General features: G+C 32.1%; 131 protein-coding genes, 1 other RNA gene and 2 pseudogenes (1 of these 134 running past the window's edge). 95 read left to right on the top strand and 39 right to left on the bottom strand.

The features are described 5' to 3' along the window. Positions 1–184: 184 nt before the first annotated feature. Together JOC75_RS00005 and recU are read right to left on the bottom strand one after the other, a co-directional pair. On the bottom strand, positions 185–2,839 hold the full coding sequence (locus tag JOC75_RS00005) for a penicillin-binding protein 1A (protein WP_204952094.1): 2,655 nt from the start codon (positions 2,837–2,839) through the stop codon (positions 185–187). 204 nt (positions 2,840–3,043) lie between these two features. Continuing rightward, entirely contained in the window at positions 3,044–3,634 is a 591-nt protein-coding gene (gene recU / locus JOC75_RS00010) for a Holliday junction resolvase RecU (RefSeq protein WP_338036556.1), read from the bottom strand. A 132-nt stretch (positions 3,635–3,766) separates the two neighbouring features. Here recU and JOC75_RS00015 point away from each other — a divergent pair, with 132 nt between their 5' ends. Beyond that, complete coding sequence (locus JOC75_RS00015) at positions 3,767–4,747, top strand: DUF2515 family protein (RefSeq protein ID WP_204952096.1); 981 nt, start codon at positions 3,767–3,769, stop codon at positions 4,745–4,747. 77 nt (positions 4,748–4,824) lie between these two features. Here the strand turns inward: JOC75_RS00015 and JOC75_RS00020 are convergent, their stop codons facing one another. Further along, positions 4,825–4,923, bottom strand: coding sequence for a spore protein (locus JOC75_RS00020; RefSeq protein ID WP_193559341.1), 99 nt, complete (start codon positions 4,921–4,923; stop codon positions 4,825–4,827). Positions 4,924–5,097: 174 nt separating this feature from the next. On the opposite strand from JOC75_RS00020, the gene JOC75_RS00025 reads away from it, so the two are divergent. Further along, positions 5,098–5,358, top strand: coding sequence for a hypothetical protein (locus JOC75_RS00025; RefSeq protein ID WP_204952097.1), 261 nt, complete (start codon positions 5,098–5,100; stop codon positions 5,356–5,358). Positions 5,359–5,415: 57 nt separating this feature from the next. Continuing rightward, positions 5,416–5,787, top strand: a complete 372-nt coding sequence (locus JOC75_RS00030) for a DUF1798 family protein (RefSeq protein ID WP_204952098.1) — start codon at positions 5,416–5,418, stop codon at positions 5,785–5,787. A gap of 99 nt (positions 5,788–5,886) precedes the next feature. Here the strand turns inward: JOC75_RS00030 and JOC75_RS00035 are convergent, their stop codons facing one another. Continuing rightward, entirely contained in the window at positions 5,887–6,051 is a 165-nt protein-coding gene (locus JOC75_RS00035) for a hypothetical protein (protein ID WP_204952099.1), read from the bottom strand. Positions 6,052–6,346: 295 nt separating this feature from the next. On the opposite strand from JOC75_RS00035, the gene JOC75_RS00040 reads away from it, so the two are divergent. Beyond that, a complete protein-coding gene (locus JOC75_RS00040; RefSeq protein WP_338036557.1) occupies positions 6,347–6,673 on the top strand; it encodes a YppG family protein in 327 nt (108 codons plus the stop codon). A 54-nt stretch (positions 6,674–6,727) separates the two neighbouring features. Here JOC75_RS00040 and JOC75_RS24105 read toward each other — a convergent pair whose 3' ends face one another. The 4 genes from JOC75_RS24105 to JOC75_RS00055 form a co-directional block, all read right to left on the bottom strand. Continuing rightward, complete coding sequence (locus JOC75_RS24105) at positions 6,728–6,862, bottom strand: hypothetical protein (protein WP_275580275.1); 135 nt, start codon at positions 6,860–6,862, stop codon at positions 6,728–6,730. Between the two features lie 147 nt (positions 6,863–7,009). After that, the gene (locus JOC75_RS00045; protein WP_204952100.1) at positions 7,010–7,258 is read right to left on the bottom strand and encodes a sigma-G-dependent sporulation-specific acid-soluble spore protein CsgA; all 249 of its coding nucleotides are present in this window, start codon (positions 7,256–7,258) and stop codon (positions 7,010–7,012) included. A 5-nt stretch (positions 7,259–7,263) separates the two neighbouring features. Beyond that, positions 7,264–7,455: a hypothetical protein gene (locus JOC75_RS00050; RefSeq protein ID WP_204952101.1), complete on the bottom strand. Its 192-nt coding sequence runs from the start codon at positions 7,453–7,455 to the stop codon at positions 7,264–7,266. A 660-nt stretch (positions 7,456–8,115) separates the two neighbouring features. Further along, entirely contained in the window at positions 8,116–8,598 is a 483-nt protein-coding gene (locus JOC75_RS00055; protein WP_204952102.1) for an Hsp20/alpha crystallin family protein, read from the bottom strand. A gap of 58 nt (positions 8,599–8,656) precedes the next feature. Between JOC75_RS00055 and JOC75_RS00060 the strand changes: the two genes are divergently transcribed. From JOC75_RS00060 to JOC75_RS00115, 12 genes are all read left to right on the top strand, one after another. Further along, positions 8,657–8,797 carry a hypothetical protein gene (locus JOC75_RS00060; RefSeq protein ID WP_204952103.1) on the top strand — a complete coding sequence of 47 codons (141 nt, stop codon included), beginning with the start codon at positions 8,657–8,659 and terminating at the stop codon, positions 8,795–8,797. Positions 8,798–8,998: 201 nt separating this feature from the next. Continuing rightward, complete coding sequence (locus tag JOC75_RS00065; RefSeq protein ID WP_204952104.1) at positions 8,999–11,293, top strand: DEAD/DEAH box helicase; 2,295 nt, start codon at positions 8,999–9,001, stop codon at positions 11,291–11,293. Then, complete coding sequence (locus JOC75_RS00070; RefSeq protein ID WP_204952105.1) at positions 11,277–12,542, top strand: ribonuclease H-like domain-containing protein; 1,266 nt, start codon at positions 11,277–11,279, stop codon at positions 12,540–12,542. Before JOC75_RS00065 ends, JOC75_RS00070 begins: the two co-directional genes overlap by 17 nt. Positions 12,543–12,847: 305 nt before the next feature. Continuing rightward, a complete protein-coding gene (locus JOC75_RS00075) occupies positions 12,848–13,126 on the top strand; it encodes a CotD family spore coat protein (RefSeq protein ID WP_204952106.1) in 279 nt (92 codons plus the stop codon). A gap of 115 nt (positions 13,127–13,241) precedes the next feature. Beyond that, positions 13,242–13,802 carry an SLOG family protein gene (locus tag JOC75_RS00080; RefSeq protein WP_204952107.1) on the top strand — a complete coding sequence of 187 codons (561 nt, stop codon included), beginning with the start codon at positions 13,242–13,244 and terminating at the stop codon, positions 13,800–13,802. A gap of 183 nt (positions 13,803–13,985) precedes the next feature. Next, complete coding sequence (gene gpsB, locus JOC75_RS00085; RefSeq protein WP_146946097.1) at positions 13,986–14,285, top strand: cell division regulator GpsB; 300 nt, start codon at positions 13,986–13,988, stop codon at positions 14,283–14,285. Between the two features lie 66 nt (positions 14,286–14,351). Beyond that, positions 14,352–14,744: RNase P RNA component class B (gene rnpB, locus JOC75_RS00090), an RNA gene on the top strand. A gap of 345 nt (positions 14,745–15,089) precedes the next feature. Then, entirely contained in the window at positions 15,090–16,229 is a 1,140-nt protein-coding gene (locus JOC75_RS00095; RefSeq protein WP_204952108.1) for a THUMP domain-containing class I SAM-dependent RNA methyltransferase, read from the top strand. A 75-nt stretch (positions 16,230–16,304) separates the two neighbouring features. Then, complete coding sequence (locus JOC75_RS00100; RefSeq protein ID WP_204952109.1) at positions 16,305–16,490, top strand: LolA-like protein; 186 nt, start codon at positions 16,305–16,307, stop codon at positions 16,488–16,490. 158 nt (positions 16,491–16,648) lie between these two features. Further along, the gene (locus tag JOC75_RS00105) at positions 16,649–16,843 is read left to right on the top strand and encodes a hypothetical protein (protein WP_204952110.1); all 195 of its coding nucleotides are present in this window, start codon (positions 16,649–16,651) and stop codon (positions 16,841–16,843) included. A 242-nt stretch (positions 16,844–17,085) separates the two neighbouring features. Next, the gene (locus JOC75_RS00110; RefSeq protein ID WP_204952111.1) at positions 17,086–19,008 is read left to right on the top strand and encodes an ATP-dependent DNA helicase; all 1,923 of its coding nucleotides are present in this window, start codon (positions 17,086–17,088) and stop codon (positions 19,006–19,008) included. Positions 19,009–19,168: 160 nt separating this feature from the next. Further along, positions 19,169–20,665: a carboxypeptidase M32 gene (locus JOC75_RS00115; protein ID WP_204953450.1), complete on the top strand. Its 1,497-nt coding sequence runs from the start codon at positions 19,169–19,171 to the stop codon at positions 20,663–20,665. Positions 20,666–21,143: 478 nt separating this feature from the next. On the opposite strand, the gene JOC75_RS00120 is transcribed toward JOC75_RS00115, so the two are convergent. Next, positions 21,144–21,590 carry a hypothetical protein gene (locus JOC75_RS00120; RefSeq protein WP_204952112.1) on the bottom strand — a complete coding sequence of 149 codons (447 nt, stop codon included), beginning with the start codon at positions 21,588–21,590 and terminating at the stop codon, positions 21,144–21,146. Positions 21,591–22,287: 697 nt separating this feature from the next. On the opposite strand from JOC75_RS00120, the gene JOC75_RS24400 reads away from it, so the two are divergent. Continuing rightward, positions 22,288–22,491 carry a hypothetical protein gene (locus tag JOC75_RS24400; RefSeq protein WP_239589220.1) on the top strand — a complete coding sequence of 68 codons (204 nt, stop codon included), beginning with the start codon at positions 22,288–22,290 and terminating at the stop codon, positions 22,489–22,491. A 125-nt stretch (positions 22,492–22,616) separates the two neighbouring features. Here the strand turns inward: JOC75_RS24400 and JOC75_RS00130 are convergent, their stop codons facing one another. Then, the gene (locus JOC75_RS00130; protein ID WP_204952113.1) at positions 22,617–23,057 is read right to left on the bottom strand and encodes a chemotaxis protein CheX; all 441 of its coding nucleotides are present in this window, start codon (positions 23,055–23,057) and stop codon (positions 22,617–22,619) included. 251 nt (positions 23,058–23,308) lie between these two features. Here JOC75_RS00130 and JOC75_RS00135 point away from each other — a divergent pair, with 251 nt between their 5' ends. The 8 genes from JOC75_RS00135 to JOC75_RS00165 all read left to right on the top strand — a co-directional run bounded on the left by JOC75_RS00135 (position 23,309) and on the right by JOC75_RS00165 (position 31,645). Next, a complete protein-coding gene (locus JOC75_RS00135; RefSeq protein ID WP_239589221.1) occupies positions 23,309–23,854 on the top strand; it encodes a GNAT family N-acetyltransferase in 546 nt (181 codons plus the stop codon). A gap of 280 nt (positions 23,855–24,134) precedes the next feature. Further along, a complete protein-coding gene (locus tag JOC75_RS00140) occupies positions 24,135–25,229 on the top strand; it encodes a type III polyketide synthase (RefSeq protein WP_204952114.1) in 1,095 nt (364 codons plus the stop codon). An 8-nt stretch (positions 25,230–25,237) separates the two neighbouring features. Next, on the top strand, positions 25,238–25,786 hold the full coding sequence (locus tag JOC75_RS00145; protein ID WP_204952115.1) for an isoprenylcysteine carboxyl methyltransferase family protein: 549 nt from the start codon (positions 25,238–25,240) through the stop codon (positions 25,784–25,786). Between the two features lie 405 nt (positions 25,787–26,191). After that, a complete protein-coding gene (locus JOC75_RS00150; protein WP_204952116.1) occupies positions 26,192–29,785 on the top strand; it encodes a dynamin family protein in 3,594 nt (1,197 codons plus the stop codon). 74 nt (positions 29,786–29,859) lie between these two features. Continuing rightward, entirely contained in the window at positions 29,860–30,045 is a 186-nt protein-coding gene (locus tag JOC75_RS00155; protein WP_204952117.1) for a hypothetical protein, read from the top strand. After that, the gene (locus JOC75_RS00160; RefSeq protein ID WP_204952118.1) at positions 30,038–30,304 is read left to right on the top strand and encodes a DUF2533 family protein; all 267 of its coding nucleotides are present in this window, start codon (positions 30,038–30,040) and stop codon (positions 30,302–30,304) included. The genes JOC75_RS00155 and JOC75_RS00160 overlap by 8 nt, the downstream gene beginning before the upstream one ends. 107 nt (positions 30,305–30,411) lie before the next feature. After that, a complete protein-coding gene (locus JOC75_RS24110; RefSeq protein ID WP_275580225.1) occupies positions 30,412–30,546 on the top strand; it encodes a hypothetical protein in 135 nt (44 codons plus the stop codon). 205 nt (positions 30,547–30,751) lie between these two features. Continuing rightward, complete coding sequence (locus JOC75_RS00165; protein WP_204952119.1) at positions 30,752–31,645, top strand: 5'-3' exonuclease; 894 nt, start codon at positions 30,752–30,754, stop codon at positions 31,643–31,645. Positions 31,646–31,791: 146 nt separating this feature from the next. On the opposite strand, the gene sspL is transcribed toward JOC75_RS00165, so the two are convergent. Further along, on the bottom strand, positions 31,792–31,932 hold the full coding sequence (gene sspL / locus JOC75_RS00170) for a small, acid-soluble spore protein L (protein WP_146946082.1): 141 nt from the start codon (positions 31,930–31,932) through the stop codon (positions 31,792–31,794). A 489-nt stretch (positions 31,933–32,421) separates the two neighbouring features. Between sspL and JOC75_RS00175 the strand changes: the two genes are divergently transcribed. Then, entirely contained in the window at positions 32,422–32,688 is a 267-nt protein-coding gene (locus JOC75_RS00175; protein ID WP_204952120.1) for a DUF6123 family protein, read from the top strand. A 239-nt stretch (positions 32,689–32,927) separates the two neighbouring features. On the opposite strand, the gene JOC75_RS00180 is transcribed toward JOC75_RS00175, so the two are convergent. Then, positions 32,928–33,824, bottom strand: a complete 897-nt coding sequence (locus JOC75_RS00180) for an EamA family transporter (RefSeq protein ID WP_204952121.1) — start codon at positions 33,822–33,824, stop codon at positions 32,928–32,930. A gap of 166 nt (positions 33,825–33,990) precedes the next feature. Further along, positions 33,991–34,377, bottom strand: a complete 387-nt coding sequence (locus tag JOC75_RS00185) for a reverse transcriptase-like protein (protein ID WP_204952122.1) — start codon at positions 34,375–34,377, stop codon at positions 33,991–33,993. Positions 34,378–34,592: 215 nt separating this feature from the next. On the opposite strand from JOC75_RS00185, the gene JOC75_RS00190 reads away from it, so the two are divergent. Both JOC75_RS00190 and JOC75_RS00195 read left to right on the top strand, forming a co-directional pair. Further along, positions 34,593–35,270, top strand: a complete 678-nt coding sequence (locus JOC75_RS00190; RefSeq protein ID WP_204952123.1) for a reverse transcriptase-like protein — start codon at positions 34,593–34,595, stop codon at positions 35,268–35,270. After that, positions 35,263–35,439, top strand: coding sequence for a zinc-finger domain-containing protein (locus JOC75_RS00195; protein ID WP_204952124.1), 177 nt, complete (start codon positions 35,263–35,265; stop codon positions 35,437–35,439). The genes JOC75_RS00190 and JOC75_RS00195 overlap by 8 nt, the downstream gene beginning before the upstream one ends. 75 nt (positions 35,440–35,514) lie before the next feature. Here JOC75_RS00195 and JOC75_RS00200 read toward each other — a convergent pair whose 3' ends face one another. Next, positions 35,515–35,781 carry a DUF2564 family protein gene (locus tag JOC75_RS00200; protein ID WP_204952125.1) on the bottom strand — a complete coding sequence of 89 codons (267 nt, stop codon included), beginning with the start codon at positions 35,779–35,781 and terminating at the stop codon, positions 35,515–35,517. Positions 35,782–35,972: 191 nt separating this feature from the next. Here JOC75_RS00200 and JOC75_RS00205 point away from each other — a divergent pair, with 191 nt between their 5' ends. Beyond that, positions 35,973–36,173: a hypothetical protein gene (locus tag JOC75_RS00205; RefSeq protein ID WP_146946075.1), complete on the top strand. Its 201-nt coding sequence runs from the start codon at positions 35,973–35,975 to the stop codon at positions 36,171–36,173. Positions 36,174–36,367: 194 nt separating this feature from the next. Here the strand turns inward: JOC75_RS00205 and cspD are convergent, their stop codons facing one another. Next, on the bottom strand, positions 36,368–36,568 hold the full coding sequence (gene cspD / locus JOC75_RS00210) for a cold-shock protein CspD (RefSeq protein WP_146946074.1): 201 nt from the start codon (positions 36,566–36,568) through the stop codon (positions 36,368–36,370). 267 nt (positions 36,569–36,835) lie between these two features. Here cspD and JOC75_RS00215 point away from each other — a divergent pair, with 267 nt between their 5' ends. Then, positions 36,836–37,087 (top strand): hypothetical protein, encoded by a 252-nt coding sequence (locus JOC75_RS00215; protein WP_204952126.1) that lies wholly within the window; start codon positions 36,836–36,838, stop codon positions 37,085–37,087. A gap of 254 nt (positions 37,088–37,341) precedes the next feature. Then, a complete protein-coding gene (locus tag JOC75_RS00220; RefSeq protein ID WP_146946072.1) occupies positions 37,342–37,608 on the top strand; it encodes a phosphocarrier protein HPr in 267 nt (88 codons plus the stop codon). Between the two features lie 35 nt (positions 37,609–37,643). Here JOC75_RS00220 and JOC75_RS00225 read toward each other — a convergent pair whose 3' ends face one another. The 4 genes from JOC75_RS00225 to metA all read right to left on the bottom strand — a co-directional run bounded on the left by JOC75_RS00225 (position 37,644) and on the right by metA (position 41,454). Next, a complete protein-coding gene (locus tag JOC75_RS00225; protein WP_204952127.1) occupies positions 37,644–37,796 on the bottom strand; it encodes a hypothetical protein in 153 nt (50 codons plus the stop codon). A gap of 303 nt (positions 37,797–38,099) precedes the next feature. Then, positions 38,100–39,095, bottom strand: a complete 996-nt coding sequence (locus JOC75_RS00230) for a metal-dependent hydrolase (RefSeq protein WP_204952128.1) — start codon at positions 39,093–39,095, stop codon at positions 38,100–38,102. 45 nt (positions 39,096–39,140) lie between these two features. Next, positions 39,141–40,298, bottom strand: a complete 1,158-nt coding sequence (locus tag JOC75_RS00235; RefSeq protein ID WP_204952129.1) for a diglucosyl diacylglycerol synthase — start codon at positions 40,296–40,298, stop codon at positions 39,141–39,143. A gap of 247 nt (positions 40,299–40,545) precedes the next feature. Then, a complete protein-coding gene (metA, locus tag JOC75_RS00240; RefSeq protein ID WP_204952130.1) occupies positions 40,546–41,454 on the bottom strand; it encodes a homoserine O-acetyltransferase MetA in 909 nt (302 codons plus the stop codon). A 669-nt stretch (positions 41,455–42,123) separates the two neighbouring features. Between metA and JOC75_RS00245 the strand changes: the two genes are divergently transcribed. Next, the gene (locus JOC75_RS00245) at positions 42,124–42,630 is read left to right on the top strand and encodes a hypothetical protein (protein WP_204952131.1); all 507 of its coding nucleotides are present in this window, start codon (positions 42,124–42,126) and stop codon (positions 42,628–42,630) included. A gap of 63 nt (positions 42,631–42,693) precedes the next feature. After that, a complete protein-coding gene (locus tag JOC75_RS00250) occupies positions 42,694–43,179 on the top strand; it encodes a glutathione peroxidase (RefSeq protein ID WP_204952132.1) in 486 nt (161 codons plus the stop codon). Positions 43,180–43,270: 91 nt separating this feature from the next. Here the strand turns inward: JOC75_RS00250 and JOC75_RS00255 are convergent, their stop codons facing one another. Further along, complete coding sequence (locus tag JOC75_RS00255; RefSeq protein ID WP_204952133.1) at positions 43,271–43,516, bottom strand: hypothetical protein; 246 nt, start codon at positions 43,514–43,516, stop codon at positions 43,271–43,273. Between the two features lie 114 nt (positions 43,517–43,630). Between JOC75_RS00255 and JOC75_RS00260 the strand changes: the two genes are divergently transcribed. Further along, the gene (locus JOC75_RS00260) at positions 43,631–44,242 is read left to right on the top strand and encodes an HD domain-containing protein (protein WP_204952134.1); all 612 of its coding nucleotides are present in this window, start codon (positions 43,631–43,633) and stop codon (positions 44,240–44,242) included. 164 nt (positions 44,243–44,406) lie between these two features. On the opposite strand, the gene JOC75_RS00265 is transcribed toward JOC75_RS00260, so the two are convergent. After that, positions 44,407–45,384, bottom strand: coding sequence for a C40 family peptidase (locus tag JOC75_RS00265; protein WP_204952135.1), 978 nt, complete (start codon positions 45,382–45,384; stop codon positions 44,407–44,409). Between the two features lie 188 nt (positions 45,385–45,572). On the opposite strand from JOC75_RS00265, the gene JOC75_RS00270 reads away from it, so the two are divergent. The 9 genes from JOC75_RS00270 (at position 45,573) to JOC75_RS00310 (ending at position 53,690) form a co-directional block, all read left to right on the top strand. Further along, positions 45,573–46,697 carry a conserved virulence factor C family protein gene (locus JOC75_RS00270; protein ID WP_204952136.1) on the top strand — a complete coding sequence of 375 codons (1,125 nt, stop codon included), beginning with the start codon at positions 45,573–45,575 and terminating at the stop codon, positions 46,695–46,697. Between the two features lie 132 nt (positions 46,698–46,829). Next, positions 46,830–48,536 carry a dihydroxy-acid dehydratase gene (gene ilvD, locus JOC75_RS00275; protein WP_204952137.1) on the top strand — a complete coding sequence of 569 codons (1,707 nt, stop codon included), beginning with the start codon at positions 46,830–46,832 and terminating at the stop codon, positions 48,534–48,536. Between the two features lie 243 nt (positions 48,537–48,779). Further along, on the top strand, positions 48,780–49,214 hold the full coding sequence (locus JOC75_RS00280; protein WP_204952138.1) for a BrxA/BrxB family bacilliredoxin: 435 nt from the start codon (positions 48,780–48,782) through the stop codon (positions 49,212–49,214). A gap of 131 nt (positions 49,215–49,345) precedes the next feature. Beyond that, positions 49,346–50,125: a class I SAM-dependent methyltransferase gene (locus JOC75_RS00285; protein ID WP_204952139.1), complete on the top strand. Its 780-nt coding sequence runs from the start codon at positions 49,346–49,348 to the stop codon at positions 50,123–50,125. Positions 50,126–50,153: 28 nt separating this feature from the next. Further along, entirely contained in the window at positions 50,154–50,288 is a 135-nt protein-coding gene (locus JOC75_RS00290) for a YuzL family protein (protein WP_204953452.1), read from the top strand. 425 nt (positions 50,289–50,713) lie between these two features. Next, the gene (locus tag JOC75_RS00295) at positions 50,714–51,322 is read left to right on the top strand and encodes a YpjP family protein (RefSeq protein ID WP_204952140.1); all 609 of its coding nucleotides are present in this window, start codon (positions 50,714–50,716) and stop codon (positions 51,320–51,322) included. Between the two features lie 297 nt (positions 51,323–51,619). Then, the gene (locus JOC75_RS00300; RefSeq protein ID WP_204952141.1) at positions 51,620–52,363 is read left to right on the top strand and encodes an anthrax toxin lethal factor-related metalloendopeptidase; all 744 of its coding nucleotides are present in this window, start codon (positions 51,620–51,622) and stop codon (positions 52,361–52,363) included. A gap of 44 nt (positions 52,364–52,407) precedes the next feature. After that, positions 52,408–53,202 carry a thymidylate synthase gene (locus JOC75_RS00305; RefSeq protein ID WP_204952142.1) on the top strand — a complete coding sequence of 265 codons (795 nt, stop codon included), beginning with the start codon at positions 52,408–52,410 and terminating at the stop codon, positions 53,200–53,202. Beyond that, a complete protein-coding gene (locus JOC75_RS00310) occupies positions 53,199–53,690 on the top strand; it encodes a dihydrofolate reductase (protein ID WP_204952143.1) in 492 nt (163 codons plus the stop codon). Before JOC75_RS00305 ends, JOC75_RS00310 begins: the two co-directional genes overlap by 4 nt. A gap of 134 nt (positions 53,691–53,824) precedes the next feature. Here JOC75_RS00310 and trhA read toward each other — a convergent pair whose 3' ends face one another. Together trhA and JOC75_RS00320 are read right to left on the bottom strand one after the other, a co-directional pair. Beyond that, the gene (gene trhA, locus JOC75_RS00315) at positions 53,825–54,472 is read right to left on the bottom strand and encodes a PAQR family membrane homeostasis protein TrhA (protein ID WP_204952144.1); all 648 of its coding nucleotides are present in this window, start codon (positions 54,470–54,472) and stop codon (positions 53,825–53,827) included. Positions 54,473–54,679: 207 nt separating this feature from the next. Then, positions 54,680–54,916 carry a hypothetical protein gene (locus JOC75_RS00320; protein ID WP_204952145.1) on the bottom strand — a complete coding sequence of 79 codons (237 nt, stop codon included), beginning with the start codon at positions 54,914–54,916 and terminating at the stop codon, positions 54,680–54,682. Between the two features lie 158 nt (positions 54,917–55,074). On the opposite strand from JOC75_RS00320, the gene ilvA reads away from it, so the two are divergent. From ilvA to ypmT, 10 genes are all read left to right on the top strand, one after another. Then, positions 55,075–56,343: a threonine ammonia-lyase IlvA gene (gene ilvA, locus JOC75_RS00325; protein ID WP_204952146.1), complete on the top strand. Its 1,269-nt coding sequence runs from the start codon at positions 55,075–55,077 to the stop codon at positions 56,341–56,343. A gap of 203 nt (positions 56,344–56,546) precedes the next feature. Next, positions 56,547–56,798 (top strand): DUF2535 family protein, encoded by a 252-nt coding sequence (locus tag JOC75_RS00330; RefSeq protein WP_204952147.1) that lies wholly within the window; start codon positions 56,547–56,549, stop codon positions 56,796–56,798. Between the two features lie 190 nt (positions 56,799–56,988). After that, positions 56,989–57,831 (top strand): DegV family protein, encoded by an 843-nt coding sequence (locus JOC75_RS00335; protein ID WP_204952148.1) that lies wholly within the window; start codon positions 56,989–56,991, stop codon positions 57,829–57,831. Between the two features lie 413 nt (positions 57,832–58,244). Continuing rightward, positions 58,245–59,234, top strand: a complete 990-nt coding sequence (locus JOC75_RS00340) for a nucleoside hydrolase (RefSeq protein ID WP_338036533.1) — start codon at positions 58,245–58,247, stop codon at positions 59,232–59,234. A 112-nt stretch (positions 59,235–59,346) separates the two neighbouring features. Further along, complete coding sequence (locus JOC75_RS00345; protein WP_338036558.1) at positions 59,347–59,904, top strand: SCO family protein; 558 nt, start codon at positions 59,347–59,349, stop codon at positions 59,902–59,904. A gap of 372 nt (positions 59,905–60,276) precedes the next feature. Continuing rightward, on the top strand, positions 60,277–61,083 hold the full coding sequence (locus JOC75_RS00350) for an SGNH/GDSL hydrolase family protein (protein WP_204952150.1): 807 nt from the start codon (positions 60,277–60,279) through the stop codon (positions 61,081–61,083). An 8-nt stretch (positions 61,084–61,091) separates the two neighbouring features. Then, the gene (locus JOC75_RS00355) at positions 61,092–61,670 is read left to right on the top strand and encodes a YpmS family protein (RefSeq protein ID WP_204952151.1); all 579 of its coding nucleotides are present in this window, start codon (positions 61,092–61,094) and stop codon (positions 61,668–61,670) included. 215 nt (positions 61,671–61,885) lie between these two features. Beyond that, positions 61,886–63,040, top strand: a complete 1,155-nt coding sequence (locus JOC75_RS00360; RefSeq protein ID WP_204952152.1) for an FxLYD domain-containing protein — start codon at positions 61,886–61,888, stop codon at positions 63,038–63,040. Positions 63,041–63,043: 3 nt separating this feature from the next. Continuing rightward, a complete protein-coding gene (locus JOC75_RS00365; protein WP_204952153.1) occupies positions 63,044–64,165 on the top strand; it encodes a S1C family serine protease in 1,122 nt (373 codons plus the stop codon). 36 nt (positions 64,166–64,201) lie between these two features. After that, on the top strand, positions 64,202–64,408 hold the full coding sequence (gene ypmT / locus JOC75_RS00370; RefSeq protein WP_204952154.1) for a protein YpmT: 207 nt from the start codon (positions 64,202–64,204) through the stop codon (positions 64,406–64,408). A gap of 24 nt (positions 64,409–64,432) precedes the next feature. Here the strand turns inward: ypmT and JOC75_RS00375 are convergent, their stop codons facing one another. Beyond that, positions 64,433–64,600 (bottom strand): hypothetical protein, encoded by a 168-nt coding sequence (locus JOC75_RS00375; protein WP_204952155.1) that lies wholly within the window; start codon positions 64,598–64,600, stop codon positions 64,433–64,435. Positions 64,601–64,899: 299 nt separating this feature from the next. On the opposite strand from JOC75_RS00375, the gene JOC75_RS24115 reads away from it, so the two are divergent. After that, entirely contained in the window at positions 64,900–65,031 is a 132-nt protein-coding gene (locus tag JOC75_RS24115) for a hypothetical protein (RefSeq protein ID WP_275580226.1), read from the top strand. 258 nt (positions 65,032–65,289) lie between these two features. Further along, positions 65,290–66,099 (top strand): alpha/beta fold hydrolase, encoded by an 810-nt coding sequence (locus JOC75_RS00380; protein WP_204952156.1) that lies wholly within the window; start codon positions 65,290–65,292, stop codon positions 66,097–66,099. A gap of 111 nt (positions 66,100–66,210) precedes the next feature. Here the strand turns inward: JOC75_RS00380 and JOC75_RS00385 are convergent, their stop codons facing one another. Together JOC75_RS00385 and JOC75_RS00390 are read right to left on the bottom strand one after the other, a co-directional pair. Next, positions 66,211–66,456, bottom strand: coding sequence for a DNA alkylation repair protein (locus JOC75_RS00385; RefSeq protein ID WP_204952157.1), 246 nt, complete (start codon positions 66,454–66,456; stop codon positions 66,211–66,213). 342 nt (positions 66,457–66,798) lie between these two features. Then, entirely contained in the window at positions 66,799–67,221 is a 423-nt protein-coding gene (locus JOC75_RS00390; protein WP_204952158.1) for a MarR family winged helix-turn-helix transcriptional regulator, read from the bottom strand. A gap of 246 nt (positions 67,222–67,467) precedes the next feature. On the opposite strand from JOC75_RS00390, the gene msrA reads away from it, so the two are divergent. From msrA to JOC75_RS00420, 6 genes and pseudogenes are all read left to right on the top strand, one after another. After that, the gene (msrA, locus tag JOC75_RS00395; protein WP_204952159.1) at positions 67,468–68,430 is read left to right on the top strand and encodes a peptide-methionine (S)-S-oxide reductase MsrA; all 963 of its coding nucleotides are present in this window, start codon (positions 67,468–67,470) and stop codon (positions 68,428–68,430) included. Positions 68,431–68,550: 120 nt separating this feature from the next. Next, entirely contained in the window at positions 68,551–68,934 is a 384-nt protein-coding gene (locus JOC75_RS00400; protein WP_204952161.1) for a VOC family protein, read from the top strand. 488 nt (positions 68,935–69,422) lie between these two features. Next, a pseudogene (locus JOC75_RS24405) lies at positions 69,423–69,503 on the top strand (YjcZ family sporulation protein); the annotation flags it as partial. A gap of 349 nt (positions 69,504–69,852) precedes the next feature. Continuing rightward, a complete protein-coding gene (gene bioB, locus JOC75_RS00410) occupies positions 69,853–70,842 on the top strand; it encodes a biotin synthase BioB (protein ID WP_204952163.1) in 990 nt (329 codons plus the stop codon). A gap of 76 nt (positions 70,843–70,918) precedes the next feature. Then, the gene (locus tag JOC75_RS00415; RefSeq protein WP_204952164.1) at positions 70,919–71,146 is read left to right on the top strand and encodes a YozE family protein; all 228 of its coding nucleotides are present in this window, start codon (positions 70,919–70,921) and stop codon (positions 71,144–71,146) included. A 330-nt stretch (positions 71,147–71,476) separates the two neighbouring features. After that, positions 71,477–72,136, top strand: a complete 660-nt coding sequence (locus JOC75_RS00420; protein ID WP_204952165.1) for a hypothetical protein — start codon at positions 71,477–71,479, stop codon at positions 72,134–72,136. A gap of 210 nt (positions 72,137–72,346) precedes the next feature. On the opposite strand, the gene JOC75_RS00425 is transcribed toward JOC75_RS00420, so the two are convergent. Beyond that, positions 72,347–72,541: a hypothetical protein gene (locus tag JOC75_RS00425; protein ID WP_204952166.1), complete on the bottom strand. Its 195-nt coding sequence runs from the start codon at positions 72,539–72,541 to the stop codon at positions 72,347–72,349. A 232-nt stretch (positions 72,542–72,773) separates the two neighbouring features. Between JOC75_RS00425 and JOC75_RS00430 the strand changes: the two genes are divergently transcribed. Then, positions 72,774–72,965 (top strand): YozD family protein, encoded by a 192-nt coding sequence (locus tag JOC75_RS00430; RefSeq protein WP_146946033.1) that lies wholly within the window; start codon positions 72,774–72,776, stop codon positions 72,963–72,965. 57 nt (positions 72,966–73,022) lie between these two features. Here the strand turns inward: JOC75_RS00430 and JOC75_RS00435 are convergent, their stop codons facing one another. Next, positions 73,023–74,150, bottom strand: a complete 1,128-nt coding sequence (locus tag JOC75_RS00435; RefSeq protein WP_204952167.1) for a DUF2515 family protein — start codon at positions 74,148–74,150, stop codon at positions 73,023–73,025. A gap of 115 nt (positions 74,151–74,265) precedes the next feature. Between JOC75_RS00435 and JOC75_RS00440 the strand changes: the two genes are divergently transcribed. From JOC75_RS00440 to JOC75_RS00455, 4 genes are read left to right on the top strand one after another with little or no spacing between them, the layout of a single operon-like run. Continuing rightward, positions 74,266–74,442, top strand: coding sequence for a hypothetical protein (locus JOC75_RS00440; RefSeq protein WP_204952168.1), 177 nt, complete (start codon positions 74,266–74,268; stop codon positions 74,440–74,442). Then, positions 74,442–75,242, top strand: coding sequence for a serine/threonine protein kinase (locus JOC75_RS00445; RefSeq protein ID WP_204952169.1), 801 nt, complete (start codon positions 74,442–74,444; stop codon positions 75,240–75,242). Before JOC75_RS00440 ends, JOC75_RS00445 begins: the two co-directional genes overlap by 1 nt. Before the next feature lie 12 nt (positions 75,243–75,254). After that, positions 75,255–76,025 carry a sporulation protein gene (locus tag JOC75_RS00450; RefSeq protein WP_204952170.1) on the top strand — a complete coding sequence of 257 codons (771 nt, stop codon included), beginning with the start codon at positions 75,255–75,257 and terminating at the stop codon, positions 76,023–76,025. A gap of 51 nt (positions 76,026–76,076) precedes the next feature. Then, positions 76,077–77,252, top strand: coding sequence for a CapA family protein (locus tag JOC75_RS00455; protein WP_204952171.1), 1,176 nt, complete (start codon positions 76,077–76,079; stop codon positions 77,250–77,252). A 272-nt stretch (positions 77,253–77,524) separates the two neighbouring features. On the opposite strand, the gene dat is transcribed toward JOC75_RS00455, so the two are convergent. After that, positions 77,525–78,382, bottom strand: a complete 858-nt coding sequence (gene dat / locus JOC75_RS00460) for a D-amino-acid transaminase (RefSeq protein ID WP_204952172.1) — start codon at positions 78,380–78,382, stop codon at positions 77,525–77,527. Between the two features lie 448 nt (positions 78,383–78,830). Here dat and JOC75_RS00465 point away from each other — a divergent pair, with 448 nt between their 5' ends. The 5 genes from JOC75_RS00465 to JOC75_RS00485 all read left to right on the top strand — a co-directional run bounded on the left by JOC75_RS00465 (position 78,831) and on the right by JOC75_RS00485 (position 82,900). Continuing rightward, entirely contained in the window at positions 78,831–80,132 is a 1,302-nt protein-coding gene (locus JOC75_RS00465; RefSeq protein ID WP_204952174.1) for a hemolysin family protein, read from the top strand. A 196-nt stretch (positions 80,133–80,328) separates the two neighbouring features. Next, complete coding sequence (locus JOC75_RS00470; protein ID WP_204952175.1) at positions 80,329–81,048, top strand: YebC/PmpR family DNA-binding transcriptional regulator; 720 nt, start codon at positions 80,329–80,331, stop codon at positions 81,046–81,048. Between the two features lie 249 nt (positions 81,049–81,297). Next, the gene (locus JOC75_RS00475; RefSeq protein ID WP_204952176.1) at positions 81,298–81,438 is read left to right on the top strand and encodes a hypothetical protein; all 141 of its coding nucleotides are present in this window, start codon (positions 81,298–81,300) and stop codon (positions 81,436–81,438) included. A 454-nt stretch (positions 81,439–81,892) separates the two neighbouring features. Continuing rightward, positions 81,893–82,522: a phosphatase PAP2 family protein gene (locus JOC75_RS00480; protein ID WP_204952177.1), complete on the top strand. Its 630-nt coding sequence runs from the start codon at positions 81,893–81,895 to the stop codon at positions 82,520–82,522. 69 nt (positions 82,523–82,591) lie between these two features. Next, positions 82,592–82,900: a YodL domain-containing protein gene (locus JOC75_RS00485; RefSeq protein WP_204952178.1), complete on the top strand. Its 309-nt coding sequence runs from the start codon at positions 82,592–82,594 to the stop codon at positions 82,898–82,900. Between the two features lie 78 nt (positions 82,901–82,978). On the opposite strand, the gene JOC75_RS00490 is transcribed toward JOC75_RS00485, so the two are convergent. Then, complete coding sequence (locus JOC75_RS00490; RefSeq protein WP_168714456.1) at positions 82,979–83,119, bottom strand: hypothetical protein; 141 nt, start codon at positions 83,117–83,119, stop codon at positions 82,979–82,981. 16 nt (positions 83,120–83,135) lie between these two features. Then, positions 83,136–83,273 carry a hypothetical protein gene (locus JOC75_RS00495; protein ID WP_168714455.1) on the bottom strand — a complete coding sequence of 46 codons (138 nt, stop codon included), beginning with the start codon at positions 83,271–83,273 and terminating at the stop codon, positions 83,136–83,138. Positions 83,274–83,474: 201 nt separating this feature from the next. Between JOC75_RS00495 and deoD the strand changes: the two genes are divergently transcribed. From deoD to JOC75_RS00510, 3 genes are all read left to right on the top strand, one after another. Then, entirely contained in the window at positions 83,475–84,179 is a 705-nt protein-coding gene (gene deoD, locus JOC75_RS00500) for a purine-nucleoside phosphorylase (RefSeq protein ID WP_146946023.1), read from the top strand. Positions 84,180–84,392: 213 nt separating this feature from the next. After that, positions 84,393–85,256, top strand: a complete 864-nt coding sequence (locus JOC75_RS00505; protein ID WP_204952179.1) for a M15 family metallopeptidase — start codon at positions 84,393–84,395, stop codon at positions 85,254–85,256. Positions 85,257–85,271: 15 nt separating this feature from the next. Next, positions 85,272–85,772, top strand: a complete 501-nt coding sequence (locus JOC75_RS00510) for a mismatch-specific DNA-glycosylase (protein WP_204952180.1) — start codon at positions 85,272–85,274, stop codon at positions 85,770–85,772. Positions 85,773–85,809: 37 nt separating this feature from the next. Here JOC75_RS00510 and JOC75_RS00515 read toward each other — a convergent pair whose 3' ends face one another. The 3 genes from JOC75_RS00515 to JOC75_RS00525 all read right to left on the bottom strand — a co-directional run bounded on the left by JOC75_RS00515 (position 85,810) and on the right by JOC75_RS00525 (position 87,191). Beyond that, complete coding sequence (locus JOC75_RS00515; protein WP_420827994.1) at positions 85,810–86,064, bottom strand: hypothetical protein; 255 nt, start codon at positions 86,062–86,064, stop codon at positions 85,810–85,812. A 93-nt stretch (positions 86,065–86,157) separates the two neighbouring features. After that, entirely contained in the window at positions 86,158–86,859 is a 702-nt protein-coding gene (locus tag JOC75_RS00520; protein WP_204952183.1) for a class I SAM-dependent methyltransferase, read from the bottom strand. Between the two features lie 59 nt (positions 86,860–86,918). Then, positions 86,919–87,191, bottom strand: a complete 273-nt coding sequence (locus JOC75_RS00525) for a hypothetical protein (RefSeq protein WP_204952184.1) — start codon at positions 87,189–87,191, stop codon at positions 86,919–86,921. Between the two features lie 284 nt (positions 87,192–87,475). On the opposite strand from JOC75_RS00525, the gene JOC75_RS00530 reads away from it, so the two are divergent. Beyond that, positions 87,476–88,864, top strand: a complete 1,389-nt coding sequence (locus JOC75_RS00530) for a S41 family peptidase (RefSeq protein ID WP_204952185.1) — start codon at positions 87,476–87,478, stop codon at positions 88,862–88,864. Positions 88,865–88,938: 74 nt separating this feature from the next. On the opposite strand, the gene JOC75_RS00535 is transcribed toward JOC75_RS00530, so the two are convergent. Continuing rightward, positions 88,939–89,562 (bottom strand): nitroreductase family protein, encoded by a 624-nt coding sequence (locus JOC75_RS00535; protein WP_204952186.1) that lies wholly within the window; start codon positions 89,560–89,562, stop codon positions 88,939–88,941. A 147-nt stretch (positions 89,563–89,709) separates the two neighbouring features. Between JOC75_RS00535 and JOC75_RS00540 the strand changes: the two genes are divergently transcribed. The 3 genes from JOC75_RS00540 (at position 89,710) to JOC75_RS00550 (ending at position 91,115) form a co-directional block, all read left to right on the top strand. Further along, a complete protein-coding gene (locus tag JOC75_RS00540; protein ID WP_204952187.1) occupies positions 89,710–90,033 on the top strand; it encodes a winged helix-turn-helix transcriptional regulator in 324 nt (107 codons plus the stop codon). Between the two features lies 1 nt (position 90,034). Further along, positions 90,035–90,775, top strand: a complete 741-nt coding sequence (locus JOC75_RS00545; protein ID WP_204952188.1) for an SDR family oxidoreductase — start codon at positions 90,035–90,037, stop codon at positions 90,773–90,775. Between the two features lie 121 nt (positions 90,776–90,896). Beyond that, on the top strand, positions 90,897–91,115 hold the full coding sequence (locus JOC75_RS00550; RefSeq protein ID WP_204952189.1) for a hypothetical protein: 219 nt from the start codon (positions 90,897–90,899) through the stop codon (positions 91,113–91,115). Positions 91,116–91,206: 91 nt separating this feature from the next. Here the strand turns inward: JOC75_RS00550 and JOC75_RS00555 are convergent, their stop codons facing one another. Further along, positions 91,207–91,665, bottom strand: a complete 459-nt coding sequence (locus JOC75_RS00555; RefSeq protein WP_204952191.1) for an Hsp20/alpha crystallin family protein — start codon at positions 91,663–91,665, stop codon at positions 91,207–91,209. A 203-nt stretch (positions 91,666–91,868) separates the two neighbouring features. Here JOC75_RS00555 and rarD point away from each other — a divergent pair, with 203 nt between their 5' ends. The 4 genes from rarD (at position 91,869) to bshB2 (ending at position 94,279) form a co-directional block, all read left to right on the top strand. Further along, on the top strand, positions 91,869–92,810 hold the full coding sequence (gene rarD, locus JOC75_RS00560) for an EamA family transporter RarD (protein ID WP_204952192.1): 942 nt from the start codon (positions 91,869–91,871) through the stop codon (positions 92,808–92,810). Positions 92,811–92,943: 133 nt separating this feature from the next. Next, positions 92,944–93,219, top strand: coding sequence for a hypothetical protein (locus JOC75_RS00565; RefSeq protein ID WP_239589224.1), 276 nt, complete (start codon positions 92,944–92,946; stop codon positions 93,217–93,219). Between the two features lie 14 nt (positions 93,220–93,233). Then, positions 93,234–93,611: a YojF family protein gene (locus JOC75_RS00570; protein ID WP_204952193.1), complete on the top strand. Its 378-nt coding sequence runs from the start codon at positions 93,234–93,236 to the stop codon at positions 93,609–93,611. Further along, entirely contained in the window at positions 93,608–94,279 is a 672-nt protein-coding gene (bshB2, locus tag JOC75_RS00575; protein ID WP_204952194.1) for a bacillithiol biosynthesis deacetylase BshB2, read from the top strand. The genes JOC75_RS00570 and bshB2 overlap by 4 nt, the downstream gene beginning before the upstream one ends. Positions 94,280–94,347: 68 nt before the next feature. On the opposite strand, the gene JOC75_RS00580 is transcribed toward bshB2, so the two are convergent. Next, complete coding sequence (locus tag JOC75_RS00580) at positions 94,348–95,709, bottom strand: MATE family efflux transporter (protein ID WP_204952195.1); 1,362 nt, start codon at positions 95,707–95,709, stop codon at positions 94,348–94,350. Between the two features lie 274 nt (positions 95,710–95,983). Here JOC75_RS00580 and cdaS point away from each other — a divergent pair, with 274 nt between their 5' ends. From cdaS to JOC75_RS00620, 8 genes are all read left to right on the top strand, one after another. Further along, positions 95,984–96,607 carry a sporulation-specific diadenylate cyclase CdaS gene (gene cdaS / locus JOC75_RS00585; protein WP_239589225.1) on the top strand — a complete coding sequence of 208 codons (624 nt, stop codon included), beginning with the start codon at positions 95,984–95,986 and terminating at the stop codon, positions 96,605–96,607. Between the two features lie 87 nt (positions 96,608–96,694). Beyond that, positions 96,695–97,903, top strand: a complete 1,209-nt coding sequence (locus JOC75_RS00590) for an MFS transporter (RefSeq protein WP_204952196.1) — start codon at positions 96,695–96,697, stop codon at positions 97,901–97,903. Between the two features lie 350 nt (positions 97,904–98,253). Next, complete coding sequence (locus tag JOC75_RS00595) at positions 98,254–99,306, top strand: C40 family peptidase (RefSeq protein WP_204952197.1); 1,053 nt, start codon at positions 98,254–98,256, stop codon at positions 99,304–99,306. Positions 99,307–99,542: 236 nt separating this feature from the next. Continuing rightward, positions 99,543–100,424 carry an AAA family ATPase gene (locus JOC75_RS00600; protein ID WP_204952198.1) on the top strand — a complete coding sequence of 294 codons (882 nt, stop codon included), beginning with the start codon at positions 99,543–99,545 and terminating at the stop codon, positions 100,422–100,424. Between the two features lie 10 nt (positions 100,425–100,434). Further along, complete coding sequence (locus JOC75_RS00605) at positions 100,435–102,351, top strand: vWA domain-containing protein (protein WP_204952199.1); 1,917 nt, start codon at positions 100,435–100,437, stop codon at positions 102,349–102,351. A gap of 508 nt (positions 102,352–102,859) precedes the next feature. After that, positions 102,860–105,694 carry a 2-oxoglutarate dehydrogenase E1 component gene (gene sucA, locus JOC75_RS00610; RefSeq protein WP_204952201.1) on the top strand — a complete coding sequence of 945 codons (2,835 nt, stop codon included), beginning with the start codon at positions 102,860–102,862 and terminating at the stop codon, positions 105,692–105,694. Positions 105,695–105,821: 127 nt separating this feature from the next. Next, a complete protein-coding gene (gene odhB, locus JOC75_RS00615; protein ID WP_204952203.1) occupies positions 105,822–107,066 on the top strand; it encodes a 2-oxoglutarate dehydrogenase complex dihydrolipoyllysine-residue succinyltransferase in 1,245 nt (414 codons plus the stop codon). Positions 107,067–107,285: 219 nt separating this feature from the next. Beyond that, complete coding sequence (locus tag JOC75_RS00620; RefSeq protein ID WP_204952205.1) at positions 107,286–108,632, top strand: sodium-dependent transporter; 1,347 nt, start codon at positions 107,286–107,288, stop codon at positions 108,630–108,632. Between the two features lie 77 nt (positions 108,633–108,709). On the opposite strand, the gene JOC75_RS00625 is transcribed toward JOC75_RS00620, so the two are convergent. Together JOC75_RS00625 and JOC75_RS00630 are read right to left on the bottom strand one after the other, a co-directional pair. Further along, on the bottom strand, positions 108,710–109,627 hold the full coding sequence (locus JOC75_RS00625; RefSeq protein ID WP_338036559.1) for a superoxide dismutase: 918 nt from the start codon (positions 109,625–109,627) through the stop codon (positions 108,710–108,712). Positions 109,628–109,720: 93 nt separating this feature from the next. After that, a pseudogene (locus JOC75_RS00630) lies at positions 109,721–111,616 on the bottom strand (terpene cyclase/mutase family protein). Between the two features lie 329 nt (positions 111,617–111,945). Here JOC75_RS00630 and JOC75_RS00640 point away from each other — a divergent pair. The 5 genes from JOC75_RS00640 to JOC75_RS00660 form a co-directional block, all read left to right on the top strand. Then, complete coding sequence (locus JOC75_RS00640) at positions 111,946–113,172, top strand: MDR family MFS transporter (RefSeq protein ID WP_204952207.1); 1,227 nt, start codon at positions 111,946–111,948, stop codon at positions 113,170–113,172. Between the two features lie 73 nt (positions 113,173–113,245). Continuing rightward, the gene (locus JOC75_RS00645) at positions 113,246–113,452 is read left to right on the top strand and encodes a DUF6501 family protein (protein ID WP_204952208.1); all 207 of its coding nucleotides are present in this window, start codon (positions 113,246–113,248) and stop codon (positions 113,450–113,452) included. A 273-nt stretch (positions 113,453–113,725) separates the two neighbouring features. Next, a complete protein-coding gene (locus tag JOC75_RS00650) occupies positions 113,726–114,262 on the top strand; it encodes a helix-turn-helix domain-containing protein (protein WP_338036534.1) in 537 nt (178 codons plus the stop codon). A 98-nt stretch (positions 114,263–114,360) separates the two neighbouring features. Beyond that, entirely contained in the window at positions 114,361–114,870 is a 510-nt protein-coding gene (locus JOC75_RS00655) for a GNAT family N-acetyltransferase (protein ID WP_204952210.1), read from the top strand. Positions 114,871–115,126: 256 nt separating this feature from the next. After that, positions 115,127–115,343: the beginning of a DHH family phosphoesterase gene (locus JOC75_RS00660; RefSeq protein ID WP_204952211.1), read on the top strand. Its footprint extends 980 nt past the window's final position; only the first 217 of its 1,197 coding nucleotides appear in the window; the start codon lies at positions 115,127–115,129; its stop codon lies off the right edge, out of view.

Raw genomic sequence — 115,343 nt, forward strand, 5'->3', positions numbered from 1 at the left:
GATCTAAAGCCACCATTTCAATTTGATCACGTTGAGTAGAGTTATGTTTCGTAAGCATCAAAAATCACCTCAGAATTATTATTACTATTATTTTATATGAAAAAAGACTGTAAACAAACTAGATTTTCGCTAGTTTGTCTACAGTCTGGAACCGTGGATTATTCCACGGTTCTTTTTTTTGTTATTATTCTGTTGTATTATCGTTTGAATTGTTATTATTCTTTCTCCCACTGTTTTCAGTTGGGGGAGTGGTGGCTTCTACATCAGGTGGGGTTTGCTCTTCTTCACCTTCTGTTTCGCCTTCGGTGTCACTGCCATCATCAACCTCATCTTCATTTTGGCCATTACCGTTGCCATTACCGTTACCATTACCGTTGCCATTACCATTACCATTACCATTACCATTACCATTTTCATTTTCTTGGTCTGCTGTTTCTTCATCTCCCTCAATCGGAAGCTCTGGTACATCTACCTCTGGTTCAGGTACTTGAACCTTTGTGGCAGCCTCATTACTACGGTTTTCATTGTCACTGTCACTAACTGCAACAACTTTAAAAGCATATATAGCTCCAGGAATAACATCTGCTATTTCATAACTCATATCCTTTGATTTATTAACCACTTGATATGGACCTTCATCAATTGATTGACTTACTTCAAACGTAACATCTGCTAATTTACTCTCATCATAATTCCAATTGATGCTTATAGAATTTGTAACTTGATCATAGTTGATGTTTAAGTTTGATGGTTTATCAAGAGTTTCATACTTTTTAGATACTTTTGTCGGTTCAGATCCTTTAACAAAATACTCATACGTAATTCGATTAGCCGGAGTATATTCACTAGCTAATACAGCATCCTTTGAGCCTTTTTCTATTGCTTTCTTTACAACGCTATTAGGTTGCTCAAAGTCGGAAGAATCTCCAGCAGCAACTTGTGAAAAGATTTCTTTAAACATCGCTCTTGCAAGTTTCTGATCTGAAGAGTCTAGATATACCTTTTCACTGTCTTTTGATACATTATATCCAGTCCAAACAGCAGCTGTGTAGTTAGGGTTATATCCTACAAACCATGCATCTTTTGCTGCTCCAGAAGGGATATTGTATTTTGCTTTATCTTCATCTGAAAAATTAGTTGTACCTGTTTTACCTGCAATATTAATACCAGGTATTTGTACCGATTGACCAGTACCATACGAGATTACTGATTTCATCATATCTGTGATCATAAACGCAGTATAATCACTCATTGCTGCTTTTGGTTCAGGCTCTAGACTTATTTCAGTACCGTCACTTAAAACAATCTTCTTAACAGCATGTGGTTCAATGTACATTCCGTTATTTCCGAACGCACTAAATGCACCAGCCATTTGAAGCGGGGAGACACCTTCATCAAATCCACCAATTGAATAAGATTCGTAAATATTATCTAAAGGGATACCTAAGCCTTCTGCAAATTCTTTTGCTTTATCAAGACCTACCTCTTGCATTGCTTTTAGTGCTGGTATATTTCTAGAGTCTGCTAAAGCTTGGCGTATGGACATCTGTCCTTTGTAGCTAAGATCCCAGTTATTTATAGGTGTTTTTCCATCACTATAAGTATAGGGCTCATCAACTAGCTGATGATAAGTAGACCATTTTAAATGCTCAATTGCTGGACCATAATCTAAAACAGGCTTAATTGTTGAACCTGGCTGTCTTCTTGTATCTGTTGCATAATTATATCCACCGACAGGCTGGTTACGTCCACCACCAATAGCTCGAATTTCACCTGTTTGAGTATCAATTAAAGAAATACCTGCCTGTAAGTCATCATCAGGGAAATTCATAACATCACCATTTAACACATTTTCAACTGTATCTTGTGCATCAGGATCTAATGTAGTATAAATTTCTAATCCGGCAGTACCAGCATCAATATCTGTTTTTTCCTTTACTTCTTCTATGACTTCTTCAACAAAAGCATGGTACGGGTTTGCTTTTTCAGTAGCTTCTACAACAGTAGAATTTACTGGAATACTTTTTGCTTCTGTAGCTTCTGCTTCAGTAATAAATCCATGCTTTGCCATTAAGGTTAAAACAATATTTCTGCGTTTCTCGGCATTTTCTGGATGAGTTCTAGGGTTATAGTTATTAGGACTCTGTGGTATCCCCGCAATCATAGCTGCTTCGTGTAGCTCTAGCTCTTCTAAGTCTTTATCATAAAATGACTTGGCAGCTTGAGAAATTCCATATATATTGCCAGGGAAGTAAATTTTATTTAAATACATTTCTAGAATTTCCTGTTTAGAGTATTTTTGCTCTAATTGGAAAGCTAACCATAATTCTTGAACCTTACGAGTAACTGTCTTATCTCTGGTTAAAAGGGAATTTTTTATTACCTGCTGTGTAATAGTACTACCACCCTCAGCACCAAATCCTTCTTGAACATTGGCTACAAATGCTCCTCCAATTCGGATAAAGTCAACACCGTTATGCTCATAAAACCTCGCGTCCTCAGTTGCTAAAACGGCATTTTCTAGCACTTTTGGAATCTCGTCATAAGGGACATAGGTTCGTTTTACTTGTCCAAATTCACTAATTTCTTTACCATTCATATCATAAAGCTTTGATGAAAACGAATCTTTTAGTTTCTTTTCATCAAGTGGTGGCGCATCAGAGACAATTACTGCAAAAGCGATACCTCCAACAAGCATTCCGAAAATTCCTAATGCAAGGATACTTAATAATATTTTTTTCCAAAGACCTGATTTATTTTGTTTTTTCTTATTTTTCTTTGAAGTTTGATTTGCTTGTCGTTTTTTACGTTCTTCACGACTTTTATATTGTTCAGCCATGTACATCATCTACCTTTCATAATAGGTTATATATACGAGGAAATTAATATATTCCTCTCAACCTGTTAAAACCTACAAAAACTTAGATATTTCAATTAGACGTATTAAATCTTACTATCTCTTTCTTTTCAAACAAAAGGAGAGGAATTCACCAACAAGGTAAGTATACTTTTTAATCAGAATTACAGATTCATTTAAAGCATCTTAAAAGTATAGTTTATCGATAATCTTCAGATAGTCAATCCTTGCTTGATATCCGATAGGAATTTTATACCCTACTTTATTTATTTCTTCAATTGTTATTGATTTTCTACCGCCATTTTGCTGACGTTGCCAAAAAATAAAAAGATCTTCAGCTTTTACATAATAAAACTCGTTAAACGCAGATAAAATGACAAAGCATACCCCGCCTTGCTTTACTACATTTTGCATATGCTCAATTTGATGAGCATGGAAATTTTGCAAAGGAAATGAGGTCTTATTTTTTGTCTCTTTTGCTTCAAAATCAATATATTTTGCTCGGTATATACCATTATAATCTGTTGTAGAGCTTTGTTTAAAATAAGCTTCTTTTATGACTGCAGCACTTCGTCTTGGGTAATCAACGTTAACAATTTGGACAGGAGTAGGCTTTTTATGGATAACAGCAAGCTGATGCTCTAGGTAGTATTTATTTGTTTCATTTAAGTCCTCTTCAAGTGACATACCACGGTTACTATATGTAAAAGAAGGCTGTTGTTTTTTTCGTGCTTGTTCTTTGGGCTCATAAGCCTTTCCGTTAGGATAACGAAAGATCATACTGGACCTCCTTTTTAAAACTACACTTATCATACCAAAAATAAACGAAAAGTAATGATATAAAAGTTTCAATTTTGTTAATGTGTACATTCCACGTCCTTAGGTAACCATATTAATAGAGGTGGAATGATGATTAATATTTTTGATAATAAGAGCTTATATACAGACAAAGAGATTATTACATATATAGAAAATAAGACAAGAAATATGAATTATGACAATATCTCAAGAACTAAAGCTTATGAAAATTATTACTTTCGTTTAGAAGAAATACAATGGGCATTATTAGCCGGTATGGTATCTCGAAACGCCGGTTGGAGTATGACTGATTTAAAAGGCATTTGGTTTCGAAAAGCTCTCAATGAACAAATGAGGAGCTTGCTGTTTATGACATATGAACGAGCTAACTGGATGATTTTTCAGGATGCATTTCCTCAATTATTAGTTTATGAGTTCTCAAAAATATTAAATAAACCTTTATTCTATTTATTAAACCACTTTAATGTATCCATTTTTATGATAAAGGAATGGGAGCTATTTTGGAAAAAAGGTAGAAAAGACCGTTTGGTGAACGCATTAATTATAAATGAACAAAATGTTATACATAAACCAGTAATAGAACATAAGCTTTATAAAAAACATGTATTTAAATCATTGGATTTTCGTTTACAGGATTTACTTCATTTCAGTACAGTTGTGTTTCCAACTTTAAATGGCAAATTATTTGGTTTTTCAGTGAATCAATTTACTCAATTAACAAAACGTATTGAATTAGGAAAACGCCTTTCATGGCTTTTGTTTCATTCAGGTCTGTATGATGAATTTGTCAATTTTGCGAAAACAGTTGTACATACTGGTACTAGATATGATTATGAAATTTTTATGTCTGGAAATAGAAAAAGGAAAACACCTTTATTACGTACAGCATATCCAATGGTTTCACATTCTTTAGACGAAAATAAAAAAGATTGGTTTCAACATCAAAATACTAATAAATGGTTTAAGGACATTGCGATCCCTAATAAATATGAATTAACAGATTGGTTTAATCATAAGCAAGATCAACTGCATTTATTAACGATTCTAAAAGAATATAACCGTAATGGGTAGAAAAAAAGCAAGGATAAAAAATTATCCTTGCTTCCTTTTCATGTAGTAATACTAGAACCAGTTAATCCAATTTCTTCTTAAGTAGATGGACGGTTTGGTCCATCTAATTTTTTATCTCCTGGAAGACGAGCTTTATCCTCAGATGTTTGTTGTTTATCGTTTGGTTTTTTTGCCATTTTAAGCACCTCCTAAATCTTATTTTGACCTATCATACGAAATTCCATGCAGTCGATTTTAGATGTCGAACATTGAGTTAATTCACTTTCTTTGACGAAAAGAAACTAGTTTTGTCAATCAAGAAGGTTGTGAAGAATAGTTGACGAATACTAGCAACAAGGGGAGGGAGATTTATGAATACAATTATATCTAGAAATGAAATTGAAGTGAAATTAGCAGAATTGGAAAAAGAATTGATGAAGCTTGAGGATAGTCTAAATGCAAAACTCTCTAAAGATAATGATATAGAATCTAAGCTTATTGATGACATGAAGCAAATAGATCACCATGTAACAGATATAATGTTATGCCTCCAAACAGAACAATCACATAAAAAGAATGATCGAAATAATATACGATCTTCTAGCTTTTCGTTAATGGCAACAAATGCCTAAACTCTATATGTGCGTGTAGATAAGGAATTTGATATGATTAGGGAAGAGGTGAGTAATATGAACCTGATCATGTCATCTAGAGAGCTTTTCCTAATTCTAGACGATTGTAAAAAACGGTTTGAATCTATTAATCAAAAACCAGAAAAAACGGAAGAGTTGTTTTATCAAGATGTAAAACCGATGTTTGAATTAGCCTTGGATAAAGTGCAAACGTGGAAACCTTTAGCTGAAGCATGGGTAAAAATGAATAAACCTAAATATATTCATTCGGCGCAAATTGATTCAACAATTGATAACATTGAACAAATTGTATTGCAATCTTTTTATAAAGATATAAACAAACAAAGATTTCATAATCTTTATAATTCAGTTGAATATGTATTGAGTAGCATACTTAGTGAAATAGAATGCTCACAACACAATGACTAGCTATAATAGTTAGTCTTTTATTTTTGGCTATGTTTAAAGTATGGATTGAAAGGCTCTGTTTTCTCATTGAAAACAGAGCTTCTTTGAATTAGACTTTATTTACTCCTCAACTTTAATCGTAACAGGACGATCACCCTCAGAAGCAACGGGTTCGATTGCGTATCCAAGATGTTCTGTTTCTTTTCCTTGTACAGGTTGATCTTGTTCAGAGATAGTAGGTGCATGACCTTTTTCTTTATGATTAAAATGTTTTCCTCGTGCCATAAGCAAATAACCTCCTTTTTATAGATACTCTCCTAATATGAGCAATCTAAAGAGCAATCATGTAATTTAAATTTTTACAAATAAAAAAGTTATAGGGAATTTCCTTCACCTAGTGGGCGGATACATCATAATATATAAAAAAGAAGGTTCAACGCTAAGAGGAGGAATAAGTTTGAATCAACACTATCCTTATTTTGTGAAAAGATCACAAAGAAGAAGGGAAGATTATTATCAAGGATATCCAAATTATAATGATGTTGAACAACAACCATTGCCTTTCAATTCAACACCTAATATGAACGGTTATAATACTCACCAAATGCCATACTCATACCAGCAGCCGTATCAGCAGCCATATCAACAAAATCAGCAACAACAATTTACCGGTAATTATAATGGATATCATAATATGAATCCTCATTTTCCAACACCATATCCAAAGCCAATGCCATATTTAAAACAACAGCCATCATCAGGATTTCAAAATGTTCTTTCACAATTCAAAAAAAATGACGGTCAATTTGATTTTAATAAGATGATGGATACTGCTGGTCAAATGATGAATGCTGTTAACCAAATGGGAGGATTATTTAAAGGAGTAACCTCAATATTTAAACCTTAAGTTTTTGTTTAGCTACAATAAAAAGGGGAGAAAAAACTCCCCCTTTGATTTTAATCAAGTTTTCTTTCGTAAAAACTCTTTTGCAAGTTGTTGCTTAACCTCATTATAAGATAATCCAGAATTTGCATTTAATCGTTTAACTTCCTCAATATCTGTGTTCGAATATTTCTTAGTGTTCATAGTTTCCATAACAGTACCTTCTTTCTTTTCTACTCCTTAGGAAAAAAGTGTTTATTTATGCCACGCTCTCTTACTTCATTTATGTGCTGCCAACTCGCTTAGTTAGGAATTTTTTTCTGGTTATAAAAGAGATTTGACTTGAGTACAAATAATAAATTATATTAACAACTCGTAGACTTCATTTAATTGATTACCTCTAATAAAGTCCTGCTCATTAAATGCGTATTTTATTTCATCTGGTAATACATTATTTAAGAACTGAACCTCATCATCTTCTAAAGCAAAAACAAATTCACGTTCATTTGAGAATGATTTTTTCTCCAATTTTTCCACAACTCGATGACAAACAGAACTTCTATCATAATTCGACAAAGCTTCTTTTAAGTATCTTAAAGTGAAATCCATATTCATCATTCCTTAAAAAAATTTTTTAAATCGCTTGAAGCATCATTATTGCTAATGTAAGGGTTGTCTTCTGTGACATCATCTTTATCAAGATTTGTTTTAATTACAAGACCAGGCGATGGTGATGGATCTGCAATTAGTCGATCGTTAAGTTCCTTAAAATCTGGTAGCTTGTCGTTTTGGTTGTTACTTTTCATTGTAAGCACCTCCATTTCTTAGTGTTTGAATAGGGTGTTATTTCTTGCAGAACAATTTATGGTTTTTTTATTTCATTAATTTGTGTAAATAGAGATTAATTACATGGTCAATTACAGATTAAATATAAATTTTTTATGTAAAGATAGAAGAAAGAAGGGGGGAATAACTGTGCGAAAAAAACATGATATAAAAAAAAGTGACAGTACAAACTCTGCTAAAGATCTAGCTAAAGATCCAACGCCAGAAGAAAATCCAAAGTACGGTAGTAAGTCACATAAAAATAGTTAACAAAGAGGCTAGGATATATGTATTTGAGCTAATGATAAATCCGAATTATTAGGTGATATTTCAATTAATCATTCCCCTAATAGTTCGGGTTTTTATATGCTTTTGATTTTTGTATACGATTTCTAGTGGAATAAAGCGGAAGACACTACGAGACATTGGCACCTAAGGGACTAGAAGAAGAGCTGAGACCCCGGAGGCGTAGCTCAGGAGACTCAGTTTCATACTCGGCGAATGGAGTGTCTGCAGCGCAATCGAACGAACTTGTTTCTTTCAGCTTAACAGCATTTAGATTCATTAGTCTTTTTGTATGATTTCTTTAATTATGTCCTAACCTCGTTTTATGTGTTGCTCTTATGTTATCGGAGCGGAAATTATGATTGAGAGTCATCTTGTATTAAAATCGTTTTTGATTTTTTAGGTATAGTAACAAGAAGAGATCCTTTTTTATATGTTGTTTTAATTTCATGTTCTTTAACAGGATAAGGTAATAGAATCGTTTTTGATAAGCTATCTAACGAAGTATAATTTCGGAATGTTGAGGAATTTTCATTATATTCCTTAATTTCCTCACGGTTTGTAATTTGAATCGTTAGGTATTGGTCATATAGCTCTAAATTTATTTGCTCTTTCTTAACTGGTGGGATTTGCAATTCGATTACACATGTTTTATCTGTTTCAAAAGTGTTAACTGCTATCGAGTTTAATGGCAAAGATTGTTGCATTATAGAATCAAATTCACTCATAAATTGTTTTAAAGGCTCTGAGCGAAAAAATTGGTCAACAATTTTAAAAAAGTCTAAGCTCTCTATTTTTTGTTCCTCATTTTTATTTATTAGTTCGTCTTTCTCCTTCATTTTTTCTCCTCCTTATAATAGTGATAAAAGTCAAATTATTATATGAAGAAGTTAAAAAATGGTTATTGTTGATGGTTATTTCACAAACATTATTGTTAACAATTCAATCAACAGCTTAAAAATGAATTTAAAGCCAGCTTGCTTCATAAATCGAATTCCTTTAGTGACAAAAAGATTGTTACCATCACCAGTCGTTTAATTACAATAATTAAAGGAATATTGTTTAATCCAATTCCCAAACATTAAAATACTTTATTTACGAACGTTTATTCGGTAAAATAGAGAAGACATATATCTAATCAGCAAATGTTTAACATCACATAAAAAAATTTATTTATGTTGAAAACACTTTTTTCGCAAGATATTTCCAGAAATGTTCCTTATATAATGAGGTGAAAGCATGGAATTTAGAAAAACATTAACAAGTCTTTTACAATCTTTGAAGGAAGATAAGGAGTTTACCGATCAGATTGTACATTGGCATACCATACCAGCAAAAGAGGCGAATTCTGTTGAAATGCCTAAAGAATTAGATACTAGATTGAAAAATGCACTAGAAAATAGGGGAATATCGAAGTTATACTCACATCAAAATGAAGCATTTTCATATGCAAATTCAGGTTCTGATTTTGTTGCAGTTACTCCTACAGCTTCTGGCAAAACATTATGTTATAACTTACCGGTTTTACAAAAGATCTTACAAGATGAAACGAGTCGTGCATTATACCTTTTTCCTACAAAAGCATTAGCACAAGATCAGAAATCAGAGTTGAATGAAATAATTTCTGAAATGGGAGTTGCCATAAACTCTTACACCTATGACGGTGACACATCACCTGCCATCCGTCAAAAGGTAAGAAAAGCGGGTCATATTGTTATAACAAATCCTGATATGCTACATTCAGCTATCCTACCTCATCATACAAAATGGGTTTCATTGTTTGAGAACTTAAAATATATAGTGATTGATGAACTCCATATATACAGAGGAATCTTTGGAAGTCATGTTTCTAATGTAATAAGAAGACTTAAACGAATTTGTGAGTTCTATGGAAGTAATCCACAATTCATTTGTACTTCTGCCACAATTGCAAACCCTAAGGAACTCGCCGAAACCTTAACTGGAAGACAGGTTAAATTAATCAATGAAAATGGTGCACCAGCAAGCAAAAAGCATTTTATATTTTATAATCCTCCTATTGTTAATAAACCATTGAATATTAGAAGAAGTGCGACATTAGAGGTTAGAAAACTAGCAGGTAAGTTTTTAAAAAATAAAATTCAGACAATCGTATTTGCTAGAAGCCGAGTTAGAGTAGAGATTATTTTGACCTATTTACATGACTTGGTGAAAAATGAGTTGGTGAAGAAATCAATTCAAGGATATAGAGGTGGCTATTTACCAAAGCAAAGAAGAGAAATTGAAAAAGGCTTGCGTAATGGTGAGGTTTTAGGAGTCGTTAGCACGAATGCTCTTGAACTTGGTGTTGATATTGGAAGTCTACAGGTGTGTATAATGACAGGTTATCCTGGAACAATCGCTAGTGCTTGGCAGCAGGCTGGTCGGGCCGGGAGAAGGCAAGGAGAAGCTGTGATTTTAATGGTAGCAAGCTCAAGTCCACTAGATCAATACATTATTCAAAATCCCCGTTATTTCTTTGAACAAAATCCCGAAACAGCCATTATCAATCCTGATAATCTAGTAGTTTTGGTTGATCACTTGAAATGTGCTGCATTTGAACTTCCTTTTAAAGTAGGTGATACTTTTGACGGGTTAGAATTGGAAGATATCCTTCAGTTTTTAGCTGAAGAGAGAGTGTTGTATTTTAATAATGAAACATATCATTGGATGAACGATTCTTTCCCTGCTCATAATATTAGCCTTCGTTCGGCATCACAAGAAAATGTCGTGATCATTGATCAATCTGACATAGCAAATGTAAAAGTGATAGGGGAAATGGATCGTTTTAGTGCCATGACTTTACTTCATGATGAGGCGGTATATTTACATCAAGGAGTACAATATCAAGTAGAAAAGCTTGATTGGGAAGAGAAAAAAGCGTTTGTTCGAGAAGTAGATGTGGATTATTTTACTGATGCGAATTTGGCCGTTCAGCTCAAAGTGCTTGAGGAAGATATGATTAAAAAGGATCATAATGCTATGTTTGGATACGGAGATGTTACTGTACAAGCAATGGCAACGATTTTTAAGAAAATCAAATTTGATACACATGAAAATATCGGCTCAGGGCCTATTCATTTACCTGAGGAAGAGCTTCATACAAACTCAGCATGGATTAGTATTAATGAGAATGTAGTAGAAAGACTTTCATTAAAAAGAGTAGAGGAATCCATAATTGGTGCTGCTCATGTTTTACAGCATGTAGCACCATTAAAGGTAATGTGTGATCCATCTGATTTACATGTTATTGCGCAAATTAAAGCAGTTCATAATGGGAAACCAACTATATTTTTATACGATAGATATCCAGGTGGAGTAGGGTTGTCAAAAAGAATATATGAAACAATTAATGATGTAATTAATGAAGCTTTACAGTTAATAGAGTTTTGTCCTTGTACAGAAGGCTGTCCTTCATGCATTGGAGCTGATATTGTTTCTAAATCAGCAAAAAATGATACCCATTTTCTACTTAGCAATATAAAGGATGGAACAAAAAATGTCGTTGAAAAATAAATTAAATAGGTTAAAGCAAAACATTGTTAGAGAGAATGATTTACCGATAGAGCAACAAAATAAAGGTACTTCTAGCCAGAATGATCTTAAATGGAAGGAACATAACATTGAGATTTGTCATTTTGAAGGACAAACATGTTTTATAAGAGAAGTTATCTATCCTCTTAATTTTAAGCACGGACATTATAAGCTCGGAGATTTTCATGAGATTGTCGGACTTTGGAATGAAAGTGATTCTGTTCATCCATTATCATCAAAAGGTCACAAGTCTAGTGAACTTTTTTTCTTTGATACTGAAACTACAGGGTTAGGTGGGGGAGTAGGTAATACAATCTTTTTACTTGGTCAAGCACAAGTGTTTCATGATCGTGTTGTGATCAGGCAGTATTTATTACCACAGCCTGGAAATGAAATAGCACTTTATAACTGTTTCTTAAAAGATATTAATAGTAAAACTCTAGTCACTTATAATGGAAAAGCATTTGATTGGCCCCAGGTAAAAACACGTCATACGTTAATACGAAACTCTGTTCCGAGTTTACCTGCATTTGGGCATTTTGATTTATTTCATGCAGCTAGGAGACTCTGGAAAAATGAATTAGAATCAGTTCGTTTATCAAAGGTTGAAACAGATATATTAGGCATTAAACGTGAAAATGATGTTCCAGGATATTTAGCTCCTATGATTTATTTTCAATTTGTAAAGCAGCACCAGCCTGAAATCATATCAGGAGTTTTAAAGCATAATGAGATTGATGTATTATCACTAATTACACTTTATATCCATTTATCTTTAATAATCTTAGAAACAGATCAAAAAGCTAGCGGTGAAGAGCATTATGAGATTGCGAGGTGGCTAGATTATGTAGGAGATAACAAATCAGCTATCTCTGCTTATGAAAGTCTTTTGAATAAGAAAACAAATAAGGAAGATCAAGCTTTACTCGCTTTATCAATGCATCATAAGAGACAGCAAAATTGGGATGTTGCGGTTAAGGTATGGGAAGAAATCATTCATATGAATAGATCTGGAACACAAGAAAAAGCTGCAATTGAGTTAGCAAAATATTATGAACATAAAGTGAAGAATTATAAAAAAGCGATTTTATATTCTGAAATGGTTTATAAACTAATAAATGAATGTAGTGACTCTAAAAAGACCAATGATACTGAAATTACTAAAAGGCTAAACAGGTTAAAAATAAAATATGCTAAAAATATTCCCCGGGCAAGCGCAGGAAGTGAGTGATTTCGCCAATAATTGTATAAATCTTAAGATTGTATGAATTTATTAAATAGTAATTGTAGCTTTTTGTTGAACCATGTAAAATAAATGATTGTAAGACGTTAAAGAAGGAGAAGGTATTTGTGTACAAAGGTATTTTATACTTGTTTTTCATTGTTATTGTTTTAACAATCTTTATTTTTACAAACTTCAAGGAAAGTTTTTATGCTTTTTTATAAAAATTAGGTTTTTGCATTAGTACATGTATGTACCTTTCATCATAGGCTATGAGTGTAAGATAAGTTAAAGAATTGAAAGGAGAATGTAACATGCATTGCAAACCTAATGTAATGGCACCAATTATACACCCTACAAAATGCTGTGTTAACCATAACTATTCAGAGACGATCGTACCACACATTCATCCACAACACACAACAACTGTAAATAATGAGTTCTTTAAGCACCAACACTATTTCCCGCAAACTCAATCTGTAGAAAATGAAGTAGCACATCAACATTTTAATGTGTATGGTCCGACTCCAGGTTATGGTCAAGGAGCACCAGTTCCTCGTCCAGGATTTGGCCCTGGCCCATTTTTCGGATAATTTATATTGTAGGGAGCAGGAGCTGATATTTCAGCTCCTTTCTTATTTTTTTAATTTCTCATTTTCTTTTGTTATAATGTATCAATATAGCTCGTATAATGGTAAGGTGGTTTACTTGAAAGTAGTAACGGTATCAGGATATAAGTCATTTGAGTTAGGAATATTTAAAAATGATGATCAAGCTGTAACTTATATAAAAAAAGCAATTCAAAAATCTCTAAATTCTTTAATTGAGGATGGATTAGAATGGGTTATTATTAGTGGTCAAATGGGTGTTGAATTATGGGCTGCAGAAGTTGTCTTTGATTTGCAACTCGAATATCCAGATCTAAAGCTGGCAATCTTGACACCTTTTCTAAGCCAAGAAAGCAAATGGAATGATATAAACAAAGAATATTATGAGTTTATTGTATCTCAAGCTGATTTTGTAGAAAGTATAACAAAGAGAGAGTATGAAAGTCCTTTACAATTTCGTCAAAAAAACGAATTTCTTATTAATAAAAGTGATGGATTATTACTAGTATATGATGATGAAAAACAAGGTTCTCCTAAATTTTTAATGGATGTAGCAAGGAAAAAGCAAGAAGTTAACAACTATTATATAGAAACAATTAATTTTTCTGATCTACAGGTAGTTGTAGAAGAGGAAAATATGAAAAATAATGATCTATGGTAATCATAACCAAAACTTGTTTTTCTGTAATTTACTATCAAAAAAATAACACAGAATATCATTTAAATGGGTTGCACAGTTTGAAAATGAAAAAAGTATGCGAAAACAACTAAAAAGAAAAATTGACATTTTGTCATTTTTCTGAAAAAATAAAAGTTGATGACTTCGCTAAATGAGGTGAATAATATGCTTTCAGATAAAGTAAAATTAACAGCTAAAGAAATTTTAGAAAAAGAATTTAAATCAGGAGTTAGAGGCTATAAACAAGAAGAAGTAGATAAATTTCTTGATCTTGTTATTAAAGATTATGAAACATTTCATCAAGAAATTGAAGATCTTCAACAAGAGAACTTGCGTCTGAAGAAACAACTGGATGATACATACAAAAAACAAACACCAGTTCAAACAAATACAACGAATTTTGATATCTTAAAAAGGTTATCTAATTTAGAGAAACATGTATTTGGAAGTAAATTGTATGATTGATTAAACCTAAAATCTTCCTCTTGTTTTATGAGAGATTTTTAGGTATACTAAGTCTTGTTGTTAATAACGTTCAGGTGATCGCTGCAATCTCTAGGATTGTAGAGGAAAGTCCATGCTCGCACGGTGCTGAGATGCCCGTAGTGTTCGTGCCTAGCGAATTCATAAGCTAGGGCAGCTAAAGCTTATTGCTTGGCTGACGGCAGGGAAAAAGCCTAAGTCCATTGGATATGGCTTGAATACCTTGAAAGTGCCACAGTGACGGAGTCTTGCGAGAAATCGTAAGAGTGGAACGAGGTAAACCCCACGAGTGAGAAACCCAAATTATGGTAGGGGCACCTTCTTGGAGGAATTGAACGAAGAGAAGGACAAGAGCTTTTAGCTTTTGTAGATAGATGATTACCACCTGAGTACGAGGCTATGCCGCTTGTAGTACGATGGAACAAAACATGGCTTATCGAACGTTATTAATTAGTTAATAAATAATTACTAACAAAGGGCTGATTATATCAGTCCTTTTTTTGTAGGATTAGAAATAATTTTGTTTGGATGTTAGAATAAACGTTATATTAAACATAATAAATTGTGCATAATCAAAAGTGGTGTTTTCTTTTATACATATAAAATTATTGGATATAATTTATATAAGCAACCTTCGTAGACTTTGTTAATTTTAATTTCAGCATCATCACAGTTTCTACCAGGAAATAATAGAAAATTATCAACAATCTTAAGAATAACATCTTATAAAAAGAGGTAAATATGTACATAAACCTTTGAATTAAAAATAGTAAGGCAGGGTGAATAATGAAAAAATTATCTTTGATTGCAACATCGGCAATGGGGTTAGAGGCAATAGTAGGTAAAGAGGTAAAAGATCTTGGATATGACTGTCAGGTTGAAAATGGTAAGGTTATGTTTGAAGCAGATGAAATGGCAATATGTCGCTCGAATTTATGGCTTAGAACAGCTGATCGTATAAAAATTAAAGTTGGAGAGTTTCAGGCAAAAACCTTTGATGAATTATTTGAGAAAACAAAGGCACTAAACTGGGGTGATTATCTACCTGTTAATGCTGAATTTCCTGTTATAGGTAAATCAGTAAAATCTACATTACATAGTGTTCCAGATTGCCAAGCTATAGTAAAAAAGGCTGTAGTTGAAAAAATTAAGTCACACTATAAAACTGAAGGCTGGCTAAGTGAAAATGGCCCATTTTATCGAATTGAAGTAGCTCTCCTAAAGGACATTGCCACGATTACTATCGATGCAAGTGGGGCTGGATTACATAAACGTGGCTTTAGAATGGATCAAGGTGGAGCACCTATTAAGGAAACACTTGCAGCAGCACTTGTTCTATTAACAAGATGGAATCCTGATCGTCCATTTGTAGATCCTTTTTGTGGATCTGGAACAATTCCACTTGAGGCAGCTATGATCGGACAAAATATAGCACCTGGCTTTAATCGAGATTTTGCATCTGAGGCATGGGATTGGATTGGGAAAGACAAGTGGGATATTGCTAGGCAGGAAGTAGAAGATAAAGCTAAATATAATCAACCTTTGGATATTCAAGCTTCAGATATAGATCACCGTATGGTAAACATCGCAAAAGAAAATGCGGAAGAAGCAGGCCTTTCAGAATTTATTCAATTTAAGCAAATGCAAGTAAAGGATTTCACAACAACAAAGGAATTTGGTGTAATCGTTGGTAATCCTCCTTATGGTGAGCGTTTAGGAGAAAAAAGAGAAGTAGAACAATTGTATAGAGAAATGGGACAGGCTTTCTCTTCATTAGATACATGGAGTATTTATATGCTAACATCTCACGAAGGCTTTGAAGAGTTATATGGTAAACCAGCTACAAAGAAGCGGAAATTGTTTAATGGTTTTATTAAAACAGACTTTTACCAATATTGGTCAAATGTTCGTCCTCCTAGAAATTAAGAAGAATTAATGATCGTATTTTCTGTTATAAGGATAAGAAAGTTGATATAATCAGAAAAAAAGGAGTGTGTGTTTATGCCATCAATAACAGAACAGCTTGGACCAAAATATTTCTCCCTGGATGCAGCAAAAGTTGATGCTAGTCCAACAGAGTTTATTATTACTAATGATGACGGAAAAACCTACTATATAGTAACACCCGAAACATTAACAGATGAATTGCTTGGGATGGGCTATAAGACGGTTGAAAACGAAGGGTGATTTTTACTCTTCGTTTTTTGTTGTGTAGAATATATCTAGCTATAAAAGTGGCGAGAAACTGAAATTACAATTCATTTCTTGATTGAATATATGTTAAAGGATTTGGTCATACTTAATATTATGATTATCACACATAGTGAAAGGTGTGAAATAAGAAAATGTATTATAATGACCAATTTGAAATGATTGCAAAAGCTTTAGATTCAACTAAAAAGTCTTTGGAAACACAAGTTAACTTTGATGATCCTGCCATACAGCAGGTTGATAAAGCAAAAGAAGCAATGATTGAGTCGTTGGCTCATGCAACATCAATTGATCATCAGTTAATCATAGAAACAATGTTTAATCACTAGGTAGTTAGAGTAACTCACTAAGAGTAGGCTCTTTTTTTTTGCCTTGGTGAATCAAAGGGTAAAGGCTAAATGGCTTAGTTTAAAAATTAAATGAAGGAAAATAAGAACTATCTTTAAAGCTATAGATAAATAAATAATATGTTATGAGTTCTATCTATTAAGTGTAAATAAATTGACTTTTTTCATTATAAAGAAGATAATTAAAATTTACGGTAAAAATGAAAAATATGGAGGTAACGTCTATGGTTACATCACGTTTGCCTTTTGCTATATCAAAGGATGAGAGCTTTTACCAAGCTTTAAATAACTGGATTGGAGATGTTTTTTATGATATCCTTCCAGACCAAGGCTTTGAGTTAAGAGATGAACAAATCTTCATGGCTTTTCAATTAGAGAGAGCATATCAAGAAAAGAAGGTTATGTTTGCAGAAGCTGGAGTAGGTACTGGTAAAACCATTGTCTATTTGCTTTATGCATTATCTTATGCGAGATATACTGGTAAACCTGCAATAATTGCATGTGCAGATGAAACATTAATTGAACAATTAGTAAAACAGGAAGGCGATATCGCCAAACTAACTAAATTTCTAGATTTGAATATGGATGTAAGATTAAGTAAAACACATAGTCAATATTTATGTTTAAACAAACTAGATGATACAATTCAAAAAACTGGTGAAGAAAAATATTTAGATCTCTATGAATCATTACCTGATTTTGTCCATGAAAAAGCAGGAATGCAGCATTTTACTCCTTATGGAGATCGAAAAGAATTTGGCCATTTTTCAGATGAAGAGTGGGAACGTGTTGGTTGGGATAGCTTTCAAGACTGTTTCACTTGCAATCAAAGACATCGTTGTGGTTTAACATTGTCTCGTGATCATTATCGTAAAGCAACTGATATCATAGTGTGTTCTCATGATTATTTTATGGAACATGTGTGGACGTTTGACTCTCGTAAGCGTGAAGGTCAAATTCCTCTTCTACCCGAATATAGTAGTGTTGTGTTTGATGAAGGGCATCTATTGGAGTTTGCTGCTCAAAAAGCTTTAACATACCGAGTAAAACAGAGTTCATTGCAAAACTTTTTAGAAAGATTATTGCAAAATGAGATTCGTGAAGAGCTTGCGTATTTAGTTGAGGATGCATTAGCAATTAATGATGAATTTTTTGACGATCTTCAAGCATATACAAGTCATGTTGAAGGATCTGATCGTTTAACAATAACGAATAAAGAAAAATTAAAGAAAAATGCTAGCGTTCTTCAAAGTAAGTTAGCGGAAATCAGTGAAGCACTTGTTTTTGAAGGTGAATTATATACCATTGGTGATTATGAATTAAAAATAGTAGAAGAGTATATAGATCAAATGGAGTTTTCTCTCTCCTTATATACAAAAAGCAAAAGTGCTGTTAGTTGGGTCGAGGAAAAAGATTCTGATTATACATTAGTTATTATGCCTAGAAAAGTAGAGGAAGTTCTTAAAGAAAAAGTGTTTTCTGCTAAATTACCGTTTATCTTTTCTTCTGCTACTCTTTCTGAAAATAAATCATTTGATTTCATAGCAAGTAGTTTAGGAATTGGTGATTATCTATCATTATCTGTTGAATCACCTTTTGACTATGAGGAACAAATGCAACTTCAGGTCATAAAAGAAGAAGATAGCTCAGTTAAATTTACAAAAACAATAAAAGAGCTTATTCAGACTGAAGGTAAAGGGCTTGTTCTCTTTAATTCAAAGGCTGAATTAAGTTGGTTTAAAACAAAAATGGAATCAATAAATATTGAGTTTCCTGTGCTATTTGAAGGTGACAAAGAAATTAGTTCATTGGTAAAAGAGTTTCAACAAAATGAAAATTCGGTTCTATGTGCAGTTCATCTATGGGAAGGCTTAGATATACCAGGTTCTTCATTATCTAATGTAATTATTTGGTCTTTACCATATCCTCCAGAGGATCCTGTCTTTGAAGCGAAACGATCTGATAAAAAAGATCCGTTTCATGATGTTGATTTACCATACATGTTGTTGCGTTTACGACAAGGTGTTGGTCGTTTAATTAGAACAAGTGAAGATCGTGGATTTATAACTATTTTCACTTCACAAAATGATGAAGCTAACATCGAACAAATTCAATCTGTTTTACCAGTAAAATCAGTTATTAGATAGACAGGAGCATATTGCTTCTTGTCTATTTTTTTAACGTTTTATTTTTATGAATACTCATATACTTTGAGTCAAAGGGCTTGTATTTTTATTCTTGACACGATGAATATGGCTCTATAATCTTAAAAGTGATAAACAAAAGGGAGTGGTACAGTTGAAACAAATGGTGAAAGAATTTTTAGAATACATAAAAAAAATGCAAGCTTATGATGAGGCTATTAACGTCATGTACTGGGATATGAGAACAGGTGCACCGAAAAAAGGGATTGAGCAGCGTTCTGAAGTCATTGGAATGTTATCTACAGAAGCTTTTGAAATGCTAGTTTCAGATCAAATGAACAATTATTTAACAACGCTATCTCAAGAAGGTGTATATGAAGAATTAGATTTTGTCACTCAAAAGGCAATTGATCTCTTAAAAAAAGAATACAAAAAAAATAAAGTCATACCTGCTAAAGAGTATCAGGAATATGTAATTCTTTGCTCAAAAGCAGAAGCAGTATGGGAAGAAGCTAAGGAAAAATCAGATTATCAGCTATTTGCTCCTTATCTTCAAAAGCTAGTAGATTATAATAAAAAGCTTATTGATTATTGGGGACATAATGGAAATAAATATAATACTCTTCTTAATGAGTATGAACCAGGTATAACTGTCGAATTATTAGATGAAGTTTTTGCACAGGTTCGTGAAAAAATCGTTCCATTAGTAAGAGATCTTTCAAATTCACCTAAGCAACCAAAAACTGAGTTTTTGAATAAGCATTTTTCAAAACAAAGTCAAAAGGAATTTAGTGAATATATTCTCAAGGAAATCGGCTATGATTTTGACGCAGGAAGACTTGATGAAACTGTCCATCCTTTTGAAATTACATTAAACCGTGGAGATGTTAGAGTTACGACAAAGTATGATGAATCAGACTTTCGTACCGCCATATTTGGAACAATCCACGAGTGTGGACATGCTATTTATGAACAGAACATCTCCGAGGAGCTTGTAGGCACTCCCTTATGTAGCGGCACATCTATGGGAATTCATGAGTCACAATCTTTATTTTATGAGAACTTTGTTGGCCGAAATAAAGAATTTTGGGCAGTTTATTATAAACAATTACAGTCTCACTCAGCAGAACAGTTTTCAAATGTAAATTTAGAGGAATTTTACCATGCCATTAATGAGTCAAAACCTTCACTAATCAGAATTGAAGCAGATGAACTGACTTATCCACTACATATAATGATAAGGTATGAAATTGAGAAGGCTTTGTTTAATGATGAAATAACTGTTGACGAGTTGCCACAAATATGGAATCAAAAATATAAAGAGTATTTAGGCATAACGCCTCCTAATGACGCTCAAGGTGTTTTACAAGATGTTCATTGGGCAGGTGGTAGTTTCGGCTACTTTCCATCTTATGCTTTAGGCTATATGTATGCAGCACAGTTTAAGCATGCTATGCTAAAGGATTTACCGAATTTTGATGAAATAGTAAGGAACGGTCAATTTGATAAAATTAAGGAATGGCTAACAGAAAATATTCATAAGTTTGGAAAAACAAAAGAGCCTCTAGAAATCCTTAATGATGTAACAGGTGAAAGCTTGAACGCTAGCTATTTAATACAATATCTTGAGGAGAAATATCGAAATATATATGAAATCTAATGACGAGAAGTAAGGATTTCAGGTAACATAAATAATATTTTTATAGTTAGTTTTATACATTAGGTAATTAAACCACTTTATTTGTTCATTAATTATGCACCTTGTCCTGAGAGTTGAATATAATGTAAAAAGAATTCTCAGGAGTGATTTAAAATATGAATTTTAAATCGTTAATAAGTAATATGATAAATAATAGGAAGAATAATTTTAGAGAAAAAATGAAAAAGCAAAACAAATGTCCTGAATGCCGAGGTCAAGGCTTTATCATTCCATCTAGCATGTATATAACTAGTTCTTTAGAATGCCATGCGTGTAATAGTACTGGAAGATATACTGATTGGGAAAAACGGAATAATGATGATTACTAAAAGAAGAAAATGATTGAAAAAAGGGTTTGGAATGTATTCATTCCAAACCCTTTTTTTGGCTTTATTAAGATTCTCGCTAAAAAAGAGTAAAACATTGAAATGTCTATGATTTACCTTTCTAATAACATCTCTTTTTGTTCCTCATATTCCTCTTCTGACAAAATCTCTAGGTCGTATAATTCTTTAAGTTTTTTTAATTTCTCGAAATTGTCGATTGCTGAATCAACTCTTTGACCTTTAATATCGTTTATCTTAGTTTCAATTGTTTCTTTTAACTCAATGATTTGCTCAAGTTCATGTTTTGTGAAATCGATTGTGTTTTTTTGTTTTTCCTTTTTATTACTATTTGATCCACAATCGATTACCAACTCTCCATTAGATGCAAAACCAGGTTTTTTTAAGGTTATTGTTACAATATTCTTATATGGTATTAAATTTATTTTATTGAACTTACCTAAAAGGCCTTGCTGTACTAGTTCAATACTACTTTGATAGAGATAAACTGTAACTTTATTACCTTTTTTGAAAATATATTCTTTAAATGCTAACTCTGCCATTATAATCCCCTCTTCTAGTGAACAATAGAATAAACTGATTCATTTTACAAATATTTCAATTATAAAAGAAACTGATCGAAATAAATCTCACAATGCTACTACTAATAATACTTGGAATTTGACAATTACTCAATTACTAAAAAATAGGTTTAAAAAAACATTACTTGTTTATAGTAAGAAAAAAGAGGTGTAAAGCTAATGAATTTCTTACAAGCATTAAGTGACTGGAATAAATCAAGAAGAGAGCAATATAGAACAGAACTGGAATCGATAGGTAAATGTCCGGATTGTAGAGGGCAAGGCTACAATATAATTATATCAAGTGTGTATATACCTACATATGAGTCCATTCTTGACTGTCATAGTTGTAACGGAACTGGTTCTTATTCTGAATCTTAATTTGTACAAACCCTAATTATATTTAGTGTCATATTTAAGTAGCATTTGCACAAAATAGATATGGTTTTAAATTGTGATGGGGAGTTGTGGACAATGAAATGGCAAAAACTTTTACTTTCCAAGCTAATAGAAAGAAAGGATAAAAAAGTGGCTCTTGCAATTGATACGTCAACAAACGAAATAAACAAGATGTTTAATTGAGAATATTATAAAATTGTTTAGTGAAGTAAGCCCAAATGCTTTTTTAATACAAGCTGATTTTAAGATAAGAAGTATTTCACCTCTCAAAGAAAATATAATGATCTATTATAACCACGGCAAGTCATCATACACAGAGGTATTAGAATGGGTAGAAAAGGAAGAAATTATTACATTATTTTATATAACAGATGTAACAGGGTATTTTTATGAAAATCTAGATGTAAGAAATGAAGTTTTTTGGTTAGTGCCTTATGAATTTGTTCCTAAGGTACCTTTTGGTAAAGCAATTCGTGTGGCGTAAAGTTTGGCACTTAAAGAAAAGCGCTTAATAAAAGGTGCTTAGCATATAAGGGATAGTCACCTAAATAGACGAGATTAACGAAAAAAATAAATAAAAATAGGCTGACAAATAGTCAGCCGTTTTTGCTAATTTATACACAAAGAAATAGAAAGGTTTCCATGCTCTGTTATTTCTATAGGTATTGTAACAAATGTTTCATATTTTACGTTTTGTAAGTCTGAAAGAAACTTCGGAGTTGAGATATCTGTAGTAAAACCTTGGTTTGAAAGAAGTGTGGCCAAATTACCAGTTAACATATTGGCAAATTCACCAATAAATGATTGTAATAACTCACCAGTAACAGGCATACCAAACATTCCTTCTCCGATCATACTGTAAACACCTGTTTGTCCTTGAATGAGGATAGCTCCTGTTAATTCACCATTAAGGTCAATTTGAACAGAGTGAAGAGTCTGATCAATAGGTATTACATTTGTTGTATCTTCGATTGAATAGGGGACTGTAAGTAGCATTTTAATTGAAGCCATTGTTCCATCTAATAATTGATCTATCACATCTTTATTCATCTTCTTCCTAGTTCCTCCAGCCTATAGTTGTTACTTTATATTAGCATAAAACATATTAATAGAAGTACGTTTTACACAAAAATAATAAATTTTTGTTGAAATTTGTAAGATGATCAAAATTAATTAATTTTCGCTGCAGGATTAATTCTTTTAGATTATATAACCTTATATTAAGGCGATGTTACTAACATAAAAGTTACAACCAACTATAGTTATTTTTGAAGGACTATATTACTAAAGAGGTGTATGTTTTGAAAAATGAGAGAACTGAATCTAAAATCATTTTAGCTAAAAATGGAGAGGAATTTTGCCTTAGAAAAGCAATGGAGGAAGATGCTCCTCAAATTATAGATGCTGTAAAAAAAATTATCGATTCTGGTACATATATTCAAAAAGAAAAACCAAGAAGCATTGAAGAAGAACAGAATTTCATTAAAGAAATGCATCGTGCCAACAATATGTATATTGTTGTTGAAAAGGAAAAGGAAATTGTAGGTATTGCAAGAATAATCAAAGGGGAATTAGAAATGAAGAGTCATACAGGGCTCTTTAGAACATGGTTGATAGATCGTGTACAAGGTAAAGGGATTGGTAGTGAAATCATGACATATACATTGAACTGGTGTCGAGTTAATGGCTTACACAAATTATGTTTAACTGTGTTTTCATCTAATGGATTAGCGCAAAAACTTTATGAAAGATATGGTTTTGTTACAGAAGGTATACAAAAAGAGCAAGTGAAAATAGGTAATAAATATGATGATGAAATTTTTATGGCTTATTTTTTAAATTCTTAATATTATTATTTTGAACACAGTATATCTTAAGTTAAGTATTGAATGGATTAGTCAAAGATTTGGAATGATATTGTTTGTCTTAATCTCTATAGGTAACAAAACCATTTATACCAAATATTCTCAATGAGAAAGAACATCTTTTATTATATAATAAGAAAGCACAACAACAACTCCTTTAAAACGTCTTCCCGAAAAATTTGGGAAGGCTTTTTTTGTTTTTTACAGGATAATATTGTATATCATTGGAAATAGTAACCTTATTGAATTTGAGGTGAATGAAATGGCAACAATTTTATCAGTTGGTAAAGCAATACCTGAAAATGAAATAAGTCAAACTACAGCTGTTGAACTTTGCAGGGAAATCTTTAGTGATTCCTTTAAGGATATTGATCGTTTATTAACCGTATTTAGTAACGGTCAAATTGAAAAAAGACAATTTGCAGAGGAGCTTACATGGTATCAAAAGGAGCATTCCTTTGCAGAAAAAAATGATTTGTATATTGAGAAAGCTGTAAAGTATAGCGTAGAAGCAGTTAAAAATTGCCTCTCCAATCAACAAATATTAAGCAGACCTATTGCTTTTGAAGAAATAGATGCTATTTTTTTTATAAGTAGTACTGGTTTTTCTACACCTAGTATTGATGCGAAAATTATGAACCAGCTTCCCTTTAAGAAAACAACAAAACGAATACCGATTTGGGGTTTAGGTTGTGCAGGAGGTGCAAGTGGTTTATCAAGAGCTTATGAATATTGCAGAGCATATCCTGATTCAGTTGTACTAGTGATTGCTGTTGAGCTTTGTAGTTTAACTTTTCAGCATGATGATCATAGTAAAAGTAATTTAATCGGTACTTCATTATTTGCCGATGGTGTTGCTTGCACTTGTATTGCCGGAAAATCATTCAACTGGAAAGAGAGATCTAAATTAGCTGCTTTACCTGAAATTATTGGAACTAGATCAACTTTAATGAAAGATTCTGAGGATGTTATGGGATGGGATATCAAGAATAATGGATTGTATGTTATCTTTTCTAGGAATATCCCTGCAATTATTAAGAAATGGTTAAAACCACAAATTATTGAGTTTCTTAATGAGCATCATCTAACTTTAAAAAAGATCAATCACTTTATCGCACATCCAGGTGGGAAAAAAGTTATTGATGCGTACATAGATGGGTTAGGTTTTACTGAGGAACAACTATTTATTTCTAAGGAAGTACTTAAAAATCATGGCAATATGTCATCAGTAACTGTTATGTACGTTCTGGAAAAATATTTAATACAAGAACTAGGTCAAAAATCAGATTTTGGAATAATTGGTGCATTAGGACCTGGGTTCAGCTCTGAATTATTATTAGTTTCTTGGAAGGGGTAGATAGTTAAATGTTTTATGTGTTTTTTTCTTTGTTAATATTACAAAGAATAACAGAGTTAGCAATAGCCAAAAGAAATGAAAAATGGATGATCGATAGAGGCGGGATTGAGCATGGAAGGGAACATTACAGGTTTATAGTCGCTCTTCATACATTATTTCTTTTATCCCTTTTGTTTGAAGTTATGATGTTTGAGCGGGAGATTTCTGTTCTATGGTATTTATTGATTCCAATTTTAATTATCACACAAATGATTCGGTATTGGGCACTTATGAGTTTAGGACCCTATTGGAATACTAAGATTATTATTGTTCCAAATGATATTGTTGTCTCCAAAGGTCCATATCAGTATTTAAAACATCCGAACTATATTATAGTAGCAGTGGAGATTTTAATCATTCCACTATTATTTCAGGCTTATGTAACAGCTCTTATATTTACATTATTAAATATTGTCATGATGACAGTTAGAATTCCTACTGAGGAAAAAGCACTACAAAAATACACGAATTATCATGAAGCTTTTAACTCGAAGTCTAGATTTGTTCCTAGAAGATAATGAATAGCCAGACTTTTTCAAATATATATTGAAAATGATTATCATTGATGATAAAATGAATTTACATTGAAAATACTTCTCATTGAAAATGGAGGTCTTCTACGGATATGACGATGTTATTTGTGGGTGGTACCGTAATTACTTACAGTCTCTTGATTGGTTACATATTAAAAAATATTGATGCTCAAAAAGCATAATTCGAGTCCACATAGAATGTGGGCTTTTTTTGTTAGATAACTTACTATTCAAAGACATCATGCTAAATATAAAGCTTAATGTTATTTTAGACTGGAAAAAAGAAGAAAACTTCATTTGTTTTTTCTTTAATATAAGTTAAAATAGAAATATTTAATTTAATTCGATAAGATATAATTAATTTATATTAGATAAACAAAGGGGATTACTATGACAGCGGCTTTAACAAATGAGTTCATCCAAAAAATAAAACAAATTTATGACAATGTTAATAAAAAGGATACTGAAAATGGACGAAAACTATTAGAAGTAGCTAATAAGCTATACAATGAGAAGTTATACATAGCTTTTGCGGGTCATTTTTCTGCTGGGAAATCGACTATGATTAATAAATTGTTAGATGAACAAATATTACCTACAAGTCCTATTCCCACAAGCGCTAATTTAGTGTTACTTGAAAAAGGTGAAGAACATGTATCATTATTTTCAAATAGGAATGAAGAAATAGAGCTAACTGGTCAATACTCAATTAATCAAATTAAGGAGTATTGTAAGCAAGGTGATGAAATTGAGAGAATATCAATTAGAAAACCCTATCAAAATCTTGCAGAAAATGTAGTGATCATGGATACTCCTGGTATTGATTCAACAGACGCTGCACATAAGCTATCTACAGAATCAATGGTCCATCTTGCTGATGTTGTTTTTTATGTAACAGATTATAATCATGTTCAATCTGAGGAGAATCTTTCGTTTGTTGGGGAAATGATTGAACGTAACAAAATGATTTTTTTGATTGTTAATCAGATTGATAAGCATGAGGAAAATGAAGTTTCGTTTAAGGACTTTAAAAGTCAAATTAATGAATCATTTTCCGAGATAGGATTACATGAAAATGATGTCTTTTTTACAACTTTAAAGAACGATAATCATCCATATAATGAACTAGAACACATTAAAAAGCTTATAACGACAGTTGTTCATAAAAGAATGGAATATATCGAAAGAAATATTCAAAACTCCGTTGAACAAATACTTGAAGACCATATTGAACAATATCAAGAACATCTAGAGATAAATAATGAAAATAAAGAAGAGCTCCAAAATTCATTGAGTAATGAACTTGATAAAAAGAAAGCATTAGAGGACTCTATTCAATCTGAAGAAGATAAACTAAAAGAAATTAACAACGAAATAACGGAAAAAGTTGAATCGATTTTAAAAAGTGCAAATTTAGTTCCATATGAAACGAGAGAAAAAGCAGCAGCTTATATTGAGGCGGTTGATCCTTCATTTAAAGTTGGTTTTCTTTTTGCAAAAACTAAAACAGAGCAAGAACGTGATAATAGAAAAAAAGAGCTTTATGCTAGCTTATCGAAGAATCTTGAAACGCAGATTACTTGGCATTTTACCCCTTTGCTTAAGGAAGTTATTAAGAAATATGATATCCATAATAGTGAGATTGTTAATCTAACACAAGTATTTTCAGTTTCGATTACAGATAATGTGATTTCTGAAGCATTGAAGCCAGGAGCTTCTTTTAATGATCAATATGTTTTAACTTATTCATCTGATGTAAGTGAGCTTATAAAAAAACATAGTAAGTCCCAGGTGATGATGATTTTCAAAAAAATCATTGACCAAATAAGAGAAGATAAACAAAACATTTTTGACGACTTTAATCATCGTCTGAACATCTGTTTAAAGGAGATAAAGCAGAACGAAGATATTTTAGCGAAGTTTAAGCAGTTAGAAAATTACACAAACAATTTAAATCATCTTTTAGTGGATAAATTAGAAGGTGATGCCAATGATAGTGAAAATTGGTTAACAAATAATCAATTATATACTAAAACAACTCGAAGTAGTGATACACTTCGCGAAAATAAGGAAATGATAACAGAGAAGAAAACAGGAAATATAGTAGCGAAGTTTTCTGCCGATCACATTGAGAATAGAGATGTATTTATAATTGAAACAGAGAAAATTCTTAAGAACTTAGAAAATATAAAAGGTTTTAAGCAATTTATAAATGCAATAGAGGAAAAAGTAAAGAGCTATAATGATCGTACATTTACAGTTGCCTTATTTGGAGCTTTTAGTGCTGGAAAATCATCATTTGCTAACGCTTTAATTGGTAACCGACTTTTACCATCATCTCCAAACCCTACAACAGCGACTATAAATAAAATTACACAAACCACAAATCAAAAAAAACATGGAGTTGTTGATGTTAAACTTAAACCGAGTGAAAAGTTATTAACAGAAATGAATGAGGCAATCCCATCCTTAAAGGTAGAAGCAATTACTACTCTTGATATGGCAGCAGAAAACCTTAAAACACTAAAGGGCAAAAATACGACCGAAATTGAGCAAATTAAAAAGTATAAAACTGCTTTATTTCATTATCAAGAACTCACAAATTCTAGGGATGGCTTATTGGTTGTTACAACAACAGATGAAATGAAGGATTTTGTCGCAAAAGAAGAGAAATCTTGTTTAGTTGAAGAAGTGATTGTTTATTATGATTGTGCTATTACAAAAGCAGGAATTACACTTGTTGATACACCTGGAGCTGATTCTTTACACAAAAGACATACTGATGTTGCTTTTCAGTACATTAAAAAAGCAGATGCTATATTGTATGTCACATATTATAATCATCCATTTTCTAAAGGAGACAGAGAATTTCTAAGACAGTTAGGAAGGGTTAAAGATTCCTTCACACTTGATAAGATGTTCTTTATTATAAATGCAATAGATCTTGCACAGGATGAAGAAGAAGTTGATCTTGTAAAAGATTATATTAGAGACCAATTATTACAGCATGATATAAGAAATATGAGGCTGTATGGTGTATCAAGTCATAATATTTTATCTAATAAGAAGGAAGCCGAGTTTGATGAATTTAAGAGTCATTTCGAGTATTTTATCAAACAGGAATTAACTAATACATCTCTCCTTTCTATTCGTGAGGATTTAAAACGTTGTCTAGAAAGAATTCAATCTTTTATAGAGGCAGCAAATAAAGATAAAGCGGAAAAAGAACAAGAATTACAAAAGCTGCGCAAAGAAAGAGAGCAAGTTACAAATGAATTAATTGGATTAACGAATCAACATATTGTTTCAACGGTTAATCAAGAGATAGAAGAACTTATATTTTACTTAAAACAGAGGTTGTTTTTCCGCTTTAATGATTTTTTTAAGGAGGCCTTTCACCCTGGGGTTTTTCATCAATCTGCAAACACACAACAAGCTTTATCGTTATGTTTGAAAGATCTTATAAAAACAATTGAATTTGAGCTAGTTCAAGAGCTACAAGCAACATCACTAAGGATTGAAAATGTTATTTATAAAGCTATAAATGATGAATTTGTAAGGTTGTCACAAATTATTAAACGAATATCACCTTCTATTTCTGTGACAAATTTAGAAAAACAAGATATTCATACACCGAATATAACAATAGAGTTTTCTAATGATATGATCTCAATTTTGAAACCATCATTAAAGATTTTTAAGAATACTAAATCATTTTTTGAAAAAAATGAAAAAAAAGTAATGAGTGAAGATTTAATCCAACGGTTTAATGAACCGATATCTGATCTATTAAAAACGTATAACAATAATTTTGCAGCTTATTATGAAAAAGTGATCAATGAAATACATTCACATGTAGTAAAGGATATTAATGAGCAAGTCCAAGAAGGTTTTGAAGCATTATTGGATATTCAGCCTCAAAATACTGAAATTCTTAAGCAGCAAAAAAGTGATATCGAAAACACCTTAAAACTTATTTTATAGAATAAAAGATGGAGCTAGTATCTTAACATGTGGTAAAATCAATGGATATGATTGCATGTTTAGGAGGAATGAGCATGGAAGCAAAATATCATGTTTGTGCTACTTGTATTCATTTTTTGGCTGAGCGTAAAGAAGATGGTATGGTGTTTACCTGTAATCGGTTAAAGTATGAAACAAAGCCAACTTATAAATTTGATTGCTGGACTCCTAAAGAACATGTCAAAAAGCTAATGAAAAAAAGAGGTGAATTCCATGAGTAATGTTCATGAAGCTATAACAAAACATAGTAATAGCCAGCATCAGCATGTCCAAACGTTTTTAAAATTAGAAGCAAAGCGAGAAACACTAATTGAAGAAGCTGTGTTTTGTTGTGTTAATGCTTTGCCCTTTGAAGTAGATAAAATTAATGAAGTGACAGCTGAAATAAACTACTTAGCTTCTAAAGGTATTGTCCCAACAAGAAAATCAGTGACAAAGCAAATGGTTAAAGAATACGTTGAAAGAAAATATGGTAAATAACATTATCTATTTTTGCAATTCCCATTATTCAACAACCCTTTCACTTATATAAAAAGAGATTATGTGGGGAAACTAATCTTGAATATCATTGAAAGGTGAGTGTTAAAATGGGTCGTACAAAACTTGGAAATGCAAATGCTCAACGTAATAATAATAAAAAGAAAAAGAATGATTTTAATACAGAGTTTGCTTCATATGCTCAACATGAAGCACAGAAATTAAGCAGTCAGAATAAGGATTAATTTTTACCTGTAGAGTCTTCTCGAATTCTCTACAGGTTTTTTTATTTTTATGCTCAGGTGAAAAAATGATAGATACATAGCTTGCAAGCAACATGTTCGTTTTGGCGTGAAGTACCATCACAATTCCAAATTCACTATGTTATACTAACACAGGTGAAATATAATCAAAATAAAATAAGATAATTTTGAAAGAGGCGAAATAACAATGAAAAAAGATCATTTATTAATTGTTGATGGAATGGCTTTATTGTTTCGTTCATTTTATGCTACATCTGTATATGGGCAATTCATGATCAATAGTAACGGTATTCCAACAAATGCAATTAATGGACTGTTGAAGCATTTAATTGCTGTAATCGAATATACAAAGCCATCACATGTTATATGTTGTTGGGATATGGGAAGTAAAACGTATCGAAATGAATTGTTTGACAATTATAAAGCAAATAGACCTGAAGCACCAATTGAAATGATTCCACAATTCGATTTAGCAAAAGATGTTGTTGAGGCATTTAATATTCCTAATATCGGAATTGAAGGTTATGAAGCAGATGATTGTATTGGCACGTTAACCAAAACATTCGAAAATGATATGGATATTTCTATTATCACTGGAGATAAGGATATTCTACAGCTATTAAATGAACGAGTAAATGTATTAATCTTTCAAAAGGGTATTGGAAATTACAAGCATTATACGAAAGAAAACTATATCGAGGAATTTGAAATTGAACCGGCAATGTTGATAGATGTAAAGGCGTTAATGGGAGATTCTAGCGACAATTATCCTGGTGTAAAAGGTATAGGCGAAAAAACAGCATTTAAACTAATTTCCCAATATCAATCAATTGAAGGAATCTTAGATAATTTATCAGAGCTTACAAAGGGACAAAAAACGAAAATTGAAAATGACCTTGATATGCTCCATTTATCAAGAAAGCTTGCAGAAATAAATTGTGAAGCTCCATTGGAATGTATAATAGAGGATGCAAGACTAAATATTGACGAGGACAAAGCTTTGGCTAAGTTAAAAGATCTTGAATTAAAAGGAATTTATTCACTGCTTAAAAAAATATCTCCTGTTGAAGAAGCGATATAGATGAGGGAGGCGGCTTAATTCTGCCTCTCTCATTATTTTATAAGATCAGAAAGTATAAAGCTTGTACTCGCTACTTTGTTTACTTGAACCTTAGTCAATGTATCTCCAGTTTTTACGGCATGATCAAGGCTCTTTCACTTTTCTTATTATTTGGTATTTTTCTTTTTTGCTGCATTTTCAAGCTTACTTTTTGGTTCTGTTGAAAATTCAACATCCTCACCATGGCCTTGTGGATTTACACTAGGCGCTATTTGTCCGCGATTATTTCCTCTCTTTTCACTACTCATATCATTTCACCTCCCAGTTTATTATGACCAATAATTTTAAAATAATTAAAGTCATGCTTTATTGATTCACAATTTGCTTATATTGGCTATGAGATCTTGTCTGTTGTTAAAAGGTTTAGTCAGGTTCCTTAATAATTAGGCAATGTTAAAGCTTAATGTTGTTTTTAGCACTATGTTGATTGGAGGTGAATAAATCATACGCCTGCTTAGAGAAGCGTGTCAAAGGGAGACCCCGCAGGCGCGCAGGTTACGAGAAGCTCCCTAGGAAAAAAACGAACAGCGTTTGTTCTGGGAAAGCGAATGCTTGTAACGGAAATCAACAACAAAGTTTAACAGAGCCTATAATTAAGAAAAAGGAAAAGAATACTTGGCTTTAAAAGTTAAAGTTAAATGAAAGAAATTGTTCTAAAAAATTTAAAAAGATAGATATAATCGACAATTTTCGATATGATCTTCTTATACGTTTAATTTGAGGATGATTTTGAAAAAATGGGAAAAACAGTTGATGAATACGTAGATTATTTAAATGCTAAAGGATTTATCCTGGGTGAGGATGCTTATGGTTTTATCCAGTTCGGGAAACATTATACAGATGCTAATGATTCAATGGTAAACCTAGCAATTGAGCTTACGTTGAAAATACAAAAAGAATTTGATGGAGCATTTTTTATCTCATTATTAGAAATGTTTAATAAAGAATTGATAACGGATCGTAAACAGGCATTAAAATATCTACAAGCACTTCATTTATTATAAAATTCATTGCTAGCCCTATTAGTTTATGTATTTATGTATAAGACAATATCGGTTTAGTTGGGCTCCATATTCAACTATTTTGTTCAAAAAACAAGTATACCTAGGTGGAAATAAAGAAATAGCTAAAGATACTAGCTATTTCAATCTTATATTTTTTCTTAGGTCATAAGAAAATAGGCAGAACTTTACATAATGTGTAAAGGTTGGTTAAATCTACTTTATGAATCTGTATCTTACTACTATTTTAATAATTCTTTACGGTGTGTAAGCTTCGCCATAGGAATTTCCGTAAGAATCATCGCTAAAAAAATCAAAGTACAACCTAGTATTCCATTGGTAGATAGTCTTTCTTGAATAACGACAAATGCTGTGACTGCAGCAAATACAGGCTCCATGGCAAATATTAATGCAACCTTTGCAGCAGAGGTAATTTGCTGATATTTTGTTTGTATTAGAAATGCCAATGCAGTTGCAAAAATTGAAGTAATCACTAATGCGATAATAACATCGACGTGTAAGAAATCCTCCATTGAAATTGCTGAGTGATTTTCAAATATACTTGAACTTAAAAAACTAAACAACGAAACGGTAAATAATTGAATAATGGTTAATAAAAGTGCATCATGTTTCTTCGTGTATTTACTTGTAAAAACGATATGAAGTGCGAAAGCTAAAGCACAAAACAAAACGAGAAGATCTCCTAGATTAACACTAGCTATATCTGAAAGTGTCAAAAAATATAGGCCTAGTGTTCCAACTACCGAGCTAACAACTACGATTGATCTTAGTTTCTCTTTTAATATCCATAGAGATAGTAGAGGTACTATCATTACACTTAATCCTGTAATAAATCCTGCTTTAGATGATGTTGTATACAGTAACCCTACAGTTTGAAAAGCATAGCCTAAGAATAAGATGAAACCTAAAAAAACACCTGAAATTAACAATTCTTTTGTGATTCGTAAGTAAAATCTTTTTCTTACAAAAAGTAATAATAATAGGGTTGCCAATAAAAACCGAGTTCCGTTAAATAAATGGGGTGGTAAAAACTCAATAGCTTTTTGAACAATGACAAAAGTTGCACCCCAGATAAATGCTACAAATAATAAACTTGAATCTGCTACTAATTTATTCACTTTTTTTCCATCTTTCTAAATCTTTTTTCGGCACTACCTAACTTATTGCTTTAGAAAAACTTAAATGAAACAGCTTATGAGTTTATGTCATTTTGCTACGTTATTCTTTAAAGAATGTTTCAATGTACATCTAGGATGCACTATCAGCAAGCATTCAAGAACGTGCCTATTGCTTCAGTATTGCTGCTCTTGCTAACTGATCAGCAACTTTATTTTCTTTACTAGGAATCCATTTTATAAAGAATAAGTCAAACTGTTCGGAAAGTTCCAACACTTGTTGCAATAAAGGGTAAAAGGTCTTATTCTTCACAAACTTTTTTTCAATTGCTTGATCAACAAGTTGAGAATCAGTTCGAAAAGATACAACTTTATAGCCTTGTTTCTGACAAATTTCCATACCTTTAATAAGAGCATGGTATTCTGCTTCATGGTTTGTCATTTTTCCAAGAGGAAGGGAATATTGTTCAGCAGTACCATGCCCTCTAATAAACACACCTGCACCTGATAGACCAGGATCACCGGCACTTGCACCATCAACATACACCTCAATCATAGATAGAAAAGCCCCCTCTAAAATTGTAAATTGTTTCACAAAAAATTAAACAATGTTAAAATAGATACCATTATTAATTTGTGTTGAAGCTAAAGTAAATCGAATATGATTATAGCATACTGATAATATTAGTACATAAAAGAAATAATGTAGAAGATAAGCTTTTAGAAAAGTGCAAACACCTTATAGAAAATTCGTTTTCAGGAGTGAAATTAGTGAAATACAGAATTGAGTGGACATATATAACAAAAAGAAAGCTCGAAACAAGTCTTGTGTCTGAATATTTATCATTAAAAGAAGCCATTGTTTTAGCTGAGGATTTTACTTCTACAGGTAGAGTAAAGAACCTTCAGTTTATATCTGAAGATGAGCAATCTTGGAATTTAAAAGAACTTAAAAAATTCAGGGATATTGTTAAGGATGAACCACATGATGTAGTTGCTTTTTTTGATGGTGGTTTTCAAAAAACAACTGGAATTGCTGGTTTTGGTGCTGTTATCTATTATACGCAAAGTGGAAAGCGATATCGCATTAGAATGAATGAAAAGGTAGATGGTATAGGATCGAATAATGAAGCAGAATATGCTGCATTTGCTTATTTAGTTACAATCCTTGAAGAGAATGGTATTAACAAACAAAAAATTCAGTTTTATGGTGATTCGCAAGTTGTATTAAAGCAATTATCAGGAGAATGGCCTTGTTATGAAGAAGAATTTAATTTATGGTTAGATAAAATTGAACAACAATTAAAAAAGCTTAAAATAATGCCTAGTTATGAATCAATCTCCAGAAAAGAAAATACGGAAGCTGATAAACTTGCAACCCAAGCTATGGAAGGAATAGAAATAAGTAGTAAATTGATCATTGATGAGGAAGTAGAAGAAGATGAGTAAAAAGCAAACATTACAAGAATTAAGTGAAATCATTGACACATATTGTGTGGATTGTTTAGTCAAAAAACATCTACGTGAGGAAAGTGGTAAACGTTTTGCACATTCTTTTTGTATTAATCAATGTACTGTAGGATTGAAAATAAAAGATGTTGGAAAAAAGCTAACATAATTAAGAAGTAAAAAAATCCGCCTAAAAGCGGATTTTTTTTATACCAACCTATTTGATTTTCAAAAGAACAGCTATTTATTGCTTTGCTTCACTTAATTGATGTTCACATTGTTCTAAGAGCTTTTTTTGTTCAGAAATAAACAACTGATCAACTCCAGTTTCAGTTGATCTATTCATGATCTCTTTGGCATCTTTTATTGCATTTTCTGCATGTTCAAGAGCTTCAGGATCTAATTGCATTGTTGCGGACCCAACCATTTTCTGTGCAGATTTAACAGCAGCTTCAAGTTGACTTATATCATTCATTCCGCTAATTAGTCCTGTATGATTAATTTGATCCATGATCTAACACCTCCAAGTATAGTCTTTGAATTTAAAGATGAAATATTCGTTAAAAAAAACAATTTTATAAATATATCCGAAATTAAAATGTCGTGGTAAAATAGAAGTAGATATATTGTTTGTAAAAATATAGCATCTAAGTAAAGATAATGAACTATTTTTTCGCAAAATTTATAATAGAAGGAGTAGAAGTGACGGTGTCAAATGAGCCTTTAGATTCATCTATTAAAGAAGCGTTTTCAGAAATCTATAAAGATCTAGATAAATTAGTCTTTATAGCGAACAATGCAAATGTGTTTAATCAGAACGAAGTTAGTCGAATTGAAAAAGGTATTAAACAAAACGTTAAAGCAATTGAATACTTATTAATAAGTCAAAAAACGAGAACATAAATAGTTCTCGTTTTTTTGGAATTTCATGTATATATGTATTCATATTTAGTTAAACTGTTTTTGTGAAACTTTACCTATAAAAATATTTAGTGAGGTCAATAACAATAGTGAAATTAAAAAGAGATTGGAGAATATCCCCAATCTCTGTGAATTCATATGTTTATGGTTAAATCACTTTTTTTAAAGGTAGTTGATTATAACTTTGAAACGTTAGCTGCTTGTGGTCCGCGGTTACCTTCTACGATTTCGAAAGAAACTTCTTGACCTTCTTCTAATGATTTGTAGCCGTCACCTTGAATTGCTGTGAAGTGTACGAATACATCGTCTCCACCTTCAACTTCGATAAATCCAAAACCTTTTTCATTATTAAACCATTTTACTTTACCGTTTTGCATAGTACTTAATCCTCCTAATACTGTAGCACAGGTGGTGCTAAAAAAATTTTATCATAAAAAGAATATGATATGTACGAAGATGATTTGATTACAAAGGATGCTATTATATATATTCAAATTGATGATACTTTAACTATACATTAGATAAGCAAAAACCGTCAAGGATAAGTAGTAATTTTTAACAAAACTTTCTGAATTTTAAACTGAAAATAAATGATACTTTCACAAATAGCTTCATATAATGCAGTAAAGCCTTGGGGGTATTTTATGCGTAAACTTTACATAAAGGATCAAGAAGTGATTGTAACATGCAGTAGAAATGTTGATTGGGTAGGATTCCAAAGGGCATGTGCTAGTATAAGTGAGTTAGAGAATGAATGTTTACTAATAAAAAAATCATCATTAGTATTGATTTCTCAGAAAGAAAATGAATATTTTGTAGTTGAGAGAATGAATACGGATACCTTTACCTTACATATCCATTATAATATTTTAAATCAACAGGTTTATAGAGTTTAACGATCGCAACAAAACTAATATCTTAACGAAGTGAAAACTAATTAACAGGCTAGTAGGGAAGTATTTCGATAATATTCAAAAAAAACTGAATATTTAATGAATATGTCGTAAGAAAATTAGTTTTCTTTTTTGAAAAAAGGTTTATAATTATGGTAATACTAATGTAGCTTATTTTATGCTGCACAAGATGAGTACTTTACATAATCATCTTAAAATCTAAGCTGCATTTGCTAAAAGAAAGGGGAATGTACATTATGGCAGAAAAGTCTTTTACAATTACACATGAAGCAGGATTGCATGCTAGACCAGCAACAGCATTGGTGAATGCTGTTAATTCATTCACATCTGATGTGAATTTAGAGGCAAATGGACGTACTGTAAATTTGAAATCAATTATGGGCGTTATGTCATTAGGGATTTCTAAAGGTACTAAAATTACGATTTCTGCAAGTGGTAGCGATGCTGAAGAAGCGTTAGCAGCGGTTGAAAGAGCAATTACTACCGAAGGATTGGGAGAATAAAAAATGGCAACAGGATACATTCCTGTTGCCATTTTTTATTCTGTTCTCGTTTTATCTCGTTGATCTTTATTTCTTTTATTACCTTTGCTATTATCTCCAGGAATGTGTTCTTCTGCTAATTCTATTTCATGCATATTCTTTTTTGGTGAGTTTTGATTTTCACTACCATTATTAACTTTTTTGGTCATATTATTTTATCCTCCTACAGATCAAGTGAATTAATTACTGTACTGAGGTTATTTTGAACCTAATAGGAGTAAATATTCATCAGGATGTTATTAATAGTTCCATTTAGATGGTTATTCGTGCATGAGAAATGCATGTTCATTTTGGAGCGTAGCTTTCTTCGTTATTCTCCTTACTAAAGTGTTCATCAACACCGCCCATCACAAAGCTTCGTACCTCGAAATTTAAACAGTCTGAAGGACTCGTAAATTACTTTATGTACAAATTAAAAGACTGTTCATCAAAGTGAACAGTCTTTTTCTGTACTAAAGCTGTACCAATTTTTTATTATTTGTAGCTAATTTATTTTCCAATCTTTTTGAACGGTGTATCCACCCTGTATATGAGGAAATGATCTCATTATGTCTATTGATTTTAGCAACAGCCATATATGGGTAATGATTTCTATGGCGAAATCGTAAGTCCAACCAACGAACTTCGTCTCCGTTTATTCCAGGAACGATAAGTGCATGTGTATGAGCTGAATTTGCTAAAAAATGGACGACGTTTTTATCTTTTAATGACGTTTTTATTTTAGGGCAATTTTCATCATGTTTATTAAAGTGGTGAATCCATTGAAGATTTTTATATGTTACTGAACCAACATAATAGGTTGAGTTAGTTTCAATAACAAAATCCCATTTATGTAACCATATTGAAGGAATAAGTGTTAAAATACCATCCATTTCAGTAGTATTAATAATAATACCGCGTATTACCTTGTATATGAAAAACCTAATAATAATGTAAATTGCTATAAAGATATATACATAGGCGAATGTAGGTCCTGGAGAGAACCCAAGATACCATAAGATAAATCCAAGTACATGAAAAAGATAAATGATTGGGTCTATTAAAGGTAGAAAATTTAATGATAGCCATTTCTTTGTGAAGGGCCTTCCAGCCTGTGTTCCGTATGCATTCATAAGATCTAAACCAACATGTAAAACAACACCTAAAAATGTCCAAAAAAGTATAGGGAAGAAGTCAATATTACCTGCAAAGAATAAAATGATGCCGGAAATTAATAAAGACCATATCATTAGGGCGAAAACTGAGTGTGAAAGACCTCTATGATGCTCAATATACATTCCATTACCTTTAACTAATTTTATCAAATAGTCAAAATCAGGCGCATTTGAACCTAGTACAGTTCCGAATAAAATGGCATTAGCAAGTGATGGGTCTGAAGAAACAGCAGGATCGAGATAAGCCAGACCTGCTAAACCAAACCCAAAAGTGATATGAGTACTTGTATCCATTTTAAACCTCCAGGTAAGTTGTTAAACTCTTTCACCCAAAAAGATTTAGTAATTTACAGAGCCAATCATCAGTTTTTTATCTCTTATATATGATGCTTCTTTAAGCATATCCTCCAATATTAAGTCAGCAGATTGTGGAACGTGAATTTTTTTAATATTATCTTTCATTTGATTTAATCTTTTTTCATCTCCTAAAAGATTATTTACCTCATCAAATATATCCTCAATTTGATTTACTATAATTGCAGCCTTTTTTCCTTCGAAGTATAAGGCATTCTCTTTTTCCTGACCAGGAACTGGTTTATAGAGAATGACAGGTACGCCTAAAGCGGTTGCTTCAGTCAATGTTATTCCACCAGGTTTAGTAATCATGCATGAAGCGATGCGATATAACTCATCTATTCTTTCAACATAACTCATAACTTTAATTTGTTTCGGATAGCTCAATGAAAGAGCCTCAAGACTTTCTTTTAAAAGTAAGTTATTTCCGCAAACAACAACAGTTTGGGTATTTGTACTTTTGGAGATAAAGGCTTGACATAATTCCTTAACATTTTTTAAAACTCCATGTGCTCCTGCCATGATTAATAAGGTCTTTTTAGTAGGATCCAGGTTATATTTATTATAAATCTCTGCTGTGTGAATTGTTTGTTCAAACTGCGAACGAATTGGGATACCTGTTACCTTAATTGTGCTAGGGCTAATACCAATACTAATTAGCTTTTCTTTCACATTTTTTGTTGCTACATAGTATTTATCTATATTTTCATGGACCCAGATTCTGTGTAAACAGAAATCTGTTAATACGTTAAATGTAGGAATGACAGTTCCTGTTTTGCGACGATATTCTGGTACGACGATCATGGGAAATGTATTGATAATCATATCAGGCTGTTCATTTTTAACAATTTGATGTAAACGTTTGTGTCCCATTTTAAAATATAGATTCATCATACGTTTATTATAAATCTTATCTACTCCGTAATAGAAGAGGCGATAAAATTGTTTACCTATTGAGAAACTCTTCAAATAAAGGTATTGAGTTATCTCAGAAAATATAGGGAAGGATTCAGAGTAAAGGTTGCATACTACAATTTTCTCAAATCCAAGTTCTTTGCATTTGTTTTCCAATGTTTTGGCAACCTGAACGTGACCGTTACCATACTTGGCTGTTAAAATTAAAACCTTTTTCAACATTTTCACCTCAATCTAATCTGAAACAGTTCAATACAAACAAAAACAGCTCATATCAATTAATATGTTTATATGAACTGAATTTGTCTTAAAGATTACCATATAAATGTTATTTATTTATAAAGCATTTATTAAGTATTTCTTAAGATGTTAAATTCTTGTAAAATCCATTGAGATTGGTAGGCGATTCAAATCATCTATTATATGCTCTATGGTGAAATAATCAATATCACTTTTCTTATCCTCAAATAGTAATTTAATCCCAAAGATATGGTGTTTCTTGATAAACATAGTAATTTAGCCAATTAACAAAAAGAAGATGGGCATGAGATCTCCAGCAATGAATCGGCTTGTTTTTTGGATCATTGTTTTTAAAATAATTTTCAGGAATATTAATCTCTAAGCCTTTTGCTAAATCTCTTTCATATTCATCTTTTAAAGAAGTTAATTCATATTCTGGATGTCCGGTAAGGAAAACTTGTTTACCGTCTTTAGACATGACTAGGCAAACACCAGCTTTTTCAGAAACGGAAAGTATTTGTAATTCTTGAGCTTGTTCAATTTGTTCCTTGAAAACATCTGTATGTCTAGAATGTGGGACATAATAATGATCGTCAAAGCCTCTCAATAGTTTTACTGTAGGATCAATGATTTCATGCTCGAATATACCGAAGCATTTTTTTTCCAATTTATACTTATTTACGCCATAGTGATGGAAAAGTCCTGCTTGTGCACCCCAACAAATATGTAAAGTTGAAGTAACGTTTGTTTTTGACCAATCCATAATGGCTTGTAGCTCAGTCCAGTATGAAACATCTTTAAACTCTAAATGCTCAATAGGTGCTCCAGTAATAATCATTCCATCGTATTTTTTATGTTGTATATGCTTAAACGTAGTATAAAATTCCTTTAAATGCTCAATCGTAGTATTTTTGGACTTATGAGTTTCAGGTCTTAGAAACGTTATATTTAGTTGTAACGGTGAATTTCCTAGTAGTCGTAATAATTGGGTTTCTGTTTTCTCTTTCTCAGGCATGATATTTAAAATAATAATGTTCAAAGGACGTATATCCTGTGAATAGGCTCTTTTTTCATCCATTATAAAAATGTTTTCTTGCTCAAGAATTTCTTTTGCAGGCAAATGATTAGGTATATTAATCGGCATAAAAAGCACCCCCATAAATTTATATTAGACTTCTTTCTTTAAAGCTGCAGCAAACTAATCGTAAGAATTCGATGGTAACTTGTTATAATCGCATGAGAGGTATATTCTATGTAGAAAAGATGCTATTAGACTTTGTGAAGTTTCTGTTTATTAGTATATAAACTACTTAATTCTTAACAAAATAAAATGTTATAGATAAAATGGTTTGTAATTCATTTTATTTTCTTTGCTTTTCAATTTATATACCAACTAATATTTATTAAAAAATTTTGATAGCTAATACACTATTATAGAAAAATTAGAAATATTTTTCAATTCAAAAATTTCTCGAATGACTATTTAGCAGGTTAGAGTGGCTTGTAAGTGGTAATTTTTGAAGCTTCATATCATATTTATGGTAAAATATTCTGAATGAAATAGTTTGCTGTTTAATATTGATATCGAGCAACAATGCAAGAAAATTGAATTATGTGAAATCTTAATTAGTCAGTGGGTTTTACTAAGATTAGCTGTAGCCCATAGTTTAGCTTTTTAGCTACTTATGAACTTGCAGCTATAAAAATAACTAAATCTGCAAGTTCATTTAGATGGATGTTAATGTAGATTAGGAAATTATTGCGAGCAAATAGTAACTTTTTATTTGAAAAGCTTACTCTTTAGGAGGTAAGAATGTTTGATCCAACTGTATTCGATAATTTGAAGGTAGTAATCGAAGGCTATATTTATGACTTGGACTTAGGGAATGAGATTTCAATTATACACCGAAGTGATGTTATTGATATGGCGACTATGTCACGTATATATTCTATTCAATTTGTAAGTGATCACTTTAGAAGTACATTTGTTCAAATTGATATTAAAATGGATCAACAGCAATTAGCTGGAGAACTCTTACAAACAATAAATAATCCGGGATGTGTTGTATCTTTAACATTTGTTGAAGACAGTAAGTCACAGGATTATGATGTTTTCTTTTATAAGAAGTTAAAGAAGAATTGGTCTGGAAATCATGATGTCAAATTGATATCAATAAAAGAACAGACGATGTCATCTATAAAATATATTCAAAAGTATCAAGTTAACTTTATTTCCCTATTTGGAGAAGATGATCTTGAGGAGCTATTAAATATTGTAGATAATGCAATTCTTTTGTTGAGAATGAAGTCAAGGAATTAACACACTACTATTTGCGCTGGTTTTTTAATCATGTAATAATGAAAAATAAAAGGGAGGTTTATGATGAGTATTTATAATTATGAAGTTGAAACGATAAAAGGTGAAAAGAAAACATTATCAGAATATAAAGATCAAGTATTATTAATTGTTAATACTGCTAGTAAATGTGGTTTCACGCCACAATATAAGGAACTGCAAAAATTATATGATGAACTAGGTGGTAAAGGCTTCACAGTACTTGGTTTTCCGTGCAATCAATTTATGGGTCAAGAACCTGGAGAAAATGATGACATAGAAAGTTTTTGTGAAATAAATTATGGAGTGAAATTTCCAATGCATTCAAAGGTAGATGTAAATGGTGAAAATGCACATCCACTCTTTGTAGAGTTAGCTGCTCAAGCTCCAGGTTTACTTGGGAGTAAGGCAATTAAATGGAATTTCACTAAATTCTTAGTTAATTCTAAGGGTGAGGTTGTTGAGAGATTCTCCCCAAATACAAGTCCTAGTGATATAAAACCGAAAATTGAGCAATTACTAGAAGAAGTCTAATACCAGGGCTTCTTTTTTTCTGTCTTTTAATAATCCATTGTTGTATTGTTTATTCTGTATAAGTTAGATAATGTCTAAGTGTAACTTTTTGTTATTCTAAAATTAAAAAGTATTGAATTTGATTTCCTGAAAGAGGAGTAATTTTGTATATATAATAACCAATGCTTATTAATTGTGATAAGGTTTCTGCGCAATGATATTGCGGCTGCTCTAGTGGAGCATGATAACTTTTGTAAATCTGTATCACTTGATTACCTTTACACTGTAATAATATAACATGCTTGCCAGTCCAAGCCTGACCTATTGTTGGTTGTGTTGGCCGTTTTAATCTTCTCATACAGAAGCTTCCTTTCATTGATTTTTTTATTGATAATATATGTAAATAGGCTTGGATTCGATACGTCCCATCCCATTAGCCTTATGGACTCTAGTAAGTAAGGAGAAAAGTGAAATGGATAAAAAGGTAGTGCTAAAGGATATATCTAATTTTGTATATAACAAATTAATAAATGAAGGTAGTGGTCACGACTGGTGGCACATTGACAGAGTGAGAAAGAATGCCTTGCTGATAGGGAAACGTGAAAATGCCGACTTGTTAACTATAGAGTTAGCAGCTTTATTGCATGATCTTATAGATGAAAAGCTTGCTCCAGATGTTCGAGTCTCTACAACTGATATAGAAGACTTATTAAAAAGGCATGAAGTGCATGTTTCTGTAATTGATCATGTGCTTTCTATTATTCAACAAATAAGTTTTAGAACCAATACTCCTCAAATGCAATTAACACTTGAAGGGAAAATCGTTCAAGATGCCGATCGCTTAGATGCGATTGGAGCAATCGGCATAGCAAGAACTTTTGCCTTTTCAGGATCACGTGGACACCTTATATATGACCCTGAAAATCAAGAAGGAAAAGATGCTATTCGCCATTTTTATGATAAGATATTAAAACTAAAAAGCTTAATGAATACTAATACTGGGAAGGAATTAGCAGAAGAAAGACATAAGTTTATGGAGTTATATTTACAACAGTTTTATCACGAATGGGGTAGAACAGAATAGAATATAAAAGCTTGATTTCTTTACCTTTTACCTGTGGATAAAATTCAAGTGCTAAGAAATATTAAGCTTAAATCTTAGCTCTATAAAAAATACGCAAGTATGATGAATATTGTCATAACTTGCGTATAAATCTATATTTAGTTTAGTAAATCTTAATTAGATTTTTATGAGTTTGGTATCCTTTTCGCTCCTAAATACCTTGCGTTCCAGTAGCTATTTGATAAGTCACTAATTGTTACACCTTTTGAAGAACTTGTATGGATAAATTGACCGTTACCTAAGTAGATTCCAGCATGTGATGGGCCGGGTTTATATGTTTCAAAAAAGACTATATCACCTACTCCTACCTTTTGCACATCTTTAGAATAATTCCAAATTTCGTTTACAGTTCGTGGTAGAAGGATATTTGCTTTCTCGTAAACATATTTGATAAAGCCGCTACAGTCAAAACCAGAAGGTGATGTACCACCCCAAACATAATTTGTTCCTATAAGAGATTTTGCTATTGAAGTGACTGATGATTTCACTTCTGTGGTTTGGATTGCTTTCACCTTAACAGATTTTAGTGTTTTTCCTTTTTTATTTCTGTTAGAAAGAAGATGGATTTGTGTTGGTGTATTTATTTTACCAGTCACATGTAAATTATTCTTCTCTTGGTATTCTTTGACAGCCTTTAATGTTAATGGACCGAAAATCCCATCTATCTGGCCTTCATAATAATTTAACGTTTTCAATTGTTGTTGAAAGGGCTTAACTTCCTCACTTTGAATTCCGTATACTAGTTCTTTGGCGGATGAATTTAATGTAGTAAGTTTTGTTAAAGTTTCTTTTCCAACTATCCCATCGACTTTTAAGTGGTGTAAACGTTGAAATTGCTTAACAGCTTCTTCGGTCTGCTTCCCGTAAACTGCATCAATTGATCCTTTATAAAGAGTTAGGTTCGTCAATTTAGTTTGAACATTCTCCACAATCTGGCCGATATGACCGTATCTAATAGTCTGTGATGTTTCAATTGATACATGTTTATGATCATTTTGCTCTACAGAAACCCCTGCTTTTACAAGTGAAGGTCCACTTAGCATTATTCCAGCAGCTACTGATGAAATAACAAATGCTTCTTTCGCCGAGCTTGCTATTGACATACTTTGTCTCTCCTAACATGAATAAAATATAAAACGATATCCCTAAAAAGATACTGTAAAAATGAAATATTATGACAAATTCATGTGTTTTCCATCAGATGTAGACAAGTTCAAACCTATTGATAGCAAGTGAAGAAGTGGCTATGTTACAATATCATTACGGAAACAAATTTACGAGGAGTGACAAAATGAAGATAAAATCAATAGAGCCTACTCCTAGTCCTAATACGATGAAAGTACTTTTATCAGAAGAGCTACCTTCTGGGAAGAGTAATAATTATAAAAAGGATCAGGCTAGCGATGCACCTACTGTAGTTAAAAAAATTCTTGAAGTGGAAGGTGTAAAAGGCGTTTATCATGTTGCTGATTTCCTTGCAGTTGAAAGAAATGCTAAATACGATTGGAAAGATATTTTGGCAGGGGTTCGTCAAGCTTTTGGTGAAGCTATAAATGAAGAATCAAATGAGAAATTAATAACTGATGATGCATTTGGTGAGGTGAAAGTATTCATCCAGATGTTTAATAATATCCCTATGCAAGTTAAATTAACGGATGGGATGAAAGAGGAACGGTTTGGGCTGCAAGACCGATTTAAAGAAGCTGTTTTGAATGCACAGCAAACTGATGAAAATGTAGTGTTAGATCGAGAGTGGAAAGAGCAGGGTGTAAGATATGGTGATCTTGAGGATATCGGAAAAGAAGTTGTTGATGAAATAAACGCTGCTTATTCTGACGAGCGACTTCAAAAGCTGATAAATGAAACTAGTGTGGATAGAGACAAGACGAATAAACCAATGAGAAGTTCTTACAAAGTTACTCTTGAAATGTTAAATGAAAGCGACTGGACAAAACGTTTTGCTCATTTAGATCAGATGAATCCTTCTGAAGAAGATCTTGAAGTTTTAGAAAAGGCGCTTGAAGATGAAAAAACATCTATTAGAAGGTTAGCAACTGTTTACTTAGGCATGATAGAAAAGTCAGATGTTCTTCCTTTGTTATATAAAGCTCTAAACGATAAATCAGTAACAGTAAGAAGAACCGCAGGAGATTGTTTATCAGACATAGGAGATCCAGCGGCAATGCCAGCCATGATTGAAGCATTAAAAGATAAAAATAAACTTGTTAGATGGAGAGCGGCTATGTTCTTATTTGAAGTAGGCGACGAACAGGCTCTCCCTTCATTAAAAGCAGCAGAAAATGACCCGGAATTTGAGGTTAGTATGCAAATTAAAATGGCAATTGAACGTATTGAAGGTGGAGAGGAAGCAAAAGGATCTGTTTGGAAGCAAATGACAGAAGCGAGAAAAGGATAAGCATAAATTCATTAAAGCAGTCAACATATATCGACTGCTTTTTATTTTTTTTATAAATTGTTTGAATATTGTTGCAAAACTAGCAAATTCACACTATAGTATTTAACAATAATAAATTTTGGAGGTTCAACCATGACCAAGGATTATAGAAGTGAAAGCAAAGTATTTGAAGGTGCATTAAGAGCACCTAACCGTGCAATGTTACGTGCAGTTGGTTTTAGTGATGAAGATTTTAAGAAACCACTTATTGGGATTGCGAGTACATGGAGTGAAGTAACTCCTTGTAATATTCATATAGACAAGCTTGCAGTTCAGTCGAAAAAAGGTGCAAATGAAGCTGGCGGAAAAGGAGTGATCTTCAATACAATTACTGTATCAGACGGAATATCAATGGGTACAGCAGGTATGAGGTATTCTTTACCAAGTCGTGAAGTTATTGCAGATTCAATTGAAACCGTTGTTGGTGGAGAGAGCTTAGATGCAGTAGTTGCAATTGGTGGCTGTGATAAAAATATGCCTGGTTGTTTAATTGCTTTATCTCGAATGAACTTACCATCTGTATTTGTTTATGGTGGTTCGATCAAGCCTGGAAATCTTAATGGTAAGGACATTGATATAGTGTCAGTTTTTGAAGGTGTAGGACAATATAATGCAGGGAAAATTGATAAAGAAGAACTAAATAAGATTGAGTGTCACGCATGTCCAGGTGCAGGTTCTTGTGGAGGAATGTACACAGCTAATACAATGGCATCTGCAATTGAAGCTATGGGTATGAGCTTACCAGGAAGTTCTTCAAATCCTGCTGAATCAGAAGAAAAATATCAAGATTGCTTTGATGCAGGTGATGCGGTTTATAATCTTGTTACAAAAGGTATTAAGCCTAAAGATATTATGACAAAAGAAGCATTTGAAAATGCAATTACCGTTGTGTATGCTCTAGGTGGATCAACAAACGCAGTATTGCATTTATTAGCAATTGCTCATGCTGTTGATGTAGACCTAACTATTGACGACTTTGATCGTATTCAAAGACGTGTGCCGCATTTAGCTGATCTTAAACCAAGTGGTAAATACGTTATGAACGATTTACATCAAGTTGGTGGTGTTTCAGCAGTTATGAAGTATCTACTACAAGAAGGTTTACTACATGGAGATTGTTTAACTGTTACAGGTAAAACAATTGCTGAAAATCTTGCGGAGTCACCTGATTTAAAAGAAGGACAAAAAGTAATCTATCCTATTTCGGAAGCAAAACGTAAGGATGGTCCACTTGTTATTCTTCGTGGAAACTTAGCACCAGAGGGAGCTGTTCTTAAAGTCTCAGGATTAAAGGTATCTAAATTGACCGGACCAGCAAAGGTATTCGATACAGAAGACGAGGCATCAGATGCAGTTGTTTCTGGCGAGATTAAAGCTGGTGATGTATTAATTATTCGTTATGAAGGGCCTAAAGGTGGACCAGGGATGCCTGAGATGCTTTCAATTTCAGCAATCTTAGTTGGTAAAGGACTTGGTGAGAGTGTTGCTTTACTTACTGACGGACGTTTCTCAGGTGGCTCTCATGGACTTGTCGTAGGTCATATTTCTCCAGAAGCACAAGTTGGTGGACCGCTAGCATTTGTTGAAAATGGAGATATTGTAACAGTTGATAGTGAGGCAAGAGTGCTTACAGTTGAATTAACTGAGGCTGAAATTGCTGAAAGAAAGAAAAATTGGAAAGCTCCTAAGCTTGTAGCAAGAGGTGTTCTTGCAAAATATGCCCGTAATGTTTCAAGTGCATCTAAAGGGGCAGTTACAGATTTATTTGATGAAGAAAAAGAAATTATCGAAGTTAAATAAAGGCTCTTTTCTAAAAGGTTTTTACCTTTAGACGTCATTGCCACTAGATTTTATACAGAGTTATTTCCATCATGATTTTAAAAAAGACAATGATTATGAAAACAGCATAAATAAAAGCTAAACAGTTAGATGATAACCAAAAGTGAAAAGCAATTCCTCACTTTTGGTTATTTTGCTTTATTTGCAGAAAAAGTTTCCCTATAGTATTCTTTAACTACATGTAAATAGTCAGGAGGGATTTCTATGTCAATGGCATATGAAGAATATATGAAACAAATTGTTAAACCGATGAGAGCAGAACTTACAAATGCTGGGTTTGAAGAGCTGACAACCGAATCAGAAGTTGACGAGTTAATGAAGGATTCAAAAGAAACTACTTTTATTGTAGTTAACTCTGTTTGCGGATGTGCCGCAGGTTTAGCAAGACCTGCAGCAACTCAAGCTGCATTAAATGCAGAGAAAAAACCTGGAAAATTAGTAACTGTGTTTGCTGGTCAAGATAAAGAGGCAACAAGTAGAATGCGTGAGTACTTTGAAGGATATGAACCATCATCACCATCAATGGCATTAATGAAAAATGGTGAAGTTGTTCACTTTATTCCAAGACATGATATTGAAGGGAATTCAATTGAAAATATTATGGAAAACCTTCAAAATGCTTTTGATAAACACTGTTAAAAAGGATGCAACTGCATCCTTTTTTTGATTCTGTATAGGTTATTGTTGTGTAAGACTGGATTGCTAACGAGAAAACATTGAGTAATCTCTATTTATAAGACATATAAAAAAGTAGAAAGAAGTGCAATTTTATGATAGTAACTACATCGAGTAGACCTGATAATCAACTGATACAAACAGCAAAAGAAGCTGCAATTTATCTAAATAGCACTTTTATTATGAGAAATAAACAAGCTATAGAGGGTATGAAGACTTCTTTAAATGAAAATATATTGGTGTTTGGAAAAAATAGAATAGAGCTTCATGTTGTGGAAAATAAAGCTCCTTTGTTCTTTCATCCAAATTCAGCAATGTTTAGGCTAAAAAGACTAATAAGAGGTGAATCTGATACTTTTTTAGATGCATGTCAATTAAAAAGTGGTGATTCTTTTTTAGATTGTACGTTAGGACTTGCTTCAGATAGTATTATTGCCAGTTATCGAATTGGTGAAGAAGGTTATATACAAGGAATTGAAGCTAGTAAAAATATAGCTTATATTGTTAAAACGGGGTTAACAAGCTGGAATACCGATTTAACTGAACTTAATGAAGCTATGAAGCGTATCAGAGTCATATCAACAGATCATTTAACCTATCTCAAAACGTGTGATGATAAATCTTTTGATATTGTATATTTTGATCCAATGTTTGAGGAATCAATTGAAGAGTCAGTTGGGTTATCACCATTAAAAAGTGTTGCTGTTTATAAAGAGTTAGGTAATGAAGCGATAGAAGAAGCTAAAAGAGTTGCAAAGAAAAGAGTCGTACTAAAGGATCATTGGAAGAGTTCTCGCTTTGGTGAGCATGGATTTTCAGTAACTATTAGAAAGTCAGCTAAATTTCATTATGGAGTTATAGAAATAAGGGAATAGCAAATGATAACAATATGGAGGTGTTATCATAATGTCTAAAATAAAGAAAGATCCATCTAGAGTAGGATTGGGTTCTCCTAATGTTGAAGGACAAGGTACTACAACTAGCGAAACAAAAGGAAAAAAAGTTGATTCTGCTAGAAAGAAAACAAAACAAATGTAATAAATGGGATCTTATAGATCCCATTTATTTTTTTATGTATCAATCAGTGATTTCAAGATAGATGAAATATGCGAGTGTTACAAAACAACCAATAAAAAATACAGTATCGTAGCCCATGTTATTACCCCTCCTAGAACTTATCAGTAACTAAAATATATGTACTCTTATTTTAAACGTTTTTACTGGCTATTAAAAGGGCTTTCGTTTTTTATTTGTAGCTCTTGTCTGAAAGTTGGTTGGCAAATGACTCCTTTTCGTCTGATAAGGTCTAAAGATGTATTCATTAAATATATATTGCTAAGCTTTTCAGTACTCATTTAAGTTATTTACTTTACTAGGCAATTGTAACAATTTTGTTATACAATTTCTCATTTCTATATGTTAGAATATTAATAAATTAGTATTGTTTGGAAGGAAGTAATCCTATGAATAAATGGATGAAAAAATCCCTTGTTATTCTATTTTCGATCGCAACCTTTGGACTTGTCACACCACCAGCATCACTTGCGGTAGAAGATAAGCCTTCTGAAGATAACCTTTCAAAAGCTACGTTTTCTAATGGAGAAATTGATAACGCTTTATCCGCTGAGTTACAAAAGTTTGATGATGATCAATTCTCACTTACTAAAGAGCAGTTTTTGACAAATATTATTTCTGAGGCAGAGCAAAAATCATTTCTTAAATTTGGAGATAAAATCTCTGTTGTGATTGAAGATGAATTTAAACAAGTTATTTTCCCGAAAATGGAAGAAGTTATTACGTATTATTTAAATGTAGAAGCAGACGAACAATTTGAACAATTAGCGATCTCAAAGCCTTCAGCTGGTAAAGGTGAGAAAATTTTTCATATTTACAATGTTGAAACAGGACAGGATGTTTTAAGATTTCATGTGCGTCGAGAAAATAAACCATTAGAGGGTTACTGGTTTAACTTCCATTATCATACGTATCATGACTCATTTCAGTCTCATAAAGATTTAGGTAGTATATACTGGAATAAAAATACACCACCAAATTGGCAGTCTGTTCATTAGTATTTGTATTTACTAGAGTACAGTTTATTGGTTAAAAATATCTTTATTACAAAAATCCATAATCTTAGGTTAGTTATTTTCCTTTATAAATTAGTGTAGTTGTCCAACTAATTTAGATAAAGAGAGAGTAGCTGACCTTTTTTTGTGTAAGATTGACTATCAATAGAAAAAATTAATATATTCCAATATTTGTAGTTGTCTAGATGGTTTTTACTAGATATGTTATGATTGATATTACTAGATTTCTTACGACTAATAACTTACGACTATTCCTTTAGACAACGAGGGGATGACACCATGAGAAGGACTCTTTTTTTTCTAATTATTTTGGGCTTGTGTGTATCCTTTTATCATTTAGCAATAGCATTTCCAAAAGGGATACCGTTATCAGACTACGAATTTAGGGATGCTGAACTTTCTTTATCTAAACCTATATTAAATGAACTAGTTTTCTTGCCAACAGGTTCATTTGAAGAAAAAGATGCGATAAAGATGATTAAAAACCTTGAAAAAGTAGATGGAAATATTTTATATCTTGCAGCGAAGCAAAGTATACAAATTAAACTATTTACTGGATCACTAACTAATCAACCTGGACTTAGCAGCTTAAAAACTAGTAAGCCAAGAGGTTACAATGAAACTGATTCATATTGGGACAAAGTTCCTGGAATGAGTGACAATAGAGTGGTATATGCGAAAATCGGGCATAGTGAATTTGGGAATGGTCATGGTTCGGTATCATTAGAGTTACATGAATTTGCCCATGCTATTGATCGTCATGTTTTTCATTATATTCGATTAGATCCTGTGTTTATTAATATATGGAAGCAAGAGGTAAAATGGTTATTTCCTTTTAGAGATTATTTTATAAAGTTTCCCGAAGAATATTTTGCTGAAACGTTTGCAATGTATTACCATAATGATGAAACACATGATTTCTTAAAACAAGAAGCACCCTTAACGTATAAATATATACAATCGTTAGAAAAAGTTGCAGCAGACCAAGTTAATAATAGTTATTATGGGCAAGCAGATTACTAGATGTTAAAATACATGGAGTACTAAATAAGGAAGTGTTAGAAACTATGAAGCAATACTTAGAATTATGTAAGCATGTACTTGATAACGGAGTCAAAAAGGAAGATCGAACAGGTACTGGTACTATAAGTTCTTTCGGCTACCAAATGAGATTTAACCTTCAAGATGGGTTTCCATTAATGACTACTAAAAAGCTCCATACAAAATCAATTATTCATGAACTACTATGGTTTCTTAAAGGTGATACTAATATTAAGTATCTACAAGAAAATGGCGTGCGAATCTGGAATGAGTGGGCAGATGAGAATGGTGAACTAGGTCCTGTATATGGTCATCAATGGAGATCTTGGCCTACAAGTGATGGGAAAACAATTGATCAAATATCAAATGTTGTAAATCAAATTAAAAACAATCCAGACTCAAGAAGATTAATTGTGTCTGCCTGGAATGTTTCTGAGGTTGATCATATGGCTCTTCCTCCATGTCATTGTCTTTTTCAGTTTTATGTTGCGGAGGGAAAACTATCACTACAGCTTTATCAGCGTTCTGCAGACGTGTTTTTAGGGGTACCATTTAATATTGCTTCGTATGCATTATTAGTTCATATGATGGCTCAAGCAACAAACCTTGAGGTAGGCGAATTTGTTCATACATTTGGTGATGTTCATATTTATACGAACCACCTTGATCAAATACATGAACAATTAAAAAGAGAACCACATACTTTGCCTACATTAAAAATTAATAAACAAGTTAACTCTTTATTTGATTTTACTTTTGATGACTTTACATTTGAAAATTATCATCCACATCCACATATAAAAGGAGCTGTTAGTGTTTGATTTCCCTAATTGTTGCAATGGATGAAAATCGGTTAATTGGTAAAGACAATCAATTACCTTGGCATTTACCTCAAGATTTAGCTTATTTTAAGCGAATGACAATGAATCATAAGATTGTAATGGGGCGTAAAACATATGAATCCATCGGAAGACCTTTACCAGGAAGAGAGAATATTATTTTAACAAGGGATCACTCTTATAAAATGGATGGCTGCAAAGTTTTACACTCAATAGAAGAAATTCTTGAGCTATCAAAGAATACAGATGAAAACATCTTTGTTATTGGAGGAGCCGAGATATTTAAAGAAATCTTACCGTACTCTGATAGACTGTATATGACACATATTCATCATAATTTTGAAGGAGATACATTTTTCCCACAGCTAAAGGAAACGGACTGGGAAACTCTTTCAGTAGAGGCAGGCATAAAGGATATAAAAAATCCATATGAATTTGATTTTGTTATATATCAAAAAATTAACAAATAATATAGAGCTATAAATAATAGCAAAAAGAGGTAACAATGATTAAACTCATGTGTTACCTCTTTTTGTTGCTTTATTTAATATATACTTCGTAAGTTCCTTGTAAAAAATCCCTTATTAATTAACCTGCTAGTTTACTATTTTATCGGAAGAAGATATAGAATTACAGCAAAAAAATGGAGGATTGTACCTGCTAGTACGAATAGATGCCATACTGCATGATGATATTTAAAAGCGCGCCAAACATAAAATACAGCTCCGATTGTGTATAAAACACCACCAATTACAAGAAGCACAACTCCATTTACAGCAACGTTTGTAACAATTGGTCCCCAGGCAAAAACAATTAACCATCCCATAACAACATACATAACTGTGGAGAAAAAGAGGTATTTTTTAACGAAAAAAGATTTAAATACCGTACCACCAATTGCTAATCCCCACACTATACCAAATAAAGTCCAACCAAGCCACCCCTTTACAGCTATAAACAAAAAGGGCGTATAAGTACCAGCAATAAAGAAATAGATTGCTGAGTGATCTAATATTTCAAAAACATCCTTTGCTTTTCCTGCTGGGAAGCTATGGACTAGTGTTGAAGATGTATATAGTAACACCATTGTTACCCCAAATAAGGTAAAGCTTACAACATGCCAAGGTGTACCATATAAAGATGAAAAAACGATCAAAAGGACTAATCCAGCTATGCTTAATAGTCCGCCAATACCATGTGTTATTGAATTTGCTATCTCTTCACCCTTAGAAAATGTGTGTGTATTAGCCATTTATTTCTCCTTTCAAAAAGCAATCTCTAAAACTATTATTTGAATTTATTAGTGGAACATTAAATGTATAGATTTTAGAATCTTTTATATTATACCATCAATTTTGAGCTAATGATAACTTATAGACAGCTTTCTTCCAAATCTCAGATTTTGATTAGGAGATTATAAATTAAGGAAGAAAGCAATCAATTTAAATAATAATCATTTTTAAGTGCCTTCCTCATCTACAATTTGTTCTAGACTGGAAACCATTTTCCTGTAAAGTATCCCATCCTCAAAATCTTTACTTTTCCAATTTTTTTTAATCCAAGAAAGCATAGTGATAGGATCATTAAAAATTTCACCACTTGTATCTTCTTCTCTAATCATAAAACGACCGTTATCTTGGTCTGCTACTACTAAACAAGGTATTGCTCCATCCTTATTTTTAAGTTCAAATTCCATTAAATATCACCTCAAATTTAGTTTGACTTATTTTTTTTCTTTTATGTGAGCCCTTACATTTTAATTTTCTGTAAAAATTTCAGATATTACCTTTAAATTTAGAATATTCGTGATATAATTTCAAATTAACAAGCAAGCATTTGGAAAGGGTCGTGACAATGAAACAAATGATAAATGATGTAGAGAATGTTTACGTAGAAGATATCTTAAAAGCACATCATCTGTTAAAAGATGTTGTAACACACACACCACTTCAAAAAAACGAACAATTATCTGATAAATATCAGTGTAATATTTATCTTAAACGAGAAGATCTACAAGTTGTCAGATCCTTTAAGATACGTGGAGCATTTAATAAAATCAAACAATTAAGCACAGAGCAAACAAAGAACGGAATTGTTTGTGCAAGTGCTGGAAATCACGCACAAGGTGTTGCGTATTCTTGTAAACAGCTTAAAATCCATGGGAAAATTTTCATGCCTTCTACCACACCCCGTCAGAAGGTTTCTCAAGTAGAGTTATTTGGCAAAGAGTATGTAGAGATCATTTTGGCTGGAGATACATTTGATGATGCATATCAAAAAGCAGTTGCAAGCAGTGAACAAGAACAACGTGCATTTATTCATCCTTTTGATGATTTTGATGTTATTGCAGGTCAAGGGACTGTTGCTGTCGAAATATTAAATGATACAGATGTTGAAATCGATTATGTTGTTGCAAGTGTTGGTGGTGGAGGATTACTTTCTGGTGTTGGAACATATTTCAACTCAATATCTCCTCATACAAAAATGATTGGTGTTGAACCAGAGGGAGCACCAGCCCTATATAACTCTCGATTAGAAGATAAGGTCATTACTCTTGATAAAATAGATAAATTCGTAGATGGTGCGGCAGTGAAAAAGATTGGTGATAAAACCTTTTCTATTATTAGAGATGTTGTTGAAGATGTTCTGCTTGTTCCAGAGGGGAAGATTTGTACAACGATTCTAGAATTATATAACGAAAATGCGATTGTGGCAGAACCTGCTGGTGCAATGTCTATAGCTGCTCTAGATTTTCTAAGTGATAAAATTAAAGGGAAGAATATCGTATGTGTGGTTAGTGGTGGTAATAATGATATTGGTAGAATGCAGGAAATTAAAGAACGTTCAATGATTTATGAAGGATTACAGCACTATTTTATTGTGAATTTTCCACAGCGAGCAGGTGCATTAAGAGAATTTCTTGATGAAGTATTAGGAGCAAACGATGATATTAGTCGTTTTGAATATACAAAAAAGAATAATAAAGATCAGGGACCAGCACTTGTAGGTATTGAGCTTAAGCAGAGAGAAGATTATCAACCACTTCTTCAACGTATGAAGAAAAAAGGCTTTTATTATACAGAAGTGAATAAGGATAGCAATTTATTTCATCTACTAATTTGAGAAGGATTTTTTCTAAAAGGCTGAAATTAATCCATCTATTAATGGTAAATAGTGATTAAAGTAACATAGTTTACGAAAAACGATCTTAATAAAAAACATATATAATATTTTTTCGAAAAAAAATAATGCCGACATATTTAGACATACAATCTAAAAAAATGGGTTATAATATAAGAAACGGGTAAAAAAAGAGGATTGATAAAGTGTTATTCAAGAGCCTAGAGTTCAAGTTAATTAATGGACAGAAGGTAAAGATTACAGATATTCCTGTATTGGAGGAAGATAACAAGTATCGTTTCATGCTTCAAATCCGTTTACAGAAATTTTTATCAACGATATATTCTCAAAAACAACCTAAAAGTATTTACTCATTTAAAGATTATTTAAAGAAAGTATTGAAATGGCCTGATTATGAGGCATTATTTGGTGCTGCAATATTAAAGTACAATGCATAGCTATTATTTGTGGAATCCAGAGCATTACTGGGTTCTTTTTTTGATAAACTAAAAACTCTGTGTATTTACAAACTTTTCGTGGATAAAATAATAAAGATTTCTTCAATTTACGTTGAACTTTTGATAATATTGATTGAATGATTCTGAATTGACTGTATAATAGAGGATAGTATTTTAAGGATGTGATATCTTGAGTAACATTAGAATTGTAACAGACTCGACAATTGATATTAGTAATGATATATTAGATAGCCACAATGTAATAGTTGTTCCTTTATGTATTACCATTGAAAATAATACATATACAGATGGTGTAGATCTTATGCCAGATGAATTTATTAAAATGATGAAGGAATCAAAAGAGCTTCCTAAGAGCTCCCAACCTCCTAGTGGACAATTCCTTGAAGTTTATGAGGAGCTTAGTAAAGATGGTAGTTCCATTATATCTATCCATATGACAAAAGGAATGAGCGGAACAGTCCAATCTGCTCAAGGAGCAGCACAAATGACAGATGCTGATGTCACAGTGATTGATTCAATGTATATATCTAAAGCTTTAAGTTACCAAGTTTTAGAAGCTGCTAAAATGGCGCAAAATGGTTCTACTAAACAGGAGATTCTCGATAGAATTGAAGATATTAGAAAACATACATCTTTGTTTGTTGCAGTAGATACACTTGATAATCTTGTGAAGGGTGGTCGCATAGGGAGAGGTAAGGCGATGATTGGTTCATTATTAAATATTAAGCCAATCGCTAGTCTGCAAGATGGTGTATATACTCCTGTTGCAAAAGTAAGAAGTCAATCTCAAGCAATTAAATATTTAGCAAAACAGTTTGCAGAAGCTGTTAAAGGAAAAACTGTTAAGGCTGTTGGAATTGCTCATGCTGATGCGTATGAATATGCTTCAAACTTAAAAAAAGCAATACATGATATATATCCTAATTGTACAGTTGATATATCATTTACAACCCCAGTTATTTCAACCCACACAGGTCCGGGTGCAGTTGGGTTTATGTTTATGGCAGAATAAAGAAGGCGGCTATTAGCGGCCTTTTTTGTGTTGGTTAAATGAAAACCCGAATCATTAGGCGAATGATTAATAATTCGGATTTATTACTAGCTTAAATACTTATGTACCCGCCTCATTTTTAAATTTCTGCTAACTTCATAACAAAATAAGATTACAAAATCATTCATGGGAAGATTTCGGTAACTACACTACAGAAAATTTTTTAACACAATTTAAGCAATAAGATCCTCATAATTGATTTTTTTCAGCATAGAGCTTTTATGTTTCCAATATTATTACGTTAAATGAAGGATAATACTAACTCCCCATGTACACCATGTAATTCAATTTCATCCATATTTTACCTTCGAATCATATGTGTTGAAATGAATACAAAAAACACAACATATAATCAGTAATAAGAATAGGCTTAGGTGGTGTTAACTATTAGTCAGAAGGTATTGTTTATTGGTGATTTTGGGATTGATGATATTGTAGCTTTATTATATGCATATTATAGCGAGGATATTGAAATAGTAGGTGTTGTTGTCGACTATGGAAATATATCTAGAGAGAATGCACTTATAACAGCAACATATATTAAAAACTTGACTAACCTGATAGAGATACCAATTATAAGTGGTGCAGATCGCCCTCTTACCGGAGAGATCCCAACCTATTATCCAGAGATACATGGTGAATACGGACTTGGACCGATTATTCCTAAAATAAAAATGCCTCCACCTGAACTTGAGAATTTCTATGAAATATTAACGATCATTAATCGTTATAAAAATGAATTAGTTGTCGTTAATGTTGGAAGATTAACTTCACTAGCAACTGCGGTCGTTTTATATCCAAATATTTTATCAACTGTTAAAAGTATATATATGATGGGTGGTGCATTTTTGTACCCAGGAAACGCTTCACCTCTAGCGGAGGCGAATTTTTATAGTGATCATTATGCAGCGAACTTAGTGCTAAAGAATGCACAAAATACAAAGATTTTTCCATTAAACATAACTGAGTATGCAATATTACCTGAAACTATGCTTCAAGAATTAAACACGATATTTCAAAAAAGACATGATCCAGTAGGCACCTTGTTAGAGCCGATTGTATCTTATTATTCAAATTGGTATAAAAATAGAAACCCATCGATCACAGGGGGACCATTACATGATTTATTAACGCTTTGGGCCGTGACTAACAATAATTCATTTCAATTTACAGAAAAACCGATAAAAATTAATACAGATGACGGAGAATGTAGAGGAGTAAGTATAGGTGATTTCAGACCATATAAGGAATTAGCAAATTATCCAACTCATACGATTGCGATAAAATTTAATTATGAATATTTTATTAAGGATATCTTTAGAACTTTCTCCAGTGGAAGACATTTAACTAATCAGGAGTCATAAAACCTTCACACTGTAAATCTTTTCATTCAGTTATGAATTTGATACACTTTCATTGTTGATATAAAAAGAAGGGTGAAGTTAATTGAAAAAAATAATATCTCTAAAGGTACTAATTTTCGTTACTATACTATTAATTATCACTGGGTGTGGAAGTTCAACAACTATTAAGGATCCATTAAATTTTGAGATCCAATCTTTTCAATTCACTAATCAAAATGGTGAATCAGTTTCACTTGAAGATTTAAAAGGCCAGGTTTGGGTAGCAGATTTCATTTTTACAAATTGTGAAACTGTTTGCCCTCCTATGACAGCACATATGAAAGAATTACAGTCGAAGGCTGAAGCAGAAGATTTAGATGTAAGGATGGTTTCATTTAGTGTAGATCCTAAAGTTGATACTCCAGAAAAACTAAAGGAATTTGCGGCAAATTATTCAATTACAGATGATAATTGGGATTTTTTAACCGGTTATGAACAAAAAGAAATTGAAGACTTTGCAATGGAGAGTTTCAAAACCATTGTCCAAAAACCTCAAGATAGTGATCAGGTTATACACGTATCAAATTTTTATCTTATAGATAAAAATGGTGTGATTATGAAGGACTATAGTGGAGTAACAGATACACCATACGATCAAATTATTGCCGATATAAAAACACTAAGTAAATAATTCTTATGATTTAAAAAGGATTCCTTTGTTAGGAGTCCTTTTTTGTAAAAAATTCCACAATTTATTACTAGTCGATTTATTAGAATTCATATATACAATGAAAAGAAATAGTCATATCAAGTTGTGGTGTGAGAGGAATAGATTAGAAAATAACAAAGGTAACGAAATAAACCTTTATAAAAAATGAAAAATTAGTATCATATTAACAAATTAATTGATAAAATGGATTCTTGTATTCTGTTAGTTTAGTAAGATTTTAGGTAAATTGCAAATAAAGATTCATAGTATAAAGTAACAGGTTAAAAAACACATTTTAGTGTTTTACTCAAATAATACCTTTACAATATCTCTATATAGAACGAAGGTGATGTTATGCTGCGTAAATTACTTGTATTTAGTATAGTGCTTACTGTCATATCAGGGTGCAGTTCAGAAAAAAGCGTTAATCTTGAAGCAAAATCAGTTGCTTTAAAAATGAAAGAAAATCCTAGTGATGAATTTATACCAAAAACAATTAATTTAGTTGGAATAGGTGATTCTTTAACAAAAGGTGTTGGTGATGAGGCTAAGCTTGGTGGTTATTTTGGGAGGGTTACTGAAAAATTAAAACAACAGGACAATATAAAAGATGTAAAAGTAAAGAATTTTGGTGTGAAAGGACATAAAACAACTAATCTTAAGAAAAAATTAAATGACGAAGAGGTTATAAAAGCTATTAAAGAAGCAGATGTTATTGTCATGACCATTGGGGGTAATGACATAATGAATGTGGTTCGCAATAACATTTTTTCTTTGGATTTTAAGCCTTTTCGTGACGAACAAATAAAATATAAAGAACGCTTCAAAAGTATTCTTTCCACTGTAAGAAGTTATAACGCTTCTGCTAAAATTGTCTATATTGGATTATACAATCCATTTAAATATATGTTACCAGAAATAAATGAAATTGATACGATTATGGAAGAATGGAATAATGATTCAGAAGAAATAATCCTGAGTGATGGGAATGGAGTGTTCGTTTCTGTTGCTGATATTTTTTCTTCAACAACAAATGGTAAACTGTTGTATAAAGATGAATTTCATCCAAATGAAGTTGGGTATTCATTAATGGCAGATAGAATTTATAATCATTTAAAAAATACAGAATTAACTAAAGATTCAGTAGGTAGAAAAGAGTGATAAAAAACATGAAAAAGTGGAAAATGTTATTTCTAATCTTAGTGGGCTTAAATTTATTTGTATTAATTGTTTTTCTTGCCTTTTTATTTAGTCCTACTGATTCTAATAGAATTGAAAAGGCAAAACCAATTGAAACCGAAAATACAGTTCCATTCCTAATAAGTTCTCAAAAAGAAGATCTCACAGGTTTAATTAACCGATATTTGGAAAAGGAAGCGGATCAAGATAACCTTCAATATACAGTTGAATTAGAAGATGAAGTAAATGTATATGGAAGTATTAAAGCATTTAACAAAGATATAAACATGAAGTTAATTTTAGAACCTGTAGTGAAAGAAGATGGAAATGTACAGTTACATGTAGAAGAGCTTTCCATTGGTCAGCTTAAGCTACCTGTATCATATGTACTGAAATATATGAACACTTATTATGAGCTTCCTAATTATGTGGTGATAGACTCGAGTGAAAAGGTAATTGATATTTATCTTGATGAATTGACGTTTAAGAACGGACTAAGTGCGAGAGCTGAAAGCTTTAATTTAAAGAATGATGATATAACGTTTAGATTATATGTACCTATGCCTTAAATTCTTTTATTGAAGAAGAAGTCTAACATTCATTTTTGTTGGACTTTTTCCTTTTGGTTTTAGTTTTTTTACAAAATGGTACGAATTACCCCTTATCGAAAACCTAGAATGAAGAGAGCGAAACATGTATACTAATAGAATAGTATGTCGAAATAAGTTATAGATACAATTATTCTCCTTAACTATGGAAAAATAGAAAAAAAGGAGGTATACTATTGTTTTGTCCAAACTGTGGAACAAATAACATTGAGATAAGTGCAAATTATTGTCATCAATGTGGAAAAAAGCTTAATCTTGATACCAAGAGAAACAGAAAAATAAAGATTATAACGTATATACTTCCACTAATTAGCATCATTATCGTTTCGGTTATCATGGCTGTTACTTTTTTCTTTGAATCTAAAATTAATGAAAAGGTAATAAAATATCAAGATATGGCTGAAAGAGCAGCCCTATCAGGAGAATTTGATAAAGCTCTTAGTTTACTTGATGATGCTATATCGTACCGTAATAATTACAATATTTTACTAGAAGATAAGAAAATCATTCAATCAGTAGTTGAGTTAAATGACGACTTACATGTTGTTGAAAAAAAAATTATGGACGAGCAGTTTGAAACTGCACAAAAAGAGATCAATTTGTTAAAGCGACAAGTTGATAAAAATCAATCACCATTATATGCGAAGCTTACTCATGAAATTGAGCAGGTTGAATCAAGTGTGAAAATTGGCGAAATAAAAGAAGAAATTACTAAATTATCTTCTATAGATCAGTTAGCAGAAAAATTATCAACTTTGTATTCCTTAGAATTACAAGAAGCATCTGAATTGAAACAGCAAATATATACAAAAATGATCATGTTAAGTTCAACTGAAGCAGAAAAGGATTTAGAAAATAAGCATTTCAACCAAGCGCTATATCAAGTAGATGCTGCTCTTCAATATGTAGTTAACAATGAGAAGCTTATATCATTAAGAGATAGAATCAAAGAGGAAAAGAAGTCATTTGAAAAGGCTCAACAAGAACGAATTGATAAAGCTGTGTTAGCGGCTAAACAAGAAAAACAATTAAATCTAACAAAAGCTGTTGAATTAACTACCATAGAAATTCAAGTTGATAAATTCGGTGATGCTTATTTAAATGGTACCGTTAAGAACAAGGGTACAGAAACAGTTCATTCAATTATAGTTGAGTTTGTGGTAAAAGATAAAGATGGCGTAAAACTAGAAGATGGAAAAACAAATGTGTTTCCAAATAAACTAAAGCCTGGTGAAACAGGAGAATTTGAGCATGTTACCTATTCTGCCAAAAATGATGCAAAAGTAGAGATTAAAAAGATCTCTTGGTTATTAGAAGAAAAGAAAGGATAAACTATGGATAAAAAAATAATTTTTAGCATAATAGTATCCCTTCTTATTTTAGTTTTTGGTGTATTTGGCTATTTTTATACAAAAAACTACACAGCCTCAAAGATCTATTCTGAATCAACTATACTTAAGAAAAACAGTGAAGAAAATAGTACTCAAACAATTCCAGAAATAAAAGAAATAATTAGAGAATCACAGAAAAAGGTAGTTATGGTAGAATTAGAGGATGGGACTGTGGGTTCTGGTTTTTTGTATAATGAACATGGTGACATTATTACAAATGCGCATGTTGTTGATGGTGCATCTTCTGTCAAGATCCGTACTACAGATGCGAAAGGTTATGATGGTGAAGTTATCGGAATTAGCACTGAAACAGATATAGCAGTAGTAAGAGTTGAAGGGCTAAAAAATATTGAACCTTTAACACTCTCTCCAAGTACTGAGCTTGAAATTGGTGATGAAATTCTAGCTCTGGGCAGTCCTTTAGGATTTCAAAATACTGTTACAACAGGAATTATTAGTGGTACGGACAGAGAATTAAACGTAGAGCCGTATATATATGAAAATGTCTATCAAATATCTGCTCCGATTGCACCTGGTAATAGTGGGGGGCCTTTATTAGACCGTAAATCTGGACATGTTGTTGGTATTAACTCAGCACGCATAGAACAAGGAAATATAGGCTTCAGTATTCCTATAAGTGCTGTGCTGCCACTAGTTAATGGATGGTCAGAAACGCCAATGAGAAACCTCCCATCAGTTACTTCTTTTGACATTGCATCCAAAGTTAATGTGAATAAAATGCTAGAAACCTCTGATTATCTAATTAATTATTTTATTGAAAGTATTAATTTTAGAGATTTTGTAACAGCTTATTCACTTTTAGGCAGTGATTGGCAATCAAATGTTAAATATGAAACATTTCGAGAGAAATATTTGCATATTAATGCTATAAAGATCATTGAATTGAAAAAAGAAATTCAGGAAGATAAAGTGATCGTTGAAACAGTTTTATCTATAGAAGAACATAATGGTAACAAAAATATAACAAAAACCTATAATAAAACATTTGTTGTAGCTTATGAAAATGACCAGGCAAAAATCATATCAGAGAAACAAGACAGCTAAGCATTTTCAAAATAATTGATGTGGGGGTATTTATTAATGAAAAAAAAATTATTTATATTTAGTATTGCAGCGATACTCATTTCAATTGTTTTTGGAAGTATTGCATATCAACAACTTGTAGCGGAAAATATGGATGAGGTTTATTTAAATATTGCTTATTCTACTTTATTTTTAAGTGTATCAATTTATTTATGGCACGTGAAAGATGAAAAGCAAAAGGATAGTGAAAAAATGAGAGGATAGAACCTCTCATTTTTTTTTTACTTTTTATTCAGCTTCTTCTTCAGTTTCTTCCTCTGTACCTTCTTCAGCGCCTTCTTCAGTTTCTTCAACATTTGTGTCTTCTTGTTCAGTATCTTCTGTGTTGTTACATGCAGCCATTAAGAATACAGCAAGTAATGAAGCTCCGACTTTTAATAATAAACTTTTGTTCATTAAAATTCCTCCCATGTAACATAAATTAAGATCTATTAAACCAGTAGTAACTGGTACAACATAATAATAATGGAAAAAAGAGGAGAATAAACTCTTTTTACAAAAACGATACATATTCTTAAAAGATTTATAATTTATTAAAAACTTATTAAAGATATTTACATACTCTTATCGTAATAATAGGAGAAAAGATACTATTTAATGAACTGAATAAGACTGTAGTCATGATAGGTTTCACATAATTTATTATTGAAATGGAAAGAATGATTGTGAATATTATGAAGAGGGGGAAATACAACATGAAGAAAACAACAAGTAAACTCAGTTATGAATCAGATGGGAAAATGGGTAAGAACAATACTAGAAAAAATAAAAATAAAAATAAAGGTAAAGAAGAATTGTTCTTTAACACTACACAAGACAGCGAATAATTGTAAGTATTAAAAATACTGATCATAATTACTTCCGGAACTAATAATGTCTATCTAAAAAACTTAATACCCTTTTTGGCTACATTAATCCTTTTGTGAGTCCAACATGAGTATTAGTGTTTTATTACCTAAGTTAGTCTCAGTGCGTACAAATTAAATATAAAAGATATAGTATTAAATGTTTGAGTTCATTGCCAATGTTTGTTACGATTACCAATGATAGACTAAATCTTACATTTTGAACTCGGAGGGTAAACGATGGAGCGTTATACACATAATGTAGGAGATAATATGATTTCATACACAGATCAAGGAGTCGGACACTGTGTTGTGTTGATTCATGGTTTTTGCGGTGATTCCCATTATTGGAAATACATCGTTCCACAATTAGCGAAAAAGAATAGAGTTCTTACTGTAGATTTACGAGGTCATGGTGATTCAAGTACACCAAAAGATGATTTTGAAATAACAGATTTGGCAGAAGATATTGCTTCACTTTTATCTTCACTCAGAATAGAAAGAGCAACCTTGATTGGACATTCGTTAGGTGGTTATATTAGTATGGCTTTTGCAGAGAAATTCCCTGATAAATTATGCGGGCTTTCTTTAGTTCATTCAACTGCTTTACCAGATACAGCTGAAGCAAAAGCAAATAGAGATCATGGTATTGATAAAATTACTAAAAGTGGTATAAAACCTTTTATAGATGAGCTTGTACCAAAGCTTTTTGCAAAAAACAATAATGAAGAACTAGATTATCAATTGAAACTTGTGAAAAATATAGGTTATAAAACATCAGAATTTGGAGCTATTGGTGCTCTTAACGCGATGAAACATAGACCGGATCGAAATGTTATATTAGAAGAGCTTAAGGTTCCAATTTTATTAGTTGCTGGAAGTGATGACGGTGTAATACCACATAGCCGCACTTTTTCAGTAGACAAACCTAATATTCACCAATCGATAATAGAGGATTCAGGTCATATGTCAATGCTTGAACAGCCTGATAAATTGGCAGAGGTTTTACAGGTTTTCTTAGAAGGAGTCATTGATAGTAAAATGAAATAAGATTGAGGTGGGCCCCTTAAGTTATGTAATAAAAGGGGCCTGTTTTATATGTGTTTAGAGGAAACTTTTCTGAACAGAATTACTTAGAGCACCATTTAAAACAAAAACCTTTTATTTCTGTAACTCAGCTCTTTTTATGAATGTTATCTCTTCCTCTATAAGACCACAAGCTCCACATTGGACTTTATATTCAGGACCTTTGTATGGAATATGAAATGGATCTAATGCCATTTTATCGATTTCTTGGATAACACTCCCTGTATGTGGATCTAATTTAACGGACTTTACATGCTGCTCAATAATATTGAATCTAGTTTTATTAGTTTTACAATTAGGACATAAATACGGTGAGTTCATAGATGGCATCCTCCTTATATGAAAATGTATTTAACATAGCTTTTTCTAACAACAAGGAATATATGTAAACTATTTTGGATGTCCTTTTGAAATTGGAAAAAAGAAAGAATTATACTAAGATGTTTTAGGTAATTGGGGCAAATGATTAGGGATTATCTGTGTGAAAGAAAGGAGTAGAAATAAATTTACTCTTTAGGTGAATTTAATGAAGTGTAGCCTTTCTTAAAAACGTCATAACATATGCACTATTTTGCTTTATGACACTTTTATGCGATAAAAAGAGCTTTATCGCATAAAATAGCACCAAATTATCTTATGGTGACAGCTTGGGATGATACAGATTTATTTATTGAGCATTTTATTAAATAATTTAATAAAGCTTTCGATATCTTCATTGCTTAAATCACTGAACTTTTCCAAGAGAAAATCTGTTTTTCTTTTCTCGAATAATTCCAATGTTTGTTTACCTTCATTCGTTAAATGGATAACAACAATCCTTCTATCATTATTTGAACGGACTCGTTCGATCCACTCTTTTTCAATAAGTGAATCTGTTACCGCGGTTATATGGGATGCAGAAACATTTAACATTTTAGATAAATCAGATGATTTTTGCGGTCCATGTTCATAGAGCTTTTTTAAAATAAAAAACTCATTTCTCGATATTTCGTTATCGTAGATAAGGTTCATTTCCTGCCTTAGCTTTTTATAAACATGACGCATAAGAGCTTCCATTTCATACATTTTTTCCTGACGATTATCCAAGTTAATTTCCTCCGAAACAACATTTATTCTTTTGTTTAGACTAAGGAATGTTACACGCTGTGTCAAGGACTATGTTGGAATTTATAAATTACTAATCTTTTATGCGAGACAAACACAGTTTTAGCCATATATTTTAGGTTTTTTCAACCGTCTTTCGTAAAATTGCTTTATAAAACAGTTTACTTTTAATCTTTTTATAACATGCTATATAATAGGGACTAATTAAATAGTAGGGGGTAAGAGTTAATGACAAATAATCACAAGATAGAGCTTGCTACATTTGCTGGTGGATGTTTTTGGTGTATGGTACAGCCATTTGATGAGCTACCAGGGATTGAGGCGGTTATTTCTGGCTATACAGGTGGCACAAAAGAAAATCCTACATATGAGGAAGTGTGCTCTAATAAAACAGGACATCTTGAAGCTGTTCAAATTACATTTAATCCAGATATTTTTCATTATGAAAAATTGTTAGAATTATTTTGGCAACAAATCGATCCTACTGATGAAGGTGGGCAATTTCATGATCGAGGCGAGTCTTATCAAACAGCAATATTTTATCACTCAGAAGAACAGAAACAGCTTGCGGAAAAATCTAAGCTAGAACTTGAGCAAAGCGGTAGATTTAAGAAGCCTATTGTTACAAAAATACTTGAAGCAAAAACATTTTATCCTGCCGAGGAATATCATCAGGATTTTTATAAAAAGAGTACAGCAAGATATAAGCAATATCGAACAGGTTCTGGTAGAGATCGATTTATTAAACAACATTGGAATGAGACGGATAAAAGTCAAATACTCAACAAATTAAATCCCATACAATATGAGGTAACTCAAAATAATGGGACTGAACCACCTTTTCGTAATGAGTATTGGAACAATACTGAAGAAGGTATTTATGTAGATATAATATCAGGTAAACCTTTATTTAGTTCTTTAGATAAGTATGATGCTGGTTGTGGTTGGCCAAGCTTTACAAAACCGATTCAAGACTTTGAAGTTATAGAGAAAATGGATACAACTCATGGTATGGTAAGAACAGAGGTCAGAAGTAAAACAGCTGATTCTCATCTAGGACATGTATTTGATGATGGACCTGGTCCTAATGGGTTACGTTATTGTATTAATTCAGCAGCATTAAAATTTATATCCAAAGATGACCTCGAAAAAGAAGGGTATGGAAAATATTCTAATTTATTTGGAAAATAGATAAAATAGAGCTGAATTGTTTGATTCGATTCAGCTCTTTAAGTTTCTAGAATCAAATATGTAACTAACATAGCATCTGAATTTTGGATAAAGCTGTTAAGGAGAAAAGGAGTTTTTTTTATGGCGGTATTAGGGTTTGAGCATGTTGGAGTACAAATAACAGAAATCGAAAAATCGATAAAATTTTATCAAGATGTGGTGAATTTAGAACTGATTGACCAATTTATACATACAGATGGGAAATTAAAGCTTGCGTTTCTAGGCTTAAATGGTGAGATTATTGTAGAATTAATTGAAGGTTATAACCCGGATTTACCTGAAGAAGGGAAAGTTCATCATATAGCTTTTAAAGTAAACGAAATAGAAAAAGAAAAACAACGACTAGAAGGCTTGGGTGTTGAATTGATTTTTGATGATATTACAACATTGCCAAATGGGGCTAAGTATTTATTTTTTAAAGGACCTGATCGTGAGTGGATAGAATTTTATGAGGCTAGCAACTAAGAAAATCGTGAGCTTATTAATAAGTCTTTTTACCTTTTTACTAATGGCTCTTTTCTGAAAGATTGTTGCTATGTAATATAATATACAGTAGTAACATTGTATTTTCGTATGTAAAGCTATGAAGAAAGATGCCACTAGACTGATTAAAGGTTAATGTTGATTTTTAGACATTGTTGATTGGAGGTGAATATATGAGACTCCTGCTTAGAGAAGCGTGTCAAAGGGAGACCCCACAGGCGCGCAGCTTACGAGGAGGCTCCCGGACAGCCCGCGGAAAGTGAATGCATGTAACGGAAATCAACAACAAAGTTTAACAGAGCCAAAATATAATATCCAATTAAATAGACTTTCTTAAAAATAGGCGTCACATATATTCACAATACAACCCACCCATTACATAAATTATAAAGAAATCTAAATATGTTATAGGGAGTGGGCTCATTATGCATTGTTATTATGATTACGGATATCCTTATGCAGGTGTTCAAGGTGGGTATGGAAATAGCTTTGTATTAATTGTTGTTCTTTTCATTTTATTAATAATCGTAGGCGCAGCTTATATTCACTAAAATACATCTAGAGGCTGGGACATAAGTATTAAGCTAATGATAAACCCGAAATATTAGGAGATATTCAATTAATTATTCGCCTAATATTTCGGGTTTTTATTTGCTGTTTTCAATAGATTTTTGATTTTGCATACTATTTTTAAGAAATAGTATGCAAATTTCTTCAGCTCAATGGAACGAGCTTGTTTCTTTCAACTTAACTGAATTGAGATTTATTCGTCTTTTTTTTATGACATCTTAATTATATCCCAGCCTCTTTCAAATTGACTACCTATATGTAAACTTGTTCATACTTTTAGTTGACATTGATTAATCCATTCATTACCATATATGTAATGGGGGGATAAGAATGAATTGGGAACTTCTAGCTGATGAAGTGATTAAAGGCAAAATGTTAGTTGAAAATGAAGCGTTATCAATTTTACAATGTTCTGATGATGATTTGTTATTATTACTACATGGAGCATTTACTATCAGAAAACATTATTATGGAAAAAAAGTGAAACTAAACATGATTATGAACACTAAATCAGGGTTATGCCCTGAAAACTGTGGCTATTGTTCTCAGTCAATTGTTTCAAAAGCTCCAATTGAGAAATTTAGTATGCTAGATAGGGAATCTATATTAAAGGGTGCGGAAAAAGCGCATCGTCTAAAAGTAGGTACTTATTGTATTGTTGCGAGTGGTAGAGGACCTTCAAATAAAGAAATAGATCATGTTTCTTCTGCTGTAAGTGAAATAAAAGATAAGTTTGGTCTAAAGATTTGTGCATGCTTAGGCATCTTAAAACCAGAGCAAGCGAAAAGATTAAAAGAAGCTGGGGTAGATCGCTATAATCATAATCTTAATACATCAAAAGAACATCATCCCTCAATAACTACTACACATACATATGAAAATAGAATAAATACAATTCAAGCTGTAAAAGAAAGTGGTATTTCGCCATGCTCGGGGGTTATTATCGGGATGGGAGAAAGTTTATACGATGTAATTAATATGGCGTTTAGTTTAAGAGAATTAGACGCGGACTCGATCCCGGTCAATTTTCTTCATGCAATAGATGGAACACCGCTAGAAGGAACTGATGATTTGAATCCTATGTATTGCTTAAAGGTACTTGCATTATTCCGGTTCATTAACCCTACTAAGGAAATAAGAATTTCAGGTGGAAGAGAAGTGAATCTAAGAACCCTTCAACCATTAGGTTTATATGCTGCGAATTCTATTTTTATTGGAGATTATTTAACTACTCCTGGACAAGAAGGGACTGCAGATCATAAAATGCTTGAAGACTTAGGTTTCGAAATTGATTTTGACTTTGAGAAAGCGCCTATTTAATTTCACAAAATAAAGGGTTTCATTCTGATCATTTACAAGCTATAATTGAAAAATCTTGTCGATGGGGGAATAAACGATGAAATCCTTTTACCACTTTTTATTGAAATTTCGTCATCCTAAGCCGAAAGATGACATATCACAATTTGCTAATGATGCGTATCTAGATCATAGCTTCCCTAGAAATACAAACAATTACGAAGAGCTCAGCACGTATTTAGAAATGAATGGTCATTATTTAAAAAGTATGTCAGTATTTGATCAGGCTTGGGAAGGGTACGAAAGCGAAATTCTAAAAAGAATTTAGTGTTTTTGAAGATAAAAAATGAATTACTTTTGTTAAACAGGTGAAGTTTTATTTTTCACCTGTTTTTTATTTTCGCCGTTTTATTAAACTGGTCTAAAAGCAACAATTAATCTTCTAAAAAGCGCCTTTATTTATAATCTTTTTATTAGAGAGAGCTTATAAAACAGCATTATATACTCTCCAGACTTACAGTTGTAGAGCTCTTTTTAGTAGTATGAGGAATGGCTACCTTCCTATCTTCCTTCATGTTTAAATTTGTGCCCATGACGAAAAATAAAGAATAGCATATACTATCTTATCCTTATAAATCACGACAAAGGAGAGATGGAGATGAAAAAAAATAGACCGAAATTTAAATTAGGGGATATTGTCGTGATTGTTTTATATGGAACTGTTGGCACGATAACCAAAATTCACTTTGTCGATGATCAGTATGTTTATGAAGTGAACTATAGTGAAGTCTTATATTTCGAAAACTCACTTCAATTATTTTCTGATTATGATGGAGTAGTTATCGAAACAGAAAAAATTAGCATTGATGTACATTACCAGATAGGTGATATTGTTCTAGTAAAAGGTTATGGGAAATCCTTTTTTAAAGTGGTAGGAATAAGAACCGAAATTTGGCGTTATGAAGAAGATGGATGGGAAGATCTAACATATGAGCTAACTAGGATATCAGATGGAGAATGGCTTGAAGCTGATGAGGATGAAATTAGTCTTATCATAAGCGAACATGAAGCAGAATCTTTTATACAGCAGCTATATCTAAATAATACACTCTCAGATGAGAGTCGATATGATGAATTCTTTTCTCACTATATAAATGATGGTAATCAAGAAAAACCCTATATAAAAATAACTGATGAATTACTTGATATGTATAATGATTACCACACACTTTACCAGATGTTTAGTGATCAAGACTATAAAGACATGATGCAGCTAATTATCAGAAGCTTAAAAAGATATCAAGACCCGAATCTTTGAATGTTTAATTTTAGATGAGCTATATTTTATAAGTCGCGTCAGTAGTCATCAATGCACAGCATACAGAGCAATCATTGTTGGTTTTTAAATTATAACTAGCAAGGATAAGGCACAGCTATATTTATGTTAGATAATCTTTTGATATGAATTAGTAAAGCACAAAAATTTGTAGCTCATCGAATAGTAACGTGTTTTTAGATTAATAAAGCATTATAAAATAAATGTTAAAAATAGAAAACAAAAATAAGGAATACAAAAAAAGAGTATGCTCATATATAATCCTTTTATTAAAATTTGTAAAAATTGATCAAAGCCCTCACCATCAATAAAGCTTATCAATTGATTTTCTTTTAATACATCATCATTTGTATTGTCTTCAAACTGCTGATATTTATCTCTTATCATTATTTCTACTCCCCTTCGTTATATAAGCTTGTCCACTTAAAATTATCTATATGATGAGTTTTATGATATATGCCTATATTTTGTAGAACTTACTGAAACTTAAGATTTAAAATCTTGTTTTCCTAAATAAAGGTGGATTTTTAACATAATAAAAACTGTTAATTTATTTTTGTTGTTCGAATAGACATATGTCCCTCTTTAAGGACATAAACAATAAAAGGGGGGCGATATTGTGAAGGAAATCGAAGTAATTATTGATACAGAGGAGATTGCGGAGTTCTTTTACAATGAGCTCACGAAGAGAGGGTATGTTCCTGGAGAGGATGAGCTAGGTGAACTGGCTGACATCACATTTGATTACCTTCTTAACAAATGCATTATTGATGAAGACAATGAAGACGATGAATTTGATGAATTCGAGTAAATTCTAAAAAAGCTTAGGCTGATAAAGTTGAGGTACTAAATTGTCCTTAGCGCTTTATCAGCCTTTTTCTGTTTGTGGAGGTAAAGTGAGAGTTTTTACCTTTCCTATTGTTTTTAATAAATGTATGTCCTTTGCAATATCCTTAGTTATATCCTGAAAGAGCTTCTGGCTTCCTGTTTCGAAATTCTCTATCTGGGATAGTTGTGTAAACCAATCTTGATTCATATGAAATCTATGAGGAATGTTCCTCCAAGCCTTTGTTAATGTTGGGCTTACAAGCTTATGATGTTCCAGTTCATTATTAGAAAAAATATGAGGCCAATAATCAGACCTAGAACCACTATGATGATGTTTTATTGCGAATTCTAAAATGGTTTCATAACGATTTTTTGTAAAAAGAATATTGTAAAGATGCTTCCCGATTTTAATCCGACTAACAACAGAGTTAAAGTTATGAACTTCTAGTCCAGATAGAGAATATTTAGGTAAGAAGGAATATCGTTTATATGGAAAGATAACATGAGTAAAGCCTAATTTCTCCTGGATTAAGTAAGTTAATGAATGTAAGATATTCTCTTTAATTGTTTTTTCGGACATTAAATTTTTTTCAATATATTGTTGCTCATTTGTTATTAATGCAAATGTTAATAGGGTAGAATTTTTGTGTTCTAAGAAATCCTCCCAAATAGGTATCATAAATTTTGATACATTAAAAGCTGGTAATAAGTGAAATAATGATGTTTGTTCTTTTAAACTGAATTTATACAATAATAATTGTGGAAATGCATCATGGAATATTAATGCATTTGCTTTTTCAAGCAAGTGAAATAATATCATTTTGTCTTCTTCATCTAGTAATGGGTCTAACAATGATCCTTTTAAATCGGTCATATTATATCCACCATTACGTGAAACCATATGTGCTAAAAAAGCCCAGTGTATTTCTTCATGATCTTTGAAATAAGAAAGATATGCTTTAGTTCTTGTGATATTATTTAAATTTAATTGTTGAGTATTATGTTGTATATTCCTAATAAGCTTTTTCTCTTTTTGTGTAATTACGACTGGATCTACTTTCCTTAAACTTTCTTCAATTTTTGTATAAAGGTTTAATTTATCTTTTTGATTGAATGTTTGTTGCTGTGATGCTTTTTTTGAATTCTTTGTTGTTCTTATTTTCTTCACGGTTTAATCAGCCCAAACTTTAATTGATTAATATATAATATGTATATGAATTTCTGAAACTTTTGTTAAGGTTCACCGTATTATAAGTAAACATATTATAGAAAGAGGTATTTTAATGATTAAAAAAATTCTTAAATCATTACTAACAAATAAACAATCACACCGTCGCTCATATAGTTCGAGTGATTTTAAAAGAAGGAAATACACAAATCATCATCCCTCAAAATATGGACATCAACATTATAAGAAAAAACATAAATCAAGTGGATTTTTTAGCTCTTACAGTAGTTAATGAAAAAGCTCTATCTTAAATTAATAGAGCTATTTGAAAAACCCTTAAAAACCAGTGCAGTTGTTGGTGGGAAATATACAATTCTTCAGCTGCTTGGTAAAGGAAGCTATGGTTTTACTTACTTAGTGAAGGATGAAAGAGCTGTTATTAAAGTTCTTAAACAACTAAGGAAGTATAAGAGGATCGAAGAATCTGGGAGAAATTCCTTTTTGTTAGAGGCGAAGGCATTAAGAGATTTGAGTTACACAGCTTTTCCTACACTACTTGATCAATTTGAAGATAAAGGGAAGCTCTTTATCGTTATGGAATATATGCATGGGAAAACTTATGAAGAACTAATCTTTATTGAAGGACAGAAATTTACTGAAAAAGAAGCATTTAAAGAGTTATCTGAGATTTTACAATTAGTACAGAAAATCCATCTTAAAGGCTATGTTCATCGAGACTTAAGAATCCCGAATATTCTAAAAGCTGAAAATAATGTTTTCATTATAGATTTTGGTTTGGCAAAAAGAATTAATGAATCTTCAGAAGTTCAAGAGGAAGTATTCAAAAATGAAGAAAAAAGACTTTTTAGAGAGATATCTTATAAAAGTGATTTGTATGCATTAGGACATTTTATGTTATTTTTGTTGTATTCTTCATATGAACCAGATTCACATCAATTAAGATCCTGGGAAGAAGAATTGCCTATTACAGATGGGACTAAAAGAGTAATAAGAAAAATGCTTCAGTTAGATGCGCCATATCATCATGTTAATGAACTAATTAATGATCTTGACAATAATCTATTCAAGTAAAGGAGATTTTTCATGTCTTTTTTTAATAAAATTCTAGCTAGTGTAGGGATTGGTTCCTCAAAGGTTGATACAAAGTTAGCTCAATCATCAATAAAAGTAGGGGAAGATGTAGAAGGAGTCGTTGAAGTAACAGGAGGTAGTGTTGAACAAGCAATTGAGGAAATATATTTAACAATTAATACAAATTATCAGCAAGAAGATGATGACAGGGTTGTGCATAAACAAGCTGTCATTTCATCAATTAAATTAAACGAACCATTTATCATCATGCCTGGAGAAACGAAAACAATACCGTTTCAATTTAAATTACCCCTAGATACACCAATTTCAGCTGGTTCATCAAAAGTATGGATACAAACTGGAATTGATATAAAAGGATCAGTAGATCCAACTGATCGTGATATTGTAACTGTTTTACCAAATAACTTAATGGATGAAACACTAGCAGTATTTAATAGATTAGGATTTGCTATGAAAAAGGTGAAAAATGAAGCCGCTTCATATAAAATTCGAAAAAGATTACCGTTTATTCAAGAATTTGAATTGGTTCCAACTGGAGGTACATTCTACAAGCAGTTCGATGAAGTAGAAGTGATCTTTTTTCCTATAAGTGAAACAAAAATGGAAGTTCTTATGGAAGTAGATCGTCGTGCCAGAGGTATATCTGGTTTATTTTCTGAAGCATTAGATTTAGATGAATCTATAATAAGGTTCTCAATTCAGAAAGAGGATTTACCTAGATTAAAAGAAACAATAGAAAAAATTCTAGTAAATCATTCCTAAGCTATAATTTATATTTATTTATAATTGGTAGTATATTTAAGGAGTAGAAAGATGGATGAAAAGAAGGTGACATATTCTAGAGTCAGATCCCAACATAATAAGAAAAAGCGAAGACTTAAGAAGTCTGTTCGTAGATTTTTATTACTAGTGTTATTAATATTGGGTAGTGTTTTAACTTATACATTTTTTTTAGAAAATGAAGTTGTCAAAGTTTCTAAGGTTAATACACATACTTCTAAAGAAACAATTGTTTCGGAAAAAGTAAAGTCTAATGAAGAAATAATAAATACAACAATTAAAATTAGTGCTGCCGGTGATTTTACACTTGGTAGGGATGAAAATTATGAGTACTCTGGATCATTTGTAGATGAAGCTTCTAAAAATGGCCTTCCGTATTTCGTTGAAGGTATTGATCAACTTTTTTTAGAGGATGATTTTACATCAGTAAATTTGGAAACAACACTAACAAACTCTACAGATAAAGCTGATAAAACATTTCGTTTTAAAGGAGACCCAGAGTATGCAGAAATTCTTAAGCTTGGAGGAATTGATGCGGTCAATTTAGCAAATAACCATATATTTGATTACATGCAAAAAGGATATGAAGATACGAAACTAGCATTAGATACGTTTAATATTGGTTATTTTGGCTATGAAGATCAATTCATTTCAACAATAAAAGATGTGAAAATAGCTGCTCTTGGTTATGAAGGCTGGCAGGACACACCTGAAATAAGAGAGAAAATAAAAAAAGATATTGATGGATTAAGAGAAAAAGGTACACAAATTGTTATTATCCATTTTCATTGGGGAGACGAAAAGCAATATATACCGAATGTTAATCAAGAAACGCTTGCAAAATTCACAATTGATTCTGGTGCTGATTTAATATTAGGTCACCATCCACATGTGATTCAAGGAATTGAGGAATATAAAGGGAAGTTTATCGTATATAGTCTAGGGAATTTTATGTTTGGTGGTAATAGAAATCCAAGTGATAAAGATACATTTGTATTTCAACAGACTTTCCATATAAAGGATGGAATTTTGACAGATAAAAAAGAGATAAACATTATTCCTTATTCGATTTCATCAGTTTCTGATAGAAACAATTATCAACCGGTAAAGTTAAGTGGTGAAGAATCTTCTCGAGTTATGGAAAAAATCCTTCATTATTCAAATGAAATAAATGGTTCAGAGTGGATTGTCTATGATCAAGATATTTAAGTAAATGAATTTCACTTCAAAAGCTTATAGGGACACAATTACTTAAGCTAATGATAAACCCGAACTAGTAGGTGATCGTTCAATTATTCTTTTGCCTTATTGTTCGGGTTTATTTGTAGTTTTCAATAGATCTTTTGATGGTTATGCATACTACTTTTAAGAACTATTGGAAAGCGAGTGTTTGCAGCGCAATGGATGAACTTGTTGTTCTAGCTTAACTGCTTAATAGAAAACAGTATTATGTATTGAATAGTTTAGGATTTTAGTCTCTTTTATTTAATAGGTCCGCATTTGGATTCAATTTTTACGGTGAATAAAGATTGTATATTCTTTGTCACAGGTCCTGGTATACCAGTAGAAATTTTATGATTATCAATTACGATAATTGGCATGACCTCGGTTGTTGTTCCAGTTAAAAAGACTTCATCAGCATTTAGTAATTCTTTTGTTGTAAATTCTTCTTCAATAGTTTTCATTCCTAGCTCTTTACATATGCTTAAAATGACTTGACGAGTAATGCCATTTAAAATTAAGTTGTTTGCTGGATGAGTTTTGATTATACCCTCTTTAACTATCCAAACATTTGAAGAGCTTCCCTCAGTAACGGTATCATCTCTATACTGAATTGCTTCAAAGCAATTTTCAGCAGTGGCTTTTTGTTTAGCAAGTACATTTGGTAGCAAATTCAAACTTTTGATATCACATCTTAGCCAACGAATGTCTTCGATCGTAATTGCAGAAACTCCACAACGCAAAGAATCTTTAGGAATCTCTAATTCACTTGTGTATGCTATGAATACAGGAGCTGTGTGAATAGCTGTAAAAGAATGTTTTCTCGGAGAAACACCTCTAGAAACCTGAATATATACAATTCCCATCGTAACATTGTTTTCGTTTATCAGTTTGTTCAAAAGATCTTTGATTTCCTTAATTGAATAAGGCATATTTATTTCAATAGCTGTAGCACTTTTAATAAGACGCTTTAAATGTTCATCTTCTGTGAAAAGTTTTCCATTATATATTCTAATAACTTCATAAATACCATCCCCAAATTGATAGCCACGATCCTCAATATCAATATGTACAGTGGATTTATCAACAATAGTGCCATTATATATGATCTTTTTCATTTTTTACTCCTTTAAAAGGTTTTACTAATTAGTGTATCATATAACATTTACTTCTTGATGATTCATTTTTAGTAAACTTAGTTCACTTAACGCAAAATGTTTATTGCAAAATGGAACGTCAAAAATCGATCTAAATTATAACATTTGTCCCTTCTATGGACTATTTGTCGTATAGCACTAGATTTTTTGGGTACAGTTTATTATAAGGGCTTTTGGTTAAGGATATTTTCGTAACTTTGTAACTATAAACTTCACTATTTAAGATAACGAACAGCTTTTCTTTATAGAAAGGTACCTTTTACGCAATGAAGAAGATGATATTACGGCCTAATTATGATCACCAGTCTTAAAAAACCCCTTAGTTAGAATATATGTAAGTCATTCCATTATGACTTTTTACCCGTGGATATCGAGGAGGTGTAGATCTTACATTTGTAAGGTTGTGCTATTGATTACATTAAATTTACTATTCATTATCCTTTTAATTGCTTTTACTGGCTTTTTTGTGGCAACTGAATTTGCAATTGTGAAAGTACGTATGGTGAGAATTGAGCAGCTAATATCTGAAGGAAAGAAAGGTGCCCATTCGGCTAAGATTGTTCTATCTCATATTGAAGAGTATTTGTCAGCTTGTCAGTTAGGTATAACTGTCACTGCTTTAGGTCTTGGATGGTTAGGGGAACCTACTGTTACAAATATTTTTCAACCTTTATTTAACCAATATAATGTTAATGAATCTCTTATACAACTTTTATCATTTTGTATTACATTTGGTATTATTACGTTTTTACATGTTGTAGTTGGTGAATTGGCCCCTAAATCCGTAGCCATTCAAAAAGCTGAAGAAATCATCTTATTTTGCTCATTACCAATCATTTGGTTTTATCGAGTCATGTACCCTTTTATTTGGATTTTGAATGGTGCGGCTCGTATTTTTGTTGGTTTATTCGGATTAAGTTCAGCCTCGAAATTTGATATAGCACATTCAGAGGAAGAATTAAGAATATTGCTGTCAGAAAGCTTTCATAGTGGTGAAATCAATCAAAATGAATTGAATTATGTTAATAATATTTTTGCTTTTGATGAAAGAATCGCTAAAGAGGTTATGGTCCCTAGAACTGAGATAGTTAGCATATCCATGGAAAATACTTATGAGGAAGTTATTAATATTGTAACAGCAGAAAAATATACTCGGTATCCGGTTATTCAAGACAGTGATAAAGATAATATTCTAGGTTTTATTAATATTAAAGAATTTCTAACTGCAATGATTATGCATAAAACAGATAAAAATCAACAATCATTTCAATCCTTTATCAATCCAATTATACAAGTGATAGAAACCGTGCCTATTCATGATTTGTTAGTAAAAATGCAAAAGGAACGAACACATATTGCTATTTTAATTGATGAATACGGAGGTACATCAGGTTTAGTTACTGTAGAAGATATCTTAGAGGAGATTGTTGGAGAAATTCGGGATGAATTTGATGAAGATGAAATTCCAGAAATTCAAAAGGTGAGCGAAAATCATTACATTCTCGATGCTAAGATCTTAATTGATGAAGTCAATAACTTACTTGGAGTTGAATTAGAGGATGAAGAAATTGATACAATAGGTGGTTGGTTCTTAACAAGAAATTTTGAAGCAAAAGCAGGCTCAGAAATTCAAGCTGAAGGGTATATATTTAGAATTAAAACTATAAATGGACATCATATTTCATATATAGAAGTAGTGAAAAGTCAATAAAACCTTAGCATTTCATACTTAATTTAGTAAAATATGAATGTGAGGACATTTAATGATTAACCACTTAACAAATGAAGCAATTAAGGTATAATAAAGACATGTATTTAGAAATACCATTACATATTTAGAAATATCGTTTTTTTTAATGTGGATTATGTTAAGTGGTATGATTTAATGTTGAAAGTGAGTGTTCATAATGGGTCGTAAGTGGAATAATATTAAAGAAAAAAAGGCGTCTAAGGATGCTAATACTAGTCGTATATATGCTAAATTTGGTCGAGAGATTTATGTAGTAGCTAGACAAGGAGAACCTGATCCAGAATCTAACCAAGCCTTGAAGGTTGTTCTAGAAAGAGCAAAAACATATAATGTGCCGAAAACAATAATTGATCGTGCTATAGATAAAGCTAAGGGTGGATCAGAGGAAAATTTCGATGAGCTTCGTTATGAAGGATTTGGACCTAATGGTTCAATGATTATTGTTGATGCCTTAACAAATAACGTTAACCGAACTGCTTCAGATGTTAGAGCAGCATTTGGTAAAAACGGAGGGAATATGGGAGTTAGTGGATCTGTTTCCTACATGTTTGATGCAACTGCTGTAATTGGTGTTGAAGGTAAATCTGCTGACGATGTTCTTGAATTATTAATGGAAGCAGACGTTGACGCACGAGACATTTTAGAAGAGGAAAATTCAGTCATTGTTTATGCAGAGCCAGATCAATTTCATTCAATACAAGAGGCATTCAAGAATGCAGGGATAGTTGAATTTAATGTTGCTGAATTAACTATGTTAGCACAAAATGATGTTTCATTAACAGAAGAATCACAACAACAATTCGAAAAATTAATCGACGCTTTAGAAGACCTGGAAGATGTTAGGCAAGTTTATCATAATGTAGATTTAAGCGAATAGCTTAAAACATAGGCAGACCTATTTAAAAGGTCTGCCTTTTAGTTTGTACTGTTCCTTCTCTTTTCACTTCGTAATTGTTTTCCTATTTTATGTAAAACCTACTTATTAACAAATACTCTTTTCTATCCTAAGTTCAAGTGATATATGTATTAGAACACCCTTAGATGATGATCCTTTAAAATAAGAATGATTTTCTGCATTTAAGTTAAACTAAGAGTGCTCTAAAACTTTTTGTAGGAGGTTTTTTGAATGTCTAAGAAGAAGGAGACACCTTCAAAAGAGGTCGATCAAAAGCAATTAGTAAATGATAAAGCTATAAAGTCAAAGGCGAATAATTATGAAGATGACCATATTCGCAATACAACCTCAATTGGTGCAGCAAATCAATAATTTAGTCTATGTTATAGATAAATGTAGATTTTTAGAACTTTGAAGTGAAAAGCATTCACTCCTGCGGGAATAGCGTGTCAAAGGGAAACCTCACATTCGACACAGCCTACGATGGACTCCGGATCTAGGAAGAAGAATTGTCCTTTAAAAAAAGCCGGCAGTTGGGATTGTTAATATTATTCCCAAGGAAAAAACAAAGTGTATCTTCGCTCAGAAAAGCAAATGGCTATAACGGCATCAACAACAAAGTTCAAATGAGTTATAATTTAAGCTGGAAGCAAGAATGGTGTAAGTTATAATTCAAAATGGTAATTGGTAATGAGAGTATTATATTCAACTATAAAATACAAAAATGTATAAAATGTAGTGAAAGATAATATTATTTTTAAGAGACCTGCTATAGTTAGGGGTCTCTTTAATAATAGAACTTTGTGTGGAGGGGAACTGGAGAAATATGCTATTTAGATTTTTAACTCTATTATTTGTTTTTTGCCTTTGTGCACTGATTTATCCTATTGAATTTTTCTATCAATGGGATGTAAAGGTAACTTTGTTTTTTGAGGAAATTCGTCATCCTATTTTAACTACTATTTTCATGTTCATAACAGATATTGGTTCAATAAAATATACTCTTCCAATTTGCATAGTTTTTGCTTGTTTCTTTTATTATAAAAAAAGGAAACTGTTAGATCTTGTTATGTTAACTGTGATCTTCTTTACTGTTAGACAGTTAAATGGATTATTAAAAAATTTATTTGTGAGAGATCGTCCTTCTTTTGAATATGTATATGAGGAAAGTCATTATAGTTTTCCAAGTGGACATGCTATGAACACTACAGCAATATATGGATTTTTATGTTTTATTACTTTAAATCACCTGATAAAAAGTGGTAAGCAAAAATCTATTGTATTGGTTAGTACAATTATATTAATCGGCTTGATAAGCATCAGTAGAGTATACTTGGGCGTTCATTTTATTACAGATGTTATAGCTGGAATTAGTGCTGGTTTAATGTTATTAATTGTAATAACATCGATTATCCCTAAAATTAGATTGTTTTTCGACAAAAATAGAAGATATTAGATAAAGGGATTTACATATCATTTCTCTAATTAAGTTAAATAGACAATATAATTAGGGAGGATGGGAAATATGTATTCCTTACTAGTAAAAAAACGTACAGTTACATATGATATGACCATTTTTCAGACGCCGAATTTTGGAGACAAAAAAGGTTATAAAGAAGTGTATCGTATAAGTGTTATCGGTACTACGCATACAGAAGCTTTAAATAATATATTTCAAGTTTTTAATGTGAATGATCGAATTCCTCAGGATTATACTGCAAGATATTTAAGTACAGGAGATATTATCTTAATTGATGAGGGTAAAAAAGGGCAATTTTACTATAAGTTATTTCCTCAAGATTGGAAAAGAATCAACCGAATTCATGTAAGGTAAGAAGAAGCTATGAACTTACCCATAGCTTCTTTTTAATATACTGCAGTCTTCACGAGTGAATATGATGCCTTTTACCATTTAAATATGGTGACCTGGACCATTTTTGCGTTTCTCGGAAGTATGTTCTTTTGAATGTGCAGTTTCTTCTGCTGCTAATACTTCAGGTGATATATGGTTATTTTTTTTAGGTGTGTTTCTGTTGCGATGTTTTTTACCCATTTATTCATATTCCCCCTTATATCTCGTTGGATTTATTAGTATTATGTGTTTTTTGTTTTCTAGGCTTTTTTGATTCATGTGGCATTGTTCCATTTCGTGAACCTGGAGTTGTTTCGTTAGCATGTTGTACTGCTTGTTCAAGCTTTTTTTTCATAGAAATCCCTCCAAAAATGTATTCATATTTATATTGCCCTTAATTAGTAGAGTTAAGCTGTAAAATAATACTTAGAATGTTAATAAAAATAATGGATGATAATAAAACTGTTGAGAGAGCCATTAAAGATTTTTCATGTTCATTTTATTATGTTATAGTAAATTGATTCTTTTTGAATATTTTAAGTGGAGGTAAAAGAGAATGAGTGTACATATTGGGGCAAAAGAAAACGAAATAGCAGAAACGGTATTATTACCAGGAGATCCATTACGTGCTAAATATATTGCTGAAACATTTCTAGAAGATGTTAAATGCTATAATGAAGTAAGAGGTATGTTAGGGTTTACTGGTACATACAAAGGAGAGCGTATCTCAGTGCAAGGTACGGGAATGGGTGTACCTTCTATTTCAATATACATAAATGAGTTGATGAGTAGCTACGGTGTACAACAGCTGATTCGTGTTGGTACTTGTGGTGCAATCCAAAAAGATGTAAAAGTTAGGGATGTCATTTTGGCGATGAGTGCATCAACTGATAATCAAATGAACCGTCTAACTTTTGGTGGAGTAGATTATGCACCAACTGCAAATTTTGAACTCCTAAAAAAAGCATATGATACTGGAATTGAAAAAGGATTAAATTTAAAAGTTGGAAATATATTCACTGCCGATATGTTTTATAATGATAATGCTGAATTAGAGAAATGGGCAAAATATGGAATATTAGCAATCGAAATGGAGTCTTCCGCACTTTATACTTTAGCCGCAAAATTCGGAAGAAAAGCATTATCAGTTCTTACTGTTAGTGATCACATTTTAACTGGTGAAGAAACAACGTCTGAAGAGCGACAAACAACATTTAATGATATGATTGTTGTTGCTTTAGATGCTGCAATAAAAAAATAAACGTCAAAACGTATGCCATTGCATACGTTTTTTTATGTGATTTAATTCTTTGTAATGAAATTTGTCGAAAAATATAACTCTATTTTAAAAATAAATTGTTTTAACAAATAGGAAAATAGGGTAAAAATGTTTGTAGGTGCTTTATCTCATATGAATTTTTAGGCACTTAATGATAGAATGGATATGTTATCTATTTTAGATTGGGTGATATTTATGTCTTATTATGTAAAGCTATTTGTCGTTATAAGCGGAATTACTGTGTTATCAGCATGCACAACAAACTTCTCATTACCTAGAGGAATTCCATTTAATGAGGAAAACCAGGATGAAGCAATAGAAAAAGGTGACAGTAATACGACAAATAACAATGATTCTATTAATGAAAACCAAATTGAAAGTGAAGAAATAGAAGAAACAGAAATAGATAGGGAATTTTTATTAAAGTCGCATTTTTTTAATGAGGTAAAAGTCGTAAATGGAAACCAGATTATTGAAAATCCCTCAAATATCATGGCAATGGTGAATAAAGAATATGGGTTAGCAGATGACTATGTTCCTAAGGATTTAGTAATTCCTCAAGTTGACTTTTCATTTGGTGATGCAGACATTCCTCAAAGTTATTTACGAAAAGATGCCGCTGCTGCACTAGAAAAATTATTTAAACTTGCAAAAGAAGATAATATCGAGTTACTTGCAGTTTCAGGATACAGATCTTATTTTCGTCAACAGGGTATCTTTAATGTTGAAAAAGAAAATAAAGGGGAAGAACAAGCTTTACAGGCAGTTGCATTACCAGGGCAAAGTGAACATCAAACTGGGCTAGCAATGGATGTGACAAGTAGAAGTGTAAATCTTGAAATAACAAAAAAGTTTGGTGAAACAAAAGAAGGAAAATGGGTTAGCGAAAATGCACATAAAGCTGGATTCATAATCAGATATCCTCTTGGAAAGGAATCTATAACAGGATACCAATACGAACCATGGCATTTACGTTATGTTGGTTTAGAGCAGGCAAAAGTGATATATGAAAATAAGATAACACTAGAGGAATACTTTCAAAAAGCAAAAAAAATATAGTCGGAGTTTTAAACTATGACAAAAGATTTAGATCATCTTAAAGCTGGCTTAACAATCTTATTTATTGGGTATAACCCTAGCCTTATTTCAGGTGAAATAGGCCATAATTATGCTAATAAAAATAATAGGTTTTGGAAGCTTCTTTATCAATCAGGTATAACGGAAAGGTTGTATCTTCCTGAAGAAGATGGCAACTTATTAGATAAAGGGTTAGGTTTTACCAATATTGTTTCAAGACCTACTAGAAGTGCTGATGAAATTACAAAAGAAGAATATCAAGAAGGTAGAAAAATACTATATAGAAAAATAAACTTATTTAAACCTAAAATTGCCTTTTTTGTTGGAAAGGGTGTGTATCTACAATATAGTCAAGTGAAAAAAACATCATGGGGTAAGCAAGAGAAAAGTTTTGTCCCTGGTGTTATTGATTTTGTAGCACCTTCTTCAAGTGGACTAGTAAGAATGAATATAGATGAAATTACTTCAATCTATAATAGTGTAAAGAAATATATATAAAAGGTAAGGGAATAGACCCTTACCTTTTATTTACCTTTTACCAGAAAAGTAAACCACCTAATGCTATTCCAGTAATAAGCCCTAGACCAAGTCCATAAGGAGCACCATAACCATATCCATACCCGTATCCAAAACCAAACCCATATCCACCTCTTTGAATGACAGGCTCAATAAATACTGTACTTTGTGTTACTCGACATATTCTTCCTACATGAACTCGACCATGTCGATCATTAATTCTAACAACTTTACCATTGTAGCGACAACATAATTGATAGTAGTGTTGAGACAAGAGAAATCCCTCCTTTATGATCATTCACCATAGGTTATGATGAATGCATGAGGAGGGATTGTACGCCTATCATGAGTTAGAAATTTAATTTTACTATTTAAGAAAGAAAACACAGTAAGAGAGTTTGGTTTGATATTTATTTGTTAATTGCTCATGTTTATCAAGAAGAGTAAAGGTAGTTTCGGGAATATCATCACTAAGGTTGAACTCAGTACTAGGCTCGTAAGCATCGTTAACGACAATATCAGTTGGGGCTAAGGTCTTATAAACATCAAAATTATATTCTTTAAACTGATTTTGCCATTCTTCTTTAGAAAGAATCGAAGAAAAACCGTAAAAATCAAGTAATTCTGATTCTTCATCCTTAGTTAAATGTGCAGATTTTATTATTTCGATTGCAATCATTTTACCATTTTTAGTCATAATTCTCTTCATTTCAGGTAGGGACTCTTTCAGTTTGGTAAAAGATAATACTGATTCACATAATATCAAATCATAAGAATGATCAGCAATAGAAGTTTTTACAAGATTTTCATGTAAATACAGCATTTCATTTTTTGGATCTATCTGTTTCTTTCTTGCGATTTCGATCATTCTAATATCATGATCTAAACCAGTAACATTAAAGCCTAGTTGATAAAGATAGTTAGTAGTTTGACCAGTGCCACAACCAACATCTAGTATCATTGCATCAAGAGGGATTTGTTCAAGTTCAAAAATGGTTTTTGTAAGTGGAAGACCACCTGGATGTGCACCACCTATACCTAAGAAAGATAACATTTGTAAATAATTCATCAGTATTCCCCCATTTATAATCTATGAGTATTTATATGGAGGGATAACCAAAAAGGTGCTTATAAGCAACTGAATAAACGATGCTTTTCATATAATTTATTTAATTTTGGAGTGAGTAGCTGATAAATTTCTGCTTTGTAAATTGTTTGTAATGAACATTTCACGTGTAAAGTTTCAACAAAACTCTCAATACAATTATCAATATAATGAATCACTTGATTTTTATAATAAAGAATATTGCTATTTATTTTGTAATCTATGTCTTTAAGTAATGACATAGAAAAATAAATCATATTAAAGTCATTTTTTCCGATGTAATCGATTAGTTGCATAACGAAACCTCCTATATTTACATTCGTGTAATAAACTTTACATTAAATCAACAGAGAAGTATCGTACTTTTTGTCGATTGTGTAAAAGACAATTTATTTCATTGTTAGGATCATGCTTTTTACCATTCATTGTTTTAAGGATTTTGGTTACATTATTTATGTGACCCTCCATAATATGTCCAAATTTGGTTAATTGATATCATAATATCTATACATATTCATTGACGTTTTAAATGTGGTTAGACATAATAAATACATACATAAAGGTGGTGCAGTAATCGAGAATGAAGAACAGTAAAATACTTATTTCAATTTTAGTCACAGCAATTATTACAGCAGGTATTACATACAATGTTGCTTCACCTAAAGAAGTAACCCTGTTGAATGAAGAAGATCCTTTCTCTAAATTAAAATCAACATATAATTTATTACAGAAAAATTATTATCAGGATGTTGAGACAGAAAAATTAGTTGAAGGTGCAATTAAAGGAATGGTGGAGTCTTTAGAAGACCCATATTCTGTTTACATGGATATTGAAGAAGCAAAAAGTTTTAGTGAAAACATATCTTCTTCTTTCGAAGGAATTGGAGCAGAAATACAAGAGAATGATGGAAGTATAATCATTGTATCTCCAATAAAGGGATCACCTGCAGAAGAAGCTGGTCTTAAACCAAAGGATATTATTCAAAAGGTTGATGATAAGTCAGTTGAAGGGTTTTCTGTTACAGAGGCAGTCATGTTAATTAGAGGTGAAAAAGGATCAACAGTTAACCTTGTTGTTGAAAGACCAGGTGTTGGGAATTTAAACTTTACAATTACACGAGATACAATTCCTATTGAAACAGTTTATTCTGAAGTGATTGAAGATCAAATTGGTAAAATTCAAATTACCAAGTTTTCTGAAAGTACAAGTGAAGAATTTGCTAAAGCGTTAAGTGACCTGCAGGAGCAGAATGTAAAAGGTCTCATTATTGATCTTAGACAAAATCCTGGTGGTTTAATGGATAAAGCAATTGCTATGTCTGACATCTTTGTGCCAAAGGGTGAGAATATTCTTCAGGTAGAATATAATAATAAGGCCAAAGACGTATATAAAGCTGAGAATGATGCAATGATTGATTTACCTACAACAGTGTTAATTGATGGTGGAACAGCTAGTGCCGGAGAGATAATGGCTGCTGCTTTAAATCAATCAGCAGGAATACCACTTGTGGGTGAAAAAACCTTTGGTAAAGGTACTGTGCAATCAGCAGAAGGATTTGAGGATAATTCTTCAGTTAAGTTTACAACAGCTAAATGGTTAACACCTGATGGGACTTGGATTCATGATAAAGGAATTGAACCAACAGTAAAAGCCATATTACCAGATTATGCGAATTTACCGTATATTAATCCTGATAATGTACTTAAACAAGGAGATTCAACTCCTGAGGTAAATGCTGCACAACAAATGTTAAAAGCATTAGGTTATGATGGGGTAAGCTTGAATGGATACTTTGATGAAAATACAACGAAGGTTGTTAAACAATTCCAAAAAGATCAAGGTCTTGAGGTTGATGGACAAATTGCCGAAGGAACAACAATTAAGTTAATAGAGTTGTTACAAAGTAAAATAAAAGAAAATGATACACAGCTCGAAAAAGCAATAGAAACATTAAAGAAAGATTTATAAAAAAAGCTCTTCGTTTGTCACAAAATGTGCAACGAAGAGCTTTTTTTAGTTTAATTCAACCTTAGATTATATATTTAAAGCCATGTAGAGACTTGTTTAACATCTAAACGGTTGCTTTTGTGAGCAGGTTTGACTGCTTTACCAATTGTAATTAACATCACTGGTACATATCTATCAGAGATATTGAACTCTTTGACAAAACCCTCTTTATTGAAGCCACCAATTGCACAGGTATCGAAGCCTTTTGCTTTTGCGGTCAACATAAGCTGCATTGCAGCTAAAGAAGCATTTGAAAAAGCAGCATCTCTGGCAAAGGTCTCATTTGTATATGCACCATTAATTTGCTTGGCTAGTGTTTCTTTGATTTCTGCGCTCATGTAGCCAGCATGAACTAATGGCTCATATACCGTTTCAGTATTTTTATTAGCTTCTAAATCACCAAGTATAGCAATAACTGCTGAAGATTCAACAATTTGATTTTGATTGTAAGCTATAGGGAGAAGCTGTTGTTTTGATTGATCACTATGAAAAACGGTAAAGTGCCAATGTTGTAAATTCCAAGCAGATGGTGCAAGTGTTGTAAATGAAAGAATATCCTCTAATTCTTCTTTAGTAATTTTTTTATTTGAATCATAGTTACGTACTGAAGTACGAGACTTTATAACGGACATTAAATCCTCTGTGTATGTTGAACTCATTAATACATCCTCCTAATATTTGAATTGTAATGGTTGATACTATATACTAAAAGTAATAGACTTACTTTTAGTAAGTTCCTTCACATAAGGAACATCATAATTGATATAATAAATTGAGTCAAGAGAAACGAAGCAAGGGGAGATAAAATGAAACTAAATCTTTGTCCAAAAATGGAGTCTGCCTTTAGACTTTTAGGTAAACGTTGGATTGGTATTATTATTCATGTTTTATTGGACGGACCAAAAAGATTTAAAGATCTAACTGAGATTATCCCTAGTATTAGTCAAAAGATGCTATCTGAGCGACTAAAAGAACTGGAAAATGAAGGACTTGTAGAGCGGATTGTCATAGATGATACACCAGTGAAAGTTATATATCAGTTAACAGACAAAGGGAAACACTTAGAAGGTGTTATGTGTGAGGTAGGGAAATGGGCTGATACCTTTTGTAAAACAGAAGGAGAGAATTGACATGAGTAGAACGGTTATTATTACTGGGGGCTCGAATGGTATTGGTAAAGAGCTCGTATATCATTATGCTAATAAGGGTTATAAAGTTGTAATTGCAGATATAGATGAAAAAAGTGGGGAAGAAATAGTAAATCAATGTAAAGTGAATGATTTAACAGTTTATTTTATTAAGACAGATGTCTCAAAAATTGAAGACATAAAAATTTTAATTCAGAAAACACTTGATCACTATGGTTCATTAGATATTTTAGTTAACAATGCTGGACTATCGAAATGGCAATCTCCCTATGAAATTACAGTTGAAGAATGGGATACAATGATTAACACAAATTTAAGAAGTGTGATGTTTACCTCAAGGGAAGCTGCAAAGGTCATGAAGGAAAATGCTAATGGAGGCAAAATTGTTAATTTAGCTTCAACTAGAGCTTTCATGTCAGAACCAAACTCTGAAGCCTATGCAGCAACTAAAGGAGGAATCATTTCACTCACCCATGCTCTTGCAACATCATTGAGCGATGATGGAATTCAAGTAAATTCAATATCACCTGGTTGGATTGAAACAGGAGATTATAGCAAATTAAGAGGTATTGATCATTCACAACATTTATCGAATAGAGTTGGGAAACCAGAAGACATAGCTAAAGCATGTTATTATTTAACCTCCCCGGATAATGAGTTTGTTACTGGAATAAATCTCACTATCGATGGTGGAATGACAAAGAAAATGATTTATGAACATTAAAGATCTTCCAATTGATTAGAAATTCAAACGAATTACCTAAATTATAGGTGTTTACCCAATCCAATTGTTATTTACATGAATACATATTAGTGTAGGTAATTATTCGAGGAGGTAAAGGAATATGTCACATTTTGTTAGACATGGTTATGGTAATCCACATCAAGAAAGATTCTTTTTTGGTGGACCTTTTGTTGGAGGGCTTCTTGGTGGTTTAGTTGGTAGTGCTGTGTTTAGACCACGTCCAATTCCATATGGAGGATTCCCGCCGTATGGTGGATATGGTGCTCCTTATGGTTACGGATACGGATATGGATATCCTTATGGACCTTTCCGTTATTAATCAGAGAATTGATTGTCAATTTTTAAATGATTGGTAGAAACAAATAAAAAACAATGGGCTGACTCAATTAGAGTCAGCCCTCGTTTTTGTACTAATAGGTAATATCTATTTCTGAAATTGAATTTTCATCTAATTTTACTAATTGTATTTCAAGATAGTGATCAATATATCTAGCTTTTGTACCCTTGCGTTTTACGGGTGCTGGAAGCATGTATTTTGATATATCACCCTGTTTTGGGTAGTTTTTAACTAAAAGTCGATGATTTGTATGCTGTAGCTTAATATCTTTATCATGATTTTTTGGAATATTTAGCTTAACATATACAAATTCATTTGTTTCAAAAATTTCGGGTGTGGGTTTTTCAACCTTTTCAACCCTTTCATTTTGTGCTAAATCTCCTTGGAATGGGAAGCTTTGAGATAAATCGCCACCGAATACGTTTTTCATTACGTTTTGGATATAGTTTTCAACTTCTTTGGGGTTCATTTTATTTAAATTTTTAGTGAAACTACTTTGGTCAAATGGAAATTGTTTGTTCCACGGAAACATTTTTTCACATCCTTAAATGTAAGATTTATAACTATGCTATGCAGTAGAGGGTTAAACGGTTAGCAATGCATATATGTTGTGGTACAACTTCCCTTAAGTTTATAATGGTTTTTATGAAGAGCTCTTTATTGCTTGAGTAAAGAGAATGTATATAGAAGCTATTTATAACTGCCTTAGGTTATTAAGAAGTGAGGTAAAAGATTATGAAATCAACTGAGGCTAATACGTATCAACAGGGGTTACTATACACTGCTGGGTCCTATCTTCTTTGGGGGATTTTACCTTTGTATTGGAAATTGGTGGGGAATGTAGCTTCTGAAGAGATTTTAGCACACCGGATTTTTTGGTCATTTTTGTTTATGTTAGTGGTACTAGGTATTAATAGTGAATGGAAGCAGTTGATTAGTACCTCAAAGAAAATTATCCAAAAGCCCGTTATACTAGTAACATTGATCATTTCATCAATTTTAATTAGTATTAATTGGTTTGTTTATATTTGGTCAGTAAATAATAATCAGATGATCGAAGCAAGTTTAGGTTATTACATAAATCCTTTAATTAGTGTTTTACTAGGAATGATCTTTTTTAAGGAGAAGTTAAATCTTCTGCAAAAAATATCTTTTGTTGTTGCGGCCATTGGTGTGCTCTATATGACATTAAATTACGGAAAAGTGCCTTTTGTTGCTTTAACACTAGCTTTAAGCTTTGGATTATATGGCTTAACCAAAAAAATGACGAAATTAAGCTCTGCAATAGGCTTAACATTTGAAACAATGGTTGTTACACCAATTGCCTTTTTCTACTTGGTCTTTTTAGCACAAAAAGGTGATCTGTTATTTTTTGATGTAGGATTATCAACCAAATTACTGTTGATTGGTGCTGGTGCAGCAACAGCTGTACCTTTACTTTTGTTTGCAACAGGAGCTAAGCGGATTCCATTGTTTATGGTGGGTATTCTACAGTATATTGCACCAACAATCACATTAATAATTGGTATTGTTATTTATAATGAAAAGTTCACTTATATTGAGCTTGTAACTTTTACATGTATTTGGACTGCTTTATTAATTTTCACATTATCACATTCAAAATATGTCAAAAAAATAGAAGTGAAAATTAAAAGAAAAAATTCCCTAGGGGTATAAGTCTTGAATTGTTGTTAATGCTTAAACAGCCTCTTAGCTTGAGGAAGCTCATTGACCAAAAGGGAAAGCAAACCTTTTTTCGAAAGTGAACACTCGTATCAGAATTTATAGATGGAAATTGAGAGGCTTTAGGATGATGAATTATAATGATTTACTTAGTGCTTATCGTGATCTTTGGACAAATCGTTCATTACCAGTTGAAGAAGATGAATATCAAACTTTAATAGACTCAATTACAAAAGAACTAAAAGATGAAATGACACATCCGAGAATTAGAAAAAGTCATAACGAGAAATTCTATTATTCAGTGAGTAGAATTATATCTTCTTCTTTAAACAATGAACAAAAGACACAATTGATTGAGTTACATATCCTTGCTATGAGAAATATCGAATACAATAAACATTAAGGAGACAAGTAGAAATGAAGGGAATTTCAAAAGATGCGGTACAAGCTTATCTTGATAAGTTCTTAAATAAATCTGTTTATATACATTTAGAAACAACAACAGGGTCGTATTCAGCACATAAAGACGAAAAAAATATGACCGTAGTAGCTTTTATCCGCAATGCAAAAGTTACGTATCATCAAGCGAAAATAACTGGAAATGGTCCATACCGTGTAGGTTTAAAGCTTGAGGATGGCTGGATATATGCTGAGGGACTAACTGATTGGGCACAAACAAATGATCAGCAATTATTACTTGCTGGTCATAATGGAGAAGGACAGCTAGCAATTGCACTTCAAATAAGTGAAATTCCTTTTGGTGAAATTGAGGGAGTAGAGGAGACTGAAAAATGAGAGAACATGTACTAGTCATTTTACCACACCCGGATGATGAAGCATTTGGTGTTGCAGGTTTAATTGCTAAAAATAGAAAAGCAGGTGTTCCTGTTACATATGCATGTGGTACTTTAGGAGAAATGGGCAGAAATATGGGTAATCCTTTATTTGCTAATCGTGAAATTTTACCCCAAATTCGTAAAAAGGAATTAAAAGATGCCTGTAAAGCAATGGATATTCAAGATTTAAGGATGCTTGGTCTTAGAGACAAAACACTCGAGTTTGAAGATGATGAGCAGCTAGCTACTATTATGGAAGGTATCATCGATGATGTAAAACCCTCTTTAATCGTTACTTTCTATCCAGGACATGGTGTTCACCCTGATCATGATGCTTGTGGTGCTGCAGTTATACGTGCTTTAGAACGTAAACCGATTGAAGAAAGACCTATAACTTATTGTATGGCTATTACTAAGAACCGTATTGAAGTGATTGGAGAGCCAGATATTCATATTAATATTACTGATGTAGCAGATGTTAAATTAAATGCATTAAAAGCACATCGATCACAAACTGAGGGTATGTTAAAACAAATAGAAGAAAAGCTTTTAAATAAAGATCCGGAATTTATGCATTGGTTTGAAAGTGAAGTATTTTGGACATATAAGTGGAACAGTTCTTTTTAGTTCTTGATAATTAGGTGATATTAAGACAAACAAGGCTGACTCAGTTCATTGAGTCAGCCTTGTTTGTCTTAATTTGTTGATAATTCTAGTTGTTTTCTTTTTTGGATAAAAGCAAGTCTAAAAGAAAGACCAATTGCTCCTGCTGCAAGGCCGGATATTAAACCAATCCAATATCCAAAAGCATCTAGTGGAGTGTATGTGGCTAACAAGAAGCCTACTGGAAGTCCAATTACCCAATACGATACAAGAGCCATTATAAAAGTTACATTAACATCTCTATATCCTCTTAAAGCACCTTGTATAGGAGCAGCTATTGCGTCTGATAATTGGAAGAATATAGCATATATTAAAAAGTCTTGAGTAAGCTTTAGTACATCAGGATCCGAAGTATAGATGGAAGCTACTTCTGGACGGAAGAAATAAATGAGTGCCGCCGATAAAATAGATAAAAACAGGGCGAAGCCAATTCCTAAATAACTATATTGTTTTGCGTCCTTTATTCTTTTTGCTCCTATTTCATGTCCGACAACAATCGTTAATGCCATCGATATACTTAGTGGAAGCATATAAAGGAATGAGGCAAAGTTGATAGCTGCCTGATGTGATGCAATTGTAACGGTATTATATTGCCCCATCAGTAAGGTTACAGCAGCAAAAATACTTGTTTCAAAAAATATAGAAAGACCAATTGGTACTCCAATAAGTAATATTTCAGCCCATGCTTTAAATGATATCTTATAAAATGTTTTAAAGATGCCAAATTCCTTAAAAGGAGCTTGCTTAAAAATAATGAAGATTGTTATTCCTGCAATACACCAATAGGTAATGGAAGAGGCAATTCCAGCACCGATACCACCAAGCTTTGGTGCTCCGAATTTACCAAAGATAAACATATAATTTAAGATAAAGTTAATAGGTAGAGATGTAAGAGTGATAAACATGGTTACTCTAGTAAGTCCTAACGCGTCAATAAAACAACGAAGTACAGCATAAAGAAATAGTGGGAAAATCCCAAATGATAAAGCTACAAGATAACCTTTTGCTATATGTATTACATCTTCCTCTAAGCCCATATTATGTAATATTGGATCTAATGTAAAAAAACCTAGTAGAATAATAAGTATTGAAATGAACAAGCTAACATATAACCCCTGTACAACCATAAAAGGAACATCTTTTTTCTTCTTAGCTCCAATTAGGTGAGCTACGATTGGTGTAACGGATAATAAAATGCCACTTAATCCAGTATATACTGGTATCCATAGACTTGAGCCAATTGCTACCCCGGCTAAATCGTCTCGATGGACTTTTCCGGACATAGTAGTATCGAAAAAGCTCATCGAGAATAAGCCCAGCTGGGTTACTAATATCGGAAAGAGTATACTCGAAAATTGGAACAACTTATCCCGATTTGAAACTGCTTCTTTCATATTAACATCCTCTTTTCTAGTTGTTGACTAGAGAATTATAACATGAATGATATCAATGAGATGTTATTTTTGTTCATTGTTTGATTTGCGTGATTCTCCTTTAAACATTTGAAAATAAAAAAAGCCTAATGATATCACACCTAAAATGCTAAAGATATATTGAAAAACCTTCTGAGTAATCATTGTTAAAACCTCCCTTTATAGTATGGTGTATTTTAGGAGATAATACTCATAATAATTTATAAGGATTTATTGCTGAAAGGAGATTTATCATTTGGAAAATCCTTCAACATTTGTGCATATAAAAAATCATATTTCTTATCACCTTGATCATATTATAGAAGAAGCTCTTTCGATGAAGAAATCTATAGGAGAGAAGGATTATTGCTTATTATGTGAACTTTCACATATAAGAGAACGATTTGATGAAATTCAGTCCTCGGCCTCATTTTTTTATTTAAAGGCGTATATTGGAGAATTTACAAAGAATTATATTGAAATTGCAAAATCGTTACAAAATTTATCGAAGAAAAGACATGGTGCACTCATCATTGTAGAACGGACTGAAACAATAGATCCCCACATTCAAGGTGGTATTCAAATTAATGCGGATTTATCAAATAGATTAATTGAAAGTATCTTTTATCCTGGTAATCCTTTACATGATGGAGCGCTTCTTATAAAAGGAGATTTGATTTATTCAGCGGCAAATGTACTTCCATTAACAGCACAAAATTTTGGTGCTGAAAAGGTTGGTACAAGACATCGGGCAGCGATTGGACTTTCAGAACAAACAGATGCCTTAATTTTAGTTGTGTCAGAAGAAACTGGAAAGATGTCTTTTGCATTAGAAGGTTCACTATATCCAATTAGTTCCTCAGATACTAATTTACACTAATATTACATTGTTCTATTTCGAGTAGCGAAATAATTTATAGGGTGTTATAGTAGGCTTACATACAAATTATTGGAAGAAGCTGAAACTATGTGGAGAAATAAAAATGTTTGGATTTTATTAATAGGTGAGCTAATAGCTGGTTTGGGATTGTGGATGGGGATAATCGGAAATTTAGAGTTTATGCAAAAATACATCCCTTCAGATTTTATGAAATCAGTTGTTTTATTTCTTGGATTGTTAGCTGGGGTGTTTTTTGGTCCTTTGGCAGGTAAAGTGATTGATACTTATTCAAAGAAAAAAGTGATGATTTATGCAGGAATTGGACGAATGCTAAGCGTTGTATTCATGTTCATGGCACTCCATTTTGAAGCAATCATTTTTATGGTATTTTTCATGGTTAGCATACAAATTAGTGCTGCTTTTTATTTTCCGGCTATACAAGCAGTCATTCCTTTAATTGTTAAGGAAAAAGACTTAATTCAAATGAATGGTGTTCATATGAATGTTTCTACATTAGCACGTGTCGCAGGTACAGCTTTAGCAGGGATAATGCTTGTTGTGATGGAAATTGAGTTTTTGTATATTGGATCTATGGTTGCCTATTTATTTATCTTAATCACGACATTTTCTTTGGATTTTGAAGAGCCTGATTTTGATAAGGTAAGAAGTAATAATTCTAGTAGTTTCAAAGATGTTTTACCAGTTTTAAAGGAAGTTCCTATTGTGATATCAGCACTTGTTCTTACCGTTATCCCAATGCTGTTTATTGGTGGGTTCAATTTAATGGTTATTAATATTAGTGAGTTACAAAACGATATATCAATTAAAGGTCTTTTATATACAGTAGAAGGATTATCATTTATGATAGGTGCTTTCTTTGTAAAGAAAATAACACATTTATTACCACCTATTAAGCTAATGTTCATTTTTGCTTTTTTAATATCGATAGCCCATCTTTCATTATTTTTTAGTGATATGAAAATTATGTCACTTATTTCTTTCGGTCTCTTTGGGTTAGGGGTTGGGTGCTTTTTTCCTATTGCTGCGACAATATTTCAGACGAAAATTGCTAAAGAATATCATGGAAGGTTTTTCTCCTTCCGTAATATGTTAGACCGCATAATGTTTCAAGTAGTTTTATTGAGTACAGGTCTACTGCTCGATACAATTGGTCTTCAATATATGGTCTTAATTTTTGGTGTGTTGTCTCTTTCAGCAGTGATTTATTTTGGTTTAAGGAATAGTCGACAAATGATTAATGAATCCCAGCTAATAAAGGAGAAAAACATTGTTTAAATAGGTGATACGAAAAGAGACAGAACTTATTTCTGTCTCTGTTTATGTATTATATAAGTTTTTTTACTTGATTTGGAAGGTAGATTAATTGCTATGTATGATTATAGATTAATATGTATCTTTTTACCTATTTTTGGCTTATTATACTTTTTTTTATAGAATTATGTAGTTTTATGTACACGAATCATTTAAACTATTTTTATCCAGGTAACTAGAATGAAATAAGCATTTTAGAAAAAGAGTGAGCAAAAAGTACTAAAATATATTTAAATTCATTTTTCGAGCACAAATTTTCTAAAATGGTTTTTTCAAAAAAGAGCCTTAGAAAAACCTAGGAGGTACATATTTTAATGAAACAAAAAATATTAGGACTTACAGCTACAGCTGTTGTCGGATCATCCCTATTTGCATCAGCAGCTGCTGCTGGAAATGTAGTGGTTAAAAGTGGTGATACTCTATGGAGCTTATCTCGCCAATATGATACAAGCGTAGGAGAAATTAAGAATGCAAATGGTTTATCAAATGATTTCCTAAGAATTGGACAAGTATTAGAACTACCTAATTCAACTAGTCAGATTCCAAAATCTAATCAGCAAGCAGCACCAACTGTAACTCCTAAGGTTTCAACGACAACAACAAAAGCTGTTACATATGTAGTTAAATCAGGTGACTCTTTATGGGTAATTGCAAGAGCTACCAACACAACAGTTAGTGAGTTGAAAAAACTAAATGGATTAAAAAATGACCTCATTAGGGTTGGCCAAAAATTAATAGTGAAACAAGCAACTACGACTACAACAAAAGAAACTGAAACCATTCCTGTAACTACACCAGTTAGTTCAACACCATCACAAGCGTCATCTTATTCGGTAAAAGCTGGTGATTCATTATGGAAGATTGCTAATCAATTTAACATTACCGTTGCTGAACTTAAAGTATCGAACAAGCTTACATCAGACGTGATAAAGGTTGGACAAGTTTTAAAGATTTCAGGTGAGATTCCTAACTCAGAAGTTCCGAAAAATACTGTTGAAACTAAACCAGCAAGTAAGATTGATACAATGATAAAGGAAGCGAAAGCACTTATAGGAACACCTTATGTGTGGGCAGGTAACACACCACTTGGATTTGATTGTAGTGGATACATTTATTATGTGCTAAATAAAGTTACATCTGTTTCTCGCTTAAGTACAGCTGGTTATTGGGGTATAATGAAACCAGTGACTGCACCATCAATAGGCGATTTTGTATTTTTCACAACCTATAAGGAAGGTCCTTCACATATGGGGATTTATTTAGGAAATAATGAATTTATCCATTCTAGTAGCTCTGGTGTAACAATTTCATCGTTAACGAATTCATACTGGCAAAAGCGTTATTTAGGAGCAAAACGTTATTCTTAATTTAAAATAATCGTTTTTAAAAAGACCATTTTCAGGTCTTTTTTTTGTTGAAGAAATTTAACTCAATTCATTATAATTTAGATTTTTGAATACTAGATGTTTTTTTAGTATACTCGAGTGTGGATTAGCAAAGCTTAACAGAGCTAATATTATGTAATGTTTACGAATAAAGTTATAAAATTTAAGCCTAACAATCATCATTAAAGTGTTAGGTGAAAAATGAAAGAAGGACTATTATGAATTCTAAACAATTAAGTGCATTACCAGATAAAATAAAAGAATTAATCGAAGGAAAAGTAAAAAGGTTTGAAAACGCTCAAGGAATAATAGGTGAAAGTGGTTTTACTCCTTCAGATGAAGCCATCTTAGAAGATGCAATGATTGCACTTGCTCTGGGTAAAAATGTTCTTTTGAAAGGGCCGACGGGCTCTGGTAAAACAAAGCTCGCTGAAACATTATCTCATTTATTCGGTCAACCTATGCATAGCATCAACTGCTCTGTTGACTTAGATGCAGAAGCACTATTAGGCTTTAAGACAATTACTAATGATAACGGAAAGACATCAATTGATTTTGTTTCTGGTCCTGTTGTAAAAGCTATGAAAAATGGACATCTGCTTTATATAGATGAAATTAACATGGCAAAGCCAGAAACACTTCCTATATTAAATGGGGTTTTAGATTATAGAAGAATGATCACTAATCCTTTTACTGGAGAAGTAATTAAATCTGATCATGATTTTACGGTTATAGCTGCTATAAATGAAGGGTATGTAGGAACCGTACCTTTAAATGAAGCACTAAAAAATCGTTTCGTAGTTATTGAAGTTCCTTATATCCAAGGAAAAGAGTTAAAAAAGGTATTAGAAAATCAATCATCTCTTAAGGATGAAAAATTACTAGAAACATTTACAAGATTATCAGCTGATCTGTTAACACTTGTTCAAAATGGTCAAGTTTCAGAAGAGGCTGCTTCTATAAGGGCCCTTATTGACACATGTGATTTAGCGAGCTATATGCCTCCTAAAAGATCAATAGAGAGAGCAATAGTTGATAAGCTAGAAGATGAAAGAGAAAAAGCTGCAATTCGAAATCTAGCAGATACTCTTTTTGAGTGAGGTTCTTAAATTGAGATTTATTAAATTTAACGATCAACAAGTAGATTCTTTTTTATTTATGGAGCTATCAGATCTTGCTAAAGCTTTAACGAAACAAGCCGATATCGAAGTTGATTATAGTGTTCAATCATATTTAGATCCAGTTGATAGAAAAATATTTATTAGTCATTTTTGGGATCATAGGGAAAAAAGCGAAACAGTTGAAGGGTTTAAGAGTGACATCTTTCTAAGAAGTATAGGCAACTTCTATTATACAAACTTTAAGGAAATTGGACTGTTTTTACAGAAAATAGATGCTTATAAATTGAAAAGTTTTGCAAAGCAACTTTGCATGCTTTTAGAAGATATTCGGCTTGAAGAAATTTGTATAAAAGATCGTCCTGGCACAAAAAAAGCCTTTAATATTAGAAAGAAATTATATAGAAAACACTTTCAAGGTCAATTGACGATTCACCAAGAACGAAATATTTTGACAGATGCACTTTTTAACTATATATATTTAAAGCTTACATCAGAGTCATTAGAAGAAATTCCGCTATTATCTGAAAGTTTAGACCGAACACTTCCTTATATTGATACAAAGATATTTTCAATTTATGAAGCAAAATCTACAACAGAGAGTATTAAAATTGTGCTAGATATAATGGATGTATTAGAAGAGATTCTTGATAAAGATATGTTAAATACATATTTCTATTTAGCAGAATTAGCTTACGAAACATTTCAGGCAAATACTCTTTTTGAAGAGCTTAAGAGAAAATCAAAGTTAAAAAACAAAGACTCTTTAAAAGATGCTAAATCAGGTGATGAGGATGTTCATGAAGACAAACTACCAACTTGGCACAGCGAGACTAGTAAACCAACGAAAAGTTTTCTGCAATTTGAGTTAGAACAAGGGACGAATACGACTATAAATGGTGACGGAACTGTCCGTGAAGGTGAGGACACAGACCAAGCACTTGCAATGGTACAAGGAACATCGAAAAAAGCGAAAAAGAATGATTATTCAAAGTTAGAAGCACTTGAAAATAAAAGTGAAGAACGAGCAACTGGAGGAGAATTAGCATATGGAAAAGAAAATAAATATGCTATCCCTATTTTTATTGATGCAACTTCTCCTAAAGCTAATGAAATAGATGAATATACGGAAAATCGGACTAACATAATGTTATTTCAAAACAAGCTTAAATTAATGATTCTTAAGACATTAGAGCATAAAAGAACAATGCCTAGAACAGATCTTCACATTGGAAGATTAAATAAAAAATTTCTACGCTTACTAACAGATGATAACCCAAAGCTATTTTACAAGAAGCAGGAAAAATCACCAGAAATCGATGCAGCTTTTACGTTATTAGTCGATTGTTCAGCATCAATGTACGATAAGATGGATCAAACAAAGTTAGGTATAACTTTATTTCATGAAACATTAAAATCAGTACGTGTGCCACATCAAATTGTTGGTTTCTGGGAAGATACAAATGAAGCGACAAAAACATATCAACCCAACCATTTTCATAAAGTTATAACATTTGAGAAATCATTAAATCAGCAATCAGGACCAGAGATTATGCAGCTGAAACCAGAAGAAGATAATCGAGATGGTTATGCAATTAGGCATATGACAAAGCAATTATCAAGACGTCAAGAAAAACAAAAATTCCTTTTAGTATTTTCAGATGGTGAGCCTGCTGCCATGGGATATGAAAGAAATGGAATTATTGATACACATGAATCGGTTTTAGAAGCAAGAAAAATGGGAATAGAGGTACTGAATGTATTTCTGTCTACAAGGGAAATTGATGAGGCTACTAAAAATACCATCCAGAATATATATGGAAGATATAGTGTTTTTGTCGAAAAAATTGAAGAATTACCAGAACAGCTTTTCCCACTATTAAAGAGATTACTTCTAAACACAATTTAAAGGGAAAAGGCTGGCTTGATATTAAGTTAGTCTTTTCTTTTATGTGAAAAATAATATTGAAGCAAACTTTATCCCATTTAATTAAAGGTCTTGAACTAATGGCAAAGTATATATTGTGAAGTAATGAAGTGAGATTTAGGGCTAATTTTACATATCCTAAAAAAATTCAATAAAAATTTAGTTTAAAATAATAAATATTGTACTTTTTTTAGGATACTTTGTTGTAAAATAAGAATTAAGCAAATAAGTTAATTGTATGATAATTCTCTAAATTGAAGAATACTTAATAACTTAACGTAAGATTATAAGAAATTAAAATTTTTTTTGAATTTTTCAATTAACTGTATTGGAATGTGAAGTTAGCAATGTTAAAATAGCATTGGAAGCGTTTTAAAATCATATAACTATATTTTTACTGTAATTAATATTGTAGGATAATAACTTAAATTCTACGAACGTATCAGAAGTTGATTTCTGATCATTTAAGAATAGTTGGGGGTAATGTTACATGTCAGATGGTTCAAATATACGAAATTATCCTTGGGAAAATTTTTACGGTCCTAACCTCGGCTATGTCATGGAACAATATGATTTATATAAATCTGATCCAGATTCTGTTGACATAGAATTAAAAGAGATTTTTGATAATTGGGGTTCTCCATCTATACAAACTAAACAATCCAGTTCAGCAGGCAATGATTCAATTAGTGCTGATAAAATGAAGCAGATCGCAGAAGCAGTTAAGCTAGTAACAAATATCCGTAGATATGGGCACTTAAATGCATCGATTTATCCTTTCGAGGACACAACAGAGAAAAATGAGTTTCTTCGTTTAGAAGAATATGATTTAACAGAAGAAGATTTAAAAGATATTCCTGTTCACCTTTTGTGTGAGGATGCACCAGCACATGTAACAAATGGACTTGAGGCATATCAATATTTAAAAGAAGTATATAAAAGTTCTATTGCTTTTGAATTTAGCCATGTACATAATTACGAAGAAAAAACATGGTTAGTTAAGATGGTAGAATCAGGTGATATTTTTAGGCCTTTATCAACTGAAAAACGTAGAAGCATATTAAAAAGATTAACAGAAGTTGAAGGGTTTGAACAATTTCTTCACAGAACATTTGTGGGTCAAAAGCGTTTTTCAATCGAAGGATTAGATATGCTTGTTCCAATTCTAGACGAATTAATCTCACGTTCAGTAAAAGCAGGATCAGAAACGATCAATATTGGAATGGCTCATCGTGGCCGTTTAAATGTATTAGCACACGTACTTGGAAAACCATACGAAATCATCTTTTCTGAATTTCAGCATGCGCCAAATAAGGAGTTAGTTCCTTCAGAAGGTTCCATTGGCATTAATTATGGTTGGAGTGGAGATGTAAAATATCATTTAGGTGCTAATAAGCAAATTAAAGAACAAAGTGAGGTTCGTGCGAAGGTTACATTGGCAAATAACCCAAGTCATCTTGAGTTTATTGATCCAATTGTTGAAGGATATACTCGCGCGGCCCAAGAAAACCGCACTGAAAAGGGTTACCCAAAACAAAATGTTAATGAAGCAATGGCAATTTTAATTCATGGAGATGCTGCATTTCCAGGTGAAGGTATTGTTGCTGAGACGTTAAACCTAAATAAATTAACAGGTTATCAGACAGGTGGTACAATACATATCATTGCTAACAACATGATTGGATTCACAACTGAGAGCAGAGATTCACGTTCAACAAAATATGCTAGTGACTTAGCAAAGGGATATGAAATTCCAATTATACACGTAAATGCTGATGATCCTGAGGCTTGTATAGCTGCAGTGTATATTGCAATGGAGTATCGTGAAAAATTCAAAAGCGATTTTCTCATTGACTTAATTGGATATAGACGCTTTGGTCATAATGAAATGGATGAGCCATCAATGACTCAACCAAAACTATATGAAAAAGTCCGTAAGCATCCAACAGTTCGTGAACTATATGGTAAAGCTCTAGAAAATGAAGGCGTTCTTAAGTCTGAAGATATCGAAAATATAAACAATGAAGTACAAACAGCACTAACTGAGGCATATAAAAAAGTGCCTGATAAAAAAAGTGTTGATATATCACGTGAAATCAAGCTACCAGAATTTATCAATAGTGGTCTACCAGAGTTAAAGACTGCTGTTAGTAAAGATGATTTATTAAAATTAAACGAAGAGTTAGTAACATGGCCAGAAAATTTCAATGTGTTTTCTAAATTAAAGAGAATACTTGAAAAAAGAGCTAAATCATTTTCAGAAGAAGGAAAGGTGGAATGGGCTTTAGGAGAAGCGTTAGCATTTGCTTCTATTCTAAAAGACGGCACACCTATAAGACTATCTGGACAGGATTCACAGCGTGGTACATTTGCACAAAGACATATCGTCCTACATGATGTGGATAATGGAGAGTTTTATTCACCCTTACATCAATTATCAAATGCAAATGCATCTTTTGCTGTACACAACAGTCCATTATCAGAAGGATCTGTTATAGGTTTTGAATATGGTTACAATGTTTTTGCACCTGAAACACTAGTACTATGGGAAGCTCAATATGGTGATTTCGCAAATGCTGCACAAGTGTTTTTTGATCAGTTTATTGCAGCTGGACGTGCGAAGTGGGGACAAAAATCAGGACTAGTTATGCTACTGCCACATGGATTTGAAGGGCAAGGTCCTGAACATTCAAGTGGAAGGTTAGAGCGTTTCTTACAACTTGCAGCTGAGGATAGCTGGCAAGTTGCAAACTTAACTAGTGCTTCTCAATATTTCCATATTTTACGACGACAAGCAGACTTATTAAAGCGTGAAGAAGTAAGACCGTTAGTTATTATGACACCTAAAAGTTTGTTAAGAAATCCATTAACAGTATCTGATATTAATGAACTATGCGAAGGTGAATTTAAGCCGATTATTGAACAACCAGGACTAGGTACTTCTCCTGAAAAAGTAAAAAGACTAGTATTATGTAGTGGTAAAATAGCAATTGATCTTACTGATAAGCTTAACTCAATGGATGAGAATCTTGATTGGGTCCATATGTTAAGAGTTGAAGAACTTTATCCATTCCCTAAAGAGATAATTACTTCTATTATGGAACGTTTAACGTCACTTGAGGAAATAGTGTGGGTACAAGAGGAGCCTCAAAATATGGGAGCATGGACATTCTATGATGCAAAATTAAGAGAAGTTGCTCCAGATGGAATACCAGTAAAGTATATTGGAAGAAGAAGAAGACAAAGTCCGGCCGAAGGAGATCCTAACATTCATAAAAAGGATCAAGAGCGTATTGTTACAGAAACATTGACTTGGAATAATTAATTGACCACTTATTTAATAAATTGAAAAAAGACGGGGCTTGCTATATTCATAATGTGGCAGTTAGTCAATATAGATGTACTAACAGCACATCTCTTCAAAAAAGCAAGTGCTCAAGGGGGAAACCAACATGGCTGAAATTAAAGTACCAGAACTAGCAGAATCTATTACTGAAGGAACGATTGCTCAATGGCTTAAGCAACCAGGTGATGTAGTTGAAAAAGGTGAATACCTTTTAGAGGTTGAAACAGACAAAGTAAATGTAGAATTAACTGCTGAATTTTCTGGAGTTTTAAAAGAGCTGTATAAAGAGTCAGGTGATACAGTTCAAGTTGGAGAATCAATAGGGGTAATTGATGAGAGTGGAGAGGCTTCAAGTTCAGAGCCTGCTAAAACCGAAGAAAACAAACAAGTTGAACCTGTATCTTCGACTAAAGACACTAGTTCTTCAGTTGAAGAAGATAAAAAACAACGCACAATTGCTTCACCTTCGGCTAGAAAGCTAGCACGTGAAAGAGGAATTGATTTACAGCAAGTTCAGACTTCAGACCCGCTTGGACGTGTTCGTAAACAAGATGTGGAGTCACATTCAGAACGTCCAAGTTCAAAACAGACTGAACAACCAAAACCAGCTCAACAACCATCAGCTCAAGCTCAACAGGAAGATGGATCAAAGCCAGTAGAGCGAGTTAAAATGTCACGACGTCGACAAACAATTGCAAATCGTCTTGTTGAAGTTCAACAAACTGCTGCAATGTTAACAACATTTAATGAAGTTGATATGACAGCTGTTATGGAGGTTCGTAAACGTCGAAAAGATAAATTCTTTGAACAACATGATGTTCGTCTTGGCTTTATGTCATTCTTTACAAAAGCAGTTGTTGCTGCGTTGAAACAATTCCCATTATTGAATGCTGAAATTCAAGGTAATGAAATCCTAATGAAGAAATTTTATGATATTGGAATTGCAGTATCTGCTCCAGAAGGATTAGTTGTTCCAGTTGTTCGTGATGCAGATCGTTTGAACTTTGCTGGTATTGAAGGTGAGATCATGAATCTTGCAACAAAAGCTAGAGACAACAAATTAAGCTTAGGAGATTTACAAGGTGGAACATTTACCATTACAAATGGTGGGGTGTTTGGTTCACTATTATCAACACCAATCTTGAATGGTCCACAAGTAGGTATACTAGGAATGCATAAGATACAGTTAAGACCAGTAGCAATTGATGCAGAGAGAATGGAAAACCGTCCAATGATGTACATTGCCTTGTCTTATGACCATAGAATTGTTGATGGTAAAGAAGCAGTTAGTTTCTTAGCGGCTGTTAAAGAATTATTAGAAGATCCAGAATCATTATTATTAGAAGGTTAAAATAAACAAAGCAGAAAGGTGATGTAAGCCTTTCTGCTTTGTTATTTTTTCTTTTTAATAATTTTATGTAGTTCAGTTTTTCTTAAATTTCATTTCATATTATGGTAATAAAATGATAAAATGAAAGCTTGTATAATGTTTGATTAGCTTTGGGTGTTTAATTATGTGAAATAATCATAAACAATCTACCTTCCAAGCAAAAAATTTAGAGGTGATTTTGTGAGTAACAATGTAGAACAATGGTCTTCAAAACTAGCATTTATCCTTGCTGCAGCAGGATCTGCTATTGGTTTAGGAGCAATATGGAAGTTTCCATATGTGGCAGGTACAAGCGGAGGGGGAGTATTTTTCCTGATCTTCATCTTGTTTACTGTTTTAGTAGGTTTACCACTGTTATTAGGAGAATTTATTATTGGTAGAAGTACACAAAAGGATGCAATACAATCTTATAAACAAATTGCACCAAGATCATCCTGGCATTTAATTGGGAGACTCGGTGTTTTTACATGTTTTATCTTACTTTCATTTTATAGTGTTGTTGGTGGTTGGATATTAATTTATATTTTTAAAGCATTCACTGGAGAATTAAGTGGGTTAACTGATCAACAATATGGTGAACTGTTTGGTTCAAGTATATCGAATCCATACTTAGTAGTATTTGCACAGCTATTATTTTTACTTATTACAATATATGTTGTATCAAAAGGTGTATCGAACGGTATAGAGAAAGCTAGTCGAATCATGATGCCAGCTTTATTTATCCTTTTCCTTGTTATTATCATCCGTTCTGTTACTTTAGATGGAGCAATGGAAGGTATTATTTTCTTTTTGAAACCTGACTTTGCAAAAGTAACATCTGAAACCATCTTATATGCGATGGGTCAATCCTTTTTTGCATTAAGTGTAGGTGTTTCTGTGATGGTCACTTATAGTTCATACTTATCTAAAAATGAAAATCTACCACAATCTGCTGTTTCAATTGTGATATTGAATCTATTAGTTGCATTTTTAGCAGGTTTAGCCATATTCCCTGCGGTGTTTTCTTTTGGATTATCACCAGATGCTGGACCAGTTCTATTATTTAATGTTTTACCAACTGTCTTTAATCAAATGCCTCTTGGTATGTTCTTTTTAATTGGATTTTTACTTTTATTTTTATTTGCAACATTAACATCTGCATTTTCCATGCTTGAAATCATAGTTGCAACTTTGGCTAAAGGTAATCAAACTCAGCGTAAAAAGTTTTCTTGGTTATTAGGACTGAGTATTTTTGTCGTTGGTATTCCTTCAGCTCTTTCCTTTGGTGTATTAGATACAGTTACATTATTTAACAAATCAATATTCGATGCAGCTGATTTTTTAGTTAGTAATATATTGATGCCATTAGGTGCATTACTAATATCAATATTTGTTCCACTAAAAATATCAAAAGAAAGTCTTTTTAATGAACTTACAACAGGATCTTCATTTAGTAAAAAGCTATTTGTTATTTGGTATCTTTTGATTAAGTACATCGCACCAATAGCAATACTATTAGTCTTTTTAGATGTTTTAGGTTTTATTTAAATAAGGAAATAGTTAGAATAAATAGTGAAACGGCTGATGATGGTTAGACCTTCATTAGCCGTTTTTTTGAATTTTCATCAATAAGGTTGCCAAGTAATTTGTTTTGCTTGTTGAAATCTATTTTCAACTTCCTTCCAGTTTACTACATTCCACCAATTATCTACATATTTACCTCTTTCATTTTTATACTGAAGGTAATAGGCATGTTCCCACACATCTAGTACTAATAATGGAATAACATCCCATTGACTCAAGTTTTGATGCTTTTCTGCTTGAAGTATTTCAAGTCTCCTTGATCTAGGAGCCCAAACTAAAATCGTCCATCCAACAGCTTCAACACTTTTAGCTGCCTCTGAGAAATGTTTCTTAAAACTTTCAAAACTCTCAAACGTTCGGTTAATTTCCTCTAATAATAGTCCAGATGGCTTTCCGCCTCCTTTAGGACTCATAATATTCCAAAATATTGTATGAAGGTAGTGTCCAGCACCATTAAAAGCAGCTTCTCTTTCCCAATGCTTGATAAGAGAAAAATCATTTGTTTTCCGGGCTTTTTGCATTTCTTTTTCAGCTTTATTGAGCCCATCTACATAGCTTTTATGGTGCTTATCATGATGTAATCTCATAATTTCACGCTCAATATATGGCTCTAAAGCATCGTAGCTGTAGGGTAGTGGTGGAAGGGTGTGTGCTCCTATGGGAACAGAAACTGTTTGTTGGTGAACTCTTAAGACTTCATCATCATTTATTTTGTTTTTATGGTTGAAAAATTCTTCTAGTTTTAGATAAAGTCCATTCGCTTGCTCATATAGCTCTCTTTTATCATATGAAATGTTTTCTGACAGTTGTTCTTTAAAATGAATAAATTTGTTTTGCCATTTTTCAAGTTCATTTGGTTCAACATTTCTCGTCAACTCTTCAGCAGCTTCTTCAAAACTATTTGAGATTTCTTCACACCAAGTTTTCATTGATAAGATATATTCTTCTGACAATATGATCCCTCCCGATTTTCATTCGTACCCAATATATGCAAAAATCATAAAATATTTGATTAAATATATTTATCTTTTTTGATAAGTTCTGGTTGTTGATTATTTTTCGATTGCCTTTTTAAAGTGTGCAAGTGTTAACAGTGGAAAAATATAATTGTAGCTATGATAAGTCATATAAAATTTTCCAGGTAAGCCAATACCTGTTGGATATGTTTGAGAATCTTTACTGAAAGAGTGTTGATCAAGCAAATGAGTGATTCCTTTTATTACAGAGTCTGATTGTGCTCTCTTAGCCATAATTAGGGCATCTAAAGCCCATGAGGTTTGAGAAGGTGTACTAAATTCTAAAGATACATAGTTTTTTATTTCACAGCTTTTGAAAGATTCTCCCCATCCTCCGCTTTGCATTTGGACACTCTCTAAAAAACTAATTGCTTTTTTATTAGCAGGTGCATTAGTCGATAAATCCGACTGCTAGTAAGCCTGTTATCGCTGCCCATGTTCCGTATATATAGCAAGCACCCCAACGACCATACCACGAACCATTATCTGCTTGGTTTGATAATAACCAATTTACAGCTGCTTTTATATTGGTGTTTTTCATTGTCATTCCAGCATAATTCCCTAAAAATTCAAGGGTTCTTCCTGTCAAATCTGGAGTGGAAGGATCTATTGCAGCATCTTTAGCATTATCTAAAGGAATATATGTGAGAAGCTTTAAATCTGTGTTTTTCTCAAAAGCATCCCATCCTTCGTCCCTGTTTTGCATTGAAAGTAAATAAGTTATTCCTTTGTACCATGCTTTATGAACTTTCTTGTTTGATTTTGCTTGTGGTGTTAAAGCTCTTAGAGCAGCAGAAGTATCATCATTATCAGGATTTATCGTATTATTATGAGAAAAGCCCCAACCTCCAGGTGCAATAGTAGGATTATGAATCTCCCAACCACCTTTATTCGTATGCTGTTTAGAGAGTAGGTAGGTAATAGATTTATTTATCATCTTTGTTTGATCTCTATTTGCTTCTTGAAGCGCAGAACTAATTAAGGCAGTATCCCATACAGTTGAAGTTGAATTTTCTAAATGAATTCCATTACACTCCATAATGACTAAGCTTTTAAGTCCTTCAATTGCGTTTGTTATAAGTGGTGATTGTTTGGTGGAACCAAGTGAAAGAAGGGAGTAAATCATAAAAAAGGTTGCACTAGCATAGCTGAAAAGAGTTCCATCTTTTCAATTCTTTTTAACATATATGTTTCAGCATGTTGATATCCTAGACGATGCATATATGCTGGAAGGTTTGAAAGCTTAATTAATTCGTTTACTAATGGGTTATTATTTGAGCGTGCATTTGTTGTTAAATTCCATGGTTCGTATACTCTATTATTTGAAGAAACAAATAAATGTTCAATATTTGGTGTATGTTTTGATTTTATTGTGAACTTCTTATTAGCACAATCATCATTAGAATAAAATGAATTCTCGCGTATGTACTGAATTGAAAAAATTTAGAGGAAAGGAATAAGGAATAAGTAGAAATGTCATTGGAATATAAAATATAGAAGGCCATTGATACAATCCATTTGCAGCCAGCATCCATTTGGTCATAAAATGAGTTTGAGTTGATCCTCCTTTTTTCCTAATATAATATTCAGCTTTCCTCATTAATGGATGTTCTTGTGAATAGTAACCAGAGTATAAAAGTGCACAATAAGCTTGAACTGTTGCTGATAAAATTACCACGCTTTTCGTCTGGATAAGCTCTCCACGTTCCATCTAATGTCTGTAGGCTAGAAATTCGTTCAGTTAGTTTTTTTATTATGTTCTCTTCATGATTACTTTGTAAATTAAGACTGCGAAGAGTGATGATCATAAATGCATCGGTCATTCCCCCCATCTTCAAAGCAGAAATTCCATGAACCATCTTGGTTTTGCAAGTTATTTAAATTTGCTATTACTTTATTAATTTCATTATTAATAGCTTCTTTTGTAAACATAACAACACCTCAGGTTATGCTTATGCAAATAGAAACAGTTATATGTAATTGTTGGATCTTAAGTTTCATTGAATAGAAACACCAAGTATTTTTACTATTCTTTTTCCTATTTTTAGGTATAATTTAATATTATCTAATATAAAAGGCTCTTTTCTCAAAGATTGTTGCAAATAGCCCTAATTATCTGTTAAAAACTGTGTGTATAACACTAAAAGGTATTTAAAGTAGAAAAGATGACACAAGATTGCATACAGTGAGGTTTCCTTTAGGTTATTAAAAGCAACAAAGTTTACGAAAACAGCCATAATAAAAAGAATGAAGGCGAAAGTATGAACTCTTTAAAAGGTATGAGCCCTATAACAATTAATATTATAATAGGAACTTTATTCGGCAGATTAGCCACATCAATGTGTATTCCATTTTTAGCAATCTATTTAACTCAAGAAAAACAGGTTTCACCATCAATGACCGGTGCGATTATTGCAGTTAGCTCCTTATTTGGAATTGCAGCTAGTTTTTTTGGTGGTTATTTATCAGATAGATGGGGCAGGAAAAGGATATTACTTATATCAATCTTCGCTTGGGGATTGGTTTTTGTTGGATTTGCATTCACTCAAACTATTGCTGGATTTTTTATAATGAATGCATTAAATGGTTTGTGTCGGGCAGTTTTTGAACCAACCTCTAGAGCAATGCTATCAGATTTAACTGATGAAAAAAATCGACTAATCATTTTTAATCTTAGATATACGGCAATAAATGTGGGAGTTACATTTGGACCACTTATTGGCCTTCAACTAGGATCGGCAGCATCAACTACACCGTTTTTATTTGCAGCCTTCATGTATTTTATATATGGGTTATCTCTTGTATATACTCTAACAAAAAGTGAATTACCAGAGGATAGTGTTGTTAGTAATAGGGTGCATTTTAAGGATGCTCTCATTATTGTAAGAAAAGATACCATTTTTCTGCTAACAATTATAGGTCTTGTTTTATCAATAACAGGCTATTCACAATTTACTTCAACATTACCACAATACTTTTCAAGCTCAGCTTCATTTGATAATGGGGTAAAGCTATTTTCATACTTATTAACGTTAAATGCAATTACAGTGATTTTGTTACAATTTCCATTAATCAATATCGGAAAGAAATATTCTCCGCTAGTTTCAATTATTTTCGGTAATATCACCATTTGTATAGGGTTGATCGGATTTGCTTTTATGACAGATCTTCCTTTATTAATTGTTATGATTGTTATTTTTACTGTTGGAGAAATTCTTATGTTTTCTATGACAGACTTATTAATCGATCAAATGGCTCTGCCTAACCTAAAAGGGACTTATTTTGGAGCTATGGGCTTTACACAATTAGGTAATGTCATTGGACCATGGATTGGTGGAGTTTTACTACAGTATTTTGGTGCAAATCAGCCAATTTATCTTTTCGGAACATTAGTAGTAGTAACAGGGTTAGGAGTGCCATTACTTTTATATGTTCAATATCTGATGAAAGCAAAGGCAAAAAAAATTATACAACAACAAATCATCTAATTCTCATTAAACATTGGCTTTTTGTTGATAATTAGATAGAATATGATCAAAGCAAGAAGAGAGGTGGATAATGATGATACATAAAACATGGCAAACAACAGCACCAGTAAAGAAAGTTAAATGTGTTCACACGAATGCTGAAAAGTATATGGTTGACCGTGCCTTAACAGCTGAAAAAGAGTATGATGTTCAAAATGAAACAGAAGAATTTTATTTTGTTATTGATAACACTGGCAAAGTGGGCGGATATTACAAGGATTATTTTGAAGTTATTAAGTAAGTAAGTTTTTGTGAGGATGGCCTAGGTCATTCTTTTTTTATTTAAACTTGTTTGAAATATTTTTTAAGGTTATAGATGCTACCTTATGGAAAGCTTTCTTTTCAAAACTATGGAAATATGAAAAACAAGTAATTTTTATAACAATTAAACTAATATGAATCTAGGCTGAAAGAGAATCTATTATCACTTGCCTTTATGATTAAAATATTATTATAATTGATAATAATAACAAAAAACCTTTCATAATTGAGAGGTAAAGGAGGAATGTTCAGCGTGAATTCAAAAGCTAAGTTAATCCTTCATCCTGTTAGAATGAAAATTGTACAAACTTTAAGTGGCAAAAAAGAATATAATGTGCAACAAATAGCTTCGAAGTTGACAGATGTACCACAAGCAACTTTATACCGCCATCTTAACAAGCTGTTAGAGGCAGGTGTATTGAAGGTTGTTCGTGAAAATCAAATTAGAGGAACGATAGAGAAGTTTTATTCTTTAAATGAAAGTGCGGTATCCTTAACTGATGACTTTAGAAAGTTAAGTAGAGATGAACATCTAAATCTTTTTTTAACTTTCATGACACATTTACTAGGACAATATGAAAATTATTTACAGCAGGATGAGGTTGATTTGCTTAAAGATGGTGTAGGATATCGTGAAGCTATTGTATATTTATCAGATAAGGAATTCCACGAATTTACAGAACAATTATCAGAATTGATGAAAAAGGTAATAGAAAACGAACCTTCAAGTGACAGAACTGCAAGACATATAGCAAATGTCTTTATCCCTGAGCCATCAAAAAATAACTAGTCAATCTCATATATTCATGGTATTACTATTAACATAACACGAAAAGTATAAAGGGAGAGCCAGTATCATTCTGGTTAGAGTAGAAAGGAAAGAGAAAGATGAGTGAAAATAAATTATTAATAAGAGATGCAAATTTAGAGGATCTGGAGAAAATTGTTGAAATTTATAATACTTCAATTCCTGGTCAATTAGCTACTGCAGATCTTGAGGAGATATCAGTGGAAAGCAGAGTACAGTGGTTTCATGATCATAATGCCCATCGAAGACCATTATGGGTACTAATTGAAGATGATCAAATTGTAGGGTGGTTGAGCTTTCAATCATTTTATGGTAGACCGGCGTATAATGGAACTGCGGAGGTTAGTATTTATCTTCACCCACTTGTTCATGGAAAAGGCTATGCTAGAATTCTAATTGAACGTGCAATGAAGGAATGCCCTACACTTGAAATTAAGACATTATTAGCTTTTGTTTTTGGTCATAATAAACCTAGTATTAATTTATTTAAAAGTTATCAATTTGAAGAATGGGCCAATTTACCACGAATTGCAGACATGGATGGTGTTGAGCGTGACTTGGTGATACTTGGAAAACGTATTATAGATTAAGAAGATGGAAAGGGTAGGTAAGGTAGGATAATGTTTAACCTTATGTACCCTTTTTTATATATGGTTTGTTAGACTTAATTAGTTTAGTATGTTTTGAGTGAAGACTTTTATTATTCATGGCTTAAAGAGACTTTTTTACACTAAATACATAATACAACGAAGTGGAAAGCAAACGTGTGAAATTCTTTGCATAGAAAGAATGAGTTTTAACACATACTTAATACTGATTTTATTTTTACTAGTTAGAGGTGTATTCATGCAATTTTTAATTTTTACTCATAATGATTTAGATGGTGTAAGTTGTGGTATTCTTGCAAAATATGCATTTAAAGAGAATGCTGAAGTACGATATAACTCGGTAAATAGTTTAGATTATCAAGTAGAACAATTTCTCACTGATCACAGTGAGAGTATCCCCGAAGATTTACAATTATTTATCACAGATTTGTCGGTTAACAAAGAAAATGAGATCA

The sequence above is a fragment of the Metabacillus crassostreae genome (assembly GCF_016908395.1).
Classification (GTDB): domain Bacteria; phylum Bacillota; class Bacilli; order Bacillales; family Bacillaceae; genus Metabacillus; species Metabacillus crassostreae.

Coding starts and splice junctions, on each gene's coding strand:
- deoD (WP_146946023.1), top strand. CDS start 83,475: ATGAGTGTACATATTGGGGCAAAAGAAAACGAAATAGCAGAAACGGTA.
- JOC75_RS24105 (WP_275580275.1), bottom strand. CDS start 6,862: ATGGAAACTATGAACACTAAGAAATATTCGAACACAGATATTGAGGAA.
- JOC75_RS00565 (WP_239589224.1), top strand. CDS start 92,944: ATGATGAATTATAATGATTTACTTAGTGCTTATCGTGATCTTTGGACA.
- JOC75_RS00375 (WP_204952155.1), bottom strand. CDS start 64,600: ATGAACAAAAGTTTATTATTAAAAGTCGGAGCTTCATTACTTGCTGTA.
- JOC75_RS00485 (WP_204952178.1), top strand. CDS start 82,592: ATGTATTCCTTACTAGTAAAAAAACGTACAGTTACATATGATATGACC.
- JOC75_RS00355 (WP_204952151.1), top strand. CDS start 61,092: ATGAAAAAGTGGAAAATGTTATTTCTAATCTTAGTGGGCTTAAATTTA.
- JOC75_RS00105 (WP_204952110.1), top strand. CDS start 16,649: ATGTATTATAATGACCAATTTGAAATGATTGCAAAAGCTTTAGATTCA.
- msrA (WP_204952159.1), top strand. CDS start 67,468: ATGACAAATAATCACAAGATAGAGCTTGCTACATTTGCTGGTGGATGT.
- JOC75_RS00350 (WP_204952150.1), top strand. CDS start 60,277: ATGCTGCGTAAATTACTTGTATTTAGTATAGTGCTTACTGTCATATCA.
- JOC75_RS00655 (WP_204952210.1), top strand. CDS start 114,361: ATGAGTGAAAATAAATTATTAATAAGAGATGCAAATTTAGAGGATCTG.
- JOC75_RS00380 (WP_204952156.1), top strand. CDS start 65,290: ATGGAGCGTTATACACATAATGTAGGAGATAATATGATTTCATACACA.
- JOC75_RS00225 (WP_204952127.1), bottom strand. CDS start 37,796: ATGACCAAAAAAGTTAATAATGGTAGTGAAAATCAAAACTCACCAAAA.
- JOC75_RS00295 (WP_204952140.1), top strand. CDS start 50,714: ATGAATAAATGGATGAAAAAATCCCTTGTTATTCTATTTTCGATCGCA.
- JOC75_RS00150 (WP_204952116.1), top strand. CDS start 26,192: ATGACAGCGGCTTTAACAAATGAGTTCATCCAAAAAATAAAACAAATT.
- JOC75_RS00175 (WP_204952120.1), top strand. CDS start 32,422: ATGGGAAAAACAGTTGATGAATACGTAGATTATTTAAATGCTAAAGGA.
- JOC75_RS00215 (WP_204952126.1), top strand. CDS start 36,836: ATGCGTAAACTTTACATAAAGGATCAAGAAGTGATTGTAACATGCAGT.
- trhA (WP_204952144.1), bottom strand. CDS start 54,472: ATGGCTAATACACACACATTTTCTAAGGGTGAAGAGATAGCAAATTCA.
- JOC75_RS00385 (WP_204952157.1), bottom strand. CDS start 66,456: ATGAACTCACCGTATTTATGTCCTAATTGTAAAACTAATAAAACTAGA.
- JOC75_RS00320 (WP_204952145.1), bottom strand. CDS start 54,916: ATGGAATTTGAACTTAAAAATAAGGATGGAGCAATACCTTGTTTAGTA.
- JOC75_RS00145 (WP_204952115.1), top strand. CDS start 25,238: ATGTTTTATGTGTTTTTTTCTTTGTTAATATTACAAAGAATAACAGAG.
- JOC75_RS00640 (WP_204952207.1), top strand. CDS start 111,946: ATGAACTCTTTAAAAGGTATGAGCCCTATAACAATTAATATTATAATA.
- JOC75_RS00300 (WP_204952141.1), top strand. CDS start 51,620: ATGAGAAGGACTCTTTTTTTTCTAATTATTTTGGGCTTGTGTGTATCC.
- ilvD (WP_204952137.1), top strand. CDS start 46,830: ATGACCAAGGATTATAGAAGTGAAAGCAAAGTATTTGAAGGTGCATTA.
- JOC75_RS00415 (WP_204952164.1), top strand. CDS start 70,919: ATGAAATCCTTTTACCACTTTTTATTGAAATTTCGTCATCCTAAGCCG.
- JOC75_RS00255 (WP_204952133.1), bottom strand. CDS start 43,516: ATGAGAAGATTAAAACGGCCAACACAACCAACAATAGGTCAGGCTTGG.
- JOC75_RS00040 (WP_338036557.1), top strand. CDS start 6,347: ATGAACGGTTATAATACTCACCAAATGCCATACTCATACCAGCAGCCG.
- JOC75_RS00185 (WP_204952122.1), bottom strand. CDS start 34,377: ATGATTGAGGTGTATGTTGATGGTGCAAGTGCCGGTGATCCTGGTCTA.
- JOC75_RS00160 (WP_204952118.1), top strand. CDS start 30,038: ATGAGTAATGTTCATGAAGCTATAACAAAACATAGTAATAGCCAGCAT.
- JOC75_RS00005 (WP_204952094.1), bottom strand. CDS start 2,839: ATGGCTGAACAATATAAAAGTCGTGAAGAACGTAAAAAACGACAAGCA.
- JOC75_RS00420 (WP_204952165.1), top strand. CDS start 71,477: ATGAAAAAAAATAGACCGAAATTTAAATTAGGGGATATTGTCGTGATT.
- JOC75_RS00140 (WP_204952114.1), top strand. CDS start 24,135: ATGGCAACAATTTTATCAGTTGGTAAAGCAATACCTGAAAATGAAATA.
- JOC75_RS00115 (WP_204953450.1), top strand. CDS start 19,169: ATGGTGAAAGAATTTTTAGAATACATAAAAAAAATGCAAGCTTATGAT.
- ypmT (WP_204952154.1), top strand. CDS start 64,202: ATGAAAAAAAAATTATTTATATTTAGTATTGCAGCGATACTCATTTCA.
- JOC75_RS00535 (WP_204952186.1), bottom strand. CDS start 89,562: ATGAGTTCAACATACACAGAGGATTTAATGTCCGTTATAAAGTCTCGT.
- JOC75_RS00155 (WP_204952117.1), top strand. CDS start 29,860: ATGGAAGCAAAATATCATGTTTGTGCTACTTGTATTCATTTTTTGGCT.
- JOC75_RS00480 (WP_204952177.1), top strand. CDS start 81,893: ATGCTATTTAGATTTTTAACTCTATTATTTGTTTTTTGCCTTTGTGCA.
- JOC75_RS00445 (WP_204952169.1), top strand. CDS start 74,442: ATGAAAAAGCTCTATCTTAAATTAATAGAGCTATTTGAAAAACCCTTA.
- JOC75_RS00305 (WP_204952142.1), top strand. CDS start 52,408: ATGAAGCAATACTTAGAATTATGTAAGCATGTACTTGATAACGGAGTC.
- JOC75_RS00550 (WP_204952189.1), top strand. CDS start 90,897: ATGTCACATTTTGTTAGACATGGTTATGGTAATCCACATCAAGAAAGA.
- JOC75_RS00590 (WP_204952196.1), top strand. CDS start 96,695: ATGTGGAGAAATAAAAATGTTTGGATTTTATTAATAGGTGAGCTAATA.
- JOC75_RS00455 (WP_204952171.1), top strand. CDS start 76,077: ATGGATGAAAAGAAGGTGACATATTCTAGAGTCAGATCCCAACATAAT.
- JOC75_RS00525 (WP_204952184.1), bottom strand. CDS start 87,191: ATGCAACTAATCGATTACATCGGAAAAAATGACTTTAATATGATTTAT.
- JOC75_RS00130 (WP_204952113.1), bottom strand. CDS start 23,057: ATGAATAAAGATGTGATAGATCAATTATTAGATGGAACAATGGCTTCA.
- JOC75_RS00580 (WP_204952195.1), bottom strand. CDS start 95,709: ATGAAAGAAGCAGTTTCAAATCGGGATAAGTTGTTCCAATTTTCGAGT.
- JOC75_RS00025 (WP_204952097.1), top strand. CDS start 5,098: ATGAATACAATTATATCTAGAAATGAAATTGAAGTGAAATTAGCAGAA.
- cspD (WP_146946074.1), bottom strand. CDS start 36,568: ATGCAAAACGGTAAAGTAAAATGGTTTAATAATGAAAAAGGTTTTGGA.
- JOC75_RS00195 (WP_204952124.1), top strand. CDS start 35,263: ATGAGTAAAAAGCAAACATTACAAGAATTAAGTGAAATCATTGACACA.
- JOC75_RS00055 (WP_204952102.1), bottom strand. CDS start 8,598: ATGAAGGAGAAAGACGAACTAATAAATAAAAATGAGGAACAAAAAATA.
- JOC75_RS00020 (WP_193559341.1), bottom strand. CDS start 4,923: ATGGCAAAAAAACCAAACGATAAACAACAAACATCTGAGGATAAAGCT.
- rarD (WP_204952192.1), top strand. CDS start 91,869: ATGAAATCAACTGAGGCTAATACGTATCAACAGGGGTTACTATACACT.
- odhB (WP_204952203.1), top strand. CDS start 105,822: ATGGCTGAAATTAAAGTACCAGAACTAGCAGAATCTATTACTGAAGGA.
- JOC75_RS00070 (WP_204952105.1), top strand. CDS start 11,277: ATGTCGTTGAAAAATAAATTAAATAGGTTAAAGCAAAACATTGTTAGA.
- JOC75_RS00200 (WP_204952125.1), bottom strand. CDS start 35,781: ATGGATCAAATTAATCATACAGGACTAATTAGCGGAATGAATGATATA.
- JOC75_RS00260 (WP_204952134.1), top strand. CDS start 43,631: ATGGATAAAAAGGTAGTGCTAAAGGATATATCTAATTTTGTATATAAC.
- JOC75_RS00425 (WP_204952166.1), bottom strand. CDS start 72,541: ATGATAAGAGATAAATATCAGCAGTTTGAAGACAATACAAATGATGAT.
- JOC75_RS00645 (WP_204952208.1), top strand. CDS start 113,246: ATGATACATAAAACATGGCAAACAACAGCACCAGTAAAGAAAGTTAAA.
- JOC75_RS00520 (WP_204952183.1), bottom strand. CDS start 86,859: ATGAATTATTTACAAATGTTATCTTTCTTAGGTATAGGTGGTGCACAT.
- JOC75_RS00120 (WP_204952112.1), bottom strand. CDS start 21,590: ATGGCAGAGTTAGCATTTAAAGAATATATTTTCAAAAAAGGTAATAAA.
- JOC75_RS00110 (WP_204952111.1), top strand. CDS start 17,086: ATGGTTACATCACGTTTGCCTTTTGCTATATCAAAGGATGAGAGCTTT.
- JOC75_RS00600 (WP_204952198.1), top strand. CDS start 99,543: ATGAATTCTAAACAATTAAGTGCATTACCAGATAAAATAAAAGAATTA.
- JOC75_RS00495 (WP_168714455.1), bottom strand. CDS start 83,273: ATGAAAAAAAAGCTTGAACAAGCAGTACAACATGCTAACGAAACAACT.
- JOC75_RS00095 (WP_204952108.1), top strand. CDS start 15,090: ATGAAAAAATTATCTTTGATTGCAACATCGGCAATGGGGTTAGAGGCA.
- JOC75_RS00050 (WP_204952101.1), bottom strand. CDS start 7,455: ATGAAAAGTAACAACCAAAACGACAAGCTACCAGATTTTAAGGAACTT.
- JOC75_RS00165 (WP_204952119.1), top strand. CDS start 30,752: ATGAAAAAAGATCATTTATTAATTGTTGATGGAATGGCTTTATTGTTT.
- JOC75_RS00065 (WP_204952104.1), top strand. CDS start 8,999: ATGGAATTTAGAAAAACATTAACAAGTCTTTTACAATCTTTGAAGGAA.
- JOC75_RS00440 (WP_204952168.1), top strand. CDS start 74,266: ATGATTAAAAAAATTCTTAAATCATTACTAACAAATAAACAATCACAC.
- JOC75_RS00245 (WP_204952131.1), top strand. CDS start 42,124: ATGTTTGATCCAACTGTATTCGATAATTTGAAGGTAGTAATCGAAGGC.
- JOC75_RS00365 (WP_204952153.1), top strand. CDS start 63,044: ATGGATAAAAAAATAATTTTTAGCATAATAGTATCCCTTCTTATTTTA.
- JOC75_RS00030 (WP_204952098.1), top strand. CDS start 5,416: ATGAACCTGATCATGTCATCTAGAGAGCTTTTCCTAATTCTAGACGAT.
- JOC75_RS00470 (WP_204952175.1), top strand. CDS start 80,329: ATGGGTCGTAAGTGGAATAATATTAAAGAAAAAAAGGCGTCTAAGGAT.
- JOC75_RS24110 (WP_275580225.1), top strand. CDS start 30,412: ATGGGTCGTACAAAACTTGGAAATGCAAATGCTCAACGTAATAATAAT.
- sspL (WP_146946082.1), bottom strand. CDS start 31,932: ATGAGTAGTGAAAAGAGAGGAAATAATCGCGGACAAATAGCGCCTAGT.
- JOC75_RS00280 (WP_204952138.1), top strand. CDS start 48,780: ATGTCAATGGCATATGAAGAATATATGAAACAAATTGTTAAACCGATG.
- JOC75_RS00250 (WP_204952132.1), top strand. CDS start 42,694: ATGAGTATTTATAATTATGAAGTTGAAACGATAAAAGGTGAAAAGAAA.
- JOC75_RS00285 (WP_204952139.1), top strand. CDS start 49,346: ATGATAGTAACTACATCGAGTAGACCTGATAATCAACTGATACAAACA.
- JOC75_RS00230 (WP_204952128.1), bottom strand. CDS start 39,095: ATGGATACAAGTACTCATATCACTTTTGGGTTTGGTTTAGCAGGTCTG.
- JOC75_RS00450 (WP_204952170.1), top strand. CDS start 75,255: ATGTCTTTTTTTAATAAAATTCTAGCTAGTGTAGGGATTGGTTCCTCA.
- JOC75_RS00595 (WP_204952197.1), top strand. CDS start 98,254: ATGAAACAAAAAATATTAGGACTTACAGCTACAGCTGTTGTCGGATCA.
- sucA (WP_204952201.1), top strand. CDS start 102,860: ATGTCAGATGGTTCAAATATACGAAATTATCCTTGGGAAAATTTTTAC.
- JOC75_RS00475 (WP_204952176.1), top strand. CDS start 81,298: ATGTCTAAGAAGAAGGAGACACCTTCAAAAGAGGTCGATCAAAAGCAA.
- JOC75_RS00540 (WP_204952187.1), top strand. CDS start 89,710: ATGAAACTAAATCTTTGTCCAAAAATGGAGTCTGCCTTTAGACTTTTA.
- JOC75_RS00400 (WP_204952161.1), top strand. CDS start 68,551: ATGGCGGTATTAGGGTTTGAGCATGTTGGAGTACAAATAACAGAAATC.
- gpsB (WP_146946097.1), top strand. CDS start 13,986: ATGCTTTCAGATAAAGTAAAATTAACAGCTAAAGAAATTTTAGAAAAA.
- JOC75_RS00060 (WP_204952103.1), top strand. CDS start 8,657: ATGGTTATTGTTGATGGTTATTTCACAAACATTATTGTTAACAATTCA.
- JOC75_RS00045 (WP_204952100.1), bottom strand. CDS start 7,258: ATGGATTTCACTTTAAGATACTTAAAAGAAGCTTTGTCGAATTATGAT.
- JOC75_RS00555 (WP_204952191.1), bottom strand. CDS start 91,665: ATGTTTCCGTGGAACAAACAATTTCCATTTGACCAAAGTAGTTTCACT.
- JOC75_RS00510 (WP_204952180.1), top strand. CDS start 85,272: ATGACAAAAGATTTAGATCATCTTAAAGCTGGCTTAACAATCTTATTT.
- JOC75_RS00100 (WP_204952109.1), top strand. CDS start 16,305: ATGCCATCAATAACAGAACAGCTTGGACCAAAATATTTCTCCCTGGAT.
- JOC75_RS00220 (WP_146946072.1), top strand. CDS start 37,342: ATGGCAGAAAAGTCTTTTACAATTACACATGAAGCAGGATTGCATGCT.
- metA (WP_204952130.1), bottom strand. CDS start 41,454: ATGCCGATTAATATACCTAATCATTTGCCTGCAAAAGAAATTCTTGAG.
- JOC75_RS24400 (WP_239589220.1), top strand. CDS start 22,288: ATGATCTATTATAACCACGGCAAGTCATCATACACAGAGGTATTAGAA.
- JOC75_RS00075 (WP_204952106.1), top strand. CDS start 12,848: ATGCATTGCAAACCTAATGTAATGGCACCAATTATACACCCTACAAAA.
- JOC75_RS00505 (WP_204952179.1), top strand. CDS start 84,393: ATGTCTTATTATGTAAAGCTATTTGTCGTTATAAGCGGAATTACTGTG.
- JOC75_RS00490 (WP_168714456.1), bottom strand. CDS start 83,119: ATGGGTAAAAAACATCGCAACAGAAACACACCTAAAAAAAATAACCAT.
- JOC75_RS24115 (WP_275580226.1), top strand. CDS start 64,900: ATGAAGAAAACAACAAGTAAACTCAGTTATGAATCAGATGGGAAAATG.
- JOC75_RS00530 (WP_204952185.1), top strand. CDS start 87,476: ATGAAGAACAGTAAAATACTTATTTCAATTTTAGTCACAGCAATTATT.
- JOC75_RS00545 (WP_204952188.1), top strand. CDS start 90,035: ATGAGTAGAACGGTTATTATTACTGGGGGCTCGAATGGTATTGGTAAA.
- JOC75_RS00270 (WP_204952136.1), top strand. CDS start 45,573: ATGAAGATAAAATCAATAGAGCCTACTCCTAGTCCTAATACGATGAAA.
- JOC75_RS00015 (WP_204952096.1), top strand. CDS start 3,767: ATGATTAATATTTTTGATAATAAGAGCTTATATACAGACAAAGAGATT.
- JOC75_RS00570 (WP_204952193.1), top strand. CDS start 93,234: ATGAAGGGAATTTCAAAAGATGCGGTACAAGCTTATCTTGATAAGTTC.
- JOC75_RS00265 (WP_204952135.1), bottom strand. CDS start 45,384: ATGTCAATAGCAAGCTCGGCGAAAGAAGCATTTGTTATTTCATCAGTA.
- ilvA (WP_204952146.1), top strand. CDS start 55,075: ATGAAACAAATGATAAATGATGTAGAGAATGTTTACGTAGAAGATATC.
- JOC75_RS00035 (WP_204952099.1), bottom strand. CDS start 6,051: ATGGCACGAGGAAAACATTTTAATCATAAAGAAAAAGGTCATGCACCT.
- bioB (WP_204952163.1), top strand. CDS start 69,853: ATGAATTGGGAACTTCTAGCTGATGAAGTGATTAAAGGCAAAATGTTA.
- bshB2 (WP_204952194.1), top strand. CDS start 93,608: ATGAGAGAACATGTACTAGTCATTTTACCACACCCGGATGATGAAGCA.
- dat (WP_204952172.1), bottom strand. CDS start 78,382: ATGAAAAAGATCATATATAATGGCACTATTGTTGATAAATCCACTGTA.